The following is an 88,482-nucleotide window of genomic DNA, read 5'->3' as shown; positions in this document are numbered from 1 at the left end:
AAACAAAAGACAAACAACAAACTGACAAGTCCCCCGGAATACGACAGAACGACATTCAATACGTCCGCCATGCCATCACTCCACGGGGTTCTACGGAAAGCCGAGGAGTCTACCGCCCAAACGCGATAATTTACAGAGGCGCGACAGCTTAAGACGACAAAGCGACAGAATCTGTCGAGAGCGCGACGATGACCGGCGGGTCAGGAAGTCGCCGCGGCGCTGGCTGGCGTGCTGGCGGTGGGTGCTGGGGCGGTAGTCGGGGCGACTCGCGCGAGGTGCACATTGACCCGACGGTTCTTGGCGCGGTTGGCCGCATTGGTGTTCGGCGCCAGAGGATAGCGCTCGCCATGGAAACGCACGGTGATCTGCGATTCCTGAATGCCGTTGGCCTTGAAGAAATCAACCACGGCCAAGGCCCGACGCCGGGACAGTTCGCGGTTAGTCAGGCGGTTACCGCTGTTGTCCGAGTGGCCATCGAGTTCGATGTGATTGACCGTCGGATCAGCCTTCATGTACTCGAGCATTACTTGCAGCTTGGCCTTGGCGGTGGCATCCAGTTCGATGCCTTCGCCGGGGAAGCCGATCTGCGACTGTTTAACCTGTTCGAAATTCTGGGGCAGCAACTTCGCCACACAGCTCTGGTAATCGTTGAAGGCCTTATTGAATCTGACCGGCAACAAACGCACTTCCGAGACCCGACCATCGCCTGAGGCTCGACGAACAACAGGGCTGCGCCCATCCATCAGGCCACTGATCAAACCACCGGCCTGAGACTGCGAACTGTTGAACAAGACGTTGCCGCTGCCCAGTCTTACGGAACCCAGGTTGATGTCACCGCGCCCCGGCTGCCAGGGTGCGGCGGCTGCGAGCAACGTCGCCGAACCGCCGCCGAGCATGGCGTTGTAGGCATTCAGACGGAAGATCGCCTGTTCGCCGGCCTTGTGCACGAACTCACCCGAGCCGAAATCTGTGATCGGTTGTGTCAGGCGGCACTCGAACTTATCGCCGGCGACCGTCCACTCAATGTTCTCCAGGCGAGTCTGGTACGTAAGCGCCATCGCGGGAAAACTGGCAAACACACTGAGCAAGGCTAAATATCGCTGGCGCACGGGAGGCTCCAATGGCTTCTTGAACACAAAGACCGAATCACACTACGTTTACGGCATACCTACGGGATATCGGAAGGTTCCCGCAAAACTTGATAGCGAGTGCCTGCAAGAGTCTTTTCCGGTAGCATTCGCCTCAGTTTGACCCGCCTGGAATCCCCTCATGTCCGACCGCCTGACCCTGCTGCGTCCCGACGACTGGCACATTCATCTTCGCGATGGTGCCGTGTTGACCAATACCGTTGCCGATGTTGCGCGCACGTTTGGTCGCGCCATCATCATGCCCAACCTGGTACCACCGGTGCGCAACGCCGCTGAAGCCGACGGTTATCGACAGCGGATTCTCGCTGCCCGCCCGGCCGGCAGTCGCTTTGAGCCGTTGATGGTGCTGTACCTCACCGACCGCACCCAGCCCGAAGAAATTCGCGAGGCCAAGGCCAGCGGTTTCGTGCACGCCGCCAAGTTGTACCCGGCCGGCGCCACCACCAATTCGGATTCTGGCGTCACCAGCATCGACAAGATCTTCCCGGCAATCGAGGCCATGGCCGAAGTCGGGATGCCGCTGTTGATTCACGGCGAAGTCACCCGTGGCGATGTCGACGTGTTCGACCGCGAAAAAATCTTCATCGATGAGCATATGCGTCGTGTGGTCGAGCGTTTCCCGACGCTCAAAGTTGTTTTCGAACACATCACCACCGCCGACGCCGTGCAGTTCGTCAACGAGGCCCCGGCCAACGTTGGCGCGACCATCACCGCGCATCACCTGCTGTACAACCGCAACCACATGTTGGTGGGCGGGATTCGGCCGCACTTCTACTGCCTGCCGATCCTCAAGCGCAACACCCATCAGGAAGCCCTGCTCGATGCCGCTACCAGCGGCAGCGCGAAGTTCTTCCTCGGCACCGACTCGGCGCCGCACGCCCAGCACGCCAAGGAAGCCGCTTGCGGCTGTGCTGGCTGCTACACCGCGTACGCCGCCATCGAGATGTATGCCGAAGCCTTTGAACAGCGCAATGCGCTGGACAAGCTCGAAGCGTTTGCCAGCCTCAACGGCCCGCGCTTCTATGGCCTGCCAGTGAACACCGATCGCATTACCCTGGTTCGTGACGAATGGACCGCCCCAACCAGCCTGCCATTTGGCGAGCTGACCGTTATCCCGCTGCGCGCCGGTGAAAAACTGCGCTGGCGCCTGCTGGAGGAACACGCGTGAGTGAAGACCATTTCGACGACGAACTGGACGGTCAAAGTGGCGGAGGCGGTTCCCGTCATCCAATGGCAGCACGCTTTCGCGGCTACCTGCCGGTTGTTGTCGACGTAGAAACCGGTGGCTTCAATTCGGCCACCGATGCGTTGCTGGAGATTGCCGCGACCACCATCGCCATGGATGAAAAGGGTTTCGTTTATCCGGATCACACCTACTTCTTCCGTGTCGAGCCGTTCGAAGGCGCCAACATTGAAGCGGCGGCACTGGAGTTCACCGGAATCAAGCTGGATCACCCGCTGCGCATGGCCGTGAGCGAAGAGACAGCCCTGACCGACATCTTCCGTGGCATCCGCAAGGCGCTGAAAGCCAACGGCTGCAAGCGTGCGATTCTGGTCGGCCACAACAGCAGCTTCGACTTGGGCTTCCTGAATGCCGCCGTTGCGCGACTGGACATGAAGCGCAATCCGTTCCACCCGTTCTCAAGCTTTGACACTGCGACGCTGGCCGGCCTGGCTTACGGCCAAACCGTACTGGCGAAAGCCTGTCAGGCTGCCGACATCGATTTCGACGGACGTGAGGCGCACTCGGCGCGTTACGACACCGAGAAAACCGCTGAGCTGTTCTGCGGCATCGTCAATCGCTGGAAACAGATGGGCGGCTGGGAAGATTTCGACGACTGATCCTGGTCGGTTTTCTCCCGCTCATAAAAAACCGGCCACGTGGGCCGGTTTTTTTGTACCGCAACGTTGCGCCTTACAGGGCAGCAGCGTTCTCGGTCAGGTAAGCCGCAACGCCTTCTGGCGAAGCGTTCATGCCTTTGTCGCCTTTTTTCCAGTTGGCAGGGCAAACTTCGCCGTGCTCTTCGTGGAATTGCAGAGCGTCGACCAGACGGATCAGCTCTTCCATGTTACGGCCCAGTGGCAGGTCGTTGATGATCTGCGAGCGAACAACGCCTTTGTCGTCGATCAGGAATGCGCCACGGAAAGCCACGCCGCCTTCGGACTCAACGTCGTAAGCCTTGGCGATGTCGTGCTTCATGTCGGCAGCCATGGTGTATTTCACCTGGCCGATGCCGCCATTGTTCACTGGGGTGTTGCGCCAGGCGTTGTGGGTGAAGTGCGAGTCGATCGACACAGCGATCACTTCAACGTTGCGAGCCTTGAAGTCAGCCATGCGGTTGTCCAGAGCAATCAGCTCGGACGGGCAGACGAAGGTGAAGTCCAGTGGGTAGAAGAACACCAGGCCGTATTTGCCTTTGATGGCCGAGGACAGGGTGAAGCTGTCAACGATCTCGCCATTGCCGAGTACGGCCGGGACGGTGAAGTCTGGGGCTTGTTTGCCTACGAGTACGCTGATTGATAGCGGGGGGTGTAAAAACTTGAAGTTCAGGGTCCGGGCCAGCCTGTCACCCTCAGGCGACAGCCCTGTGACACGAACCCCCTTCGCAAGGGCCGACCATCATACACTGCGTTTTTGGCCTGTCCTTAACGGTTTTTTGCAGCTTGCCGATCGCAAGGCTGCATTTACGGGGCCAGGCAGATCGCCAGTAATCACCGTTCGTCAGTCATGCGCCAATCTGGTGAAAAGGCTTCCGAAAGCACTTTGACAATCATTCTCGTTAACATTAAGATCCATCGCAATTGAGTCACAACCAGCGACGGTTCTCACTTATGTATGTTTGTCTCTGCACTGGCGTCACCGACGGACAGATCCGCGAAGCGATCTATGAAGGTTGCTGCAGCTATAAAGAAGTTCGCCAGGCCACCGGCGTCGCCAGCCAATGTGGCAAATGTGCCTGCCTTGCCAAGGAAGTGGTTCGCGAAACCCTGACCAAACTGCAAACCGCCCAGGCCGCGATTCCCTATCCGGTAGAATTTACTGCTGCGTAATTCCCCCTATTTCAAAGAACCGGACTTATGTCCGGTTTTTTTATGCCTGTAAATCAATCGCTTAGGCTCTAGACGCGGAACACAAACATTCTTATTCCGATTAATTTTCATATATTATTCAATAACTTAGGTTTGACACTTATAAATACGAAGCTCAAACTCCGCCTTATATACAGCTATTACAGGGCAGGACTCCGATCATGAAAGGCGACATTACAGTCATCCAGCATCTCAACAAGATCCTTGCCAATGAGCTGGTCGCGATCAATCAGTACTTCCTGCATGCGCGCATGTATGAAGATTGGGGCCTGAACAAGCTGGGCAAGCACGAGTACAAAGAATCCATCGACGAGATGAAGCACGCGGACAAGCTGATCAAGCGCATCCTGTTCCTTGAAGGCCTGCCGAACGTGCAGGATCTGGGCAAGCTGCACATCGGCGAGCACACCCGGGAAATGCTGGAGTGCGACCTGCGTATCGAGAAGACCGGCCACGCTGACCTGAAAGCCGCGATCGCCCATTGCGAAACCGTTGGCGACTTCGGCAGTCGTGAACTGCTCGAAGACATTCTCGAATCCGAAGAAGAACATATCGACTGGCTGGAAACCCAGCTGGGCCTGATCGATAAAGTCGGTCTTGAGAACTACCTGCAATCGCAGATGGGCGAAGAGTAAGTCAGTCGCCCACTAAAAAGCCCCGCCCTCTTTCGAGGTGCGGGGCTTTTTATTGCCCGGACTCCGGTCGTTACCGAAACCCCTGTAGGAGCCAGCCTGCTGGCCCCTACAAAAGCCAATCAGGCTTCGGACTTGTTCGCAGCAGCGGCTTCAACAGCCGCCTTGATGGTGCTTTGCAGCGAACCGTCTGCCGACATCTCGGTCATGATGTCGCTACCGCCGACCAGTTCACCGCCGACCCACAGTTGCGGGAAAGTCGGCCAGTTGGCGTACTTTGGCAGGTTGGCGCGGATTTCCGGGTTCTGCAGGATGTCCACGTACGCAAACTTTTCACCACACGCCATCACAGCCTGTGCAGCTTTCGCGGAAAAGCCACATTGTGGGGCATTCGGCGAGCCTTTCATGTAAAGCAGAATGGTGTTGTTGGCAATCTGCTCTTTAATCGTTTCGATGATATCCATGGAGCACCTCGGCTGAACTTTCCGACTCACGGGTCGGCACGGTGGCGCATTGTAACGGAATCCCGAGCGCCCTGCTCGGTCTCCCCGACAGACATACTCAAGCCGCCGCCACGGTCACCGGCACACCATTGAGCGCCGCATTCCCGGACAACTCGTCGAGCTGACATTCATCGGTCAGGTCGTTGGCGCTCGATCCCGGCTGACTGCTGGCGATCGCCATCTGCACGCCCGGACGCGCATGCCCCCAACCGTGCGGCAGGCTGACCACGCCTTTCATCATGTCGAGGCTGCCGAGCACTTCCACTTCGATCTGCCCGACTCGTGAACTCACCCGTACAAGCTGTCCATCATTGAGCCCCCGGCTGGCGAGGTCATCCGGGTGCATCAGTAACTGGTGACGCGGCTTGCCCTTCACTAGACGATGATAGTTGTGCATCCATGAATTGTTGCTGCGCACATGCCGGCGGCCGATCATCAACAACTCATCGGCAGCCGGTGCCTGCAAGGCGGCGAACCGCGCCAGGTCAGCGAGGATCTCTGGCGGCGCAGCCTGTATGCGTTGATCTGGCGTTTTCAGGCGCGCGGCCAGATTGGGTTTCAACGCGCCCAGATCAACGCCGTGGGGATGGTCGAACAGCGTCGCCAGCGACAGCTTATGCTCGGAGGCGTCACCGTACATCCCCATGCGCAAGCCCATGTCGATCATCTTTGCAGGCGGCATGGTCGGCTTCAATTCCTTGCCGGTTTTCTCGGCGAAGGCCTTGGCCAGGCCGACAAAGATTTCCCAGTCATGCAGCGCTCCCTCGGGCTTACCGAGGATCGCGCGATTGAAGCGAGTGACGTTACGCACCGCGAACAGGTTGAACGTGGTGTCGTAGTGATCGTTCTCCAGCGCCGACGTCGACGGCAGAATCAGGTCCGCATAACGCGTGGTTTCGTTGATGTACAGGTCGATGCTGACCATGAATTCCAGACCGTCCAGCGCTTGTTCGAGTTGTCGACCGTTGGGTGTCGACAGCACTGGATTGCCGGCCACGGTGATCAGCGCGCGGATCTGCCCTTCGCCTGCGGTGAGCATCTCTTCGGCCAGCGCCGACACCGGCAGTTCGCCGCCATATTCAGGACGCCCTGAAACGCGACTCTGCCATTTGTTGAAATGCCCGCCCGAGGTCGACGCCACCAGATCCACTGCGGGCTCTGTGCACAGTGCCCCGCCAACACGATCCAGATTGCCGGTGACCAGATTGATCAACTGCACCAGCCAGTGGCACAACGTGCCGAACGCTTGGGTGGAAACGCCCATCCGGCCATAACATACCGCACTCGGCGCGGCGGCGAAGTCTCGGGCCAATTGGCGGATTTGCTCGGCGGGCACCGCGCACAGCGGGCTCATGGCTTCGGCGGTGAAGGTCGAGACAGCCGCGCGCACTTCGTCCAGGCCCTCCACCGGCAAATGACTGTCGCGGGTCAGGCCTTCGCTAAACAACGTGTTGACCAAACCAAACAACAACGCCGCATCGCCTCCGGGACGCACGAACAAATGCTGATCAGCCATCGCCGCCGTTTCACTGCGTCGCGGATCGACCACCACCACTTTGCCGCCACGGGCCTGAATCGCTTTCAGCCGTTTCTCAACGTCGGGCACCGTCATGATGCTGCCGTTGGACGCAAGAGGATTGCCGCCGAGGATCAGCATGAAATCAGTGTGATCGATGTCCGGGATCGGCAGCAGCAAGCCGTGGCCGTACATCAAGTAGCTGCTGAGGTGATGGGGCAGTTGATCGACCGATGTCGCGGAATAGCGGTTTCGGGTTTTCAACAGGCCGAGGAAATAATTGCTGTGGGTCATCAGCCCATAGTTGTGCACGCTCGGGTTGCCCTGATACACGGCAACCGAATTCTGCCCATGCCGCTCCTGGATCGCCGCCAGACGCTCGGCCACCAGCGCAAACGCCTCGTCCCACTCGATCGGCAGCCATTCACTACCGACGCGGCGCATCGGCTGGCGCAGGCGATCAGGATCATTCTGAATGTCTTGCAGGGCCACAGCCTTGGGGCAGATGTGCCCACGGCTGAACGTGTCGAGTGCATCACCCTTGATCGAGGTGATCGCGACAGCGCCATCGGTTTCGGTGGTTTCGATGGTCAAACCGCAGATGGCTTCACACAGGTGGCAAGCACGGTGATGGAGAGTCTTGGTCATGGCCAGTCTCTGTTTTGTTCTGGGCAGGCAACAACGCCTGCGGGAACAAAACTATGGCCCGTGTGCCGACACGGCGCCAGCGACGTTCGTCTTGTGAATCGGCGGCCATCAGGCGAGCCGATAGCCCGCCACGATCAATTGATCGGCAGAGAGGGTGGCGGCGCCAGCTGGATTTCCTGAATGGTTTCGATCTGCTCATGGGCGATGTGAACGCCGGTGAGTTCGCCGATCAAGCGCCAATGCTCGTCGAGCCCGGCACTGATGGTCGCCATACGATCGATCATCTGCCGGCTGGCGGCCTTGACCACTTCGTCTTCGCTGCGCAGCAGTTCGAAAGACATCGAGGTCATTGAAGCGGTGAGATGGGTCAAAGAGCGAGCCGTGTGGCCCAGCAAATCCATTAACAGTTGTTCTTTCGATTCCATGCGGAGGCTTCCTGCGTCGCTCGAAGGCTATTTATAACTCAGCACTTTGCTTTAGCAAATATTTCAGCGTGAACATCCGACCAAGCGATTGCGCAATTACCCGTTCTTATACCGACCCGCTTGGCGCCATCACCGCCGCGCCTGATTGCCAAGCCCCTTAAGGCCAGTGTACAAAGAGGCTCGCTGCTGTAATGAACCCGGCTTCAAATGCGTGGCTGCAACTTGCCGCCCGCCCTCCGAATCCCGCAAAAACTGTAGCCTATTGGAAAAACGCGACATTTAGTGTCAATATCGCGCCTCCCCCTATTTCGTCGCCCCCGTGCGGCTTACGCCGCAGGTCTCGCCCGTTGTTCCGTTAAACAAGGCTTTGAGTATCTGCGGTTTGTAGCAAAAGGTAGTCAATGATGAGCGCAAGGCACTTTCTCTCCCTGATGGATTGCACGCCCGAAGAGCTGGTCAGCGTGATCCGTCGAGGCGTTGAGCTCAAGGACCTGCGTAACCGCGGCGTACTGTTCGAGCCTCTGAAAAACCGCGTGCTGGGCATGATCTTCGAGAAATCCTCGACCCGCACCCGGATCTCGTTCGAGGCCGGCATGATCCAGCTCGGCGGCCAGGCGATCTTTCTTTCGCCGCGCGACACGCAACTGGGCCGTGGCGAGCCGATCGGCGACTGCGCCATCGTCATGTCGAGCATGCTCGATGCGGTGATGATCCGTACTTTTGCCCATAGCACCCTGACCGAATTTTCCGCCAACTCGCGCGTGCCAGTGATCAACGGCCTGTCCGATGACCTGCACCCGTGCCAGTTGCTGGCCGACATGCAGACCTTCCTGGAGCATCGTGGCTCGATCCAGGGCAAGACGGTTGCCTGGATCGGCGACGGCAACAACATGTGCAACAGCTATATAGAAGCGGCGATCCAGTTCGACTTCCAGTTACGCATTGCCTGCCCGGAAGGCTACGAGCCAAACCCGGAATTTGTCACCAAGGCCGGCGATCGTGTGACCATCGTCCGCGATCCAAAGGATGCCGCACGCGGCGCACATCTGGTGAGCACCGACGTCTGGACCTCCATGGGCCAGGAAGAGGAAACCGCCAAGCGCCTCAAGCTGTTCGCACCGTTCCAGGTCAACCGCGCCCTGCTCGACCTCGCGGCCGAGGACGTCTTGTTCCTGCATTGCCTGCCGGCCCACCGTGGCGAAGAAATCAGTCTCGACCTGCTGGATGACCCGCGCTCCGTCGCTTGGGATCAGGCAGAAAACCGTCTCCACGCACAGAAGGCGCTGCTCGAATTTCTCGTCGAGCCGGCATATCACCACGCATGAGCCATGAATTACTGCTGAACCTGCGCAACCTCGCTTGCGGCTATCAAGACCAACGTGTGGTGCAGAACCTCAATCTGCACCTCAACGCCGGTGACATCGGCTGCCTGCTCGGCTCGTCCGGCTGCGGCAAGACCACTACCCTGCGCGCCATCGCCGGTTTCGAACCGGTGCACGAAGGTGAAATCCAGCTCGGTGGCGAAGTCATCTCCAGCGCCGGTTTCACCCTCGCCCCGGAGAAACGCCGGATCGGCATGGTGTTCCAGGACTACGCGCTGTTTCCGCACCTGAGCGTCGCGGACAACATTGCCTTCGGCATCCGTAAGCATCCGCAGAAAGAGCGCGTCACTGAAGAGTTGTTGGAACTGGTCAACCTGAAAAACCTCGGCAAGCGTTTCCCGCACGAGTTGTCCGGTGGCCAGCAACAGCGCGTCGCCCTCGCCCGTGCGTTGGCGCCCGAGCCGCAATTGCTGCTGCTTGATGAACCCTTCTCCAACCTCGATGGCGAGCTGCGTCGCAAACTCAGCCACGAAGTGCGCGACATCCTCAAGGCCCGTGGCACCAGCGCGATTCTGGTGACCCATGACCAGGAAGAAGCCTTTGCCGTGAGCGATCACGTCGGCGTTTTCAAGGAAGGTCGACTGGAGCAATGGGACACGCCGTACAACCTGTATCACGAACCGGCAACCCAGTTTGTTGCCAGTTTCATTGGTCAGGGCTACTTCATTCGCGGCCAGCTCGCCAGCCCGGAATCGGTGCAAACCGAACTCGGCGAACTGCGCGGCAATCGGGCTTATACCTGGCCGATTGGTGGGGCGGTGGATGTGTTGCTGCGTCCGGACGACATCGTGTATGCACCGGATAGCGCGTTGAAGGCGCAGATTGTCGGCAAGACGTTCTTGGGGGCATCGACGCTGTATCGCCTGCTGCTACCAACCGGGGCACAGCTGGAGTCGATTTTCCCCAGCCACGCAGACCATCAGGTGGGTGCCGAGGTAGGGATTCGCGTTGCGGCCGAACATCTGGTGTTGTTCCAGGCTTCGGGCAGTACGGCGGCGCAGATTCCGGCAGTGGAAAGCGGTGTTCGGCGCTACAGCACCGCTCTCTGACCCTACACATTCCCCTGTAGTAGTGAGCCTCTGTGACGAGGGGATTTATCCCCGTTCGGCTGCGAAGCAGTCGCAGGATCTGGGGCCGCTTCGCGACCCAACGGGGATAAATCCCCTCGCCACACTGACTCACTCCTACAAGGGTTTTACATTAACTGAGGATCAGCGTACCGCTCGCAACGAGCGTTGCATTGCCGCCGATCTTCACCCGCTTACCCTCAAGCCGACAGAACAACTCCCCGCCGCGCGCCGAACGCTGACACGCGGTCAGGCTCGATTTGCCCAGACGTTTCGACCAGTAAGGGATCAAGCTGCAATGAGTCGAACCGGTAACCGGGTCTTCATTGATGCCAATCGCCGGGGCGAAATAACGCGAGACGAAATCATGCTGATTGCCACGCGCAGTGACGATAGCGCCCAGCCACGGCAGTTTGGCCAACGCGACCATGTCCGGTTTGCAGTCGAGCACCGCCTGCTCCGATTCCAGCACCACGAACAGTTCGTTTGAGCCCAGCACCTCCACCGCCTCGACCCCCAGCGCACGCTCGACATCCAGCTTCACGTCGATCTCCGATGGCTCAATCGACGGAAAATCCAGCCACAAGCGGCCATCCTCACGGCTAACGCTCAGCGGCCCGCACTTGCAGGTAAAGTTGATACGCTCAGCGCTTTCCTTGTAGATCTCGAACAGCACATAAGCGCTGGCCAGCGTCGCGTGACCGCACAATGGCACTTCGGTGGTCGGGGTAAACCAGCGGATATGCCAGGCCTGGCCTTCACGCACCATAAACGCGGTTTCCGCCAGATTGTGTTCGGCGGCGATTTTCTGCATCAACTCATCCGCGAGCCACGCATCGAGCCGATAGACCATTGCCGGATTGCCACTGAAGGGCCGATCACTGAACGCGTCGACCTGATAAAACTCGAGCTGCATAACCTTCTCCCTAAGTCAGTCGGCCGAGCATGCAGCCACGATGAAATCAGCGCCAGTGACAGATCCGGCGAATTTTCTTCATACAGCGCCGGCGAATGTCACGCACGGCCAATATCGGCAAATTTCGCCTGGGTATGTTCGGCGAGTATTGCTGGCGCCAACTCGACTTCCAGCCCTCGTCGACCGGCGCTGACATAAATAGTCGCAAAACCCTGGGCTGAGTCATCGATGAAGGTGCGCAGGCGTTTTTTCTGCCCCAGAGGGCTGATTCCGCCTAGCAAATATCCAGTGGAGCGTTGAGCCGCCGCCGGGTCCGCCATCTCGACTTTTTTCACCCCTGCTGCATGCGCCAGTCCTTTGAGATCGAGACTTCCGACGACCGGCACCACCGCCACCAGCAATTCACCTTTTTCACTGGCCGCCAGCAGCGTCTTGAACACCTGCGCAGGCTCAAGGCCAAGTTTCTCTGCGGCCTCCAGCCCATAGGACGCGGCCTTCGGGTCATGTTCGTAACTGTGCACGCGATGTTCGGCACGAACTTTTTTCAACAAGTCCAACGCAGGGGTCATGGCAACTCCGGGCTCGGCAGTGGCAGGAAAATGCTGCCCCGGATTCTAGGCGATCACTCTAGGCAATCACAGCGCAAAAGGCTCTATTCCAAGCCACGTTTCCCGTGGCTTGTGGGCATTCCGAGCGCACCATTGCGCGCCAGCGCTACAGGATCATTCACCCAGCGAATAGTTACATTGTGACCGACAGTTCACTTTCGACCTTTGACAGGTTTGTTTCTTGTCTATATTTTTTCGAATCTGAATAATGTAAGAATTGTGGTCATAGCAGCACCCAGCAGTAAACCGGGAACAGGATGGGGATCCTGCCTCGGAGAAAATCGCGCCTTGCCCTGTCGGCAACGCGCCAGACAAAAACAAAAACTGAGGTTTTCAATGACAACTGCTTTACAGCAACCATCGCTTTCAGGCCAATGCATGGCCGAGTTCCTGGGCACTGCACTCCTGATCTTCTTCGGTACAGGTTGTGTCGCCGCGCTCAAGGTCGCGGGCGCCAGCTTCGGTCTGTGGGAAATCAGCATCATCTGGGGCGTCGGCGTGAGTATGGCGATCTACCTCACGGCCGGTGTTTCCGGCGCGCACCTGAACCCGGCCGTGAGCATCGCGCTGACGATTTTCGCGGATTTTGAAAAGCGCAAACTGCCGTTCTATATCCTCGCGCAACTTGCCGGCGCCTTCTGCGGTGCGCTGTTGGTTTACACGCTGTACAGCAACCTGTTCTTCGATTTCGAACAAACCCATCAAATGGTTCGTGGCTCGGCCGCCAGCCTTGAGCTGGCGTCGGTGTTCTCCACCTTCCCGAACCCGGCACTGTCCACCGCCCAGGCTTTCCTGGTCGAGATGATCATTACCGCAATCCTGATGGGCGTGATCATGGCCCTGACCGATGACAACAACGGCTTACCGAAAGGCCCGATGGCGCCTCTGCTGATCGGCTTACTGATCGCAGTGATAGGCAGCTCGATGGGCCCGCTGACCGGTTTTGCGATGAACCCGGCGCGTGACTTCGGTCCGAAACTGATGACTTTCTTCGCTGGCTGGGGTGAAATTTCCTTCACTGGCGGCCGTGACATTCCATATTTCCTGATTCCGATTTTTGCACCGATTGTCGGTGCCTGCCTCGGCGCTGCCGGGTATCGCGGGCTCATCGCCCGTCACCTGACCGGCGCCACACCTGCTACAAAGGATGCAGAACCGGCCATTGACGGCAAACCAAGAACTTCTTGAAACAGTCGGCGCACGTTCCTGCCAATAGAACCTGCGCCACGGCCCACTCTCCCTTATTTCGTCCAAGGCAATCGACATGACCGACATTCAGAATAAGAACTACATCATTGCCCTCGATCAGGGTACGACCAGTTCCCGCGCGATCATTTTCGACCGCGATGCGAACGTTGTGTGCACCGCGCAGCGCGAATTCGCCCAGCATTACCCGCAAGCCGGTTGGGTTGAACACGACCCGATGGAAATCTTCGCCACCCAGAGCGCGGTGATGGTCGAAGCGCTGGCCCAGGCCGGTCTGCATCACGATCAGGTTGCCGCCATTGGCATCACCAACCAGCGTGAAACCACCGTCGTCTGGGACAAGACCACTGGCCGTCCGGTCTACAACGCCATCGTCTGGCAGTGCCGCCGCAGCACCGAGATCTGCCAGCAGCTCAAGCGCGATGGCCACGAAGAGTACATCAGCGACACCACCGGTCTGGTCACCGACCCGTACTTCTCCGGCACCAAATTGAAGTGGATCCTCGACAACGTCGAAGGCAGCCGCGAGCGTGCGCGTAACGGCGAGCTGCTGTTCGGCACCATCGATAGCTGGCTGATCTGGAAATTCACTGGCGGCAAGGTGCACGTCACCGATTACACCAACGCCTCGCGCACCATGCTCTTCAACATCCACTCGCTTGAGTGGGACGCGAAGATGCTGGAGATCCTCGACATCCCGCGCGAAATGCTCCCGGAAGTGAAAGCCTCCTCGGAAATCTACGGCCGCACCAAAAGCGGCATTGCCATCGGCGGTATCGCCGGTGACCAGCAAGCGGCGCTGTTCGGCCAGATGTGCGTCGAGCCGGGCCAAGCGAAAAACACCTACGGCACCGGCTGCTTCTTGCTGATGAACACTGGCGACAAAGCGGTGAAATCCAAGCACGGCATGCTCACCACCATCGCTTGCGGTCCGCGTGGCGAAGTCGCTTATGCGCTGGAAGGTGCGGTATTCAACGGCGGCTCGACCGTCCAATGGCTGCGCGATGAGCTAAAAATCATCAACGACGCCCACGACACCGAATACTTCGCCAGCAAGGTCAAGGACAGCAACGGCGTGTACCTGGTGCCGGCCTTTACCGGCCTCGGCGCGCCGTACTGGGACCCGTATGCCCGTGGCGCGCTGTTCGGCCTGACTCGCGGTGTGCGCGTGGATCACATCATCCGTGCCGCGCTGGAATCGATCGCCTACCAGACCCGCGACGTACTCGACGCCATGCAACAGGACTCCGGCGAACGCCTCAAAGCCCTGCGCGTGGACGGTGGCGCGGTAGCGAACAACTTCCTCATGCAGTTCCAGGCCGACATCCTCGGCACCCAGGTCGAGCGCCCGCAAATGCGTGAAACCACTGCACTGGGCGCGGCGTATCTGGCCGGTCTGGCGTGCGGCTTCTGGGGCAGCCTGGACGAACTGCGTGGCAAAGCGGTGATCGAGCGCGAGTTCGAACCAAGCCTGGACGAAGTCGAGAAAGAGAAGCTCTATAAAGGCTGGAAAAAAGCCGTCAGCCGTACCCGTGACTGGGCGCGTGAGGACGCTGAATAAGCCAGTCTGAGGACTGACTAAAGCTGGAAACTGGTCGGGAGCGGATTCCTGCGGCATCATGGGCAAATTTTGCACGGCAGCCCAAAGGAAGCCCCATGAATCTGCCTCCCCGTCAGCAGCAAATCCTCGAGCTGGTTCGCGAACGCGGCTATGTGAGCATCGAGGAAATGGCCACGCTGTTCGTTGTTACCCCGCAAACCATCCGCCGCGATATCAATCAGCTCGCGGAAGCTAATCTGCTGCGTCGCTACCACGGCGGCGCTGCCTATGATTCCAGCGTCGAAAACACGGCCTATGCGATGCGCGCCGATCAGATGCGCGATGAAAAACAACGCATCGGTGAAGCCATCGCCGCACAGATTCCCGATCACGCCTCGCTGTTTATCAACATCGGTACCACCACCGAGTCGATTGCCCGCGCCCTGCTCAATCACAACCACCTGAAGATCATCACCAACAACCTGCACGTGGCGTCGATGCTCAGCGCCAAGGATGATTTTGATGTGCTGCTGACTGGCGGCAATGTCCGTCGCGATGGCGGTGTGGTGGGTCAGGCGAGTGTGGATTTCATCAATCAGTTCAAGGTTGATTTCGCGCTGGTCGGTATCAGTGGCATCGACGAGGACGGCAGTCTGCTCGACTTCGATTATCAGGAAGTGCGGGTTTCGCAGGCGATCATTGCCAATGCACGCCAGGTGATTCTGGCGGCGGACTCAAGCAAGTTCGGGCGTAACGCGATGATCCGGCTCGGGCCGATCAGCCTGATTGATTGCCTGGTGACCGATCAGCAACCGGTGCCGGCGCTGGCGCAGTTGTTGAGCCAGCACAAGATTCGGTTGGAAGTGGTTTAACCCCCTCAAGATCAAAAGATCGTCCGATCCCGGCGCGATCTTTTGCCTTTAATGTTCGAAAATTTTCCTTTCCCCGCCCTTCGATGAGTTTTTTCAATCGAATGCGACTGGCTGTGCGCGTGTTTATGGGCTACCATTTTCGCAAATGAACATTCATGTTCGATTTCCAATATAGAAAATCAAAAGAGCCCGAGGCCAGCCGATGTCCACATCTACCTTGCGTACGCCCCCTATCTCCGAGATCTACGACATCGCCGTCATCGGTGGCGGGATCAATGGGGTGGGGATCGCAGCGGATGCCGCCGGTCGCGGGCTTTCGGTGTTCCTTTGCGAAAAGGACGATTTGGCCAGCCACACGTCGTCGGCCAGCAGCAAGTTGATCCACGGCGGCCTGCGCTACCTCGAACATTACGAGTTCCGCTTGGTGCGTGAAGCGCTGGCCGAACGCGAAGTGTTGCTGGCCAAGGCGCCGCACATCGTAAAACCAATGCGCTTCGTGCTGCCGCATCGTCCGCACCTGCGTCCGGCGTGGATGATTCGTGCCGGACTGTTCCTTTACGACAACCTCGGCAAGCGCGAAAAACTCGCAGGTTCGCGCAGTCTTAAGTTCGGCGCCGACAGCGCACTGAAAAGCGAAATCACCAAAGGCTTCGAATACTCCGATTGCTGGGTCGACGACGCCCGCCTCGTGGTCTTGAATGCCATGGCTGCCCGGGAAAAAGGCGCCCATGTGCACACCCAGACCCGTTGCGTCAGCGCCCGCCGCGCCAATGGCTTGTGGCATCTGAACCTGGAGCGTGCCGACGGCAGTCTGTTCTCGATCACCGCCAAAGCACTGGTAAACGCCGCGGGGCCGTGGGTTGCCAAGTTCATTCGCGACGACCTGAAGATGGAATCGCCATACGGCATCCGTCTGATTCAGGGCAGCCACCTCATCGTGCCGAAGCTGTACGAAGGCGAACATGCGCACATTCTGCAAAACGAAGATCAGCGCATCGTCTTCACCATTCCGTACCTGAACCACTTCACGTTGATCGGCACCACCGACCGCGAGTACACCGGCGATCCGGCGAAAGTGGCGATTACCGACGGCGAAACCGATTACCTGCTGAAAGTGGTCAACGCACACTTCAAGAAGCAGGTCAGCCGCGACGACATTCAGCACAGCTACTCGGGTGTGCGTCCGTTGTGCAACGACGAATCCGATAACCCGTCGGCCGTGACCCGCGATTACACCCTGGCGCTGTCCGGCAGCAACGAAGAAGCGCCGCTGCTCTCGGTGTTCGGCGGCAAGCTGACCACCTACCGCAAACTCGCCGAGTCGGCGATGGCGCAGTTGATGCCGTACTTCACCCAGATGCGCCCGAGCTGGACGGCTTCGGCCACCCTGCCCGGCGGCGAAGACATGACCACCCCGCAGGCCTTGAGCGCGCTGATCCGCGACAAGTTCGACTTCGTCCCGACCGAGATCGCCCGCCGCTGGTCCACCACTTATGGCAGCCGTACCTGGCGCATGCTCGAAGGTGTGGAATCCCTGGCTGACATGGGCGAACACATTGGTGGTGGGCTCTACACCCGCGAAGTGGATTACCTGTGCAGCGAGGAATGGGCAACGACCGCACACGATATTCTGTGGCGTCGCAGCAAGCTGGGCTTGTTCACCACGCCCGCCGAGCAGGAGAAACTGGCGGCGTATCTGGGTAAGGTCGAGCAGAATCGCAAGATTGAAGCGGCTTGATTTGAACATTGGTTAAACAAAAAGCCCCTGAATCGAAAGGTTCGGGGGCTTTTTATTGTGTGGATTCTGATAAGTCTGGTTGGGTCAGTTAGCTTTCTGCCCCCCCTCACCCCAGCTTTCCCGAAACGTCGGACCGCCCCCAAGGGGGCGAGGGGAAAGGGAGCAGATCTTCATGGAGTTAACTCGTGAGTCCGACTCGGTATCTCAAGTCGACTGCACTCATCCAGACAACTCGGTCAGTCCCCTCTCCCTCCGGGAGAGGGCTAGGGTGAGGGGCTTCTATCTGTTCGGCTTTCCGAACGCGACCTGTTGGTCGATTCGGTTAACCGGATCAGATACGCCACAAAAATCCGACACAAAACTTTAATAACGTTATAAATCATATATTTAGGTATTGGCGACTGGTCTGGCACGACTCATGCTCTACACTCTCTCGACGAATGCCTGTTGTGTCGACACTTCAGGAGCCGTCAGGCATTCGAAGCACAAAAGGGCCGACAAACTGGCTCCATAAAAAAAACAATGTCGAGGAAAATTTGATGCGCATCGTTCCCCATATCCTGGGCGCAGCCATTGCTGCCGCTCTGATCAGCACGCCAGTTTCCGCCGCCGAACTCACCGGCACCCTGAAGAAGATCAAAGAGTCCGGTGTTATCACCCTGGGCCACCGCGATGCCTCCATCCCGTTTTCCTACATCGCTGATGCCTCCGGCAAACCGGTCGGCTACTCGCACGATATCCAGCTGGCCATCGTCGAAGCGATCAAGAAAGACCTCGACCTTCCAAACCTGCAGGTCAAATACAACCTGGTGACCTCGCAAACCCGTATTCCACTGGTGCAGAACGGCACCGTGGACGTCGAGTGTGGCTCCACCACCAACAACGTCGAGCGTCAGCAGCAGGTTGACTTCTCCGTCGGCATCTTCGAAATCGGTACTCGTCTGCTGTCCAAGGCTGACTCCAAGTACAAGGATTTTGACGACCTCAAAGGCAAGAACGTCGTGACCACCGCCGGCACCACGTCCGAGCGCATCCTCAAGGCGATGAACGCCGACAAGCAGATGGGCATGAACGTCATCTCAGCCAAAGACCACGGCGAATCCTTCCAGATGCTGGAATCGAATCGTGCCGTTGCGTTCATGATGGACGACGCGCTGCTGGCCGGCGAAGCTGCCAAGGCCAAGAAAGCCAGCGACTGGGCCGTCACCGGCACTCCACAGTCGTACGAAATCTACGGCTGCATGATGCGCAAAGGCGACGAGCCGTTCAAAAAGGCTGTGGATGACGCCATCAAGGCGACTTACGCATCGGGCGAGATCACCAAGATCTACACCAAGTGGTTCATGTCGCCGATCCCGCCAAAAGGCCTGAACCTGAACTTCCCGATGAGCGACGAACTCAAGACCCTGATCGCCAATCCGACCGATAAAGCGGCTGACGACAAGAAATCCTGATTTCTGACTAACCTTATCTCCTGAAGGGGCTCGGCCCTTTCAGGAGATTGTCACTCCCTGCTGGCACTTTCTGGAAACACTCGAACCGGTGGCTGTCGAGCCGATCGCGTGTGCCTGATCTTCACGATCAGAGGGAACGGAGTTTCCCAGGCGGGCACTTGTACATCGATCGAATCGAGGGGAGACCCTAATGAATTACAACTGGGACTGGGGCGTGTTCTTCAAGTCCACCGGCGTGGGCAGCGAGACCTATCTCGACTGGTTCATTTCCGGTCTGGGCTGGACCATCGCCATCGCCATCGTGGCCTGGATCATCGCTCTGCTGCTGGGCTCGGTGCTGGGCGTCATGCGCACCGTGCCGAACCGCATCGTGTCGGGCATCGCGACCTGCTACGTCGAGCTGTTCCGTAACGTGCCACTGCTGGTTCAGCTGTTTATCTGGTACTTCCTGGTACCCGACCTGCTGCCGGCGGATATTCAGGAGTGGTACAAACAGGACCTCAACCCGACCACTTCGGCTTACCTGAGCGTTGTCGTTTGCCTGGGTCTGTTCACCGCCGCACGTGTTTGCGAACAAGTACGTACCGGCATCCAGGCGTTGCCGCGTGGCCAGGAATCGGCCGCCCGCGCCATGGGTTTCAAGCTTCCGCAAATCTACTGGAACGTGCTGCTGCCCCAGGCTTACCGGATCATCATTCCGCCGCTTACCTCGGAATTCTTGAACGTCTTCAAAAACTCCTCCGTGGCCTCGCTGATCGGCCTGATGGAGCTGCTCGCGCAGACCAAACAGACCGCCGAGTTCTCGGCCAACCTGTTTGAAGCGTTCACCCTGGCCACCCTGATTTATTTCACCCTGAACATGAGCCTCATGCTGCTGATGCGCGTGGTCGAGAAGAAAGTTGCCGTGCCCGGCCTGATCTCCGTGGGGGGTAAATAATGGAATTTGATTTCAGTGGCATCGTCCCGGCCATTCCCGGTTTGTGGAACGGCATGGTCATGACCCTTCAATTGATGGCGCTGGGCGTGGTCGGCGGGATCATTCTCGGCACCATTCTGGCGCTGATGCGCCTGTCCTCGAGCAAACTGCTGTCGCGGTTTGCCGGTGCCTACGTCAACTACTTCCGCTCGATCCCGCTGCTGCTGGTGATCACCTGGTTCTATCTGGCGGTGCCGTTCGTGCTGCGCTGGATCACCGGCGAAGACACCCCGATCGGTGCGTTCACCTCGTGCATCGTGGCGTTCATGATGTTCGAAGCCGCGTACTTCTGCGAAATCGTCCGCGCCGGTGTGCAGTCGATTCCCAAAGGTCAGATGGGTGCTGCACAAGCGCTGGGCATGAGCTACGGGCAGATGATGCGCCTGATCATCCTGCCGCAAGCGTTCCGCAAGATGACACCGCTGCTGCTGCAACAGAGCATCATTTTGTTCCAGGACACCTCGCTGGTTTACACCGTGGGTCTGGTGGACTTCCTCAATGCCTCGCGCGCCAGTGGCGACATCATTGGCCGTTCCAATGAGTTCCTGATCTTCGCAGGTCTCGTGTACTTCACAATCAGCTTTGCCGCCTCGCTGCTGGTCAAGCGTCTGCAAAAAAGGTTAGCCGTATGATCTCTATCAAGAACATCAACAAGTGGTATGGGGACTTCCAGGTGCTGACTGATTGCAGCACCGAGGTCAAAAAAGGCGAAGTGATCGTGGTCTGCGGCCCGTCCGGTTCGGGCAAGTCGACCCTGATCAAATGCGTCAACGCGCTGGAGCCGTTCCAGAAAGGTGACATCGTCGTAGACGGCACTTCGATTGCCGACCCGAAGACCAACCTGCCGAAACTGCGTTCGCGCGTGGGCATGGTTTTCCAGCATTTCGAACTGTTCCCGCACCTGACCATCACCGAAAACCTGACCATCGCGCAGATCAAGGTGTTGGGCCGCAGCAAGGAAGAGGCGACCAAAAAAGGTCTGCAGTTGCTTGAGCGCGTCGGCCTGTCGGCTCACGCCCACAAGCATCCTGGCCAACTGTCCGGCGGTCAGCAACAGCGCGTGGCGATTGCCCGTGCGCTGGCGATGGACCCTATCGTCATGCTGTTCGACGAACCGACCTCGGCGCTCGACCCTGAGATGGTCAACGAAGTGCTCGACGTGATGGTGCAACTGGCCCAAGAAGGCATGACCATGATGTGCGTAACCCACGAAATGGGCTTCGCACGCAAAGTGGCTGACCGAGTGATCTTCATGGACGCCGGCAAGATCATCGAAGACTGCCCGAAAGAAGAGTTCTTCGGCGACATCAGCGCCCGCTCCGAACGCGCGCAGCACTTCCTTGAGAAAATCCTGCAACACTAAAAGCAACACCACCCTCCCCAACTTTGGGGAGGGGTGGGTTCTCTGACAATGAGATCCCTTGTGGTGAGGGGATTTATCCCCGTTGGGTTGCGAAGCGGCCCCTGCATTTCAAAGTCAAACCGGGTCTAACCGGATTGACGACTGCTTCGCAGCCGATCGGGGATAAATCCCCTCGCCACAGGTTCCGCGCTCGACCAAACCAGTGTGCTGTTGCCATGCTGGTTGACCCAAGGCATCTGTGATGAAATGCGACCCCAATCTCTATCGCGCAGCGCCGCCATCACTTGCCGTGAAACCCCGTCTGATTCGTCATCTGTTCTTGCCGCCGCTGGTCATCGCCCTGATGGTCGGCCTGGGTTTTATCGGCTTCTGGACCAGTGAACACTTCGGCATCCGCAGCCTTGGCGAGAACGGCCAGCGTCAGCTGGAACTGCACGCCCGCGCCGTCGAGAGCGAGATCAGCAAATACACCTACCTGCCCAGCCTGCTGGAACTGGAAACCAGTGTCCCGCAACTGCTGGCCGACCCGACCCCGGAACACCGGCAGACGGTCAACGATTACCTTGAAGGCCTGAACCGGCGCAGCCGCAGTCGGGCCATCTATGTGATGGACACCACCGGCCGCGTGATGGCCACCAGTAACTGGCGCGATGTCGACAGTTATCTGGGTGAAGACCTGTCCTTCCGCGCTTATTTTCAAAAAGCCATACGCGGTGAACCCGGCCGTTTCTACGGGATCGGCAGCACCAACGGCGAACCCGGCTACTACCTCGCCCACGGCCTCGAAGAACACGGCAAGATCATCGGCGTCGCCGTGGTCAAAGTGCGCCTCGAAGCCATGGAAGAACGCTGGCAACGGGCGCGTCTCGAAGCGTTTGTCAGCGATGAAAACGGCATCATCATTCTGTCCAGCGATCCGGCCAGACGCCTCAAATCGGTCATTGCGCTGAGTGACGAAGTTAAAGAGAAGCTCGCCCGCAGCCTTCAGTACTACTGGTTCCCGCTCACCGAGCTGCAACCGCTGGCCCGGGAAACCTTGTCCGAAGGCGTGGAGAAACTCACCTTCCCGGCCAACAGTGAAGTGCAGTCTGACGAAGACGACATCAGCTATCTGGCCCAGACGCGGCCGCTAAGCGATACACCGTGGAATTTCACCCTGCTGACGCCGCTTCAGGATTTGCGCCGCGAAGCGATCAACCAAGGCATTCTGGTCGCCATCGCATTTGCCCTGGTGGCGTTCCTGCTGATTGCCTGGAACGAGCGGCGCAAGGTCATCGCCACCCGCCTCGCCGCCCGCGAAGCCTTGCAGGAAGCCAACAATCAACTGGAGCGTCGGATTACCGAACGCACCGCCGACCTGCGTGCCAGCAACGACCGGCTCAAAAGCCAGATCCGCGAACGCCGACAGGCTGAAGAGACGTTGCGCCGTGCCCAGGATGAACTGGTGCAGGCCGGCAAACTCGCCGCCATCGGCCAGATGTCCACCAGCATCGCCCACGAGTTGAACCAGCCGCTGGCGGCCATGCGCACCCTGTCAGGCAACACCGTGCGTTTTCTGGAGCGCGGTCAGCTCGATGTCGCCAGCACCAATTTGAAGACCATCAACGACCTGATCGACCGCATGGGCCGGATCACCGCCAGCCTGCGCTCTTTTGCCCGGCGTGGTGACAATCAGGGCCAGGCCAGCCTCGGCAAAGCCGTGGACGCGGCGCTGCAATTGCTCGGCGCACGCCTGGAGAATCCGGCGCTGCAACTGCACCGGCAATTCATTGATGTGCAGTTGCACATCGACCAGACCCGCCTCGAACAGATTCTGGTCAACCTCATCGGCAACGCCCTCGACGCCATGCAGGCACAATCGTTGCCGCAATTGTGGCTGGAGGGTGAAGAGTTCAATGGCAAATATCGCCTGCGGGTGCGCGACAACGGCCATGGTGTCGACGCCGAAGCGCGCAAGCATCTGTTCGAACCGTTCTTCACCACCAAGCCCGGCGAACAGGGCCTGGGCCTTGGCCTGACGCTTTCCGCCAGCCTCGCCGCCGCCACGGGCGGACACCTCGGTGTCGAACACCCTGGCGGCGGTGGGACCACCTTCGTCCTCAGTTTACCGTTGGTAAGCCCTACTCCTGCCGAGCCAATATGAACCAAGACCTCAGTGTATTGATCGTCGAAGACGACCCCCATGTGTTGCTCGGCTGCCAGCAAGCGCTGACGCTGGAAGACATTCCCAGCATCGGCGTCGGCAGTGCCGAAGAAGCGCTGGAGCGCGTCGGCGACAACTTTGCCGGCATCGTCATCAGCGACATTCGCCTGCCGGGCATCGATGGTTTGGAGCTGCTGACCCGGCTCAAGCAACGCGACCGCAGTTTGCCGGTGGTGCTGATCACCGGGCACGGCGACATCTCCATGGCGGTCGGCGCGATGCAGAAAGGCGCCTACGACTTCATGGAAAAGCCGTTTTCGCCTGAGCGCCTGGTCGATGTTGCCCGTCGTGCGCTGGAGCAACGCAGCCTCGCCCGTGAGGTCTCGTCGTTGCGTCGGCAACTGGCCGAACGTGATTCCCTGGAAGGCCGGATCATCGGGCGCTCGCCGGCCATGCAGAACCTGCGCGAGCTGATCGCCAACGTCGCCGACACCTCGGCCAACGTCCTGATCGAAGGCGAGACCGGCACCGGTAAAGAACTGGTCGCCCGCTGCCTGCACGATTTCAGTCGGCGGCACAGCAAGCAGTTCGTTGCGCTGAACTGCGGCGGTTTGCCGGAGAACCTTTTCGAAAGCGAAATCTTCGGTCACGAGGCCAATGCGTTCACCGGCGCCGGCAAGCGCCGTATCGGCAAGATCGAACACGCCGATGGCGGCACGCTGTTCCTCGATGAAGTGGAAAGCATGCCACTGCCGCTGCAAATCAAACTGCTGCGCGTGTTGCAGGAACGCACCCTCGAACGCCTCGGTTCGAACCAGAGCGTGGCGGTGGATTGCCGGGTGATTGCGGCGACCAAATCCGACCTCGACGAATCGAGCAAGGCCGGCGCATTCCGTAGCGATCTGTATTACCGCCTCAACGTGGTAACGCTGGAATTGCCGCCGCTGCGCGAGCGCCGCGAGGACATCCTGCAACTGTTCGAACACTTCACCCAGCAGTCGGCCCTGCGCTTCGACCGTGCGCTGCCGGAAATGGATAACCAGACCCTGTCGAGCCTGATGAGCCACGACTGGCCGGGCAACGTGCGTGAACTGCGCAACGTCGCCGAGCGTTTTGCCCTCGGTTTGCCGGCCTTCAAGAAAACCGGTGCCGGCAGCGCCGGTCAGGGTCTGGCGTTTGCCGAAGCGGTGGAAGCCTTCGAACGCAACCTGCTCAGCGACGCCTTGCACCGCAGCGGCGGCAACCTGACCCAGGCCAGCCTGGAACTGGGCATGGCCAAGACCACGCTGTTCGACAAAGTCAAAAAATACGGGTTGAGCCACTGATGGATCTGCTGCTGAAAGCGGCACTCGGTGCCGCGGTTGTGCTGATTCTCGCGGCGCTGGCCAAGACCAAAAACTATTACATCGCAGGGTTGGTGCCGCTGTTTCCGACGTTTGCGCTGATTGCTCACTACATCGTCGGCAAGGGGCGCTCGGTCGATGATCTGAAGACCACCATCGTGTTCGGGATGTGGTCGATCATTCCGTACTTTGTGTATCTGGCGACGTTGTATGTGATGGTCGACCGGATGCGGCTGGAGGCTTCGCTCGCAGTGGCAGCGGTGGCGTGGCTGATGGCGGCGACGGTGTTGGTGTCGGTTTGGGTGCGCCTGCACAGCTGAGATCAAAAGCTACCCTCATCGGAACGCCGCCCGCCCAGCCCTCTCCCGGAGGGAGAGGGGGCCGACCGAGGTGTCTTGCGTCGAACATCGACCTGAAAGACCGAGTCGAATATGGATTCGGCAAAGTACGTTCACGTCGGTGTAGCTCTCAAATATCCCCCAATCATTCCCCTCTCCCTCCGGGAGAGGGTTAGGGTGAGGGGCTCTACAGCAGATTCCGCCCCACCACCGGCTCAATCTGCGCCCAATGCGAAGTGTCTTCACGATGCGCCTGCAAATACGGCAATACCGCCGCCAGCAACGGCTCCTTGAACGCTTCCTGAAACCTGTGCGCCAGCCCCGGGATCAGCTTCAACTGACTGCCGCGAATGTGCGCGGCCAAATGCACGCCATGCATGACCGGCAGCAACGGATCGGCCGTGCCGTGCACTACCAGCGTCGGCACGCGCAATTGGTTGAGCAGCGCCACCCGGCTCGGCTCGGCCAGAATCGCCATGATCTGGCGCTTGACGCCTTCCGGGTTGAATGCGCGGTCATAGGAATCCGCCGCTTGTTGCAGCAACGCCTGGCGATCATCGCTGACCGCCGGGCTGCCGAGTGCGGCGAGTAAATCCGCCTGCTGCTCCAGCGCCACCTCTCGGTTCGGTGCACCACGTCGCGACAGTAACTGCACCAGCGCTGCGCTGGGTGCCGGCAAGCCTTCGGCGCCGGAACTGGTCATGATCAGCGTCAGACTTTCGACCCGCTGCGGCGCCATGGCTGCCATGTGCTGGGCGATCATCCCGCCCATGCTCGCGCCCAGCACATGAAATTGCTCGACGTGCAGGGCCGTCATCAGCCCCAACGCATCATCGGCCATGTCGGTCAGGCTGTAGGGCGCTGCCACCGGCAAGCCCAGTTTGTAGCGCAGCACTTCAAAAGTCAGGTTGGCCTCGGCCGGTGCCTGACGCCACGTCGACAGACCGACATCGCGGTTGTCATAGCGAATCACCCGAAAACCCTGCTGACACAGCGCCACGACCACTTCGTCCGGCCAGTGGATCAACTGCCCGCCCAGCCCCATCACCAACAGCAATGCCGGATCCGAAGCACGGCCGATACTCTGGTACGCCAGGCTGACCTGCGCCAGATCGACACGCTCGGTGGGCACATTCACATCGCATCGCGACGCCGCAGAGGCCGGCACGCCAAAAAAAATCGCGGCCAAAACAGCCGCAATCGAAAACCATCCCTTCATCATCAAAAACACCGAAACACAGAACCCCAGTAGAGCGCGAGTCTGATGAAGTTTGTACAAGCGCGCTGCCACAGTTACGTGACAGTTTGATGAAGAGTGCCGAGCGGTCATCCGGGTCGGACGCAGCCTCCGACCTCTAATCGATCCTGCGGGCCAGCGTCAGGCCAATTGACTACGCAACTGCCGCGCCGCCGCCACCATGTTCACCAGTGCCGCTTCGGTCTCGGGCCAGGCGCGGGTTTTCAGGCCACAGTCGGGGTTGACCCACAGGCGCTCGGCGGGAATGCGCTGCACCGCTTTGCTCATCAACTTGACCATTTCTGCGGTGTCCGGCACCCGTGGCGAGTGGATGTCATAGACGCCGGGGCCGATGTCGTTCGGGTAATCGAACGCTTCGAAGGCCTCGAGCAACTCCATGTCCGAGCGCGAGGTTTCGATGGTGATGACGTCGGCGTCCATGTCGGCGATGGCTTTGATCACGTCGTTGAATTCGCTGTAGCACATGTGGGTGTGGATCTGGGTTTCATCCTTCACGCCAGAAGCCGTCAGACGGAACGCCTCGACCGCCCAGTCCAGATATTCCTGCCATTGCGCGCGACGCAACGGCAGGCCTTCGCGGAATGCGGCTTCGTCGATCTGCACGATCTTGATGCCGGCGCTTTCCAGATCGACCACTTCATCGCGCAGGGCCAGCGCCAGTTGCTGCGCCTGGATCTTGCGCGAAACGTCCTCACGGGGAAACGACCACATCAGCATGGTCACGGGGCCGGTCAACATGCCTTTCATGACCTTGTCGGTCAGGCCCTGCGCGTAGCTGATCCAATCGACCGTCATCGCTTGCGGACGGCTCAGGTCACCGTAAATCACCGCCGGTTTCACACAGCGCGAACCGTAGCTTTGCACCCAACCGAAACGGGTGAACAGATAACCGTCGAGTTGCTCGGCGAAGTACTCGACCATGTCATTGCGCTCGGCTTCACCGTGGACCAGTACGTCCAGCCCGAGGCGTTCCTGAATCTGCACGGCGTGGCGGATTTCGCTGCGCATGGCGTCGTGGTAATCGTTGGCCGACAGCTTGCCCTGCTTGAACGCCTGACGCGCCAGACGGATCGCACCGGTCTGCGGGAACGAGCCGATGGTGGTGGTCGGGAACGTCGGCAATTGCAGGCGCGCCTGTTGCTTGGCGATGCGCTTGGCAAACGGCGAATGACGCTGACTGTCGTGGGCATTGATCGCCTTGACCCGCGCCTGCACTGCGGTTTTATGAATGCGTGGCGACTGCGCGCGGCTGGCGTGAATAGCCCGGCTCTCGGCCAGCGCAGATTGCACCTTGGGCGCCTGCGGATCGTTCAGCGCATCACGCAGCACGGAGATTTCACTGCACTTCTGCACGGCAAACGCCAACCAGCTTTTCAGTTCCGGATCGAGTTTGTCTTCTCGCTCGACATCCACCGGGCTGTGCAGCAACGAGCAGGAACTGCTGACCCACAGGTTGTCACCGAAACGCTCCTGCGCCGGTTGCAGTTGCGCCAGCGCCTGCTCCAGTTCGCAGCGCCAGACGTTGCGACCGTTGACCAGCCCCACCGAGAGAATCTTGTAGGTCGGCAGGCGATCGAGCACCTGACCGAGTTGCTCCGGCGCGCGCACCGCGTCGATGTGCAGCCCCTGTACCGGCAGACCCACGGCCAGACCCAGGTTGTCTTCGAGACCACTGAAATACGTCGCCACCAGTTTCTTCAGCGGCGAATACTGGAGGATGTGATAAGCGCGTTCGAAGGCGCTTTTCCAGGCTTGCGGCAGGTCGAGGGTGAGGATCGGTTCGTCGATCTGCACCCATTCCACGCCTTGCTCGGCGAGGCGCACGAGGATTTCGTTGTAGACCGGCAGCAGGCGCTCGAGCAAATCCAGCTTGTCGAAATCATTGCCTTTCGCTTTGCCCAACCACAGGTAGGTCAGCGGCCCGATGATCACCGGTTTGACGTTGTGGCCCAGCGCTTTGGCCTCTTCGACTTCATCGAACAACTGGTTCCAGCTCAGCTTGAATGCTTGATCAGCGCTGAATTCCGGGACGAGGTAGTGATAGTTGGTGTCGAACCACTTGGTCAGTTCCTGCGCGTATTGAGTCTTGCCCTGCTCGCTGCCGCAACACTGGGTGGTCGCACCACGGGCCATGGCGAACAGGGTGTCGAGGGTCGGCTGGCCGCGCTCGTCGCGCACGCCGTCGAAACGTTCGGGGATCACGCCAAAGGTCAGCGAGTGAGTCAGCACCTGGTCGTACCAGGCGAAGTCGCCAACCGGCAGCAGATCGATGCCGGCGTCTTTCTGCAATTGCCAATGGCGGGCGCGCAATTCTCGACCGACCTGGTTCAGGGCAACCTGATCGAGATCGCCTTTCCAATAGGCTTCGAGGGCTTTTTTCAGTTCGCGGTCGGCGCCGATGCGCGGGAAACCAAGGGTGTGGGCCACGGCCATGTCGAGTGTGCTCCATTGCATAAAAGATGGCGCCATTGTCGACAGTCAAACCAACATGAGACAAACTCAACCTTTTCGCGTTGATCACAAGTTTTCCTCATGGAGCCAGCCGGTGCTTGAAATCCGTCACCTGAAAACCCTGCACGCCCTGCGCGAAGCCGACAGCCTGGTCGATGCCGCCGACCGTTTGCACCTGACCCAATCGGCACTTTCGCACCAGTTCAAGGAGCTGGAGGAGCGCTTGGGCATGCAGTTATTCGTGCGCAAGACCAAACCGGTGCGTTTCACCAGTGCCGGTCTGCGTCTGCTGCAACTGGCCGACTCGACCCTGCCCCTCCTGCGCGCTGCCGAGCGCGACATCAGCCGCCTGGCCGGGGGCACAGCCGGGCGTTTGCACATGGCGATCGAATGCCACAGCTGCTTCCAGTGGCTGATGCCGACCATCGACCAGTTCCGCGACGCGTGGCCGGAAGTCGAACTCGACCTCGCGTCGGGCTTCTCCTTCGCGCCGCTGCCGGCCTTGGCGCGGGGCGATCTGGACCTGGTGGTCACCTCCGACCCGCTGGAAATTGCCGGCATCACCTACGTGCCGTTGTTCACCTACGAAGCCATGCTCGCGGTGGCCAATCAGCACGCGCTGGCGAGCAAACCGTACATCGTCCCCGAAGACTTGCTGACTGAAACGCTGATCACCTACCCGGTGGAACGCGACCGACTGGACATCTTCACCCGTTTCCTGGAGCCGGCCGATATCGAACCGGCGCAGGTACGCACTTCGGAGCTGACGGTGATGATGATGCAACTGGTCGCCAGCGGCCGCGGCGTGTGCGGCATGCCGCACTGGGCGCTGCATGAATACAGCTCGCGCGGTTACGTGAAAGGCAAACGGTTGGGCGAGAAAGGTTTGTTTGCCACGCTGTACGCAGGCATTCGCGCCGACATGCTCGATGCGCCGTACATGCGTGATTTTTTGCTGACGGCCAAGGACACTTCGTTCTCGACGCTTGATGGGGTCAGTGCCGTGCGCTGAACTCAGCAACACCCCCACACCCTGTGGGAGCGAGCTTGCTCGCGAAAGCGGTTTATCAGGCACTGATGATGGCGACTGACACGGCCCCTTCGCGAGCAAGCTCGCTCCCACAGGGTTCTACGCATGGATTCAGATCTGGCGCCACATGTGGATCTTGTCGAAATAATCCTCGCCCACCCGTACCGCTAACGGCTCCAGTCCGAACTGGATAAAGCCACAACGCTGATACAGCTTGAACGCTGCATCGTTGCCAGCAGTAACCGTGAGCTGCACAAGCTTCAACTCGGGATGATTTTGCGCCTCGGCCAGCGCCGCTTGCACCAGTTCATACCCCAAGCCGTGCTGACGAAAATCCGCCGACACGTACATGCCGAACAGCGTGGCCTTGTGTCTGGCCTTCTCTCGCGGCTCAAATGCCAAACCGACAATGCCAGCCAGCGTGCCACCCTCGAAAGCGCCGAGCACCACATCGAGCTTGCTGGTCAGGCGTGCTTCCCACCAGCTCAGCGGCATCACCGCCCGTTCACGCACGCTGGAGGTGAACGCCTGCGGATGACGGTCGTAGGCTTCGAGCATCAGTTCCCGATAGGCCAGGGCATGGCTGGCGTCCAGCGTTTCGATCCACATTTCAAGCGGCTCGCCGTTGCTCAAGCATCAAGCGAATGGCCAGACCGCCCAGCACCAGCCCCATGAAATAACGCTGCATCACCAACCACGTCGGGTTGCGCACGAACCACGACGCAATGCCCGCCGCGAACAATGCAATCAGCAGATTGACGCTGAAACTGACGCTGATCTGGGTCAGGCCGAGGATGATGCTTTGAGTGAACATCGAGCCGTGTTCAGGGCTGATGAATTGCGGAAACACCGAGAGATAGAACACCGCAATTTTCGGGTTCAGGGCACTGGTGAGAAAGCCCATGGTGATCAGTTTTCGCGACGAATCCGGCGGCAACTGCTGGGCTTCGAACGGCGAACGCGCACCGGGTTTCAGCGCTTGCCAGGCCAGCCACAGCAGGTACAGCGCGCCGGCCCACTTCAACACTTCATAAGCCATCGGCACCGCGAGGAACACGGCGGTCAAACCGGCAGCCGCGGCAAACATATGCACAAAGAAACCCGCGACCACACCCAGCAACGAGGTGACGCCCGCCTTGCGCCCCTGACAGATCGAACGCGAGATCAGATAGATCATGTTCGGCCCCGGCGTGAGGACCATCAACAACGCGGCAGCGGCGAAAATCAGCAGGTCTTGAAGCGGGATCATGATGGGCGTCCTTTGCGTTAATGATCAGGCGATTTTGGTCAGCGAGGCTCGATAAAACGGCAGGATCAGGTCGCGTGTCAATGGTGCCAATTCAATCGCCGGATCAGTGGCCGGATCGACCCAGATCACCTCTTCGATCTCGGCGGCCGGGGACACTTTGGCGTCGATGGTCAGTTGAAAGATTTCTGCTTGAACGACGAACCCCGGCTCATTGGCGGCGGGTGCCGAGAACTGACCAAGAAACGTCGCCTGCAATGGATCGATGACCAATCCCAACTCTTCTTCCAGTTCACGGGCCAAGGCATGTACCGGTAACTCATGCGCTTCAATCTTGCCGCCCGGTTGCATGAACGCCGTGGTGGCGCGTTTGCGTACCAGCAAGGTCTGGCCGTCGGCGTTGAGCAACAGCGCGGCGGCGATGTGGATGATGCGAGGTGAAACGGCGGATGCACACGTCATGGGTCAGCCACGGGCCTGGAGAAAACCGCAAGGATCCCATGCCTGCCCCGCCAACGTCACCCCTGTGCCTCTAGCGCCCCTTCCACTTCCTCCGGCACCTTCACGAACACTTTGTATTTAGCCCCCTCCATGGCCTCGAAACTGATCAGTTTGTCCACCAGCAGTGCGCTCAACACCTTGCCGGCATTGAGCAGCAACATGCCGTTGTCGGCATTCAGATTGCGCGCCAGAATCATTCCCGCCGCCAGCTCGCGGGTGCTCAGCACCTTAACGTCCGGGTCGGCGAGGACCACATCGCTCAGAAACGCCGCGCAGACCTCGATGAAGTCCTCGACCAGCTCAGGATCGTAAAGTTTGCCGGCGTACTGACGCAGGTATAACAACGCCTCGTCGCTGTTCATTTGCCGCTCGAGAATCAGCCCGCGCTGCAATTCGACGAAATCCACCGCCAGTTTCAGCAGCCGCGAGCCAAACGGGATCGCCTCGCCCTTGAGCCGATCCGGAAAGCCGCTGCCGTCCCAGCGTTCCTGATGATGCAGGATCAACCGGGCCGCATCCTTCATCGGGTCGAGCGTCATCAGCAGCGACTCGCTCTGTTTCGGATAACCGCGATAGCGATCGCGTTCGGTATGGCGAAGCAAATCCGAGGGGGTGACCATCATGTTGTCGGTCCAGCTCAGTTTGCCGATGTTGTACAACGCAGCGGCCATGGTCAGGTCACGACTGCTGGCCTCATCGAGTCCGTGCATCTTGCAGTAGCCGCGCACCAGTTCGATGATTTGCCGATTGGTCTGCTTGGCAGGCGGCAGACGCAAGTTGGCCAGCAGCGAAAACACTTCGGTGCCGGTCACGTAACTGTGTTTGAGCTCCTCATAGGCCAGATCAAGCATGTCGGCGGTCTGCTGCAACTCGGCGGTACGCGCGGCGACGTGTTTTTCCAGGGTGCTGTTGAGCAATTTGAGCTGATCGTTCTGCACTTGCGCCAATCGCTCCAGGCGCTGACGTTCACGCTCGGAATGCTGATGCTCCAGCGCCTGACGCAAGGTCAGGAGCATTTCTTCGTCGTTCCAGGGTTTGCTGATGTAGCGATCGATCCGCCCTTCGTTGATGGCTTTGATGATCGCCTCAGGATCGGCATAGCCGGTGAGCATGATCCGCGTGGTCGCCGGATAGAGTTCGTGGACGCGCGCCAGCAATGTGGCGCCGTCCGTATTGGGCATGCGTGCGTCGCTCATCACCAGATCAACGGGCTGTTGCGCCAGCATTTCCAGCGCCTGGGCGCCGCTGGTGGCCAGCAACACGTCGTATGGCTGACTGCGCAGCAAACGCCGCAGGCTGTTGAGGATCGACTCTTCGTCATCGACCAGCAACACCTTGGGCCGGTGTGGTGAAGCCTGGGGAGATTGTTCTTCCATGGTGTGGCCTCAAGCGAAACAGTGAACCTGACAGGCGCGCCTACAGACTTCCTGACTTGCCTGCGCTTGAGGGCAAGGCTAGATGATTTTCGCGGGGTTCACGCAATACATCGGTTACACACCGGCAAGCGAAGTGCCCTGCGGCCAACTATGCTCAAGAGGTCGAACGACACAAACGGCCTGCGTGCAGGCATATGAAGAGGGGAAAAGGATGCTCCCGAGCAAAAGCGTGTTTGAATCTGGCGTTGCGCCGTGAGTGCGCAAGCCGGACCGATCAATCGCCGCATACTCATCGTCGACGATACCGCGTCGATTCATGCGGATTTTTTGAAAATACTCAGTCCGGGCACTGCTGACTCCGACAGCCTCGGGGAAACCGAAAACCTGCTGTTCGGCACCCCCGCCACCGCGCAGAAAGAGCACTTTGAACTGGATTCGGCATTTCAAGGCAGCGAAGCGCTGGCCAAACTGCAAACCGCCCTCGCCGCTCAACGCCCCTATGCCATGGCGTTCATCGACATGCGTATGCCGCCGGGCTGGGATGGCCTGGAGACCATCGAGCGGCTATGGCAAGTCGACCCCAAACTGCAAGTGGCGCTGTGCACGGCCTACACCGATTACTCCTGGGAGGATATCGACCAGCGGCTGGGGTTGACCGATGGCCTGCTGATTCTGAAAAAACCCTTCGATGCGATCGAGATCCGCCAGATGGCCAGCGCCCTCACGGTCAAATGGCAGATGACCGAAGACGCCGCGCTGAAGATGGCTCAACTCGAACTGGCCGTTCAGGAGCGCACTCGAGAACTGTCCGACGCCAATATCATCGTGCAGAACAGCCCGACCATTCTTTACCGGTTGCGTGGCGAACCCTCGTTCAAACTGATGTATATCTCGCACAACATCACCCGCTACGGCCATGTGGCGGCCGATCTGGTGGGATCGGCAAACTGGGCGCAGGATTTGATTCACCCCGACGACCAGGCCGGGGTAGATGCCGCCATGGCCAGGGTGCTGGACCGACACGCGCAGGGCGCCTCGATCGAATTTCGTCTGCGAACCGGGGAAGGCGCCTGGCGCTGGGTGGAAAACCGTTACGTCCCGGTCCGCGACCACGATGGCCGCTTGCTGGAAGTCGAAGGGATCATCCTCGACATCACCGAGCGCCGTGTGGCCGAGGAGAAGCTCGCCTTGCTGGCCCGCACGGACGGCCTCACCGGGCTGGCCAACCGCGCCACCCTGATCGAGCGTCTGCATCAAGCCTTTGCCGGCGCACGTCGGGGCGCCGCGCCATTCGCGGTGTTTTATCTGGATCTGGACCACTTCAAGCGAATCAATGACAGCCTCGGCCACCCGATCGGCGATCTGCTTTTGCAGGAAGTGGCGCGGCGGATCAAATCGAGCGTGCGGGAAAACGACGTCACGGCGCGCTTGGGCGGCGACGAATTTGCGATCCTGCAACTGGACGTCAGCGACCCTACCCGTTCCGCCGCCATGGCCGCCAATATCCTCAGTGCCCTGATGGCGCCGTACCACCTGGCAGGCAACGCCGTGCATATTTCAGCCAGCATCGGCATCAGCACCTACAGCGACGCCAGCCACGACGCCGACAGCCTGTTGGGGCAGGCCGACATGGCGCTGTACCGCGCCAAGGACACGGGGCGCAATCAGTATCACTTCCACTCCGAGGCGATCACACAAGAAGTGGCCGAGCGCATGGCCATCGTCAATGAGCTGATGATTGCACTGGAGCGCGATGAACTGGAGTTGAAGTACGCGCCGGAAGTGGACATGCACAGCGGCAGGATTTTAGGCATGGAAGCGCAGGTCTGCTGGAACCATCCCCTGCGCGGCCTGCTGCAAGCGAGCGCGTTTGTCCCGGCCGCGGAAAAAACCGGCGCCATTATTCCCCTCGGCCGCTGGGTGCTGGATCGCGCCTGCCGGCAGATGAGTCAGTGGCGCAACGCGGGGGTGGCGCCACCGGTGATGGCGATCAAGATTTCGTTGGCCCAGCTCAAAAGTGGCCCCGAGCTTATCTACGACGTATTGCGCACCGCCGCGCGCTATGAGGTCGCCCCTTGGGATCTGCGCTTTGATGTCACCGAAGCGACGCTGGCCCAGACCAAGTGGACCCACAATGATGTGCTGCCGAGATTGAGCGAGCTGGGGGTGAAAATCGCCATCGACGATTTCGGCACCGAATACTCATCGTTCGACTACCTGAAAACCTACCGGGTCAATCACCTGAAACTCGCCCAGTCGTTTCTTGACAGCGCGGCTCAGGACACGGCCGGCGCCAACACGCTGAAGGCGATCGTCAACTTCGCCAGGGATCTGGGTATCGGCATCATTGCCGAAGGCGGTCAGCAGCCGGGACACCCGCACATACCCAACTGCGACGCTGCGCAAGGCCTGTACTTCAGCGATGCCCTCAGCCCCGAACTCGCGGCCCGGATGCTTACGGCCGCAAGCAGCGAGTCAACAGGCACAAAGGAGAGTGAGGGATGAAAACTCCCTTTGCCCAGACCAACCGCCGCATTCTGATCGTCGACGATACCCCGGCGATTCACGCTGACTTTCGCAAAATACTCACCCCGGACACCAGCGGCGAAGCGGATCTGAACAGCCTGGAACAAACGTTGTTCGGCACCCGACAAGCCCAGCATCTGGCCTTCCAGCTCGACTCCGCCTATCAGGGGCAAGAAGCGCTGAAACTGGTTCAACTGGCACTGGAGCAAGGGCGGCCCTACGCCCTCGCCTTCACCGACATGCGCATGCCGCCCGGCTGGGATGGTCTGGAAACCATCGAAAGACTGTGGCAAGCCGATCCGAACCTGCAAATCGCCTTATGCACCGCCTACACCGACTACAGCTGGGAGGCCATGGCCGAGCGGCTGGAGTTCGGCGATCAATTGCTGATCCTGAAAAAACCCTTCGACGCCCTGGAAATTCGCCAGATGGCCAACGCCCTGACCTGGAAGTGGCAACTGGCTCAGGACGCTGCACTGAAGATGTTCAACCTTGAACAGACTATCGAGGCACGGGTCCACGAATTGCTCAAGGTGTCGCATCTGTTGCAGTACGACAGCCTCACCGGACTGCCCAACAGCACCTTGCTCGGTGACCGCCTGACTCAGTCCCTTGCCGCCTGCCGACGCCATGACAAAAAACTGGTGGTGCTGTTCCTCGGCCTGGATCGCTTCAAACGCATCAACAATGCGCTGGGGCATCCGGCCGGCGACGAAATGCTCAAACGGGTTGGCCAGCAGTTGCTCAAAAGTGTGCGCGAATCGGACTCGGTCTTTCGCTATGGCTCCGACGAGTTCGTGGTGATCCTCACCGATATCAACCACCCCCAGCAGACCCGCAGCATCGCCGAAAAACTGCTGGGCATCATCCGTACTCCGCAGATGATCGCGGGGCATGACGTCAGCGTCACCGCCAGCGTGGGTTTGAGCGTTTATCCGGACGACGGGCTCGAGGCCATCGACCTGATCAAAAAGGCTGAAACGGCCATGCGCAACGTCAAGGACAGCGGTCCGGACAATTTCGGTTTTTTTATCGAAGCGATGAATGAGCGCGCACGGGAACAGCAGGGTATCGAATCAGGTATTCGCCAGGCCTTGCAACGCAACGAATTTGTCCTGCACTACCAGCCGAAAATCGCCCTGGAGAGTGGTCGGATCGTCGGGGCGGAGGCGCTGGTCCGCTGGCAAAAACCGGGGCATGGCTGGGTTTACCCCTCAGACTTTATTCCTGTGGCCGAAGACAGCGGGCTGATCGTACCGCTGAGCAAATGGGTGTTGGCCGAAGCCTGCCGCCAGACGCGGCAATGGCAAGCAGCGGGATTGCCGCCGATCCGCATGTCGGTCAACACATCAGCCATCGACTTTCGCCAGCGCCACTTCGTGGAGGGTATCGAACAGGTGCTGGCAGACACAGGGTTGGACCCGTGCTTGCTGGAGCTGGAAATCACCGAAAGCGTGCTGATGCAAAACGTCGAGGCGACCATGAACGCGTTGCAACGGTTAAAAGCGCTGGGGGTCAAGCTGGCCATCGATGACTTCGGCACTGGGTATTCAAGCCTCAGTTACCTGCGCCGCTTTCCCATCGATGTGCTGAAAATCGATCAATCATTCATTCGTGGTCTGAGCAGTGACAGCAGCGATGCCGCGCTGGTCAGCGCGATCATCAGCCTGGGCAAGAGTTTGAGCCTGAACGTCATCGCCGAAGGGGTGGAAACGGCAGCACAACTGAAATATCTCAAGGATCACCATTGCGAAGAAGCTCAGGGTTACTACTTCAGCGAAGCCTTGCCGGCGCCGGCATTTGCCCAACTGCTGAGCACAGGGTTGCCGGGATCCTGGGACGATCCATCGCCCTCCAGCGACAGCCCGCCGACCAGCACGGGGGACAATCTCCAATGATCCTTTTCCGTTACACGCTGGCCTTCATGTTCTGTGGGGTTTGTGTCAACGCGGCTGGCGAACCATTGAACCAGCCACTCAAGCCCTTGCCCGAGATTGCTCCCGCCAATCGCGAACGCGCCGCGCTCGGTCGCCAGTTGTTCAATGATCCGCGACTATCGGTCAACAACACGTTGTCCTGCGCCAGTTGCCACCAACTGGACAAGGGCGGTGCCGACACCCGTGCCCAGTCTCTGGGCTTCGATGGCAAACCGGTGGCGTTCAACACGCCCACGGTGCTCAACGCCAGCCTCAATTTCCGGCAATTCTGGGACGGACGGGTCGAAACTCTGGAGGAGCAAGCCGACAATGTCATTACCAGCCCCCACGAAATGGGCAGCGACTGGAAAACCGTCGTGCAACGCATCACCGACGATCCCGGTTACCGCAAGGCCTTCGATGGCGCCTACCCCGACGCCGTGACCAAAGCCAATATCCAGAATGCACTCGCCACTTACGAACGCACCTTGTTGTCCCCTGGGTCGCGCTTCGATCAATACCTTTTGGGCGATACCGACATCCTTACCCTCGAAGAAAAGTACGGCTATCAACGCTTCAAGGACTACGGCTGCATCGCCTGCCATCAGGGCGTGAACATCGGTGGCAACATGTTCCAGAAGTTCGGCGTATTCGGTGATTACATCGCTGATCGCGGCAACCCGACGGCGGCTGATCTGGGACGGTTCAATGTCACCGGCGACGACGCTGATCGCGCGGTATTCAAGGTGCCGAGTTTGCGTAATGTCGCCTTGACCGCGCCGTACTTCCACGACGGTTCAGCCCCCGACCTCGAACGGGCCGTCGACGTGATGTTCCAGTATCAGTTGGGGCGCATGCCGAGCGCAGAAGACAAAACCCTGATCATCCTGTTTCTCAAGACCCTGTCCGGCCAATGGGAGGGTAAGCCATGAAGAAGATGTCACGCAGAACCAGCCTGCTGTTGGTCACGCTGCTCGCCATCCTGCTGGCCTCGACGCTGTTGTTCCTCTACCTCAAGTCCAGCTCCGAACAGACCATCACATACACCGAGTCGCGCGACCTGATCCGCCAGATCACCCAACAGGACGCCCTGTGGGAAAACGAAATACTCAAGGCCCGGGTAGCTATTTCCCACAACTACGACCCGCTGGTGTCCCCGGTAAGCGCGATGCATAAGCTGTGGGAGCGCTTCGCCACAATGGAATCGGGGCATGGGCGCAAAGACTCCAGGCAGTGGAACGCTGCTCACGAAGGCTTTCTCAAAGCGATGCAGGAAAAGACTCGCCTGGTGGAGCAGTTCAAGTCACACAACGCCTTGTTGCGTAACTCCCTGGCCTTCCTGCCGACCGCCGAAGACGATATTCAGGCGCAACTGGCGGACTTGTCCGACCTCGACAAACTGCAAGTACAAAACATCGCCACCGACACTTACGACCTGCTGCTCAGTGCCCTGGAATTCGCCCAGGTCACCTCTGCCGACAAGGCCGCCGACATTGAGCTGGGGCTGAACAAACTGGCGGTGAACGCGCAACGCCTGCCGGAAGAATTCCATGCGCCGGTGAAGATTCTCAGCAGTCACGTCGCGCTGATTTTGCGCGAGCAGCCCATCGTCAACGAACTGCTGGAAAACATCGAAGCCGTTCCCGTGGCCGAACGTCTGGACGACATCACCCACATGCTCAACCAGGATCAGCAACGGGTCGAAAAGATCGATCGCGAGTACCACTTCTACATGCTGCTGTTTTCCGTGCTGCTGATGTTATCGCTGCTGTGGCTGGCCATCCGGCTGATCCGCAGCTTCGCCGAGATCCACCGGGTCAACAACGCCCTGCAAAATGCCAACGATGTTCTGGAACAACGGGTGGAAGAACGCACCCAGGAACTCAAGAACGCCCAGAGCGAGCTGCTCGGCGCTGCACGTCAGGCCGGCATGGCGGAAATCGCCACCAACGTGCTGCACAACGTCGGCAACGTGCTCAACAGCGTGAACATCTCCTGCGAACTGATCGGGCGAAAACTGCGCAGCAGCAAGGCACTTGGCCTGGGCAAAGCCATGCAACTGATCAACGAACACCCCGACGACCTCGGGCATTTTCTCAGTGAAGACGACAAGGGCAAATTGCTGCCCGGCTATCTCAATCAACTGGTCAGCGCGATTGCTCTGGAACAGCAGGAAATGGCCGACGAACTGGGACAAATGAACAAAAGCGTCGACCACATCAAGGACATCGTCGCCACCCAGCAATCCTACGCGGGGGCCAACAGCATGACCGAACCGCTGTATATCGACGAACTGCTGGAAGACGCCCTGCGCATGAATGCCGGCGCGCTGACTCGCCATCACGTCACCGTGGTCAGGCAATACGCTGAAGTGCCCCAGGTGATGGGCGACAAACACCGTTTGCTGCTGATTCTGATCAACCTCATCAGCAACGCCAAATACGCCATGACCGACCTCAGCAACCGCCCTCGGACCATGACGCTCGGGGTAGAAATCGTTGACGACACCTTTCTGCAAATCAGCGTCAGGGACGATGGTGAAGGCATCGCCCCGGAAAACATGACACGGATCTTTGCTCACGGTTTTACCACGCGCAAGGAAGGCCACGGTTTTGGCCTGCACAGCTGCGCGCTGGCGGCGATCGAAATGAACGGCCACCTCACTGCCCACAGCGACGGACCGGGGCTGGGGGCCTTGTTCACCTTGCAACTTCCGCTGATCACCGTAACGGAGAACGCATGAGCGAACTGTCGAACCGTCGCATTTTGCTGATCGATGACATGCCGTCGATTCACGAAGACTTTCGCAAGATTCTCACTCCGCCCCTGGCGCACTCGGCAGAACTGGACGAGATGGAAGCGGCGCTGTTTGGTGCGACTGCCCGCCCCCAACGACCAATTTTCGAGCTGGACTCGGCTTATGGTGGCGAGGAAGGACTGGCCAAACTCAACCTCGCCTTGCAGGAGCAACGCCCCTATGCCCTGGCGTTTGTCGATATGCGCATGCCCGACGGTTGGGACGGCGCGAAAACCATCGAACACCTCTGGCAGCAGGATCCGCAATTGCAGGTGGTCGTCTGCACGGCGTATTCCGATTATTCCTGGGACGAGTTACTGGATCGTCTGCAGGCCCACGACCGTCTGCTGATCCTGAAAAAACCCTTCGACAACATTGAAGTCCAGCAAATGGCCAATACCTTGCTGACCAAATGGCAGATGACCGAACGCGCCTCATTGCAAATGCATCATCTGGAACATCTGGTGGATCAGCGCACCGACCAGTTCAAGCAGGCCAGCGTGGCCTTGCAGCGCGAGATCGACGAGCGCAAACAACTGGAAGGCCAACTGGTGCAGTCGGAAAAGCTCGCCTCGCTCGGCCAACTGGCGGCCGGGGTTGCCCATGAAATCAATAATCCGATCGGCTTCATTTCCTCCAACCTCGGTACTCTGGACGGCTACTTTCAGCAGTTACTGAGCATGCTCGACGCCTATCAGAGCGCCGGGCAAACGCTCGCGCCCGAACCCGCCGCGCAACTGCAAAAACTGCGCGAAGACCTCGAACTGGGTTTCTTGCTTGAGGATATTCCAGTGTTGATCAGGGAATCCAAGGAGGGCATCGGTCGCGTCAGCCAGATCGTCAAAGACCTGAAGGACTTCTCCCGGGTCGACACCCAGCAACAATGGCAGTGGGCCAATCTGCAACAAGGTATCGAATCGACCCTGAACATCGTCGCCAGCGAACTTAAATACAAGGCCGATGTGGTCAAGGAATATCAGGATCTTCCGGACATCGAATGCCTGCCGTCACAGATCAATCAGGTCATCATGAACCTGGTGGTCAATGCCTCGCAGGCCATGGGACCTGAACGCGGCGTCATTACCCTGCGCACGGGGCTGCAAGGGGAAACCGCGTGGATCGAAGTGGCCGACAACGGTTCGGGAATCGCGCCCGACACCTTGCAGAAAATATTCGACCCCTTCTTCACCACCAAACCGGTGGGGCAAGGCACAGGGCTGGGTTTGTCCCTGTCCTATGGCATCGTGAAAAAACACGGCGGGGATATTTCGGTGCGCAGCGAACTCGGGGCTGGCACCACGTTCCGTGTGCTGTTGCCAGTGCGTCAATCTGTTGCCTGACGCCGAAATAGGCAAATGGTCTCCCTGTTCACGGTTTCTTCGTTGGCGCAGAATCCCTGTCTGCCCTACAAAGTCCGAACCAAGGAAACCGTATGAGCCTGTCCCTCCTGAGCCGCTACGCCTTCTTTGCCGGCTGTGTGATTTTCACCCTCGCCAGCCTGCCTTTTCTCGAACATGACTGGCTGTGGCCGTTTACCGCCGTCACTGGCGCGCTAAGCCTGCTCGGTCTGTTCGATCTGCTGCAAAGCCCACACGCGGTGCGCCGTAATTACCCGATTTTGGGCAACATCCGTTATCTGGTTGAAGGTATCCGCCCGGAGATTCGCCAATACTTGCTGGAATCCGACAGCGACGCCCTGCCCTTCTCCCGCGCTCAGCGCTCACTGGTGTACTCGCGGGCGAAAAATGAAAGCGCCGATAAACCGTTCGGCACCTTGATCGATGTGTACCAATCCGGTTTCGAATTCATCGGCCATTCGATGCGTCCAGCCCCGCTCAGCGACCCCAGCAGTTTTCGCGTCACCGTCGGCGGCCCACAGTGCACACAACCGTACTCGGCATCGGTGTTCAACATCTCGGCGATGAGCTTCGGCTCGCTCAGCGCCAACGCCATTCGTGCGTTGAATCAGGGCGCAAAACTCGGCAACTTCGCCCACGACACCGGCGAAGGCAGCATCAGCCCGTATCACCGCGAACACGGCGGCGATCTGACCTGGGAACTGGGCAGCGGCTACTTCGGCTGCCGCACCAGCGATGGCCGGTTCGACCCGGAACGCTTCGCCACCCAGGCGCAGAACCCGCAAGTGCGCATGATCGAAATCAAGATGAGCCAGGGCGCCAAACCGGGCCATGGTGGGATCCTGCCCAAACACAAAGTCACCCGGGAAATAGCCGACACCCGCGGCATCATGATGGGCGAAGACTGCATCTCGCCGTCACGCCACAGCGCGTTTTCCACGCCGATTGAACTGATGCATTTCATCCAGCAACTGCGCGAACTGTCCGGCGGAAAACCGGTGGGTTTCAAATTCTGCCTCGGCCATCCGTGGGAGTTCATGGGCATCGCCAAAGCCATGCTGGAAACCGGCATCCTTCCAGACTTCATCGTGGTTGATGGCAAGGAAGGCGGCACCGGTGCGGCACCCGTGGAATTCACCGACCACATTGGCGTGCCGATGCGCGAAGGTCTGCTGTTCGTCCACAACACGCTGGTGGGCCTGAATCTGCGCGACAAGATCAAACTCGGCGCCAGCGGCAAAATCGTCAGCGCCTTCGACATCGCCAGCGTGCTGGCCATCGGCGCCGACTGGGCCAACTCCGCGCGCGGTTTCATGTTCGCCATCGGCTGCATCCAGTCGCAAAGCTGCCACACCAACAAATGCCCGACCGGCGTCGCCACCCAGGACGCCCTGCGCCAACGTGCGCTGGTGGTGCCGGACAAGGCGCAGCGGGTCTACAACTTCCATCGCAACACGCTCAAGGCGCTGGCAGAAATGCTCGCTGCCGCCGGGCTCGATCATCCATCGCAACTGTCGGCCAAGCATCTGGTGCGACGCATGTCGGCGACCGAGATCAAGCTGTTCTCGCAGTTGCACGTGTTCTTGAAACCGGGTGAGTTGCTGACCGGCGAAGTGAGTGGCGAATTCTATTCGCGGATGTGGCAGATGGCACGGGCGGACAGCTTTGAGCCGCAGGAAGTGGCGGCGGCCTGAATACGCCACGGAGAAGTCTGCGCGCACAAAAAAGCCCCGATCTAAAAGACCGGGGCTTTGCTGTTTCAGCGTTTACAACTTACGAAGCCGAACGCACCGCGCCCTGCGAGACATTGGTTGGTTGCAGCTTGAACACATAAAACATCACGGTCAGCAGCACCAAAAACGCCGGGCCTATATACAGCGCCACACGCGTGTCCGGGAAGTACGCCATCAAGCCGACCACCAGCACCAGGAACGCCAGCGCACAGTACGAACTGACCGGGTACAGCCACATTTTGTACTTGAGTGCGGCACGTTCGCTGGCGCTCAGGCCTTTGCGGAATTTCAGCTGCGCCAGCAGGATCATCACCCAGGTCCAGATCGCGCCGAATGTCGCAATCGAGGTCACCCAGACGAAGACTTTTTCCGGCACCAGATAGTTGAGCAGCACGCCCAGCAGCAACGCGGCGATCGACAGCAACAGCGCACGACGCGGCACGCCATTGTTCGAGGTCTTGGCGAAAGGAGCCGGCGCCTGGCCATTCTGCGCCAGGCTGTAGAGCATGCGCCCGGTGCTGAAGATGCCGCCGTTGCACGATGACAATGCGGCGGTGATCACCACGAAGTTGATGATGCCGGCGGCAGTCTTGATGCCAAGACGCTCGAAGGTCATCACGAACGGACTGCCCTGCGTGCCGATTTCGTTCCAAGGATAGATCGACAGAATCACGAACAAGGCGCCGACGTAGAACAGCAGAATCCGCCAGAACACCGAGCCGATTGCGTTGGGGATGGTCTTCTGCGGGTTCTTCGCTTCACCGGCGGTCAGGCCGATCATCTCGACACCGAGGTAGGCGAACATGACCATTTGCAGGGACATCAGCACACCGGTCACGCCGTTGGGCATGAAGCCGCCATGGGCCCACAGGTTGGAAATCCCCAGTGCCACGCCGTCATTGCCGAAACCGAAGGCGATGATGCCGACGCCGCCGATCACCATGGCAATGATGGTGACGATCTTGATCAGGGCGAACCAGAATTCGAATTCACCGAAAGCCTTCACCGCGATCAGGTTGATCGAGCCCATGCTGATCAATGCCGCGAGGGCCCAGATCCAGCGCGGCACATCAGGGAACCAGACGCCCATGTACACGGCGACGGCGGTGATTTCCGCGACGCAGGTCACCAGCCACAGGAACCAGTAGTTCCAGCCAGTGAGAAAGCCCGCCAATGGGCCCAAATAGTCTTGCGCCTAGCGGCTGAACGACCCGGCCACCGGGTTGTGCACGGCCATCTCGCCGAGGGCGCGCATGATCACCAGGATCGCCAGACCGCCAAGAATGTAGGAAATCATGATCGCCGGGCCGGCCATTTCGATGGCTTTGGCCGAACCTAGAAACAGGCCGACGCCGATACAGGCGCCGAGCGCCATCAGGCGAATATGCCGTTCGCCAAGTTCGCGTTTGAGCGGACCGCCCTGAGCGGTTTCGCCGTGAGGCAGGTGATTGCCAACTGGCATAGGGGTTCAACCTCGTCTTGTTATTGGATATGACCACCGAGTGTCGAAGCGTCAGCCGATAGGCCTTGGCTCGCATGAAACCGCGCCTGCTTTGTGGGCGGACGCGTCTTGTAGGACAAAACCTGCAAGATCAGCGGGGCGTGCAGTATAAAAAGCTTACGACAGGTTATTTCACTCTATAAACCGCAACATTTAGCGAGAACTCTCGGTAAAAGCCCCATTTTCGGAGAGGCATTAACTGGTTTATGTAGGAATATTCGCCGTCGAAAAAGGCGCCGAGTATTGCACAGCATTGGTGCATCGTCATGCCCCTGCTTTGGCAGCATTTTTTGTTGGAAGGCTCTATCCCGGCACCTTGCAAGACACTGAATTGCTTGAGGCAGGGTTTGACCTGTGCTGAGGAGATTTATCCGTGCTGCAAGGAATTGCCAGTGCTGAGGAGGTTTATCCGTGCTGCAAGGAATTGCCTGTGCTGAGGAGGTTTATCTGTGCTGCAAGGAATTGCCTGTGCTGAGGAGATTTATCTGTGCTGCAAGGAATTGCCTGTGCTGAGGAGGTTTATCTGTATTGAAGGGACTCTGTGGCGAGGGGATTTATCCCCGTTGGGTTGCGAAGCAGCCCTCAAACCTGACAACCAGTTTCTCTAGACACACCGCGTGTTACTGATCTGCGACTGCTGCGCAGCCGAACGGGGATAAATCCCCTCGCCACAGATAAGTCCCCTTTCCACAGATAAGTCCCCTTTCCACAGATAAATCCCCTTGCCACAGATAAATCTGTTCATCACAAAGACTTCATAAGAATCAGAAATTTCGTTCAGCCTTTGCAGATCCAACTTGAGTAACCAGGTACTAGCCTTGAATCATGATTAATGAGTGCAAGGAAGCGAACGTGCCAGTCCAACCCAACTCCCACCACCTGCGCTTCGGCCGAAGATCAGAAATCGGCCGCGCCTACTTCATCACCGCCGTGGTTCACAATCGCCAGCCTGTATTTTCAGATTTTCAGACCGGGCGCCTCTTGGTTACAGAACTTCGTCGCGCACATGAGAAAGATCACGTTGAGTCAATCGCCTGGGTTGTGATGCCTGACCATTTTCACTGGTTAATGCAATTGAAGACCGGCACTCTTGGCGAAGTCATCGGCGCTATCAAGGCGCGTTGCACCCACGCGGTGAATAAAAAAATCGCACGCCGCGGCCCATTGTGGCAAACCGGCTACCACGACCGCGCCATCCGTGACGGTGAAGACTTGAAGCCGTTCGCTCGGTACATCATTGCCAACCCACTACGTGCAGGTTTGGTAGATAAAATCGGCGACTACCCCCTCTGGGATGCCTGCTGGCTATAAAACTGAATTCACAGGGATTACCTGTGGTGAGGGGATATATCTGTGCTGGAGGTCATTACCTGTGCTGAGGAGATTTATCTGTGCTGGAGGTCATTACCTGTGCTGAGAAGATTTATCTGTGCTGGTAGTCATTACCTGTGCTGAGAAGATTTATCTGTGCTGGTGGTCATTACCTGTGCTGAGAAGATTTATCTGTGCTGGTGGTCATTACCTGTGCTGAGGAGATTTATCTGTATTGAAGGGACTCTGTGGCGAGGGGATTTATCCCCGTTGGGTTGCGAAGCAGCCCTCAAACCTGACAACCAGTTTCTCTAGACACACCGCGTGTTACTGATCTGCGACTGCTGCGCAGCCGAACGGGGATAAATCCCCTCGCCACAGATAAATCCCCTTTCCACAGATAAATCCTTTTGATACAGATAAATCCCCTTGATACAGATAAATCCTTTTGATACAGATAAATCCCCTTGCCACAGGAAAATCCCTCATCGCATGTAAATGTGGGCGTTCCAGATTTGTTCAGCCCCCACCCCCACACAATTTCCTCACCAGCGCCAACCACCGTCTAAGCTTCAAACAAGTCCGATCAATCTGCGTGAATGGATCAATCGACTATGGGCGCTTTGTGGCAAACCGATTCGAGTAAAGCCGTGGTTCCGACTGAACGTGTGGATGATCAAGCGCCTGTCCCTGAAAAACCCCGCCGCAGCCGGCACGGGTGGAAGGCTTTCTGGTTGTTGCTACTGATTATCGCAGTGGTGGTAGGGCTTGGTGCGTCCAAAGAAATGCGCACCTCGCGTTTTCAATCCCGTGAACTCAGCCAATATGCCGCCTCGCTGACCTACAAACTGGAACCTGGCCCCAGTGAAGCCATTCGCTATCCGGGCAACGGGCCCTTCGATTTGCGCCTGGGTTACAGCTCGCTCGATGAATTCCTGCCGCGCCTGATCAAGCGCAATTATGTCGTTACCGAGCAGTCGCGCTTTTCACCCGCCCTGCTCAGCTACACCGACAAAGGCATGTTTGTGCCTTATTCCGAGAAGATCCAGGCCGGGTTGTCGATCACCGATTGCCGCGCCGCGCCGCTGTACAAGTACAACTATCCGCAACAACTGTATTCGAACTTCGCGGCGATTCCGCCGGTGGTGGTCAGCAGCCTGCTATTCATCGAAAACCGCTTTCTGCTCGACCCCAAGCAACCGCTGGCCAACCCGGCAGTGGATTGGCCACGGTTCGGCATGGCCGCCTGGTCGCAAGTGGCGAAGGTGCTGCACCTGCCCGGGCAATCGGCTGGCGGCAGTACGCTGGCGACGCAACTGGAAAAATATCGCCACTCACCTGACGGGCTGACGTTTTCGGGCGCCGAGAAAATCCGCCAGATGATTTCCGCCAGCGTGCGCGCCTATCAACCCGGCCCGCAAACCCTGGGCGCACGACAAAACATCATTCGCGATTACCTCAACAGCGTGCCGTTGTCTGCCGTACCGGGGCACGGTGAAGTACATGGCATGGCCGAAGGCCTTCGGGTCTGGTACGGCACTGATTTCGTCAAGGCCAACGAGCAGCTCAACAGCCCGCAGACCGACCCCAAAACCATGGCAGACAAAGGCCTGGCCCTGCGTGAAATGCTCTCGTTGATGATCGCCCAGCGTCGCCCTTCGTATTACCTGACCAGGGGCCGCGAAGAACTCGCCAACCTCACCGACAGCCACTTGCGCCTGCTCAAGCAAAGCGGCGTGATCGACAGCGCGCTGGCCGATGCCGCACTGGCCAGCATCGTCAGCTATCGTGACTGGCAGACCCAACCGACGATGCAACCGATCGAAACCAACAAAGGCATCAGCGTTGCCCGCAGCCGTCTGGCGAGTATGCTCAACCGGCCGCTGTACGACCTCGACCGGCTCGACCTCTCGGCCACCAGCACCTTGCAAGGCGAACTGCAAACCCAAGCCACTGCCTACCTGAAAAAACTCGCCGACCCGGCCTACGCCGCCGAAGTCGGTCTGATTGGCGAACGCTTGCTGACGCCGACCAGCACCACTCAGGTGCGCTACAGCTTCACCCTGTTCGAACTGACCCCGGACGGTTCGCGCGTGCGGGTGCAGACCGACAGCACCGACCAGCCGTTCGACATTAATGAAGGCAGCAAACTGGAATTGGGTTCGACGGCCAAGATGCGCGTGCTCACTACCTACCTGCAAATCATCGCCGAGTTGCACGACAAGTACGGCGCCATGGGCGTGCCGGAATTGAAAAAGATCGAGGTGCCGGACCAGGATCGCCTCAGCCGCTGGGTCGTCGATTACCTGATCCAGAACAAGGATCACGACCTGTCGAAGCTGCTCGCCGCCGCGCTGGATCGCAAATACTCGGCCAGCCCCGGAGAAGCGTTTTTCACCGGCGGCGGGTTGCACACCTTCAATAACTTTCGCAAGGAAGACAACGGCCGTCTGCCGACCCTGCGCGATTCCCTGCGCGAGTCGATCAACTTGCCGTTCATTCGGTTGATGCGCGATATCGTGCGTTACACCACTTACTCCGGTCCCAACAGCAGCGCCGAGTTGCTCAAGGATGATCGTGACCCGCGGCGCCAGGAGTATCTGGCGGGTTTTGCCGATCGCGAAGGCACCTCGTTCCTGCTCAAGTTCTGGAAGAAGTACAAGAACAAGGACACGCAAGCGCGTCTCGACACGTTCCTCGACAGCATGCGCCCGACCCCGATCCGCATCGCCGCCGTGCACCGTTATCTGCTGCCGAACGCCAGTCAGGAAGACTTCAACAGTTTCGTGCGCTCGCACCTCAAGGGCGCCAAACTCAGCGAAAAACTCACTGACGATCGCCTCATCCGTCTCTACGATTCCTACGGCCCGGGCAGCTACGATTTGCCGGATCAAGGCTTTATCGCCAAGGTTCACCCGCTCGATCTGTGGCTGATCGGCTACCTGCTGAATCACCCGGACGCGACCTTCACCCAGATCGTCAAGGCCAGTCACTTCGAACGTCAGGAAGTCTACAGCTGGCTGTTCAAAAGCAAGCACAAGGGCGCCCGCGACAGCCGCATTCGTACCATGCTCGAGATCGAAGCGTTTCTTGAGATTCATCAACGCTGGCAGCAAGTCGGTTACCCGTTCGATCATCTCGTGCCGTCGCTGGCCACCGCCATCGGCAGCTCCGGCGACCGCCCGGCAGCGCTGGCCGAACTGATCGGCACCATCCTCAACGATGGCGTGCGTATGCCGACCCTGCGTATCGACAGCCTGCATTTTGCCGCCGACACCCCTTACGAAACCCGACTGGTCAACGACCCGCACGTTGGCAAACGGGTCATGCCGTCCGAAGTCGCCGATGCCATGCGCGAGGCGCTTTCGCAAGTGGTGGACGCCGGTACGGCCAAACGTGTTTCCGGCAGTTTCAAACTGGCCGATGGCACTCCGCTGGCCATGGGTGGCAAAACCGGTACCGGTGATAACCGCATCGAAGCCATCGGCTCAGGCGGACGCATCCTCAGTTCGAAGTCGATCAACCGCACCGCGACCTTCGTGTTCTACATCGGCGATCACCACTTCGGCACCCTCACCGCGTTCGTTCCGGGGCGCTCGGCGGAGAACTTCAAATTCACGTCGGCCCTGCCGACGCAGGTGCTCAAGGGCATGGCGCCGATTCTCACGGCGTATCTGCAACCGGGCAGCGATTCGCAATGTCGCCCGGTTGGGGGTTCAAGCGTTGCATCCTCAGCGCAACACTAACTGGCGTCGCAGCAGGTGGTAATCCGCTATTTTAAAGATTCAAATACTCAGCGAATAATCGGGCAGAAGTGCCGCTAATACAGCAATTTTTAGACTGTTGTTTTGCCCCCCAGTGGATAGGCTGATCATTCTTAATCAATCAAGGATGATTGCCATGCCTGACACCTCCACGCCTGCCCCAAGTAAAGGTCGGCACTACGACTTCATAAGCTCGACCCTGAGCGAAAACTTCAAAACCGCGAGCCTCGGCCGAGGCAAGGCACTGGCGAGCGCAGCACTGAAGATCGAGCCCTGGTACAACACCGCGCCCGCCGCTCAACATGCCCAATTGAAAACTGCCAACCTGAAGGCCTGGGGCTCTCAGAATCAGGTCGACACGCTGTTCGAAAAACTCCAGGACGTGCGTACATTCGCGGCGCCTCTGCTTCAGGCCAAGCTCCTGGAAAAATACGCAGTCACGGATGACGTCAAGACAACCTTCCTGCGTTTGTACATCCCTAAAGAGGGGGCTTGGTACACGATCGATACCTTGGGCGGTGTCACGACTCGGACCGTCTCCCTGCTGGACGCCGCGCTGCACAACTTCGCAAAAACCGAAACGGTACTTGCCGATTCGCAATACATCAGCCAACCCGACAACCGCGGGCACTTCGATATCTTGCCGATCAAGGCAAAGATGACCATCAGCCAGTTCCAGGCGCTGTGCAGGGAACTGGACATCGGCGGACTGTACAAGCAACACCTGCAAAGTTACCTGCTGCCCAGCGAACCGGTGGCCGTCGCCGTCATCAAGCACAAGGTGACGCAAAGTCTCAAGGATGCATTAAGCGCCGCCGCCCAGTTGGCGTTGACCACCGGCGATATCCAGTTCGACGCTTACAAGCTGATGACCGCGCTGGCAAATGGCGCCCCTCTGCCACCGCTCGATGGCCAACACATGCAGTGCCGTGATCTTTCCATAATGGAGGCACGCCTGACCGGTGTTCTGCTCTTGATCCCCGCCCGCAAAGACAGCCGAGGCATCCGCCGGCTCATCGCCTATGTCCCCCATGATCCGGAACATCCGCTGAAGGAATACACATCACCCGCGGCCTTCATGACTGAGCTGACGCGGCAACTGCGCGAAAACAAAACCGGCGCTGCATCGCAACTCAGTTATCGCCAATTCTTCAGCCAGTTCGTCGATCAACAACAGCGCGGGCACTTCTTCGCCGACATCGAACAGCGCCTCAGTCACGTGGTATGGCACGAAAAGGATGACCCGACGGACTCGCGTCCGACATGGCGTCAAGAAGACGTGCCCAATGCTCACCTGAAGTTCGAGCACCTGCCACTACCCCTCGATTACTGGACACACGCCTATCAGCAAAAACTCGACAAAATCCTCAACGACGCCAAGGAAGTAGCCGTGTCCACCGCCGACACGGACACCAAGGCGCGCTGGGCCTGGTGGGAAAATTTCAAGAAAATCGTCTCGGACATTTTCAACGTTGCCTTACTGATAGCGACGCCGTTCGTGCCGGGGCTGGGCGAACTGATGATGGCTTACACCGTTTATCAACTGACCTATGACGTGATCGAAGGCATTATCGACCTTGCTGAAGGCCTGGGCCTCGAGGCGGCCGAGCACGTGGTCAGCGTGGTGACGGATGTCATTCAACTGGTGGCTTTTGCAGCCGGGGCCGAAATTGCGGGAGCGTTCAAGTTCAAGCTATCGCCGCTGATCGAGGGCATGAAGCCCGTGAAACTGCCCAATGGTCGTGACACGCTTTGGCACCCGGATCACGTTCCCTATGAACATAAAACAATCAAGCTGCCGCAGGGGGCCAAGCCCGACGCAACTGGCGTGCACTCGTACGAGGGCAAGGAAATTCTGCGTGCGCAGGACAAACACTATGAACTCACGCGCGATGCGCAAACCGGCACGACTCGCTTGAAACACCCTGAGCGCACTGAAGCCTATCAACCGCAAGTTGTGCTCAATGGCGCCGGTGCCTATGTGCTCGAAGGCGAGCAACCGCGGACCTGGGACGACGCCACTTTACTGCGTCGCATTGGCCCTGCGGTGGCGGATCTGAGCGATGCCCAGCTCGAAACAGCGCGCAAGATCAGCGGCACCGACCCCGCTGAATTGCGTGGCATGTATGTCGAGAACCTGCGTCCTCCCACTCTGCTGACCGATACGATAGAGCGCCTTGATGTTGACTTGGACATCCAGACATTCATCGACCTGATGAGCAGCGACGACCCGCGGGTCTATGCAAAAGCGGACCCCGTGACACAACTGCAGATACTTACAGCTCATGGCATGTGGCCCGAAAAAGCCTCAATGCGGATTATTGACGTCACGCACCAAACGATCTGGGAGCACACCGGCACAGACGCTTCGGCGGGCCAAAAGCTGATTGTTCAACTCCAGGAGCAACAATTCTTCAACGGCGAACTGTTGAAGGTGGTGATGGAGACGCTGGATGAAAACGGCACGGCGATCATTCTCGATGTCCCGGCAAACATCCTTCCGGCATCGCTGGTTACTCGCGTTACCGCTTTGCGCAAGCGCATAGTCGCCGTGACAGAGAGTGGGCGCACCCAACTGTTCAACGAAGATTACGCCAGTCGTGAAGTATTCAAGGATAAAAGCCTGGCGCCACTGATCCGCGCTGCGTTTCCCGAGATCCCGGCGCAAGGCATCGACAATCTCCTGGCCACGGCTACCAGCGCCGAACGGGCGATCATGATTGCCGAGAGTCGCCTGCCCTTGCGCCTCAAACGCATCGCCCGAGAGCTGCAGCTGGAAACGCGAACCGCGCGGGCGCATGAAGGTTTTTACAGACAATCACTGACGAACCTCGATACCGAACGCATGACGCTCAATGCGTTGCGCCTTTACAGCAATTCACTGGAAGGTGTGCGCATCGAGCTGCGCGTCGCCCGTTTCGATGCAGAGCTGACTTGCCAGGCGGGCCCGGAAGATGCCGCCACCGTACGAATTCTGGTCAAGGTCAGCAGCCGCTATGAAGTTCATGACGCCCAAGGCACAAAGTTGCATGGGCCGACTGATCTGTATCAAGGCGTCTTGCAGGCGTTGCCTGACGCGCAATTGAAAACGCTGGGGTTGCGCCGCGGCGATGGGTACCTGTTCAAACAGTGGGTCATCGCGCAGACCGCAACGCCGGCCGAGCGGCGGATCATCCTTGACGATCGAGGGCGTGTGCCTGAGTGGCGACGAGAGGAGTTACTGCTGCTGCGTGGGCCCAAGCAGTCGATGCATGATGCCAACCTCACCTCGCGGGTAGAAGATTTGTATCCCCATTTCAACGAGCGAGAAGTCAGGCAGTTTGTCCAGTCGCTGAGTACCCAGGAAGGCGCGATCGCCACACTGATGCGTCTGGAAACAGAGCTCGACGACCTGCGTGTGTTACTTCGCAGGTGGCAGTGGGATCAACCGGATTACCCGATATCAGACCCACGGAATTTCGTCGGCGGTGGCGGACAACACATCGCTGACCAACTGATCGAATGTTTCAAACGAAAGGCCAGGTTCTTCGACAAACACAGCGCCCATCTGGACGAGGGATACACGCTGGACCTGTCGACCGACCTGTTCCCCAGCAATCTTGTGACGTGGTGGAAAAAACTACCGGAACTGGGCAAGTACCTTGAACAGATCACCTCGCTGAATGTGGATAACTCACGCTTTGCCATCCACTCCAAAGGCCTGCTGAAAGACTTCCGGCAACTGCGTCATTTAAGCGCCAGAAAGTGCCATCTGACGCAACTGCCTGAAGGCATCGGCAACATGCACATGCTTGAGACGCTGCGTCTGAGCGACAACCGGATTGCACTGACCGCCGCCGACGTCGAGAGTCTGCGCAATCTCACGCGCCTGGAAAGCTTGAGGCTGGACGGCAATCCGTTGGGCCGCGCGGTCAATGTCGAGCGCATGCCACATCTGAAAGTATTGAGCCTGAACAAAACCGGCATCGATGGCTGGCCGGAGGGCGTTTTCAAAAAACGCCGGCCCAAGAGTTTCTTTCTGGACATGCAGGAAAACCCCATTAATCGAATCCCCGAGGTGCCAGCAGGTTCCGGTCAGGCGCTGCTCATTGCGCGCACACGCCTTAGCGCCGAGGATCTATCGGAAACCAATCTGTTGGCCTATCGCGAGTATCGAATCTCGGTCGGCATCGACCCCCAGCATTACTACAGTGAACTGGCTGACCGGGATGTGGAGCTCTGGCGGATGCCTGGCCGGACACGTTGGGGCACCAGCGAGTCCGCGCGCACTCCGTTCAGGCTTGAAGCATGGCACGACCTGGCGACAGAACCCGATTCTCTGGGGTTCTTTCAGGTCATCGAAAAACTGCTGTCATCCGCCGACTACCGAAACGGTGGTGACGCTCGCAAGCAACTCACCGATCGCGTCTGGCGAATGATCGACGCCGCTTATCTCGATCCCAAAGTGCGCAATGAACTGTTCACCGAATCCACGGCACCGACGACCTGCGCCAATGCCGGCGCGCAGATGTTCAACCACATGGGAATCAAGGTACTCGCCTCAGAGGCGTATTCGTATTCGACGTCACAGGCAGAGCTGGAGGGCAAACTGGTGATACTGGCAAGAGGCGCTGCCCGCCTTGAGCAAGTCAACGAAGTCGCCCGTGCCGATATGGCCGCCCGCCAGGGACGACCTGATGAAGTGGAAGTGCATTTAGCCTATGAAACCGGTCTGGCCGAGCGCTTGGAGCTGCCTTGGCAGTCTCAAGACAGGCTTTGGTCACAGATCGCTGGCGTCGATCAGGCGACTATCGATCAAGCGTATGACACGGTTATTGCCTTGGAAGAGGGCGACGGTCTGGTCAACAACATGCTCGAGCAGATTTTCTGGTTGGAGTACTTACGCGACACTTACCCAGGCCAATTCAAAAACAACGCAAAAATCTACGAAGGCAAAGCCGAACAACTGGACGAGTTGCGTGCAGCGCAACAAGCCTGGGCGGATGGCAAAGACTTGCCTGAAGCGCAAAAAGCGTCGCTGAAAGTGGCGCTGCAAAACCTTGCCCGGCAGCTATCGGTGCCCGACTCTACGGTTTTCACCGGTCAAGCCATGAGCGACGCAGTGTACGAACGGCTGTACACCGACATCGGCGATGAGGAGCAGGCGCTGGGCAGACGATTGACCCGTACAGCGATGAAAAACGCTGGAATCTGAAACGGCATCCGCAGCAACCCTGTGGGTATGGCGATGATTGTCGTCATACCCACAGGTCGCTCCACCGCAGCGTCCGATTACTCAGGCAAGGCTCAGACTTGCGAATCCCAGATGACGGTGACATTGCCCGAGTAATGGCGTGAAACACCCTGTTTGATCATCTCTTCAACTTCATCACGCGCCACTTCGAAATGCAGCGTGCCCGGTTTGCGGTCCACGTAAATACCGGGCTGGAACAACTCGGTGCCGACTCCATCCAGACGCAATGGACGACGATTGACCGGCTCGTTCGACGCGTCGGTCAATCCGCTCGGCAGCGTGACGCTGACTTCTAGCGGCACAACGTGGCCGGCATTCGGCTCCAGGAGCGCGCAGTTGTTACCACTGACGTATTGGCATTCCAGGTTCATCTTGAAGCGCGAAGAAGCAGACAGGTTAAAGGTCTGGTCGCGGAACAGTCGCGTCGGTTTGCGCCCCTGATTCAGCCAGGCTTGCCAGCCACCCTGGGGCAATAACTCGACCCGCTGCCCGCCCGGCGGGACTTCAACTTTGAGCGTGTGTTGCACCGACAGATTGAAGTTGAAGGTGTACAGGTTGTCAGTAGGGATCATGATGTCGCCGAAGTCGAAATCCTGTCCCGGCCCCATGGTGTAGGTGATGGAGCCGGTGTAGTTGCCGGTGGACATGGTTAACGGATTAGGCGTTCTGAGTTCGTATGCGTATTCCAGGTGGTTGTACGAAAGTCGGGGGATTTCAGTGCCTGGTGCCATCCCGCACGCGCCTGCATTTTCAGGAACGAGCCAGAAGAACAGGGCCAGAGAAGTGCTCGCAGCGATGTAATTGGTCCCGACACAAGGGGCAACTCCGTCAAGCCACCGCCGCATCCAGTCAATCGGCGGCGGTCCTGGTAATCCCCACGCAGCAACGCCCGGCGGACGGGGTAAGTCCCATCGGTGTCCGATGCCTGCAATACGCACCTCAACGGTTTCCACCTCGCCGGTAGTGCCGTGGGTGACGGGTAATGGCCGCCATTCAGACGGAACCTTAAACATCGCAGTGTTTCTCAGATCGGCGCCGGGCAGAATGGGCCCGTTCGAATATGCTCGAAAAGCTGCATCACGAATCGTGAAGATGTTAAGCGCCTTGCATCGCGCCGGAATGTGCCCCGCACAGACTCCTGATACCGGTGTGTCGTTGCGAAACTTGTTCATTTGCGGGTTTGCCGCATCGGGTCGAAACGACGCGTCGATATTTTGTGTAAGCGCCTGAGCCGTCAGACTCAGTGACGCAGACAACCCAATGCCCGCTACCAGACGCTTTAAAACATTGTTGAATCGACTGCTTTTCATTCTGAAAAATCCTTGTGGCGAGATCAGAGCCGAGCGACGCCCGCACAGCTGACAATTACCCAACCAGCGGCCCAAACGCCGGTAAGCGCAGTGATGTCCTCCCGGATGAATGATCAAGGCGCCAGCGCTTCAAAAATCATGTGCACACTGCCGTAGTAACTGCCTGGCTGATAACCGTCCACCGGTAATGCCGCGGCAATTTCCAGGCCCACCCGCTGGCCTGCCTGGCCATCGAGTCCAGTGATGACCGGCTCGGAAACGAGGCTCAGGCGTTTGCGGTTGAACGTTACGATTAGCGGGATGTTGTCCGTGTCCCTGCCATTGCTCAGGAAGGGCTCGGCACTTATGCGGGCGGTAATGCCGCCATTGACGTTTTTCACATCGAAGTTCTTTCGCAGCGGGGCGAACGACCCTGATACCGGATTGAACGGCAGCGCCTGCTCCTGATGAATCCAGTCAGGCTCGGAGGGAATTACATAAAACTCCGCCGTAGGAATACTCACCGAGACTTCGAACGTTTCACGCTCGGTGATCGCATTCACAATGTCGCTCAGGGGTAACAGCAGCGCCAGTGACATGGCTGCGCGTGTGGCGTTTGGCATCTTCATCACCTTTTACGTCCGGGTATCACCCCTTGACCTCGATCGGTTTGGTCGACTTGCCCTCGATCAACATGAAGTTGTATTCACGACCGCTCTGTTTATCGAACTTGAAGACACGACCTGGCAATACGTGATGTTTCGTGGTCGGTTGGCAGTCGCTTTCATCTTTGGTCGAACAGTTTCTGAACTCATCGACCACCACCGTACTGTTGCCACTGTTGCGCACTTCATAGCGGGTCGCGTCGTTGCTGATCACGCTGTTAAAGCGCGTTTCTGTGGGGCGTACGAAGAACACCGTGCCGTATCCGGCCAACACGTTGACGCCTGCCGACAGGCCTTTCTTGTATTCATCGCGATCCTCTTCGGCCACCGCAAATTCATCTTCTTTTTCCGGCACCACCGGAATGAATCGCACGCGGAAATAACGTTCTTTTTCCCGTTCGCCCATGAACACCAGACGACTGCCCTGCATGCCGTTGGCCGGGACAATCAGGCGCGCGGGACTGGCCATCAAGCCATCACGGGCGTTGGCTTCGGTCTGGTTGACCAGCGCAATTTCCCGCGCCGTGCCGTCGGCGTCGTAAACAATTTCGAGGATGTTGATCTTGACGAACGCGGAGGCGTCACCACCGTTGAAAACCCGTTTCAGGTAAGTGCTTTTATCACCGTCGAGGTAGTCGTAGACCACGCCAACGTTGATCGCGGGCCCCGCGTGGGACATAAGCGGTAACCAGCCTGCGAGTAGCAGTGCCCATCGATAATTCATGGTTTCAACCTCTGGATGTGGAACGGTGGACAAAATACGCACGGGGGGCATCAGACTTGCGGGTCGCAGATCACCGCGACATTGCCGGCGGAGGTTTTTCCCCCACCGGTGAGCAATCGTTTATCCAGTCATGGGTTAACCCGCCGTTCGCAGACGTGGAGTGGTGTCTGCCAACGTATCCGGCGTGCAACGCAGATCCCCAATCATCAACACATCGTTTTCACTGCGCACATTGGTCGTATCGAGACGGAACTGGCACAGCAACTGCTCACCCGAGCGCACTTCCAGAGTCGGTGAACCGGCGTTCATTTCCATTGAGAAGAAGCCGTCCACTTCGCTCACGCCACGACTGGCGTGGTTGATGATGTGGTGGCCCTTGAGCGGCTTGCCTTGCGGATCGAGCAAACGTCCGAGCACGGTCAGGGTTTTGCTCACGGTGATCTTGCGGTACTCCACCCCGCCCTTGTTCAGGTGATAGCGGGTGCGCTGCGGTTGAATGCTGGCGGACGGGACATGGTTGCCTTCGAAATCGAAGCTCACCGAGCTGTTTTTATAGGCGGTCAGTGACACGTAATTGCGCCCCGGGCGCAGGGTGGTACTGCCGCCGCTGAGGTCGTCGGCGCGCAGGGCGATCTCATCGAGGTCAGTTTCGACGTCGATGATCATCCCGGCACCGCCGCTGGCGTGCTGGCTGGTCATGACGATCTTTTCTGCGCCAACCGCCACGGTGCTGTCGAGGTTGAGACCGCCGGTGTAATTGCCGTTGTAGGACGAGCGCTGGAGAAAGGCATCGCCGTTAAACGCATCGGTACGGAAACTGCCAAGGCCTGACACGCCGACGCCATAGGTGTCAGCGAGCGCCGTGACCGATACGTTCTGCAGTACATGGTTTTGCAGAGTTTTGTTGTAAGTCAGCGACCCATTGTTGTCGCGGCCACCCTCACGGGCCGTGCGCGTACCGATGCTGCCCGACCACTGTTCGCCCGGTCCGCCGAGGGCCAGGCTGACACTCAAATCCACTCCGCGATTTCGCGCCTGCCCGCTGCTGAAACTGGCGGGGCGATCAAACACCGAGAAACGCCAACTGGCATCGCTGCCAAGCAGCAGGCTACGTTGCGTCCAGCCCAGATCGATTCCGACGCCCTCGACATTGCCCTCGCTATGGGAAACCCGGCCATTGAGCGATTGCTTGCTGTTGAGTCGATGGTTGATCGCCAGCGACGTGTTGGCGGTCTGGCCGATATACACGTTGCGTTGTCGTATCCGCGTACCGTCCGGCAAGGTCTCATACGTATTGGTGGTGTCCAGCCAACTACGGTTATGGGTGGCAAACACGTTGCCCGAGCCATAGTTGTAGATACCTTGCAGATCGATCCCGGTGCCGTGGTCCTCGGTCTGGTAAACGTTGGCGTACAGGCTGGTGTTATTGGCCAACGTCCAGTCGATCGACGAAGCCACCTGCTGCTTGCCTTGCAGTTGCCGCGCCGAGAGGCCGAGAATCACCCGCGGATGCAGCAGATAATTAAGCGCTGCACCGGCCGTCATGTCCCCTCGAGCCTGCTCGTCCCAGTTGCTCAACAGTTTGCTTTCCTGGCCGGCGAACACGCTGTAGCGCCAGCGCTCATCGTGATTGCGCCAATTGCCGGGTTTGTACACCAGCTCCTGGGTGGTTGAGGTGATCTGGCCGTCTTCGATCAGCCGCACTTCGACTTCGTAAATGCCTCCCGGAAGCGGCCGGGTGTCGAGGGTTTGCAGACCGGCACTGATCGCCTGTGTGTTGACCAGCAGACCATTGCGATAGATTTCCACCGATGCCTGGCGGTTGGCCGTGACATAAATCGGATAAACGCTGGGCGTGGGATTGTTGATCGCCAGGCTGTCGGAGCTGCCGAACATCACGCCCGCCGCCGTATCGGGGCTGGCGCCAAATGAACGCAACTGCCGCGTCAGGCCTTCGGAGCTGGGGGTGAAAAAACCCAGGCGCAAAAAACTGCCCTGCAATTCACGCTGGCCGTACAGTTCGTGTACCGCGTGATAGAGCTTATCGTCAGGTCCGCCCAAGCGTGCCATTTGCAGATTGACGCGTTGCGTCCAATTGCCGAGGCTGCTGCTCGCCTCAAGGCCATAGCGACCACCAAGGTCTTGCTCCTGCCCGCCGTTGAGGTTCAGTTGATTGCGCAGGATCAACCCGGTGCTGCCCTCTTCGGGGAGCGTGTAATAGCGTAGGGCTTCAGTGTCGCGCTCGGCATTTTCGGTGGCGATCGACACCAGCGAATTCTGCAGGTTGTAATGCACTGCCAGCACTTGCTCGGGGCAACTGCCCTGACAGGCGCCCAGGCTCACACCCTGCTTCAGAAAGCTGCCCAATATGTCCCGTTCATTGGCCGGGATCTGGCTGTCGCCGGTGTCGGTAAACTCCAGCAGAGTGACACGATCATCCTTGCTTAATACGACCATCGCCTCACCGAGAAACTGTTGATCACGCTCAACCCGAACAGCTAATGGCACATCGAAGAAGTGTTCTTCGAATTCCGCCGGCAAGCCTTTGGCCTGAGCGAGCAGACTGCGCGGTGTATTAGCGTTGTTAGTGGGCGCGGCCAAAGCACTGGCACATAAAAAAAGTGCGAGCGCTGCCGCGATGGGCGTCATCGGGAACATGATCTTTAATACTCAAATTACTTGATGAGCTGGCGTCCACCGATCATCAAAAGATGATCAGTGGGCCAAGACTATTGAATAAACATTGCGTTATTCAAAAAGTTGTTTCACGGCTTCAACACTGGCTCGAATACAACAGCGAAGCTGCCCGAGTAATTACCCGATTGAGTCGCAGCTGGCGTGGCAGCCTTGATCACCATTTCCCGCTGCACGCCTGGTACAGAGTCGGTTTCGTTGACGATTTCGGTGCTGACACTGGTCAGCAGCACGCCACCGACCTTGACGGTCAGCGGGATGCTGTCCCGGCCGTTGTACAACGCTGCGGTGCCATCGAGCACGGCATTGATGGCGCCCTTGTTGTCGGTATGCTTCATGTTGAAAATTTCGCTGATGGTGGTCAGTTCGCCGCTGCCCAGTTGGGTCATGGTTTCATCAACACCGAAGCCCGGCGTCTGAGGGGCAACATTGAACAGCGAAGTAGGCACGAATGCCTTGATGTTGATCGTCTGGCTAATTGGGTCTGCGGCAAACGCCACGGAAGAACTCAGTGCCAAGATGGCCATCGGGGCGGAAATTGCAAACTTCTTGAACATGATCAGTACCTGCTTTTGATAAGGATTTAAGCGTGGAAAGTTTTGGCGCTTACTGACTTAACTTTCAGCGCGGAGGCATGATCAAGTAATTCAACAACAAAGTAAGTAGGAAATTTCACCACTACCTGTAGTTAATAATACCCGTGCAAAATGGGAAAAAAAGTGCATATTGCATTTTTGAGAACAGTGACTCTCAGAACTATACTACATACAGTTTTTAGAGAAAAAACATACAGATTTAAAACTATCCAGAGCACTCGTTATTACGGGCTTATGCGCCTGCAAAGGAGCTGATATTCGACTTTACTCTTTTGTAATTAGTCCATTTACTCTAGAAAAACACAAAGTTCATCCCGCATCGACGACGGCGCCATTTTCGTTGACGCGCCGCGGCGACCACTGATCCGAATGCCTTGCATCCGCCATAAGATATATCTTAAGTTGTATCTAAACACGACGAGAGAAGATAGAAATGAGAGACCATCATTCCCCCCACCGCGAGCACGGCGACGGCCGTGACGGCTTCGAAAAACGCCCAGGCCGAGAACGCGGTGGCCGCGGCCCGCGAGTATTCGCCCCAGGTGATCTGAAACTGCTGCTACTGGCGCTGGTCGCCGAACAGCCCTGCCACGGCTACGACCTGATCCGCCAGATCGAAGGCATGTTCGATGGCGCCTACAGCCCGAGCCCCGGCGTGATCTATCCGACCCTGACCTTTCTGGAAGAAAGTGAATTGATCAGCGGCGACGCCGAGGGCGGCAAAAAACGCTACAGCGTGACCGACGCCGGACGCCTGTCCCTGAGCGAGCAAGCCGTGGCCCTTGATGGTGTACGCATGCGCATCGACGTCAGCAAGCGCTCTCTGCGCGGCCATGACCGGCCGCCGGAAATCCACGAAGCGGTGCACAACTTGCGCCACGCCTTGCAATTGCATCACGGCCGCTGGAGCCCGGAAGAAATCCTGCGTGTACGGGATCTGCTCAACAACACCGCCAAAGCCATTGTCGACGGCCCCGCCGTGACCTCTGCCCCGGAGAAAGCCGAATGACTGCAATCGACACCCAAACCATTCACCGCGTGATGCACGAAATCAAACGCCGTCGCCTACAAGTGCTGCGCGTGGTCGACCTGACCCCGCGCATGCGCCGCATCACCCTCGGCGGGCCGGAACTGGCCGGGTTTATCAGCCTGGGCACGGACGATCACGTCAAACTGATGTTCCCGCAGAACGCCGAACAAACCGCTGCACTGGAGACGATGGTGCTCGGCGGCAAGAACGACGGCCCGATCCCCGAGATGCGCGACTACACCCCGCGTCGCTATGACCTCGACACACTTGAGCTGGACATCGATTTCGTCCTGCACGGCGACGGCCCTGCCTCGACCTGGGCCGAACAGGCTGCGCCTGGGCAGTTCCTGCACATCGGCGGGCCGCGCGGCTCGATGATCGTGCCGGACATTTTCGACAGCTATCTGCTGATAGGCGACGAAACCGCCCTGCCCGCCATCGCCCGCCGCCTCGAAGGCCTGGCGGCCAATCGCAAGGCGCTGGTGGTGATCGAAGTGGCAAACGGTGCCGAGCAGCAAACGCTGGAAAGCGCCGCGCAGGTCAATGTGATTTGGGTACTGCGCGATGGTGGCACGGACAACCTGCTGACCACCGTCAAGCAATTGCAGGTGCCCAAGGGCAATCTTTACGCGTGGGTGGCGACTGAGACAAAAGTCTCGCGGCAGATCCGCCGGGTGTTGCTGGATGAGCACGGGCTGGATGAAAAGTTGGTCAAAGCGGTCGGCTACTGGCGTGCGGAAGGCTCAGAGGAAGAGTAAAGACATCCCCAATGGGAAGAAATCATTTGTGCTGTATATAGGGATCATTTGTGTCTGGATCATTCGTGTCTGAGATCATTTGTGTCTGAGATCATTTGTGGCGAGGGGATTTATCCCCGTTGGGCTGCGCAGCAGCCCCCTGTGATCTATCAGACACATCGAGTGTTCAGGTATCGGGGCGGCTTCGCCACCCAACGGGGATAAATCCCCTCGCCACAGATGAATCATCACCTAACCACTAATGCATCACCTAACCAGAGATAAATCACCCAAGCATAGAGATAGTCCAATGCCTCAGGATCGGCTGCCAAACCAGCGATCCAGGCCAATCACCGCAAAGCCAATCCCCACAAACCCCGCCAATATCCCCCCGGCATTGATAAACACCTGTGGATAACCCAAGGTCGCCACATCAATGAACGGATACGCATATGCCCCGAGCAAATGCCCGCGCAGCAAGGCGTAAATGAAGTAAACCAGTGGATAAATCAGCCACAGCGGCAAATGCCACAGGCGCAAAGTGCCCTTCGGCACGCAAAACCACCAATAGCCCAGAAACAGCAGCGGCATCACGTCGTGGAGCAATTCGTCGGCGATAAATTGCCAGCCCTCGGGATGCCATAAATGGCGCAGCAAAAGACTGTAGGCGAGGCCGACCACGGCGATGCTCACCGCCACCCCGCTGCTGACCCACGGTTGCAGAAACCAGCGGCGCGCGGCGGATTCGCGTGGGGTCACCGCGCAGGTCAGCACGGTGGCCACCAAGGTATTGGTCAACACCGTGAAGTAACTGAAGAAACTCACCAGCCCGCCCAGCAGACTGGCTTCGACACTCAGACGCGAGATAAAAATCAGGTACAGCTGAATGCCCAACCCGGCCCAGCCGAGAGTGGCTGCGAGGGTGATCAAGCGTTGACGCCAGACAGCGTCCATCTCAGAGCGGTCGCTTGGTACGCATCAATTTGATGTACAGACGCTCGACTTTCTCCCGCGCCCACGGGGTTTTACGCAAAAACGTCAGGCTCGACTTGATGCTCGGATCGCTCTTGAAGCAGCGAATGTCGATACGCTCGGCCAGCCCCGACCATTCATAGTGGGCCACCAGCGCGGTGAGGATCTGTTCGAGGGTTACGCCGTGCAGCGGATCGGGGGTTTGTTCGTTCATGCCAGGCCTTTGGGCGAAGTGAAAATGCAGAAGCCGCGCACCTTAGCCGAGGGGCTGACCGGGTGGAAGGGCTTCCATCAAATGTAGGTCAACCCGTGAAGATCGCAGCCTCGGAGACGCCCGACAATGCGCCCGTTTGCCGCACTGTTACCGAATCCGAAACGCTGCATGTCGACAAAAGCGCTTTGTCTTTTTGTTACAGATCATTATCCTGCCGCCCTTCCGCTGAATCGCTTCACTGCCTGCGACAAATCGTAGCGCTCAGCCCGTACCCGAAAAACACCCAAAAAAAGACTTATCCATGCCCGATTTTTCCTTCTCCCGAGACAGCGCTATCTCAATCCTGCGCGTGATTGGCGGCTGCACCGCCCTTGGCCTCGTCACCTGCGCCCAAGCCGCTGCCGCGTTCGACAGCGAATCGCCGTACATGCTCGGTGACTGGAACGGCACGCGCACAGAACTCTCGGAAAAAGGCTACGACTTCAAACTCGATTACACCGGCGAAATGGGCAGCAACCTGCATGGCGGCTACGACCACGATCGCACGGCGCGCTACAGCGACCAGTTCGGCCTCGGCACGCATCTGGATTTGCAAAAGATCCTCGGCTGGGACGACGCCGAGTTTCAACTGACCATCACCAAGCGCAGCGGCAACAACATCAGCAACGATCGCATCAACGATCCGCGCGTCGGTGGCTTCACGTCGGCCCAGGAAGTCTGGGGCCGTGGCCAGACCACGCGCCTGACGCAGATGTGGTACCAGCAAAAATTCTTCGATCAGAAACTCGACATCAAGGTCGGTCGGTTCGGCGAAGGCGAAGACTTCAACAGCTTCCCGTGCGACTTTCAGAACCTGGCGTTCTGCGGCTCGCAGGTCGGCAACTGGGTCGGCGGCATCTGGTACAACTGGCCGGTCAGCCAGTGGGCGCTGCGTGTCAAATATCACCTGACACCAGAGCTGTACGCACAAGTCGGCGCCTACGAGCAGAACCCGTCGAACCTCGATCGCGGCAACGGTTTCAAACTCAGCGGCAGCGGGACCCAAGGCGCGATCCTGCCGGTTGAACTGGTGTGGACGCCGAAATTCAACGGCCTGCCGGGCGAATACCGCGCTGGTTACTACTACAGCAATGCCAAGGCCAGCGACGTCTATAAGGACAACAATGGCCAACCGGCTGCCCTCAGTGGCGAGGCCTATCGCAGCGCCTCCAGCAAACACGGTGTATGGCTGGGCGTGCAGCAGCAAATCACCAGCATGGCCAGCGACAATTCCCGTGGCCTGAGCGTGTTCGCCAACGGCACCATGCACGACAAGAAAACCAACGCCATCGACAACTACGTGCAGGCCGGCCTCGTCTACAAAGGCCTGCTCGCCAGCCGCGCCAAAGACGACATCGGCTTCGCCATGGCCCGCGTGCACGTCAACCCGGCCTATCGCAAGAACGCCGAGAAGAGCAATCAGGCCCGCGCCGTTTATGACTACGACGATCCGTCGTTCCTGCCGCCGCAAGACACCGAATACAGCGCCGAACTGTATTACGGCGTGCACGTGACGAACTGGCTAACCGTACGCCCGAACCTGCAATACATCCGCCATCCGGGCGGCGTGGACAAGGTCGATGACGCACTGATCGGCGGGATCAAGATCCAGTCTTCGTTCTAAAGAACACCGAGTCCCAATGTGGGAGCGAGCTTGCTCGCGAAGGGGCCATAACAGCCAACATCCATGTTGCCTGAACCACCGCTTTCGCGAGCAAGCTCGCTCCCACAGGAAATTTAGCAAGCTACACAAGTTTTATCTGAACCATGCCCACGCCAAATCGTCATCTACAGTGACTACAGCGCGGGACTACATAAACGTCACGGAGAATCACACTATGAGCACCGAAAGTGCTTCGAGTCGGGGCCGTCTGCTACCAAGCCTGCTCGGCATTCTGCTTCTACTGATGGGCCTGGCCATGCTGGCCGGGGGAGTCAAACTGAGCATGCTCGGCGGCTCGCTGTACTACCTACTGGCCGGTATCGGCATCGCGCTGACCGGCATTCTGTTGCTGCTGCGTCGTCGCGCCGCGCTGGGCCTGTACGCCATCGTGCTGTTTGCCAGCACTGTTTGGGCACTGTGGGAAGTCGGTCTGGACTGGTGGCAACTGGTGCCACGTCTGGCACTGTGGTTTGCCCTCGGTTTCGTCATGCTGCTGCCGTGGTTCCGTCGTCCATTGCTGATCAACGGCCCTGCCCGTATGGGTACTGGCGGCTTGACCGTGGCCGTTGTTTTGGCCGGCATCACCGCTGTGGCCAGCCTGTTCACCCACCCGGGCGAAACGTTCGGCGAACTGGGCCGCGACACCGCAGACATGACCAGCACCGCGCCAGCCATGCCTGATGGCGACTGGCAGGCCTACGGCCGCAGCGAATTCGGTGACCGTTACTCGCCGCTCAAGCAGATCACCCCGGCCAACGTCGGCAAGCTGCAAGAAGCCTGGCGCATCCAGACCGGCGACCTGCCGAGCGCTGATGACCCGGTTGAGCTGACCAACGAAAACACCCCGCTCAAAGCCAACGGCATGATCTACGCCTGCACCGCGCACAGCAAAGTGCTGGCCCTGGACCCGGACACCGGCAAAGAGCTGTGGCGCTTCGACCCGCAGATCAAAAGCCCGGTCGGCTTCAAAGGCTTCGCCCACATGACCTGCCGTGGCGTGTCGTACTACGACGAAGCCGCTTACGCCAAGTCTGAAAACGCTGCCTCCGCTGTCGTCTCCGAAGCTGGCAAAGCCGTTGCTCAGGCCTGCCCGCGTCGTCTGTACCTGCCAACCGCTGACGCTCGCCTGATCGCCCTGAATGCCGACACCGGCAAGATCTGCGAAGGCTTCGGCAACAACGGCGTGGTCGACCTGACCCAAGGCATCGGTCCGTTCACTGCCGGTGGCTACTACTCCACCTCGCCGGCCGCGATTACCCGTGATCTGGTGATCATGGGCGGTCACGTCACCGACAACGAATCGACCAACGAGCCATCGGGCGTGATCCGCGCCTTCGACGTGCACGACGGCCACCTCGTGTGGAACTGGGACAGCGACAAGCCGGACGCCACCGAACCCTTGGCCCCGGGCGAAACCTACAGCCGCAACTCGGCCAACATGTGGTCGCTGGCCAGCGTCGACGAAAAACTCGGCATGGTTTACCTGCCACTGGGCAACCAGACGCCTGACCAATGGGGCGCTGATCGCACCCCGGGCGCCGAGAAATTCAGCGCCGGCATCGTTGCTCTGGACCTGGCCACCGGTAAAGTGCGCTGGAACTACCAGTTCACCCACCACGACCTGTGGGACATGGACGTCGGCAGCCAGCCAACCCTGCTCGACATGAAAACCGCCGACGGCGTGAAACCTGCGCTGATCGCCCCGACCAAACAGGGCAGCCTGTACGTCCTCGACCGTCGTGACGGCACGCCGATCATTCCGATCAAGGAAATCCCGGTACCGCAGGGCGCCGTCAAAGGCGACTTCACCGCACCGACCCAGGCCCGTTCGGACCTCAACCTGCTGGCCCCGGAACTGACCGAAAAAGCCATGTGGGGCGCGAGCCCGTTCGACCAGATGCTGTGCCGCATCCAGTTCAAGGAACTGCGTTATGAAGGCCAGTACACCCCTCCGTCGGAACAGGGCAGCCTGATCTACCCGGGCAACGTCGGCGTGTTCAACTGGGGCGGCGTGTCGGTCGATCCGGTTCGCCAGATGCTGTTCACCAGCCCGAACTACATGGCCTTCGTTTCGAAAATGGTGCCACGCGAGCAAGTCGCCGCCGGCAGCAAACGCGAAAGCGAAACCGCTGGCGTGCAACCGAACACCGGCGCGCCATACGCAGTGATCATGCACCCGTTCATGTCGCCATTCGGTGTACCGTGCCAGGCCCCGGCCTGGGGCTACGTTGCCGGTATCGACCTGACCACCAGCAAAGTCGTGTGGAAACGCAAAAACGGCACCAGCCGCGACAGCTCGCCAATCCCGATCGGCTTCACCCTGGGCGTGCCTAGCATGGGCGGCTCGATGGTGACCGCCGGCGGCGTCGGCTTCCTCAGCGGCACCCTCGACCAGTACCTGCGCGCCTACGACGTCAACTCCGGTAAAGAGTTGTGGAAAGCACGCCTGCCTGCTGGCGGCCAAGCGACTCCGATGACCTACACCGGCAAGGACGGCAAGCAATACGTCCTGCTCGTTGTCGGCGGCCACGGCTCGCTGGGCACCAAAATGGGTGACTACGTGATTGCGTACAAACTGCCGGAATAAGCGTTAGCGGCAGTTAAAGAAAAGGCGATGTCCCGCGAGGGGCATCGCCTTTTTTGTTGCCTGCGATTTCTGAAACTGCCCGCAAAACCTGTGGGAGCGAGCTTGCTCGCGAAGGCGTCAGCTCAGTCGACATTTGTGTTGAATGTAAAACCGTATTCGCGAGCAAGCTCGCTCCCACAGGTTGTAGTGGGTTGGATTGTAGGAAATATGCTCGTCCTACAGATGCTGGCGATAGACGAGAGATTTCCGACAAGTCGCGTCGGTTGTGCGTCGGAAATGGGGTGGATAGGCTCAAGGGGTCGCTGCAAATTCAGCGATGGGGCGTCGCGGCCCGATAACTGATGCATAATCGCCAACCTTAAGGCACCTCGGGGCCTGTTGTTTGAGTCATGGCGGCTGTGCGCGGGATACCTTCTTGAAGGTATGCCGATTTCTCAGTTATCGGTCCGCGAACCCGCGTACAGCTGCCACCTCAGATTGCTTCGCGGCAATCGTGGGTAGCTCCACTTTCACCAACTGAGTATTCATCATGAAAAAGCCAACGCCGAATCCCCCCGAAACCAACGACACCTCCCCCTACGAATCCCCCGATTCGAAGAAATTCCACGAAGCGGCCGAGCGCGCGCTCGACCATTACCTCAAACCTAACGCACTCACCTTGCGGTTCCACAAACCCAGCACCATGTTACAGGTCGCCCCCGATCAAGACAGCGAAAGCCTGCTGGTCCACGCCTGTGAATCCCTGGCGCAAGCCAGCCTCATGAGCAGCGACATCGCCGCCTACATCGACCTCCCGCAGAGGCGCACGATATTGGCGATCCAGCAAATCATCATGCTGGCTGAACTCGTGGTAAACCGCGTACTGGACAACCTCGAAATACCACAACCGCAGCCACACAGCTAAAAGCCCCTCACCCTAACCCTCTCCCGGAGGGAGAGGGGACTGACCGAGGTGTTTGGGAAAGGTACGCCGACGTGAAAGACCGAGTCGATTTCCAGTTTTGAAAGGCCCACCAATCGGCGCCCTCTCCCTGGGGAGAGGGCTGGGGTGAGGGAAAATGCACCACAAAACAAAGGCCGAACACCCGCTTCTTACCACTCAAAACGATGAGCGCAAGCTCGAGTACCGCTCTTGATCTTGATCCACGGGCGACGTCGGAAGGCTGAGTGGAGGGCTTGATCCGGGGGTGGGAGCGCAGCGACCGTTTGGCGCAGCCAAACACATCGAGAGGAGGTGCAGCGCAGCAAACCGTAGGCGATGCCCCCGGATCAATCCCGGAGCGAAGGAACCCCGAGCCCCAGCGAGCGGGCCGCACGTAGGAGCAAGCGTTTTTTTGCTTACTTTTTTTAGGCGTTTGTAAAAAAAGTGAGTCGCCGTAAGGGCGAAACCCTAAGCCGCCGTTACCGAAGAAATGGATATACACACCGAACAACCACATCATGGTCGACCCAGAGGCCGCCAAGTCAAAAGCGAGAACCCTGTCAAACCCCTGAACACAAACAGAAACACACCCCCACCATTGAAACCACCAACAGCCTGCCCCATCTAACACCCATACCCAATTGCGCAGGTGCCCCATGAGCGACCAGCAAGAATTCCCCGAAAACCCCGACGACTACACCGAAGCCAACGAAGACCACATCGAACACACCACCTCCGGCAAAGGCCTGGCGCTGCCCGGCCAGAACCTGCCGGACAAGGTCTACATCATCCCGATCCACAACCGCCCGTTCTTCCCGGCGCAAGTCCTGCCGGTCATCGTCAACGAAGAACCGTGGGCTGAAACCCTCGAACTGGTCAGCAAATCCGATCACCACTCCCTGGCCCTGTTCTTCATGGACACGCCGCAGGAAGACCCGCGCCACTTCAACACCGACGCCCTCCCCGAGTACGGGACATTGGTCAAGGTGCACCACGCCAGCCGCGAAAACGGCAAACTGCAGTTCGTCGCCCAGGGCCTGAGCCGCGTCCGCATCAAGACCTGGCTCAAGCACCATCGCCCACCGTATCTGGTCGAAGTCGAATACCCGCACCAGCCCACCGAGCCGACCGACGAGGTCAAGGCCTACGGCATGGCGCTGATCAACGCGATCAAGGAACTGCTGCCGCTCAACCCGCTGTACAGCGAAGAACTGAAAAACTATCTCAACCGCTTCAGCCCCAACGATCCATCGCCGCTGACCGACTTCGCGGCCGCCCTGACCTCAGCCACCGGCCCCGAACTGCAAGCCGTACTCGATTGCGTGCCGATGCTCAAGCGCATGGAAAAAGTTCTGCCGATGCTGCGCAAGGAAGTCGAAGTCGCGCGCCTGCAAAAAGAAATCTCTGCTGAGGTCAACCGCAAGATCGGCGAGCATCAGCGCGAGTTCTTCCTCAAGGAACAACTCAAAGTCATCCAGCAGGAACTCGGTCTGACCAAGGACGACCGCAGCGCCGACCTCGAACAGTTCAAGCAGCGTCTGGAAGGCAAAGTCTTGCCGGCGCAGGTGCAAAAGCGCCTCGACGAAGAAATGAACAAACTGTCGATCCTCGAAACGGGGTCGCCAGAATACGCAGTCACCCGCAACTACCTCGACTGGGCGACGTCAGTGCCGTGGGGCGTGTATGGCGCGGACAAACTTGACCTCAAGCACGCGCGCAAGGTGCTGGACAAACACCACGCCGGGCTCGACGACATCAAGGACCGCATCCTCGAATTCCTCGCGGTCGGTGCCTATAAAGGCGAGATCAGCGGTTCGATCGTGCTGCTCGTTGGCCCGCCGGGTGTGGGTAAAACCAGCGTCGGCAAATCCATCGCCGAATCCCTCGGCCGACCGTTCTATCGCTTCAGCCTCGGCGGTATGCGCGACGAAGCCGAGATCAAGGGCCACCGCCGCACTTACATCGGCGCACAGCCGGGCAAACTGGTGCAGGCGTTGAAAGACGTCGAAGTGATGAACCCGGTGATCATGCTCGACGAAATCGACAAGATGGGCCAGAGCTACCAGGGCGACCCGGCCTCGGCGCTGCTGGAAACCCTCGACCCGGAACAGAACGTCGAATTCCTCGACCACTATCTCGATTTGCGCATGGACTTGTCGAAAGTCCTGTTCGTTTGCACGGCCAACACCCTCGACTCGATCCCAGGCCCGTTGCTCGACCGCATGGAAGTGATTCGCCTGTCGGGCTACATCACCGAAGAAAAAGTCGCCATCGCCAAGCGCCACCTGTGGCCGAAACTGCTGGAAAAAGCTGGTGTGTCCAAGGGCAGCCTGAGCATCAGCGATAGCGCTCTCAAAACCTTGATCGACGGTTATGCCCGTGAGGCCGGGGTGCGTCAGTTGGAAAAGCAACTGGGCAAACTGGTGCGCAAAGCGGTGATGAAACTGATCGACGATCCGAAAGCTGTGATCAAACTCGGGCCGAAAGATCTGGAAGCCTCGCTGGGGTATCCGGTGTTTCGCAACGAACAAGTGCTGTCCGGCACCGGCGTCATCACGGGGCTGGCCTGGACCAGCATGGGCGGCGCCACGTTGCCGATCGAAGCGACGCGGATTCACACGCTCAATCGCGGTTTCAAACTCACCGGGCAGTTGGGTGACGTGATGAAGGAATCGGCGGAGATCGCTTACAGCTACGTCAGCTCGAACCTGAAACAGTTTGGCGGCGATGCGAAGTTCTTCGACGAAGCTTTCGTCCACCTGCACGTGCCGGAAGGCGCAACACCGAAGGATGGCCCGAGCGCCGGCGTCACCATGGCCAGCGCTTTGCTTTCGCTTGCGCGCAACCAAGCGCCGAAAAAAGGCGTGGCGATGACCGGCGAACTGACGCTGACCGGGCATGTGCTGCCGATTGGCGGGGTGCGTGAGAAGGTGATCGCGGCCCGGCGGCAGAAGATATTTGAATTGATCCTGCCGGAGCCGAACCGGGGCAACTTCGAGGAACTGCCGGACTACTTGAAAGAAGGCATTACCGTGCACTTTGCCAAGCGCTTTGCGGATGTAGCGAAGGTGCTCTTCTGAGGCAAAAGCCCCTCACCCCAGCCCTCTCCCGGGGGGAGAGGGGGCCGACCGTGTGATATTGCAGAGTTACACCGACCTGAAAGCGGATCGCTGAATCCATAATCGACTCGATCTTTTAGACTCCGCCGACCTGAAAGCGGATCGCTGAATCCATAATCGACTCGATCTTTCAGACTCCGCCGACCTGAAAGCGGATCGCTGAATCCATAATCGACTCGATCTTTCAGGTCGGCGTATGACGCAAGACACCTCGGTCAGTCCCCTCTCCCTTTGGGAGAGGGCTAGGGTGAGGGCTTGGCGCTGTCACACTTTGTCTCATCTTCAGTTATGCTCGCCGTTCGTCGTGAATGCCGGAGCCGCTGACCTTATGTCCCCCACTCGCCTATTAGTCCCCCTCACCTTTGCCTTGCTGGCCGCTTGCGCCACTCAGCCGAAACATAACGTGACCGTGGAAAAACAAAGCGAATGCCCCGTGCAACTGATCAGCGGGCAAAACCTGATCGTGATGCTGCCAAGTAACCCGACCACGGGTTATCGCTGGGCGATTCAGGATTCCGCCGGCGGCGTATTGCGCGCCCTCAGTCCTGAGGTCTATAGCAACCCGGAAGATGCCGGCGTGGTCGGTGCTGCCGGGGTTTCCACTTGGCGTTTTCAAGCGTTTGCGGCGGGCACCGGGCGCCTGCGCCTGACCTCGCAACAACCCTGGGCGCCGGAAGTGCTGCCAGTGGAAACCTTTGACTGCGCCATTTCGGTGAACTGATCGTGGGCTGGCTGATTCTGGCGCTGATGGGCGCGGTGACTTTCCTCTATGGCCTGAGCACCCACGCCACGCTGCTCTGCCTGTTGGTCAAACCGCTGCCGGTATTGGCATTACTCGGCTGGCTACACGACGCACCGCCCAGCGACTATCGCCGCTGGATCAGCCTCGGTCTGATTTTTTCTCTGCTTGGCGATGTGTTGTTGGCGTGGCCGGGGGATTTGTTCGTGTTCGGCCTCGGCGCATTTCTCGTTGCGCATCTGGCGTATCTCAAGGCTTATCTCAGCGACTGCAAACGTCTGGCGCCGATGCCACTGGTGCTCGCGCTTGGCGTTGGTGCCGTGTTGTTGGGGATGCTGATTTCCAGTGGTCTTGGCCCACTGCTGGTACCCGTGATCGTCTACGGCACAGCGATCAGCGCCATGCTCTGGCGCGCCCTCGCTCGCCTCGGCAGCGACGTGCCCAAGCGTTCGGCGTTACTGGCAGCGGGCGGTGCGCTGGCATTCGTATTCTCTGACAGTGTGATTGGCATCGACCGTTTCGTATTGCCGTTTCACGCCGCGCCTTACATCATCATCCTCAGTTACTGGCTGGGCCAATGGGGTATTGCTGCCTCGGCGTTTAATACAGACGAACAATCTGGCCATATGTCATAACCATAAAAACCTGTACCTATCTCGAAACGTTATAAAAACCTGTCAGATCTGACAGTACCCCAAGTTTCTTCCTCTACTTACTATCCCCGTGGCGTCAACCAAACCACGAATGTAGACCAAGGAAGAACATCATGAGCCTATTCAAAAACAAAAATTCGGAGAATGCACCAAATCCCTTTATCTCCGTCAACTGCGATCTTCAAGCCTCGATTTCAAACCGCGTGGATTTCAATACGCAAAATATCCAGTTCTTCGAAGACGATCTCAGTTCTAGAATCGGTTTTATCGCTCGTTCTTACGAAAACGGTTTTATCGTTTCAAATAAAGGAATGATATTTGTTTTTCCCAGCGATATTGAAACTGGCAGTTACAAACCAACGGATTCAGACTTTCCGTTTGAGACATTGCACTATTATGAACTCGGCGCTAACGGCGACCTCTCAACTTCTTATAGTTACAAGGCGGAAAGCGGCACTATTGATATCGAAGTCATTTCAAACGACGCCCAGGCATTGCGCTACCTCATCAACTTTGACTTCAAAGGCAAAGACCGCAGGACAGAAGAACTGCATATCAAAGGCAACGCAGAATTAAACGTTTTCATGCGTGCTTCTTGATTTCGCTCTAAAAAAAAGAATGACCAAGTCTTCATGTTGACTTAGTCATTCTTTGTTTTCTCCAAATTATCTCCACAGCCCCCTCCTCTGTACGCCACGTGCAGATTCTCCACGCTTTATCAGACAACCCAAGCATCCCCGCGCCACTTTGGCTAAAATGCCGGCCTTTTCCACCGACACCGCCGGAAACCTCCGTGAGCAAAGAACCCGATCGCATTTTCGCCCAGCCATTGGCCCAGGTGCCCGACTTCGCCTTCAACGAAGACGTGGTGCGCGTGTTCCCGGACATGATCAAGCGCTCGGTGCCGGGTTACCCGACCATCGTCGAAAACCTCGGCGTGCTTGCCGCGCAGTTCGCGCAGCCGAACAGCGTGCTCTACGACCTCGGCGCCTCCCTCGGTGCGGTAACCCAGGCACTGCGCCGTCACGTACGCACTGACGGTTGTCGCGTAATCGCTGTGGATAACTCGGCCGCCATGGTCGAACGCTGCCGCGAATACCTTAACGGTCAGAATTCGATGTTCCAGGAGTTGTTGCCGGTCGAGGTGATCGAAGGCGACATCCTCGCCCTCGAGTTCCAACCGGCCTCGGTGGTTGCTCTGAACTTCACCCTGCAATTCATCGCCCCCGAGCAGCGCACCGCGTTACTTGCGCGCATCCGCCAATCATTGCTGCCCGGCGGCGCACTGATTCTGTCGGAAAAACTGCGCTTCAACGATGCCGAAGAACATGCGTTGCTCACCGATCTGCACGTCGCGTTCAAACGCGCCAACGGCTACAGCGAACTGGAAATAGCCCAGAAGCGCAGCGCCATCGAAAACGTCATGAAGCCCGACAGCCTCGAAGAACACCGTGAACGCCTGCTGGCCGCCGGGTTCTCAAAAGTCGTGCCGTGGTTCCAGTGTCTTAACTTTGCCTCGTTGATTGCCTTGCCATGATTGATCTGTCCCCCCTCGCCCGCCGTCTGGCCGGTACACCGCTGGCCGAATGGGCCAACACCCTGCAGCGTCAACTCGACAAAAAAATGGAGAAGGGCCACGGTGATCTGGAGCGCTGGCAAAGTGCGCTGGACGCCTTGCCGAAGATCCAGCCGAGCGAAGTCGACCTGCTCAACGGCTTGAAGCTGGACACCGATTGCGACGACGCAACCCGCGCGCAAATGCGTACCGCGCTGATGGGGCTGTCGCCGTGGCGCAAAGGGCCGTTCGATCTGTTTGGGGTGCATGTCGACACCGAATGGCGCTCGGACTGGAAGTGGTCGCGGGTCGCCCCGCATCTGGATCTGAAGGGCAAACGCATCCTCGATGTTGGTTGCGGAAATGGTTACTACATGTGGCGCATGCTCGGCGCCGGTGCGAACAGCGTAATCGGCGTTGATCCGAACTGGCTGTTCTTCTGCCAGTTCCAGGCCGTGCAGCGTTACCTCTCAGAACCGAACGCCTGGCACCTGCCCTTCCCGTTCGAAGACCTGCCGCCGAATATGGAAGGTTTCGATACGGTGTTTTCCATGGGCGTGTTCTACCACCGCCGCTCGCCGATCGAGCATTTGCTGGCACTGAAGGATTGCCTGGTCAAGGGCGGCGAACTGGTGCTGGAAACGTTAGTGGTCGAAGGCGACAAGCACCAAGTGCTGGTGCCGGAAGACCGCTACGCGCAGATGCGCAACGTGTGGTTCCTGCCCTCGGTGCCGGCGCTGGAGTTGTGGTTGCGGCGTGCCGGGTTTACCGATATTCGTTGCGTGGATGTCAGTACGACGACGATTGAGGAACAGCGCGGCACCGAGTGGATGAAGTATCAGTCGCTGAGTGACTTCCTTGATCCGGATGATCACAGCAAGACGATTGAAGGGCTGCCGGCGCCGATGCGTGCGGTGATTGTCGCCCGTAAGTGACCAAAATCCCCAAACACCGCGGTGAGCCCACCCCTCACCCCAGCCCTCTCCCCAGGGAGAGGGAGCCGATCTTTGGGCTTTTCAAGGCCTGAGTTCGACTCGATATCGTGGTCATCGCATTTCTGCAAATCACCTCGGTCAGTCCCCTCTCCCTCCGGGAGAGGGTTAGGGTGAGGGGCTTTTTGCTCTGCGCGCCCTGAAAAACTCTGTCAACACAGCCCCACACTCCTCCGCCAACACCCCGCCCTCATACAACACCCGGTGATTCAAAAAGCCTTGGGTGAAAAACTGCCCCTGGCTTTGCACGATCCCGGCTTTTGGTTCCAGTGCGCCATACACCACCCGCGCCACCCGCGAATGCACGATCAGCCCAGCGCACATGCTGCAAGGCTCCAGTGTCACGTACAGCGTGCTGCCCGGCAGCCGATAGTTATCCAGCGCCTGCGCAGCATCGCGGATCGCGACCATTTCGGCGTGGGCACTCGGGTCGCTGGCACTGATCGGGCAATTGAAGCCGCGACCGATAATCTCACCACCCTGCACCAGCACCGCGCCCACCGGCACCTCGCCGAGGGCTGCGCCTTGCGCTGCAAGGATCAGGGCTTCGCGCATAAACTCACGATCACGGCTGCGGTCGATGATCGCTGCGGGGCGAATCTGGCGCATCACTTCACCTCGATGGCGGCCATCAGGCCGGTTTCCATGTGGTCGATCACGTGGCAATGGAACATCCATACCCCCGGGTTATCCGCCACCAACGCCACTTGCGCACGCTCGTTCTTGCCTAGCAGATACGTGTCGGTGAAGTACGGAATGACCTTGTGCCGATTCGACGCAATCACCTTGAAGCTCATGCCGTGCAGGTGAATCGGGTGCTGGTACTGAGTCATGTTCTTCAATTCGAAAATATAGCTCTGGCCCAGTTTGAGACTGGCAATCGGCCGGTCAGCACAGGTCTTGTCGGTGATGTCCCACGCCTTGCCGTTGATCTGCCACAAACTTGGCGGCCGGCCGTTGTCGACATCGACCGAGACCGAACCGACCCATTCGAAATTGAAGTTGAGTTTCTCGGCATTGGCCAGGTCCGGCTCGGCCACCGGGTTGGCGGGCAGCGCGGGCGGCCACTCGGTCGGCGCGTCCGTATTGGCCACTGAACGCAAGGTGCCAAGACGCACCGGGCCGTTGCGCAGCGACAGTTCTTCACCCGCCGCCGGTGCCTTGATCGCCAGGCAAATACGCATGCCGGGGCCGAGCCAGTATTCCTTGCCCAGCGGGCGCGGCTCAATCGGGTTGCCGTCCAGCGCGTAGATTTTTGCCTCAACGCCAGGAATGTTGATGCGGTAAGTCAGGGTGTTATCGAGATTGAGCAAACGCACCCGGGTGATCTGCCCGGCCGGCAGGTCGATCACCGGCAACGGCACGCCGTTGATCGTCGACAAACGCCCCGCCGTACCACCGCGCGCGGCTTCACGGGGGATGCTGAACTCGACGAAATTGCCTTCCTCATCGATGTGCCAGTTCTTCAGGCTCAGGGTCTTTTCGTATGTGAAACCGGTCGGCTCGCGCTCTTCAATGATCAGCGGCCCGACCAATCCGCGCCCCAGTTCTTCGCTGCTGCTGACATGCGGGTGATACCAGTAGCTGCCGGCGTCCGGTACACGGAATTTGTAGTCGAAGTATTCGCCCGGCAGCACCGGCAATTGCGACACGTACGGCACACCGTCCATTTCCAGCGGCAGGCGAATGCCGTGCCAGTGAATGGTGGTCGCCACCGGCAAATGGTTGATGAAGCGCACCCGCAGCCACTCACCCTGACGCACACGCAACTCGGTGCCCGGCGCAGAAGGGCCGAACGCCCAGGCCTCGGTCTTGTGCCCCGGCACCAGCTCGACGTCCAGCGGTGCGGCGATCAGTTCATAGTCGTGGCCCGCCTCGGCGTCAGCCATTTTGCCCAGCCAATAACGCGACGCGCCCCCCGCTCCAACGCCAACGACAACAAGACCGGCCAGGCCACCGAGGATTTGGCGACGGGTAAAGGACATGAACTCAACTACCTCACGTATCAGCGACAGACCCTGAAGGCCCGTAAAAGGCGAATACGATACACCTGCGGTTGAGAAACAGTAAGGGTGACCTGAGGCCGCACGCCCTGCCCGCTTACCCGCGCACGCCGGTCAGCAAATGCACCACGCCGCCCTCCAGCGGCATAACCCCCGCGACACCCGCAGCGCTCAATGCCTGGCGATCCATACGCGAGACGTCACACAACACCACCCGCACCCGGGTCAACGCCACCGGTTGCTGCGCTTTGAGGTTGTCCACCCCCCCCAACGCCGCAACGATATCCGCGCTTAAGCCCTCGGCAGGTTCGGCGGGGACTTTCGGCTCGTCCGGCACCAGATCCGGGGTCAGCGCTTTCCAGAACGCCTGCTGCAATTTATCGAACATGTTCAGTTCTCCAGAACCGGTGAAGTATCGACCGTTGCCTCGTGATACAGCCGCAGCGCTTCGCGCACTTCCTCAGCGCTCTCCAGACTCTGCACCTGCTCGGCGATAGCCTTGCAGTCGAGCAGATCCACCTCGCGCACCGCTGCTTTGATCGCCGGAATCTGCGGCACACTGACCGACAACTCATCCACACCGAGCCCCAGTAGCAGTGGCACGGCCAGACGTTCCGAGGCCATCGCGCCACAGACGCCGACCCATTTGCCATGGGCGTGCGCGCCTTTCACGGTCATGGCAATCAGGCGCAATACCGAGGGATGGAAACTGTCGGCCTGGCTGGCCAGACGAGGATGGTCGCGATCCATGGCCAGGGTGTATTGGGTCAGATCGTTGGTGCCGATCGAAAAGAAATCCACGTACGGCGCAAACAGATCAGCCATCAATGCCGCCGCTGGCACCTCGATCATGATCCCCAGCTTCGGTAGTTCGACAAGGTTTAGTGCCTGCGCTTCCTCCTCCAGCATTTGCCGCGCCAGATGCAGCTCCGAGATTTGCGTAACCATCGGCAACATGATGTGCAGGCGCGTCAGACCGACACTGCCAAGGATCGCCCGGAACTGCTCGCGCAACAGTTGCGGGCGCTCAAGACACAGCCGAATCCCGCGCAGTCCGAGGAATGGATTGGTTTCGCTGTCCATCGGCACGTAGGCCAGTGGTTTGTCGCCACCGACATCCAGGGTGCGCACCACCAGATTGTGCGACGGCCCCACGGCCCGGGCGATGGCGCTGTAGGTCGACACTTGTTCGCCGAGAGTTGGCGCATGGTTGCGATCCAGATAAAGAAACTCCGACCGCAGAAGCCCCACACCTGCCCCGCCCAAGCCCATCGCCTGCTCGGTTTCACTCAGCGAGGAAACGTTGGCCGTCACCTCGATGTGATGCCCGTCGCGGGTGCAGGCAGCCAACGTCGCCTGCGCATGGTCGTGTTGATGGCGCAGGCGCTGCAGCTCGCGTCTGGCCTGCAATTGCTCGATGGCAAGCGGGTCCGGATTCAGGTGCAGTTCGCCCTTGTCGGCATCGAGCAACACCGTGCTGCCATTGGTCAGCGTCAGCATTCGCGCCGACACCCCGCAAATCGCCGGCAGGCCAAAGGCCCGCGCAAGAATCGCAACATGACTGGTGGCGCCACCGCCGACCGTGGCAAAGCCCAACACCTGGGAGGTATCGAGCCCGGCAGTCTGCGATGGAGTCAGTTGATCGGCGATCAGGATCGTCCCCTGCTGCAACGTCAGAACCGGATCCTGCACGCCGAGAATCAACTTGAGGACTCGCAAGCTGACGTCGGCCAGATCTGCCGCGCGTTCAACCAGCAACGGACTGGCCGACTGCCGAAACAGTGTTGCGCTCGACTCAGTGGCTGCACGCCAGGCAAACGCCGCACTTTTGCCTCCGACAATCAACGCTTGCGCCTGATCGAGCAGGCTCGGGTCATCAAGCAGTTCCTGATGCGCTTTGAAAATATCCTCCTGAGCACTGCCGCCCGCCGAGTCGCGCAACTGCTGCAAGGCCATGTTCGCCTCGATCAGCGCGTTCGCCAGCGCCTCCCGTTCGGCCTTAGCCCCGGCACCGGATTCATTTATGTCGAGGCTTGGTTCGGTGATCTGCATCACCTGACCCAATGCCGAGCCGGGCGATGCACAGACGCCACGCAGAATCGTCAGCACCTCAGGCTCGATGCTCTCGACAGGCGCCGACGCAGGCAACGCTGTCACCGATTCACCACAACCCTCGGCGAGTAACCGCGAGAGCGTGCTGATCGCATCTTCCGCGTCTTCGCCCACCGCGCTCACTTGCACGCTGTCACCAAAAGCGGTCTGCAACGCCATGATCGCCACCAGTGATTTGGCGTTGGCTTCAGCCTGCTGTTTGTGAAGATGAATCTTTGCTGAAAAAACCTTCGCCGCTTGAGCGAACACCGCCGCTGGTCGCGCGTGCAGACCGTTGGGATTGGGCAGTTTGAGCATATTTGAAAACAATACCTGGCCTTCTGGCGCAACCTGTTCTTCGCCGGTGGCCTGCGCACCGGCGAGACGCAGCAGAGGTTGACCGGTCTCGACCAGACCGTGTTGCGCGGCGGTCCAGGTGAAGGGCTCACCGCTGACCACCAGCATCAAGGTCATCAGACTGCCGGCGTGCTGGGCGATGTAATCGGCATCGAACTCGATCAGCGTTTCGCCAGCTGCGACCCGCTGACCTTCCTCAACCAATCGGGTGAAACCCTGGCCGCCCAGACTCACCGTATCCAGACCGATGTGCAGCAAGACCTGAACGCCATGGTCATCGGTGATGCTCACGGCATGCCCGCTGTCCTGCACGTTGCTGACCACTCCGGCCAGCGGAGCGCATAACGTTGATGAAGTCGGGTCGATGCACAGGCCGTCGCCGATCACGCGATTGGCAAAAACCGGATCGGGCACTTGATCCAGTGGAATCAGCACGCCGGACAAAGGCGCCAGCAGTTGCAATTGTTGGGGTGTGGCCATGACGTCACCTGCGGTTTTGTTCTTTGAAATACCCGTGGAGCGCGACGCCCCACCAGCATCGCTTATTTCCACCAGTATTCGACCTGCAATCCAACGTTCGCACCGTGGCGGGCGGTACCGAAAGCGCCGGTATCGGACAGCGCCGACCCTTGGGCCAATTCGTTGGCCGCCCGTTTGGCGGCCTCGTTCCAACTGGCATAGGTGTAATACAGACGCACCTCGGGGCGCGCCCAGAATTCCGGGCCTTTGGGTGACCATGTCGGGGCAACGGTGAACTTGCTCAGCTTGCGCGTACCGCCCGGCGCCTCGACTTGATCATGGCCCAGTTCGGTGACCAGTTTGAATTGTTCGGTAAGTGCATATATCGGACGCACACCCAGGGACATCCAGTTCTGGTCAGCGCCGTTCGGTCGAATGTCTTTTTGATACACCGCCTCGACTTGCCCACCAAAGCGCGGCGTCAGCTGCCAGTCGAAAAATTCGACGATCCGATAACTTTTATTGCTGTCGTCCAGTTTGACGTTACCGGTGTAACCCAACCCGGTACCGGGCCCTTCGCCGTACTGGAAGGCCAGCTTGTTTTTGCCACCGAGAAAGTCCTGCTGCACATGCTGAGTGGTGATCGCCCAGCCTCGGTGCGTATCGCGGCTGTCGGGTTTGTCGATATAGCTCAGGCCAAACTCAAGCTCACCGCCGGGGTTGGTATTGAAACCGGCAACGTTGAAATCGTGCCGGTTGATGTAGTCCTTTTGGTAAAGGTTGTCTTTGCGCGAGAAGGCGTAGCTGTATTTCAGATCGCCGATCAGCAAGTCCTCGATCCCGCCACCGGTAGCGCTCTGGTTCCAGTAGTAGAAATCGGAAATGTGGATGTCATTACGTTTGTAGTAGCGGCGACCCGCCCAGAGCGAACCGCCATTGAGCGCGGGCATGTTCGACCATTGTGCATGGGCCTGCGGCAGGCGTATCGAACCGCTGTCTTCATTGAACGTGGGGCTGCGGTTGTAGCGGTTGTACAGCGAGGCCATGCCATCGATGCTGAGTACCGAACCATCGTCGAGGGTGTACAAATCCTGGCGCAACTCAAGCTCGCCGTACTGCTCGCATTCATTGCCCAAACGGTATTTGGTCTGCGCCCCCGGTAACTGGAAACACGATTGGCCACCGCCCTTGAGTGAATTGCCGACGCCACTGCGCAAGTAACCGGCGAACTCCAGCGCGGTTGATGTCTGTGGTAACGCGAGGCATAAACCTGCGACTGCAAGGCTGCGATTTATTGTTGTTTTCATAAGCCACCCCATTATTTTTATTGTGTGATTGCATGAATCCGGCGCGCAAAAATCCCCCGCGCAGAGCTCTGCGTGCTTTTTGAATCCTTGGTTTTCTAGTGAGGGATCAGGGATCGATCAGGTGCAGGACGAACGATTCATAAGGTCGCAAACTCACCTGTCGATTGCGTGGCGGACAGTCCGGGTAATTGCTGACTAGCAACCGCTGATTCAGCGTCTCGTCGATCTCTATCGGCAGCTCGATTTCACACGGTGTGGCGTAGAAGTTGTTCACGATCAGCAAACGCTCGCCCGTGCCTTCACGCAGGTAAGCCCAGACCTGCTTGTGCTCGGGCAACAACTGTCGATAGATGCCCTGCGAAATCAATGCTTCTGTGCGCCGCAACGCAATCAGACGACGGTAGTGATGCAGCACGGACTCCGGGTCATCGAGCTGGTGGGCGACGTTGATCCGCGCGGCGTTGGCCGGCACCCCGATCCACGGTTCGACGCGACTGAAACCGGCATTCGATTCGGCGTTCCAGTGCATCGGCGTACGACCGTTGTCACGGGACTTCTGCATGATCGCCGCCATGTTGTCGATGTCGCTGGTGCCTGCTTCACGCTTGAGCCGGAAGATGTTCAGCGTTTCGACATCGCGGTACTGATCGATACGCTCGAACCCCGGATTGGTCATGCCCAGCTCTTCACCCTGATACACGAACGGCGTGCCCTGCAGAAAGTGCAACGCGGTGCCGAGCATTTTCGCCGAGAGCTCCCGATACTCGCCTTCATGGCCAAACCGCGAAACCACCCGAGGCTGATCGTGGTTACACCAGAACAGCGCATTCCAGCCACCACCGGCCTGCATGCCGGTCTGCCAGTCGGACAGAATCCGCTTGAGCTGGAGGAAATCGAAATCGGCGCGAACCCACTTTTGCAGGTTTGGATAATCGACTTTCAGATGATGAAAATTGAAGGTCATCGACAGCTCTTGCGATTGCGGATTCGAGTAACGAATGCAGTGTTCAAGGCTGGTGGAGGACATCTCACCGACGTTGATCAGGTCGTGTCCTGCGAAGACTTCACGGTGCATCTGTTGCAAGTATTCATGGACGTTCGGCCCGTCGGTATAGAAGCGACGGCCGTCGGTGTTGTCTTCGGCAAAGTCCGCAGGCTTGGAGATCAGATTGATAACGTCCAGTCGGAAACCACCAACGCCCTTATCCCGCCAGAAGCGCATCATTTTGAAGACTTCAGCGCGCACCTCGGGGTTGTCCCAATTGAGGTCAGCCTGGGTGTGGTCGAACAGGTGCAGGTAGTACTGACCGGTCTGGGCCTCGTACTCCCAGGCTGAACCGCCGAACTTGGACTGCCAATTGTTCGGCTGGTCGCGCCAGATATAAAAGTCTCGGTAGGGGTTATCGAGGCTGCTGCGCGCCTGCTGGAACCAGACATGTTCGATCGAGGTGTGATTGACCACGATGTCGATCATCAACTTGATCCCGCGCTTGCCCGCCTCGGCGATCAGCAATTCGCAGTCGGCCATGCTGCCGTAGCTTGGGTCAATCGCGTAGTAGTCGCTGATGTCATAGCCGTTGTCACGTTGCGGCGAGCGCAAGAATGGCGTGATCCACAAGCAATCGACACCCAGCCATTGCAGGTAATCGAGCTTGGCCACCACACCGAGCAAATCACCTGTCGGGTTGCCGGCGTGGCTATGAAAACTCTTCGGGTAGATCTGGTAGATCACCGAACGCTGCCAGTCTTGCATGGCACATTTCCTTCAATTGGCGTTGTATTGGCGTCTTGGGACGTTTCGCGAGCAATCAGGCGACCCGGTAGCCGGGGCGGACAATCTTCATGCTCAGCGCACAGGTCAACACAAACGGCACAACCATCGCGATGATCATCCCGATCACAAACATCGGGATGAACTGCGGAATGATCGAGATAAACCCGGGCAAGCCGCCGACACCAATGGCCGAAGCCTGAATCTTGTTCAGCGACAGGAAGATGCAGCCCAGCGCCGAACCAGTCAGCGCGGCATAGAACGGAAATTTGTAGCGCAGATTGACCCCGAACATGGCGGGCTCGGTGATACCGAAATACGCGGAAATCGCTGAGGTCGAAGCCATGCTTTTGTCGCGCGCATTGCGCGTCATGTAGAACACCGCCAACGCAGCACTGCCTTGAGCAAGGTTGGACATGACGATCATCGGCCAGATAAACGTACCGCCCTGAGTCGAGATCAGTTGCAGATCGACTGCGAGGAACATGTGGTGCATGCCGGTGATCACCAATGGCGCATACAGCAGTCCGAAAATCGCCCCGCCAACCATCGGCGCCAGGTCGAACAGCATGACCACGCCTTCAGTGATGTAGATGCCGATATGGCGGGTCACCGGACCGATTATCGCCAGCGCCAGAACGCCGGTGACGACAATCGTGGTGATTGGCACCACCAGCAATTGCACCGCGTTGGGTACTCGTGCCCGCAACCATTTTTCGATGACGCTCATCACGTACGCGGCCAGTAATATCGGCAGGATCTGGCCCTGATAACCGACTTTTTCCACCTGAAACAATCCGAGAATGTCGAAGTACGGCATCTGCTGCCCGTCCAGCCCGGCCACGGCTTTGCCGTAGTTCCAGGCGTTGAGCAGATCCGGGTGAACCAGCATCAGGCCGAGCACGATGCCGAGAATCTCACTGCCGCCAAAGCGCTTGGCCGCCGACCAACCCACCAACGCTGGCAGAAAGACGAACGAGGTGTTGGCCATCAGGTTGATCAGGCTCCACAGCCCTTCGAGTTTCGGGTAGGCATCCAGCAGGGTCTGGTCGTCGATGAACATGCCCTTGGCGCCAATCAGGTTGTTGATACCCATCAGCAAACCGGCAACGATCAGCGCCGGCAGGATTGGCATGAACACATCGGAAAACACCCGCACCAGACGCTGCATGGCGTTGATCTTCTCGGCGCTTTTCTGTTTGACGTCGGCGATGGTCGACGCGGCGAGGCCAGTCTGGCGGCGCAATTGGGCGTAAACCTTTTCCACTTCGCCCGGGCCGATCACCACCTGATACAGACCGCCGGTGAAGAACGAGCCTTTGACCAGATCAATCTGGTTGAGCGTGGCAGTGTCGACCAGACCAGGATTCTTCAAGGCCAGGCGCAAGCGGGTGACGCAATGCGCAGCCTGCTCAAGGTTGTCGCTACCGCCGAGGCTTTGCAGCAGTTCGCTGGCGATCTTCGGGTAATCGTGGCTCATGCTAAGTCTTCCGCTGTGGATTTTTGTTATTGGCAGCACGCCGAAACGAAAAGTACTCGTCTGTACGAGTTATTGCAACAACTCGTACAGACGAGTTTGTTTTTGCATGTTCCCGTCAGATCCTGGACGAATTTTCCTACCCTGTTTTCCGGCCATTTCCATCCTCCACATGGACAAAGCCCTACCCTGCCCTTAAGGTTCGAAGCTTTGAGCAGAGCCGGCACAGAGCCTAACCATGAGTAAATACAACCAGATCTATAGCGATCTGCTGGCCAGCATCACGACTGAACGCCTGGAACGCGGCGCCCGTTTGCCTTCCGAAACCGAGCTGATGGACAGCTATCAGGCCAGTCGCGGCACGGTGCGCAAGGCCATCGAACAGCTTCAGGAGCGCGGTTTTGCCCAGAAAGTCCATGGCAAAGGCACGTTTGTACTGTCGACCCATCCGATCGAGTTTCAGCTCGGCGGCATCGTCAGTTTCCAGGAAACCTATCCGCGATTGGGTAACGACGTCAGTACCGAGGTGGTCGAACTGACCCAGATACCGCTCGAAGGTGGGCTGCTCGAGCACATCAAAGCCGAGCCCGGCACGCCAATCACGCGAGTCATGCGGGTGCGGCGGATCGACGGTAAACGGGTGATCCTCGACATCAACCATTTCGTCACCGAGGTGATTCCCGGCCTGTCCCTCGATATCGCCGAGAAGTCGATCTACGCCTATATCGAACAGACCTTGCAGCTACAGATCGCCTACGCTCAACGCACCATCGAAGCGGTACCGCGCAGCAAGGATGACCAATTGCACCTGGACCTCGACGGCCAGAGCCATGTGATCGTCGTCAGCAACCAGACGTTCCTGCAGGATGGCCGGCAGTTCGAGTACACCGAATCGCGGCACACCCTCGACAAGTTCTACTTCTCCGACGTGGCGCGACGCTGACCTCTAGACCATTTCCAGGCTAACTGGAGCAATCACTGGGCAAACACCTGCGCCAGAAACGAAAAACCCCTGGCCTGGGCCAGGGGTTTTCAGTCACTCAATGCAAGCATTGAAGCGCAGCGGGATCACTCCCACTCAATCGTTGCCGGCGGCTTGCTCGACACGTCGTAGGTGACGCGCGAAATGCCTTCGATTTCATTGATGATGCGGCCGGATACGGTTTCCAGCAGTTCGTAAGGCAGGTGAGCCCAACGCGCGGTCATGAAGTCGATGGTTTCCACGGCACGCAGGGCAACGACCCAGGCGTAACGACGGCCATCGCCAACCACGCCAACCGATTTCACTGGCTGGAACACTACGAACGCCTGGCTGACCTTGTGGTACCAGTCGGCCTTGCGCAGTTCTTCGATGAAGATGTGGTCGGCACGACGCAGCAAGTCGGCGTATTCCTTCTTCACTTCACCGAGGATGCGCACGCCCAGGCCCGGGCCCGGGAACGGGTGACGGTAGACCATGTCGTACGGCAGGCCCAGCTCCAGGCCCAGACGACGGACTTCGTCCTTGAACAGTTCGCGCAGTGGCTCGACCAGTTTCAGGTTCATCTCTTCCGGCAAACCGCCCACGTTGTGGTGCGACTTGATCACGTGAGCCTTGCCGCTTTTGGCGCCAGCCGACTCGATCACGTCCGGGTAGATGGTGCCCTGAGCGAGGTACTTGATGTTGTCCAGGCTGTTGGACTGGGCATCGAATACGTCGATGAAGGTGCGACCGATGATCTTGCGCTTCTTCTCTGGATCGCTTTCGCCAGCCAGATTGTTCAGGAACTGCTCTTCAGCGTTGGCGCGGATCACTTTGACGCCCATGTTCTCGGCGAACATGGCCATCACCTGCTCACCTTCGTGCAGACGCAGCAGGCCGTTGTCGACAAAGACGCAGGTCAGCTGATCGCCGATGGCTTTGTGCAGCAGCGCTGCAACCACCGAGGAGTCAACGCCGCCGGACAGCCCCAGCAACACGTTGTCGGTGCCGACCTGTGCGCGGATGTTGGCGATGGCGTCTTCAGCGATCTTCGACGGCGTCCACAGGGCTTCACAGCCGCAGATGTCGAGGATGAAGCGCGACAGGATGCGACCGCCCTGTTTGGTGTGGGTCACTTCCGGGTGGAACTGCACGCCGTAGTAGCCACGCTCGTCGTTGAACATGCCGGCGATCGGGCAGCTTGGGGTGCTGGCCAGGATGTGGAAGTCTTCCGGCATCTTGGTGACCTTGTCACCGTGGCTCATCCACACGTCGAGGCCGAACAGGCCGTCGGCGTCGATGTGGTCTTCGATGCCGTCGAGCAGACGGCTTTTGCCGACCACGTCAACGCGGGCGTAACCGAACTCACGCAGCTCGGAACCTTCAACCTTGCCGCCCAATTGCTCGGCCATGGTCTGCATGCCGTAGCAGATACCGAAGACCGGCACGCCGAGGTCAAACACGGCCTGCGGGCAGCGTGGGCTGTTGGCTTCGTGCACGGACTCTGGGCCGCCAGCGAGAATGACGCCTTTAGGCGCGAATTCGCGGATCGCATCTTCGTCCATGTCGAACGGGTGCAGTTCGCAGTAAACACCGATCTCGCGCACGCGGCGGGCGATCAGTTGGGTGTATTGCGAACCGAAGTCGAGGATCAGGATGCGGTGAGCGTGAATGTCGAGGGCCATGATTCAGTCTCGTCTAAGTAATTCAGAAACAGTCGTGATTCAGAAACAACTCGGGGCTGAATAACACAGCCCCGGTTGCTTAACGATTTGCTTGAAGGCTCAACCTACGCGGTAGTTTGGCGCTTCTTTGGTGATCTGCACGTCGTGAACGTGGGATTCGGCCATGCCGGCGCCGGTGATCCGCACGAACTCAGGCTTGGTGCGCATTTCTTCGATGTCGGCGCTGCCGGAGTAGCCCAACGAGGAACGCAGACCGCCCATCAACTGGTGAA

The 88,482-nt window shown here is 58.8% G+C and carries 68 protein-coding genes and 1 pseudogene; 39 read left to right on the top strand and 30 right to left on the bottom strand.

Annotation, left to right across the window (positions count from 1 at the left end):
• Positions 1-200: 200 nt before the first annotated feature.
• Entirely contained in the window at positions 201-1,109 is a 909-nt protein-coding gene (locus ACIQVE_RS16470; protein WP_402810194.1) for an OmpA family protein, read from the bottom strand.
• Positions 1,110-1,269: 160 nt separating this feature from the next.
• Here ACIQVE_RS16470 and pyrC point away from each other — a divergent pair, with 160 nt between their 5' ends.
• Together pyrC and rnt are read left to right on the top strand one after the other, a co-directional pair.
• Positions 1,270-2,316: a dihydroorotase gene (gene pyrC, locus ACIQVE_RS16465; RefSeq protein ID WP_042560737.1), complete on the top strand. Its 1,047-nt coding sequence runs from the start codon at positions 1,270-1,272 to the stop codon at positions 2,314-2,316.
• Complete coding sequence (gene rnt, locus ACIQVE_RS16460; RefSeq protein ID WP_007916667.1) at positions 2,313-2,990, top strand: ribonuclease T; 678 nt, start codon at positions 2,313-2,315, stop codon at positions 2,988-2,990. Before pyrC ends, rnt begins: the two co-directional genes overlap by 4 nt.
• A 73-nt stretch (positions 2,991-3,063) precedes the next feature.
• Here rnt and ACIQVE_RS16455 read toward each other — a convergent pair whose 3' ends face one another.
• Complete coding sequence (locus ACIQVE_RS16455) at positions 3,064-3,666, bottom strand: peroxiredoxin (protein WP_003227723.1); 603 nt, start codon at positions 3,664-3,666, stop codon at positions 3,064-3,066.
• A gap of 314 nt (positions 3,667-3,980) precedes the next feature.
• Between ACIQVE_RS16455 and ACIQVE_RS16450 the strand changes: the two genes are divergently transcribed.
• Together ACIQVE_RS16450 and bfr are read left to right on the top strand one after the other, a co-directional pair.
• Entirely contained in the window at positions 3,981-4,199 is a 219-nt protein-coding gene (locus ACIQVE_RS16450) for a bacterioferritin-associated ferredoxin (protein WP_003227725.1), read from the top strand.
• A gap of 200 nt (positions 4,200-4,399) precedes the next feature.
• Positions 4,400-4,873 carry a bacterioferritin gene (bfr, locus tag ACIQVE_RS16445; protein WP_103305481.1) on the top strand — a complete coding sequence of 158 codons (474 nt, stop codon included), beginning with the start codon at positions 4,400-4,402 and terminating at the stop codon, positions 4,871-4,873.
• 119 nt (positions 4,874-4,992) lie between these two features.
• Here the strand turns inward: bfr and grxD are convergent, their stop codons facing one another.
• The 3 genes from grxD to ACIQVE_RS16430 form a co-directional block, all read right to left on the bottom strand.
• On the bottom strand, positions 4,993-5,334 hold the full coding sequence (grxD, locus tag ACIQVE_RS16440; protein WP_042560740.1) for a Grx4 family monothiol glutaredoxin: 342 nt from the start codon (positions 5,332-5,334) through the stop codon (positions 4,993-4,995).
• A gap of 97 nt (positions 5,335-5,431) precedes the next feature.
• Positions 5,432-7,537 (bottom strand): molybdopterin oxidoreductase family protein, encoded by a 2,106-nt coding sequence (locus ACIQVE_RS16435; protein WP_402810191.1) that lies wholly within the window; start codon positions 7,535-7,537, stop codon positions 5,432-5,434.
• Between the two features lie 134 nt (positions 7,538-7,671).
• Entirely contained in the window at positions 7,672-7,962 is a 291-nt protein-coding gene (locus tag ACIQVE_RS16430) for a hypothetical protein (RefSeq protein ID WP_150592781.1), read from the bottom strand.
• Between the two features lie 404 nt (positions 7,963-8,366).
• On the opposite strand from ACIQVE_RS16430, the gene argF reads away from it, so the two are divergent.
• Positions 8,367-9,287 carry an ornithine carbamoyltransferase gene (gene argF / locus ACIQVE_RS16425; protein WP_402810189.1) on the top strand — a complete coding sequence of 307 codons (921 nt, stop codon included), beginning with the start codon at positions 8,367-8,369 and terminating at the stop codon, positions 9,285-9,287.
• Positions 9,284-10,393 carry an ABC transporter ATP-binding protein gene (locus ACIQVE_RS16420; protein WP_402810188.1) on the top strand — a complete coding sequence of 370 codons (1,110 nt, stop codon included), beginning with the start codon at positions 9,284-9,286 and terminating at the stop codon, positions 10,391-10,393. The genes argF and ACIQVE_RS16420 overlap by 4 nt, the downstream gene beginning before the upstream one ends.
• Before the next feature lie 151 nt (positions 10,394-10,544).
• Here ACIQVE_RS16420 and ACIQVE_RS16415 read toward each other — a convergent pair whose 3' ends face one another.
• The gene (locus ACIQVE_RS16415; RefSeq protein WP_402810186.1) at positions 10,545-11,327 is read right to left on the bottom strand and encodes a PhzF family phenazine biosynthesis protein; all 783 of its coding nucleotides are present in this window, start codon (positions 11,325-11,327) and stop codon (positions 10,545-10,547) included.
• Between the two features lie 98 nt (positions 11,328-11,425).
• Positions 11,426-11,896, bottom strand: coding sequence for a Cys-tRNA(Pro) deacylase (gene ybaK / locus ACIQVE_RS16410; protein ID WP_402810185.1), 471 nt, complete (start codon positions 11,894-11,896; stop codon positions 11,426-11,428).
• A gap of 375 nt (positions 11,897-12,271) precedes the next feature.
• On the opposite strand from ybaK, the gene ACIQVE_RS16405 reads away from it, so the two are divergent.
• From ACIQVE_RS16405 to ACIQVE_RS16355, 11 genes are all read left to right on the top strand, one after another.
• Positions 12,272-13,123, top strand: a complete 852-nt coding sequence (locus tag ACIQVE_RS16405) for an MIP/aquaporin family protein (protein WP_402810183.1) — start codon at positions 12,272-12,274, stop codon at positions 13,121-13,123.
• Positions 13,124-13,199: 76 nt separating this feature from the next.
• Positions 13,200-14,702 carry a glycerol kinase GlpK gene (gene glpK, locus ACIQVE_RS16400; RefSeq protein WP_402810181.1) on the top strand — a complete coding sequence of 501 codons (1,503 nt, stop codon included), beginning with the start codon at positions 13,200-13,202 and terminating at the stop codon, positions 14,700-14,702.
• Between the two features lie 95 nt (positions 14,703-14,797).
• Positions 14,798-15,553 carry a DeoR/GlpR family transcriptional regulator gene (locus tag ACIQVE_RS16395; protein WP_007916700.1) on the top strand — a complete coding sequence of 252 codons (756 nt, stop codon included), beginning with the start codon at positions 14,798-14,800 and terminating at the stop codon, positions 15,551-15,553.
• Positions 15,554-15,755: 202 nt separating this feature from the next.
• On the top strand, positions 15,756-17,291 hold the full coding sequence (gene glpD / locus ACIQVE_RS16390) for a glycerol-3-phosphate dehydrogenase (protein ID WP_402810179.1): 1,536 nt from the start codon (positions 15,756-15,758) through the stop codon (positions 17,289-17,291).
• Positions 17,292-17,830: 539 nt separating this feature from the next.
• Positions 17,831-18,745: a glutamate/aspartate ABC transporter substrate-binding protein gene (locus ACIQVE_RS16385; protein WP_402810177.1), complete on the top strand. Its 915-nt coding sequence runs from the start codon at positions 17,831-17,833 to the stop codon at positions 18,743-18,745.
• A gap of 190 nt (positions 18,746-18,935) precedes the next feature.
• On the top strand, positions 18,936-19,682 hold the full coding sequence (locus tag ACIQVE_RS16380; protein ID WP_402810176.1) for an amino acid ABC transporter permease: 747 nt from the start codon (positions 18,936-18,938) through the stop codon (positions 19,680-19,682).
• Positions 19,682-20,353, top strand: coding sequence for an amino acid ABC transporter permease (locus ACIQVE_RS16375; protein WP_402810175.1), 672 nt, complete (start codon positions 19,682-19,684; stop codon positions 20,351-20,353). The genes ACIQVE_RS16380 and ACIQVE_RS16375 overlap by 1 nt, the downstream gene beginning before the upstream one ends.
• Positions 20,350-21,084: an amino acid ABC transporter ATP-binding protein gene (locus ACIQVE_RS16370; protein WP_042560754.1), complete on the top strand. Its 735-nt coding sequence runs from the start codon at positions 20,350-20,352 to the stop codon at positions 21,082-21,084. The genes ACIQVE_RS16375 and ACIQVE_RS16370 overlap by 4 nt, the downstream gene beginning before the upstream one ends.
• Before the next feature lie 241 nt (positions 21,085-21,325).
• A complete protein-coding gene (locus tag ACIQVE_RS16365; protein ID WP_402810173.1) occupies positions 21,326-23,227 on the top strand; it encodes an ATP-binding protein in 1,902 nt (633 codons plus the stop codon).
• Entirely contained in the window at positions 23,224-24,552 is a 1,329-nt protein-coding gene (locus ACIQVE_RS16360; protein ID WP_402810171.1) for a sigma-54-dependent transcriptional regulator, read from the top strand. The genes ACIQVE_RS16365 and ACIQVE_RS16360 overlap by 4 nt, the downstream gene beginning before the upstream one ends.
• 8 nt (positions 24,553-24,560) lie before the next feature.
• Positions 24,561-24,890, top strand: coding sequence for a GlpM family protein (locus tag ACIQVE_RS16355; protein WP_402810201.1), 330 nt, complete (start codon positions 24,561-24,563; stop codon positions 24,888-24,890).
• Between the two features lie 205 nt (positions 24,891-25,095).
• Here ACIQVE_RS16355 and ACIQVE_RS16350 read toward each other — a convergent pair whose 3' ends face one another.
• Positions 25,096-26,130 carry an alpha/beta fold hydrolase gene (locus ACIQVE_RS16350; RefSeq protein ID WP_402810169.1) on the bottom strand — a complete coding sequence of 345 codons (1,035 nt, stop codon included), beginning with the start codon at positions 26,128-26,130 and terminating at the stop codon, positions 25,096-25,098.
• A 156-nt stretch (positions 26,131-26,286) separates the two neighbouring features.
• Entirely contained in the window at positions 26,287-28,599 is a 2,313-nt protein-coding gene (gene metE / locus ACIQVE_RS16345; protein ID WP_402810199.1) for a 5-methyltetrahydropteroyltriglutamate--homocysteine S-methyltransferase, read from the bottom strand.
• A gap of 112 nt (positions 28,600-28,711) precedes the next feature.
• Between metE and metR the strand changes: the two genes are divergently transcribed.
• Positions 28,712-29,629 carry a transcriptional regulator MetR gene (gene metR, locus ACIQVE_RS16340; protein WP_402810167.1) on the top strand — a complete coding sequence of 306 codons (918 nt, stop codon included), beginning with the start codon at positions 28,712-28,714 and terminating at the stop codon, positions 29,627-29,629.
• A 129-nt stretch (positions 29,630-29,758) separates the two neighbouring features.
• Here metR and ACIQVE_RS16335 read toward each other — a convergent pair whose 3' ends face one another.
• Genes ACIQVE_RS16335 through ACIQVE_RS16320 form a run of 4 tightly spaced genes read right to left on the bottom strand, consistent with a single transcriptional unit; the run spans position 29,759 to position 32,770 of the window.
• Positions 29,759-30,256: a GNAT family N-acetyltransferase gene (locus ACIQVE_RS16335; RefSeq protein WP_402810165.1), complete on the bottom strand. Its 498-nt coding sequence runs from the start codon at positions 30,254-30,256 to the stop codon at positions 29,759-29,761.
• A 1-nt stretch (position 30,257) separates the two neighbouring features.
• Positions 30,258-30,896, bottom strand: a complete 639-nt coding sequence (locus tag ACIQVE_RS16330) for a LysE family translocator (protein ID WP_402810163.1) — start codon at positions 30,894-30,896, stop codon at positions 30,258-30,260.
• 24 nt (positions 30,897-30,920) lie between these two features.
• Entirely contained in the window at positions 30,921-31,355 is a 435-nt protein-coding gene (locus ACIQVE_RS16325) for an NUDIX domain-containing protein (protein ID WP_402810160.1), read from the bottom strand.
• Between the two features lie 56 nt (positions 31,356-31,411).
• Positions 31,412-32,770 carry an HD domain-containing phosphohydrolase gene (locus tag ACIQVE_RS16320; protein ID WP_402810158.1) on the bottom strand — a complete coding sequence of 453 codons (1,359 nt, stop codon included), beginning with the start codon at positions 32,768-32,770 and terminating at the stop codon, positions 31,412-31,414.
• A 252-nt stretch (positions 32,771-33,022) separates the two neighbouring features.
• Between ACIQVE_RS16320 and ACIQVE_RS16315 the strand changes: the two genes are divergently transcribed.
• The 6 genes from ACIQVE_RS16315 (at position 33,023) to ACIQVE_RS16290 (ending at position 43,061) form a co-directional block, all read left to right on the top strand.
• Positions 33,023-35,275: an EAL domain-containing protein gene (locus ACIQVE_RS16315; RefSeq protein ID WP_402810155.1), complete on the top strand. Its 2,253-nt coding sequence runs from the start codon at positions 33,023-33,025 to the stop codon at positions 35,273-35,275.
• A complete protein-coding gene (locus ACIQVE_RS16310; RefSeq protein ID WP_402810152.1) occupies positions 35,272-37,194 on the top strand; it encodes a putative bifunctional diguanylate cyclase/phosphodiesterase in 1,923 nt (640 codons plus the stop codon). Before ACIQVE_RS16315 ends, ACIQVE_RS16310 begins: the two co-directional genes overlap by 4 nt.
• 26 nt (positions 37,195-37,220) lie before the next feature.
• A complete protein-coding gene (locus ACIQVE_RS16305; RefSeq protein ID WP_402810197.1) occupies positions 37,221-38,144 on the top strand; it encodes a cytochrome-c peroxidase in 924 nt (307 codons plus the stop codon).
• Positions 38,141-39,955: a DAHL domain-containing protein gene (locus ACIQVE_RS16300; protein ID WP_402810149.1), complete on the top strand. Its 1,815-nt coding sequence runs from the start codon at positions 38,141-38,143 to the stop codon at positions 39,953-39,955. Before ACIQVE_RS16305 ends, ACIQVE_RS16300 begins: the two co-directional genes overlap by 4 nt.
• Positions 39,952-41,349, top strand: a complete 1,398-nt coding sequence (locus ACIQVE_RS16295; protein ID WP_402810146.1) for an ATP-binding protein — start codon at positions 39,952-39,954, stop codon at positions 41,347-41,349. Before ACIQVE_RS16300 ends, ACIQVE_RS16295 begins: the two co-directional genes overlap by 4 nt.
• Before the next feature lie 92 nt (positions 41,350-41,441).
• Positions 41,442-43,061 (top strand): FMN-binding glutamate synthase family protein, encoded by a 1,620-nt coding sequence (locus tag ACIQVE_RS16290; RefSeq protein ID WP_402810143.1) that lies wholly within the window; start codon positions 41,442-41,444, stop codon positions 43,059-43,061.
• Between the two features lie 79 nt (positions 43,062-43,140).
• Here ACIQVE_RS16290 and ACIQVE_RS16285 read toward each other — a convergent pair.
• Positions 43,141-44,562, bottom strand: a pseudogene (locus ACIQVE_RS16285) (amino acid permease).
• Between the two features lie 891 nt (positions 44,563-45,453).
• On the opposite strand from ACIQVE_RS16285, the gene ACIQVE_RS16280 reads away from it, so the two are divergent.
• The 3 genes from ACIQVE_RS16280 to ACIQVE_RS16270 all read left to right on the top strand — a co-directional run bounded on the left by ACIQVE_RS16280 (position 45,454) and on the right by ACIQVE_RS16270 (position 54,870).
• Positions 45,454-45,912: an REP-associated tyrosine transposase gene (locus tag ACIQVE_RS16280; protein WP_402810140.1), complete on the top strand. Its 459-nt coding sequence runs from the start codon at positions 45,454-45,456 to the stop codon at positions 45,910-45,912.
• A 614-nt stretch (positions 45,913-46,526) separates the two neighbouring features.
• Positions 46,527-49,658 carry a transglycosylase domain-containing protein gene (locus ACIQVE_RS16275; protein WP_402810137.1) on the top strand — a complete coding sequence of 1,044 codons (3,132 nt, stop codon included), beginning with the start codon at positions 46,527-46,529 and terminating at the stop codon, positions 49,656-49,658.
• Positions 49,659-49,812: 154 nt separating this feature from the next.
• A complete protein-coding gene (locus ACIQVE_RS16270) occupies positions 49,813-54,870 on the top strand; it encodes an NEL-type E3 ubiquitin ligase domain-containing protein (protein ID WP_402810134.1) in 5,058 nt (1,685 codons plus the stop codon).
• Between the two features lie 92 nt (positions 54,871-54,962).
• Here ACIQVE_RS16270 and ACIQVE_RS16265 read toward each other — a convergent pair whose 3' ends face one another.
• The 5 genes from ACIQVE_RS16265 to ACIQVE_RS16245 all read right to left on the bottom strand — a co-directional run bounded on the left by ACIQVE_RS16265 (position 54,963) and on the right by ACIQVE_RS16245 (position 60,838).
• Positions 54,963-56,219, bottom strand: coding sequence for a hypothetical protein (locus ACIQVE_RS16265; RefSeq protein ID WP_402810131.1), 1,257 nt, complete (start codon positions 56,217-56,219; stop codon positions 54,963-54,965).
• 113 nt (positions 56,220-56,332) lie between these two features.
• Positions 56,333-56,821: a CS1 type fimbrial major subunit gene (locus ACIQVE_RS16260; RefSeq protein WP_402810128.1), complete on the bottom strand. Its 489-nt coding sequence runs from the start codon at positions 56,819-56,821 to the stop codon at positions 56,333-56,335.
• Between the two features lie 25 nt (positions 56,822-56,846).
• Entirely contained in the window at positions 56,847-57,587 is a 741-nt protein-coding gene (locus tag ACIQVE_RS16255; RefSeq protein ID WP_402810126.1) for a molecular chaperone, read from the bottom strand.
• Positions 57,588-57,722: 135 nt separating this feature from the next.
• A complete protein-coding gene (locus ACIQVE_RS16250; RefSeq protein ID WP_402810123.1) occupies positions 57,723-60,245 on the bottom strand; it encodes a TcfC E-set like domain-containing protein in 2,523 nt (840 codons plus the stop codon).
• A 107-nt stretch (positions 60,246-60,352) separates the two neighbouring features.
• Positions 60,353-60,838, bottom strand: a complete 486-nt coding sequence (locus ACIQVE_RS16245; RefSeq protein WP_402810121.1) for a CS1 type fimbrial major subunit — start codon at positions 60,836-60,838, stop codon at positions 60,353-60,355.
• Between the two features lie 472 nt (positions 60,839-61,310).
• Between ACIQVE_RS16245 and ACIQVE_RS16240 the strand changes: the two genes are divergently transcribed.
• Together ACIQVE_RS16240 and ACIQVE_RS16235 are read left to right on the top strand one after the other, a co-directional pair.
• Positions 61,311-61,886, top strand: coding sequence for a PadR family transcriptional regulator (locus ACIQVE_RS16240; protein ID WP_402810118.1), 576 nt, complete (start codon positions 61,311-61,313; stop codon positions 61,884-61,886).
• Positions 61,883-62,665 carry a siderophore-interacting protein gene (locus ACIQVE_RS16235; RefSeq protein WP_402810115.1) on the top strand — a complete coding sequence of 261 codons (783 nt, stop codon included), beginning with the start codon at positions 61,883-61,885 and terminating at the stop codon, positions 62,663-62,665. Before ACIQVE_RS16240 ends, ACIQVE_RS16235 begins: the two co-directional genes overlap by 4 nt.
• 294 nt (positions 62,666-62,959) lie before the next feature.
• On the opposite strand, the gene ACIQVE_RS16230 is transcribed toward ACIQVE_RS16235, so the two are convergent.
• Positions 62,960-63,598 carry a Pr6Pr family membrane protein gene (locus ACIQVE_RS16230; RefSeq protein ID WP_402810113.1) on the bottom strand — a complete coding sequence of 213 codons (639 nt, stop codon included), beginning with the start codon at positions 63,596-63,598 and terminating at the stop codon, positions 62,960-62,962.
• 1 nt (position 63,599) lies between these two features.
• On the bottom strand, positions 63,600-63,830 hold the full coding sequence (locus ACIQVE_RS16225; protein WP_402810111.1) for a VF530 family DNA-binding protein: 231 nt from the start codon (positions 63,828-63,830) through the stop codon (positions 63,600-63,602).
• 301 nt (positions 63,831-64,131) lie between these two features.
• Between ACIQVE_RS16225 and ACIQVE_RS16220 the strand changes: the two genes are divergently transcribed.
• The 9 genes from ACIQVE_RS16220 to cmoB all read left to right on the top strand — a co-directional run bounded on the left by ACIQVE_RS16220 (position 64,132) and on the right by cmoB (position 76,042).
• Entirely contained in the window at positions 64,132-65,493 is a 1,362-nt protein-coding gene (locus ACIQVE_RS16220) for a carbohydrate porin (RefSeq protein WP_402810109.1), read from the top strand.
• 214 nt (positions 65,494-65,707) lie between these two features.
• Positions 65,708-68,119: a glucose/quinate/shikimate family membrane-bound PQQ-dependent dehydrogenase gene (locus tag ACIQVE_RS16215; protein ID WP_402810106.1), complete on the top strand. Its 2,412-nt coding sequence runs from the start codon at positions 65,708-65,710 to the stop codon at positions 68,117-68,119.
• Positions 68,120-68,648: 529 nt separating this feature from the next.
• Positions 68,649-69,023 (top strand): DUF6124 family protein, encoded by a 375-nt coding sequence (locus tag ACIQVE_RS16210; protein ID WP_402810105.1) that lies wholly within the window; start codon positions 68,649-68,651, stop codon positions 69,021-69,023.
• A 674-nt stretch (positions 69,024-69,697) separates the two neighbouring features.
• The gene (gene lon, locus ACIQVE_RS16205) at positions 69,698-72,121 is read left to right on the top strand and encodes an endopeptidase La (RefSeq protein ID WP_402810102.1); all 2,424 of its coding nucleotides are present in this window, start codon (positions 69,698-69,700) and stop codon (positions 72,119-72,121) included.
• A gap of 367 nt (positions 72,122-72,488) precedes the next feature.
• Positions 72,489-72,881, top strand: a complete 393-nt coding sequence (locus ACIQVE_RS16200; RefSeq protein WP_402810099.1) for a protease inhibitor I42 family protein — start codon at positions 72,489-72,491, stop codon at positions 72,879-72,881.
• A gap of 2 nt (positions 72,882-72,883) precedes the next feature.
• Entirely contained in the window at positions 72,884-73,534 is a 651-nt protein-coding gene (locus ACIQVE_RS16195; RefSeq protein ID WP_402810096.1) for a lysoplasmalogenase, read from the top strand.
• Positions 73,535-73,665: 131 nt separating this feature from the next.
• The gene (locus ACIQVE_RS16190) at positions 73,666-74,151 is read left to right on the top strand and encodes a hypothetical protein (protein WP_402810094.1); all 486 of its coding nucleotides are present in this window, start codon (positions 73,666-73,668) and stop codon (positions 74,149-74,151) included.
• Positions 74,152-74,345: 194 nt separating this feature from the next.
• Entirely contained in the window at positions 74,346-75,089 is a 744-nt protein-coding gene (gene cmoA / locus ACIQVE_RS16185; protein ID WP_402810091.1) for a carboxy-S-adenosyl-L-methionine synthase CmoA, read from the top strand.
• A complete protein-coding gene (gene cmoB / locus ACIQVE_RS16180) occupies positions 75,086-76,042 on the top strand; it encodes a tRNA 5-methoxyuridine(34)/uridine 5-oxyacetic acid(34) synthase CmoB (protein ID WP_402810088.1) in 957 nt (318 codons plus the stop codon). Before cmoA ends, cmoB begins: the two co-directional genes overlap by 4 nt.
• A gap of 165 nt (positions 76,043-76,207) precedes the next feature.
• Here cmoB and tadA read toward each other — a convergent pair whose 3' ends face one another.
• The 7 genes from tadA to treP all read right to left on the bottom strand — a co-directional run bounded on the left by tadA (position 76,208) and on the right by treP (position 85,567).
• Positions 76,208-76,708 (bottom strand): tRNA adenosine(34) deaminase TadA, encoded by a 501-nt coding sequence (gene tadA / locus ACIQVE_RS16175; RefSeq protein WP_402810087.1) that lies wholly within the window; start codon positions 76,706-76,708, stop codon positions 76,208-76,210.
• Positions 76,708-78,084, bottom strand: coding sequence for a multicopper oxidase family protein (locus tag ACIQVE_RS16170; protein ID WP_402810085.1), 1,377 nt, complete (start codon positions 78,082-78,084; stop codon positions 76,708-76,710). The genes tadA and ACIQVE_RS16170 overlap by 1 nt, the downstream gene beginning before the upstream one ends.
• Before the next feature lie 115 nt (positions 78,085-78,199).
• Positions 78,200-78,490: a PTS glucose transporter subunit IIB gene (locus ACIQVE_RS16165; RefSeq protein ID WP_402810082.1), complete on the bottom strand. Its 291-nt coding sequence runs from the start codon at positions 78,488-78,490 to the stop codon at positions 78,200-78,202.
• Positions 78,491-78,492: 2 nt separating this feature from the next.
• Positions 78,493-81,030 carry a phosphoenolpyruvate--protein phosphotransferase gene (gene ptsP / locus ACIQVE_RS16160; protein WP_402810079.1) on the bottom strand — a complete coding sequence of 846 codons (2,538 nt, stop codon included), beginning with the start codon at positions 81,028-81,030 and terminating at the stop codon, positions 78,493-78,495.
• A gap of 62 nt (positions 81,031-81,092) precedes the next feature.
• Positions 81,093-82,316 (bottom strand): maltoporin, encoded by a 1,224-nt coding sequence (locus ACIQVE_RS16155; protein WP_402810077.1) that lies wholly within the window; start codon positions 82,314-82,316, stop codon positions 81,093-81,095.
• A 106-nt stretch (positions 82,317-82,422) separates the two neighbouring features.
• Positions 82,423-84,069: an alpha,alpha-phosphotrehalase gene (gene treC / locus ACIQVE_RS16150; RefSeq protein WP_402810074.1), complete on the bottom strand. Its 1,647-nt coding sequence runs from the start codon at positions 84,067-84,069 to the stop codon at positions 82,423-82,425.
• Between the two features lie 55 nt (positions 84,070-84,124).
• Positions 84,125-85,567, bottom strand: coding sequence for a PTS system trehalose-specific EIIBC component (gene treP / locus ACIQVE_RS16145; protein WP_402810071.1), 1,443 nt, complete (start codon positions 85,565-85,567; stop codon positions 84,125-84,127).
• 235 nt (positions 85,568-85,802) lie between these two features.
• On the opposite strand from treP, the gene treR reads away from it, so the two are divergent.
• Complete coding sequence (gene treR / locus ACIQVE_RS16140) at positions 85,803-86,507, top strand: trehalose operon repressor (RefSeq protein ID WP_402810069.1); 705 nt, start codon at positions 85,803-85,805, stop codon at positions 86,505-86,507.
• A gap of 125 nt (positions 86,508-86,632) precedes the next feature.
• Here the strand turns inward: treR and guaA are convergent, their stop codons facing one another.
• Both guaA and ACIQVE_RS16130 read right to left on the bottom strand, forming a co-directional pair.
• Positions 86,633-88,210 carry a glutamine-hydrolyzing GMP synthase gene (gene guaA, locus ACIQVE_RS16135; RefSeq protein ID WP_402810066.1) on the bottom strand — a complete coding sequence of 526 codons (1,578 nt, stop codon included), beginning with the start codon at positions 88,208-88,210 and terminating at the stop codon, positions 86,633-86,635.
• A gap of 99 nt (positions 88,211-88,309) precedes the next feature.
• A partial coding sequence (locus ACIQVE_RS16130; RefSeq protein ID WP_402810195.1) for an IMP dehydrogenase occupies positions 88,310-88,482 on the bottom strand: 173 nt, incomplete at its 5' end.

The sequence above is a fragment of the Pseudomonas sp. NPDC098747 genome (assembly GCF_044760045.1).
In the GTDB taxonomy this organism is placed as follows: Bacteria; Pseudomonadota; Gammaproteobacteria; order Pseudomonadales; family Pseudomonadaceae; genus Aquipseudomonas.
Note: the sequence above shows the minus strand (reverse complement) of the source record. Positions and strands in the feature narration are given on the sequence as shown.

Coding starts and splice junctions, on each gene's coding strand:
- pyrC (WP_042560737.1), top strand. CDS start 1,270: ATGTCCGACCGCCTGACCCTGCTGCGTCCCGACGACTGGCACATTCAT.
- ACIQVE_RS16450 (WP_003227725.1), top strand. CDS start 3,981: ATGTATGTTTGTCTCTGCACTGGCGTCACCGACGGACAGATCCGCGAA.
- bfr (WP_103305481.1), top strand. CDS start 4,400: ATGAAAGGCGACATTACAGTCATCCAGCATCTCAACAAGATCCTTGCC.
- grxD (WP_042560740.1), bottom strand. CDS start 5,334: ATGGATATCATCGAAACGATTAAAGAGCAGATTGCCAACAACACCATT.
- ACIQVE_RS16435 (WP_402810191.1), bottom strand. CDS start 7,537: ATGACCAAGACTCTCCATCACCGTGCTTGCCACCTGTGTGAAGCCATC.
- ACIQVE_RS16430 (WP_150592781.1), bottom strand. CDS start 7,962: ATGGAATCGAAAGAACAACTGTTAATGGATTTGCTGGGCCACACGGCT.
- argF (WP_402810189.1), top strand. CDS start 8,367: ATGAGCGCAAGGCACTTTCTCTCCCTGATGGATTGCACGCCCGAAGAG.
- ACIQVE_RS16420 (WP_402810188.1), top strand. CDS start 9,284: ATGAGCCATGAATTACTGCTGAACCTGCGCAACCTCGCTTGCGGCTAT.
- ACIQVE_RS16415 (WP_402810186.1), bottom strand. CDS start 11,327: ATGCAGCTCGAGTTTTATCAGGTCGACGCGTTCAGTGATCGGCCCTTC.
- ybaK (WP_402810185.1), bottom strand. CDS start 11,896: ATGACCCCTGCGTTGGACTTGTTGAAAAAAGTTCGTGCCGAACATCGC.
- ACIQVE_RS16405 (WP_402810183.1), top strand. CDS start 12,272: ATGACAACTGCTTTACAGCAACCATCGCTTTCAGGCCAATGCATGGCC.
- glpK (WP_402810181.1), top strand. CDS start 13,200: ATGACCGACATTCAGAATAAGAACTACATCATTGCCCTCGATCAGGGT.
- ACIQVE_RS16395 (WP_007916700.1), top strand. CDS start 14,798: ATGAATCTGCCTCCCCGTCAGCAGCAAATCCTCGAGCTGGTTCGCGAA.
- glpD (WP_402810179.1), top strand. CDS start 15,756: ATGTCCACATCTACCTTGCGTACGCCCCCTATCTCCGAGATCTACGAC.
- ACIQVE_RS16385 (WP_402810177.1), top strand. CDS start 17,831: ATGCGCATCGTTCCCCATATCCTGGGCGCAGCCATTGCTGCCGCTCTG.
- ACIQVE_RS16380 (WP_402810176.1), top strand. CDS start 18,936: ATGAATTACAACTGGGACTGGGGCGTGTTCTTCAAGTCCACCGGCGTG.
- ACIQVE_RS16375 (WP_402810175.1), top strand. CDS start 19,682: ATGGAATTTGATTTCAGTGGCATCGTCCCGGCCATTCCCGGTTTGTGG.
- ACIQVE_RS16370 (WP_042560754.1), top strand. CDS start 20,350: ATGATCTCTATCAAGAACATCAACAAGTGGTATGGGGACTTCCAGGTG.
- ACIQVE_RS16365 (WP_402810173.1), top strand. CDS start 21,326: ATGAAATGCGACCCCAATCTCTATCGCGCAGCGCCGCCATCACTTGCC.
- ACIQVE_RS16360 (WP_402810171.1), top strand. CDS start 23,224: ATGAACCAAGACCTCAGTGTATTGATCGTCGAAGACGACCCCCATGTG.
- ACIQVE_RS16350 (WP_402810169.1), bottom strand. CDS start 26,130: ATGATGAAGGGATGGTTTTCGATTGCGGCTGTTTTGGCCGCGATTTTT.
- metE (WP_402810199.1), bottom strand. CDS start 28,599: ATGGCCGTGGCCCACACCCTTGGTTTCCCGCGCATCGGCGCCGACCGC.
- ACIQVE_RS16335 (WP_402810165.1), bottom strand. CDS start 30,256: ATGTGGATCGAAACGCTGGACGCCAGCCATGCCCTGGCCTATCGGGAA.
- ACIQVE_RS16330 (WP_402810163.1), bottom strand. CDS start 30,896: ATGATCCCGCTTCAAGACCTGCTGATTTTCGCCGCTGCCGCGTTGTTG.
- ACIQVE_RS16325 (WP_402810160.1), bottom strand. CDS start 31,355: ATGACGTGTGCATCCGCCGTTTCACCTCGCATCATCCACATCGCCGCC.
- ACIQVE_RS16320 (WP_402810158.1), bottom strand. CDS start 32,770: ATGGAAGAACAATCTCCCCAGGCTTCACCACACCGGCCCAAGGTGTTG.
- ACIQVE_RS16310 (WP_402810152.1), top strand. CDS start 35,272: ATGAAAACTCCCTTTGCCCAGACCAACCGCCGCATTCTGATCGTCGAC.
- ACIQVE_RS16305 (WP_402810197.1), top strand. CDS start 37,221: ATGTTCTGTGGGGTTTGTGTCAACGCGGCTGGCGAACCATTGAACCAG.
- ACIQVE_RS16300 (WP_402810149.1), top strand. CDS start 38,141: ATGAAGAAGATGTCACGCAGAACCAGCCTGCTGTTGGTCACGCTGCTC.
- ACIQVE_RS16295 (WP_402810146.1), top strand. CDS start 39,952: ATGAGCGAACTGTCGAACCGTCGCATTTTGCTGATCGATGACATGCCG.
- ACIQVE_RS16290 (WP_402810143.1), top strand. CDS start 41,442: ATGAGCCTGTCCCTCCTGAGCCGCTACGCCTTCTTTGCCGGCTGTGTG.
- ACIQVE_RS16275 (WP_402810137.1), top strand. CDS start 46,527: ATGGGCGCTTTGTGGCAAACCGATTCGAGTAAAGCCGTGGTTCCGACT.
- ACIQVE_RS16270 (WP_402810134.1), top strand. CDS start 49,813: ATGCCTGACACCTCCACGCCTGCCCCAAGTAAAGGTCGGCACTACGAC.
- ACIQVE_RS16265 (WP_402810131.1), bottom strand. CDS start 56,219: ATGAAAAGCAGTCGATTCAACAATGTTTTAAAGCGTCTGGTAGCGGGC.
- ACIQVE_RS16260 (WP_402810128.1), bottom strand. CDS start 56,821: ATGCCAAACGCCACACGCGCAGCCATGTCACTGGCGCTGCTGTTACCC.
- ACIQVE_RS16255 (WP_402810126.1), bottom strand. CDS start 57,587: ATGAATTATCGATGGGCACTGCTACTCGCAGGCTGGTTACCGCTTATG.
- ACIQVE_RS16250 (WP_402810123.1), bottom strand. CDS start 60,245: ATGTTCCCGATGACGCCCATCGCGGCAGCGCTCGCACTTTTTTTATGT.
- ACIQVE_RS16245 (WP_402810121.1), bottom strand. CDS start 60,838: ATGTTCAAGAAGTTTGCAATTTCCGCCCCGATGGCCATCTTGGCACTG.
- ACIQVE_RS16240 (WP_402810118.1), top strand. CDS start 61,311: ATGAGAGACCATCATTCCCCCCACCGCGAGCACGGCGACGGCCGTGAC.
- ACIQVE_RS16235 (WP_402810115.1), top strand. CDS start 61,883: ATGACTGCAATCGACACCCAAACCATTCACCGCGTGATGCACGAAATC.
- ACIQVE_RS16230 (WP_402810113.1), bottom strand. CDS start 63,598: ATGGACGCTGTCTGGCGTCAACGCTTGATCACCCTCGCAGCCACTCTC.
- ACIQVE_RS16225 (WP_402810111.1), bottom strand. CDS start 63,830: ATGAACGAACAAACCCCCGATCCGCTGCACGGCGTAACCCTCGAACAG.
- ACIQVE_RS16220 (WP_402810109.1), top strand. CDS start 64,132: ATGCCCGATTTTTCCTTCTCCCGAGACAGCGCTATCTCAATCCTGCGC.
- ACIQVE_RS16215 (WP_402810106.1), top strand. CDS start 65,708: ATGAGCACCGAAAGTGCTTCGAGTCGGGGCCGTCTGCTACCAAGCCTG.
- ACIQVE_RS16210 (WP_402810105.1), top strand. CDS start 68,649: ATGAAAAAGCCAACGCCGAATCCCCCCGAAACCAACGACACCTCCCCC.
- lon (WP_402810102.1), top strand. CDS start 69,698: ATGAGCGACCAGCAAGAATTCCCCGAAAACCCCGACGACTACACCGAA.
- ACIQVE_RS16200 (WP_402810099.1), top strand. CDS start 72,489: ATGTCCCCCACTCGCCTATTAGTCCCCCTCACCTTTGCCTTGCTGGCC.
- ACIQVE_RS16190 (WP_402810094.1), top strand. CDS start 73,666: ATGAGCCTATTCAAAAACAAAAATTCGGAGAATGCACCAAATCCCTTT.
- cmoB (WP_402810088.1), top strand. CDS start 75,086: ATGATTGATCTGTCCCCCCTCGCCCGCCGTCTGGCCGGTACACCGCTG.
- tadA (WP_402810087.1), bottom strand. CDS start 76,708: ATGCGCCAGATTCGCCCCGCAGCGATCATCGACCGCAGCCGTGATCGT.
- ACIQVE_RS16170 (WP_402810085.1), bottom strand. CDS start 78,084: ATGTCCTTTACCCGTCGCCAAATCCTCGGTGGCCTGGCCGGTCTTGTT.
- ACIQVE_RS16165 (WP_402810082.1), bottom strand. CDS start 78,490: ATGTTCGATAAATTGCAGCAGGCGTTCTGGAAAGCGCTGACCCCGGAT.
- ptsP (WP_402810079.1), bottom strand. CDS start 81,030: ATGGCCACACCCCAACAATTGCAACTGCTGGCGCCTTTGTCCGGCGTG.
- ACIQVE_RS16155 (WP_402810077.1), bottom strand. CDS start 82,316: ATGAAAACAACAATAAATCGCAGCCTTGCAGTCGCAGGTTTATGCCTC.
- treC (WP_402810074.1), bottom strand. CDS start 84,069: ATGCAAGACTGGCAGCGTTCGGTGATCTACCAGATCTACCCGAAGAGT.
- treP (WP_402810071.1), bottom strand. CDS start 85,567: ATGAGCCACGATTACCCGAAGATCGCCAGCGAACTGCTGCAAAGCCTC.
- treR (WP_402810069.1), top strand. CDS start 85,803: ATGAGTAAATACAACCAGATCTATAGCGATCTGCTGGCCAGCATCACG.
- guaA (WP_402810066.1), bottom strand. CDS start 88,210: ATGGCCCTCGACATTCACGCTCACCGCATCCTGATCCTCGACTTCGGT.